We start from the raw sequence: 115343 nt of genomic DNA on the forward strand, positions 1-115343 counted from the left end.
GCAGGTGCGGGCCGTTGAAGGTGGCAAGGCCCAGCAGCAGGCGGGCCTTCTCCCCGCCCGAGAGGGATGCGACCTTGGTGTCGGCGGCACCGCCGGAAAAGCCCATTTCCGCAGCGCGCCCCCGCACCCGCGATTCCGGCGCATCGGGCATGAGCTTGCGCACATGCTGGGCCGGGCTGTCACCGGGGATCAGCTCGTCGATCTGGTGCTGGGCGAGATAGGCCACCTCCAGCTTGTCCGCGCGTACCAGGCTGCCGCTTTCCTCCTTCAGCCGCCCGGCGAGGAGCTTGGCGAAGGTGGACTTGCCGTTGCCGTTGGGGCCGAGCAGGGCGATGCGGTCGTCCTCGTCGATGCGCAGGTCGAGGTTCCGCAGAATGGGCTTGCCCGGTACATAGCCCACCGCCACATGGTCCATCACCACGATGGGCGGCGACAAAAGCCGCTCGGGGTGGCGGATGGAGATGGCCGCGCCGTCCTCGCTCACCTGCGCCGCCAGCGGCTCCATGCGCGCCAGCGCCTTGAGGCGGGATTGGGCCTGCTTGGCCTTGGTGGCCTTGGCGCGGAAGCGGGCGACGAAGGATTCCATGTGGGCGCGCTGCATCTCCTGCTTCTTGCGCGCCTTCTGGTCCAGCAGCAGCCGCTCGCGCCGCTGCCGGTCGAAGGAGGTGAAGCCGCCCTTGTAGAGGGTGAGCTTCTGCCCGGTGAGGTGGAGGATGTGGTCCACGCTGGTGTCCAGCAGGTCGCGGTCATGGCTGATGAGGATGACCGTGCGCGGATAGTGCGCCAGGTAGTCCTGCAGCCACAGGGTGCCTTCGAGGTCGAGATAATTGGTGGGCTCGTCCAGCAGCAGCAGGTCCGGCTCGGTGAAGAGGAGGGCCGCCAGCGCCACGCGCATGCGCCAGCCGCCGCTAAATTCCGAGCAGGGCCGCTTCTGCGCGCTCTCGTCGAAGCCGAGGCCGGCCAGGATGGTGGCGGCGCGGGCGGGGGCGGAATGGGCGTCGATGTCGATGAGCCGCATCTCGATCTCGCCCACCCGCATGGGGTCGGCGCCGGCCTCGCGCTCCTTCAGGAGGGCTGCGCGCTCGGTGTCGGCCGCCAGCACGCGCTCCAGCAGCGAATCCGGCCCGGCGGGGGCCTCCTGCGCCACGCGGCCGATGCGGGTGCGGTTGGGCAGGCGGATGGCGCCGCTCTCCAGCTCCAGCTCGCCCACAAGGGCCTTGAACAAAGTGGTCTTGCCCGAGCCGTTGCGGCCGACCACGCCAACCCGCGCATTTTCGGGAAGCGCGACGGAGGCATGGTCGATGAGCAGGCGCCCGGCGAGGCGCAGGGAAATATCGTCGAGAACGATCATGGTCGCGCCTTTTCGCAGGCGCGGGAGGCGGGGGCAAGGGGCGAGGCTTGAGGGGCCGGGTTCAAGGGCCGACCGGGGCAGGGGCAAGGCCGCGCTGGGATGGACCCCAACGCCGTCGCCCTCCGGCTTGACCGGAGGGCCCAGCTTTTCGCCAAACCACCGCGCGGGGACGGCTCCATGGGTGCTCCGCTCAAGCCGGAGCACGACGGCTATGCGGGATGACGGGTGCCGGGGCGGAGTATGTGGAGGCCGTCCGCCGGACCCCTCCTCCGCCGTGTCCACTTTCGCCACCGTCATGCCCCGGACGAGCCGGGGGATGACGATCGTTCGCGTGACCGACCCCGCCCCCCTTCACTCCGCCGCGTCGGGCAGCGCCTCCGGCTTCACCCAGCGCAGCACCGGCGCGCGGGCCGCCCGGGTCTCGTCCAGCCGGCGGCGCGGGGCGTAATAGGGCGCGCCGAGGAAGCGCGCCGTGTCCCCCGCCTTCGCCGCCATGGCGAGGTCCCGCAGGGCGGCGATGAACAGGTCCAGCGCGGCCTTGGATTCGCTCTCCGTGGGCTCGATCAGCATGGCCCCGTGCACCACCAGCGGGAAATAGACCGTCATGGGGTGGTAGCCCTCGTCGATCAGCGCCTTGGCCACGTCCAGCGTGGACAGGCCGGTGCCGGCGAGCCAGGCGTCGTCGAACAGGGCCTCGTGCATGGCCGGGCGCTCGGCGAAGGGGGCGCTCATCACATCCATCAGGCAGGCGCGGATATAATTGGCGGAGAGCACCGCGTCTTCCGAGGCCTGGCGCATGCCGTCGGCGCCGTGGGAGAGCATCCAGGCCAGCGCGCGCACGAACATGCCCATCTGGCCGTGGAAGGCGCTCATGCGGCCCAGCGCCTGCTGCGCGCCCGTGGCGCCCTCGTCCTCCACCAGGGCGAGGGCGTCCGCGGTGGCCACCAGCGCCGGAACGGGCGCGAAGGGGGCCAGCGCCGCCGACAGCACCACCGGCCCCGCCCCCGGACCGCCGCCGCCGTGCGGGGTGGAGAAGGTCTTGTGCAGGTTGATGTGCATGGCATCGACCCCGAGGTCGGCGATGCGCACCTTGCCGAGGATGGCGTTGAAATTGGCGCCGTCCGAATAGAAATAGGCGCCGGCCCCGTGCACCGCTTCGGCGATGGCCACCACGTCCCGTTCGAACAGGCCGCAGGTGTTGGGATTGGTGAGCATGAGGGCGGCCACCTCCGGCCCCAGGGCGGCCTTCACCGCCGCCGGGTCCACCGTGCCGTCGGCCCGCGCGGGGATGGAGCGCACCTCGTAGCCGATCAGGGCGGCGGTGGCGGGGTTGGTGCCGTGGGCGCTCTCGGGCACCAGCACCACGTGGCGCTTTTCCCCCGCAGCGGCATGCGCAGCCTTGATGGCCATCATGCCGCAGAGTTCGCCATGGGCACCGGCCTTGGGGCTGAGGGCCACGGCGGCCATGCCGGTGAGCTCCAGCAGATAGCGCGACAGCTCGGCCATGAGGCCCAGCGCGCCCTGCACGGTGGAGAGGGGCTGGAGCGGGTGCACGTCGGCAAAGCCCGGCAGCCGCGCCATCTTCTCGTTGAGGCGCGGATTGTGCTTCATGGTGCAGGAGCCGAGCGGAAACAGCCCGCTGTCGATGCCATAGTTCATGCGCGAGAGACGCACGTAATGGCGCATGGCCTCCGGCTCGGAGAGGCCGGGCAGGTCCAGGGGCGCGGTGCGGGCATGGGCCCCGAGGCGATCGGCGAAGGGGGCGGGCTCGGGAATGTCCACGCCCGTCACCTCGGTGCGGCCGATCTCGAAGATCAGCCCTTCCTCAAGGTCCAGCGCGCGGTTGCCGGTGAAGGTGACGGGGCCTGCGCTGGTGCCCCCGACGCTATGCGGCGTCGTCGCGCCACGGCCTTCGCGGTTCATCACAGCACCTCGTGAAAAGCAAGGAAGGGGGTCGCGGCCAGGCGCGGCTGGATTCCCTCTCCCGCTTGCGGGGGAGGGCTAGGGAGGGGGAATGGCGCTGCGATCAAGGTGCGCTGCGGGGCAATTCGCACGCGGGCGGATGCCCACGCCTCGGCCTGTCCCCGGTCGGCCCCCTCCCCAGCCCTCCCCCGCACGCGGGAGAGGGGGCGGAGCGTGCGGTCGACGAGGCTGTGCGGAAGATGCCGGTTCATCACAGCACCTCCTTGAGGGCCGCGGCATAAGCGGCGCGGTCGTCCTCGGTGGTCACCTCGGTGGCGGCCACCAGGATGAGGTCGTCGAGGCCGGCCTTCGGTGCGAGGCGGGAGTAGGGGACGCCGGCAAGGATGCCCTTGGCCGCGAGCTTCTCCACCACGTCCGAAGCCTTGCCCGGCACGCGCAGGGTGAATTCGTTGAAGAAATTGGTGTTGAGCACCTCCACCCCCTTCACCGCCGCCAGCCGGTCGGCGAGGTCGCAGGCGGCGGCGTGGTTGGCGCGGGCGAGGCGGACGAGCCCCGCCTTGCCGAGCAGGCTCATGTGGATGGTGAAGGCCAGCGCGCAGAGGCCCGAATTGGTGCAGATGTTGGAGGTGGCCTTCTCCCGGCGGATGTGCTGCTCGCGGGTGGAGAGGGTGAGCACGAAGCCGCGCCGGCCTTCCGCATCCACGGTCTCGCCGGCCAGGCGGCCGGGCATCTGCCGCACGAACTTCTGCCGCGTGGCGAACAGGCCCACATAGGGCCCGCCGAAATTCAGCGCATTGCCGATGGACTGGCCCTCGCCCACCACGATGTCGGCGCCCTGCGCCCCCGGGGGCTCCACGAGGCCGAGGCCGACCGCCTCGGTGAACACCGCCACCAGCAGCGCGCCGGCCTTGTGGGCCGCCTCGGCGATGGGCCTGAGGTCCACGAGGTTGCCGAACACGTCCGGCGACTGCACCACCACGCAGGAGACGCTGGCGTCGATGGCCGGGAGGATGTCCTCGCCCCCCGCCGGCACCGGCGCAAGGCTCACCACCTCGTCGGCGGCATAGCGCGAGACGGTTTCCACCGTGGCGCGGTAATGCGGGTGCAGATTGCCCGCCAGCAGCGCCTTGCGCCGGCGGGTGACGCGGTGGGCCATCAGCACCGCCTCGGCAGTGGCGGTGGAACCGTCATACATGGAGGCGTTGGCCACCTCCATGGCGGTGAGCATGGCCACCTGGGTCTGGAATTCGAACAGATATTGCAGCGTGCCCTGGGCGATTTCGGGCTGGTACGGCGTGTAGGAGGTGAGGAATTCCGAGCGCTGGATCAGGTGGTCCACGCTCGCCGGCACGTGGTGGCGATAGGCCCCCGCGCCGATGAAGAACGGCACCGAGCCCGCCGTCACATTCTGCGTGGCGAGGCGGGAGAGCGCGCGCTCCACCTCCAGCTCGCCCTTGGCCAGGGGCAGGCGCGGCAGGCCGATTTCCCTTTGTGCCTCGGGGATGTCGGCGAACAGGTGGTCCACGGACGGCACGCCGATGCGCGCCAGCATCTCGGCGCGGTCGGCGGGGGTGAGGGGAAGGTAGCGCATGGGGTGCGGGGTCTCGGCGGCTGTCTTCGGGATGCGGTCCCGGTGATCCGGGCCGTCAGGCCAGTGAGAAGCTCGGGGTGATCACCACCTCCGAGCGCAGGGAATTGGCCACGAAGCATTCGTCGTGGGCCTTCTCGTGCAGCGCGGCCACATCCTGCGCCGTCGGCACCTTGTCGCCGGAGAAGACGATGGCGGGGTTGAGGGCGACGCGGGAGATCCAGGTCTTGCCCCGCTCGGTCTTGCCGAACTCCGCCGTCACCTTGTCCTCGTAGAGGTCGATGCGGAAGCCGGCCTTGCGGGCGAAATCCAGCACGAACAGCATGTGGCAGGCGCAGAGGGAGGCGGCGAGCGCCTCCTCGGGATCGACCGCATCCGCCTGCGACAGGGGCAGGCGCACCACCGCCGGGGAGGACGAGCCGGCAACCGTCAGGCCGTCGAAGATCCAGTGGTGGGCCCGGGGATAGCGCCCGTCGGTGAAGACGGCCTCGCCACGCTCCCACCGGACGGTGGCAATGGGGGTGTCATCGCTCATGGTGTGCTCCTGGGCCAGCGGCTCACAGCGTGTCGAGGAAGGCCTTGTAGGCGTGCGCGTCCATCAGCGCGTCCAGCTCGGCGGGATCGGAGAGCCGGAGCTTGATGAACCAGCCCTTGCCTTCCGCCGCCTCGTTGACGAGGCCGGGGGCGCCTTCGAGCTCGGCATTCACCTCCACCACCTCGCCGGAGACGGGGGCATAGACCTCGCTGGCCGCCTTCACGCTCTCCACCACGGCGGCTTCCTTGCCCTTCTCCACGCTCTTGCCCACGTCGGGCAGCTCCACGAACACCACGTCGCCGAGCTGGCCCTGGGCGTAATCGGAAATGCCCACCACGGCCACGTCGCCCTCGACGCGCACATATTCGTGGTCCTTGGTGTAGCGCACGGTCGTCATGTCAGGCCCCCGGCTTTATGTTTGCGCGCATAGCGCGTGGGTACGAACGGAAACGGCGTGACCACGGCGGCGAGGGGCCGGCCGCGGACCAGGATTTCAAGGCGGGTGCCCGGTGCCGACAGGGCCGGCGGCACATAGCCCATGGCCACGGGGGCGCCGAGGGTGGGCGCGAAGCCGCCCGAGGTGACGCGCCCCACCACGGCGCCGTCCTGGGCGATCTCGGCGCCCTCGCGGGCCGGGGCCCGGCCGTCCAGCCTGAGCCCCACGCGCACGCGCGCCGGCCCCTGCGCCAGCTCGCGGCGGATGCGGTCCGCCCCGGGGAAGCCGCCTTCCTCGCGACGGCGCTTCTGCATGGACCAGACGAGGGCCGCCTCCACCGGCGAGGTGGAAAGGTCGATGTCATGGCCGTAGAGGCACAGCCCGGCCTCCAGCCGCAGGCTGTCGCGGGCACCAAGGCCGATGGGCTTCACCTCCGGCGCGGCGAGGAGGGCGGACCACAGATCCGGGGCCGCTTCCTCCCTCACCGAAATCTCAAAGCCGTCCTCGCCGGTATAGCCCGAGCGGGAAACCTCCACCGGGATGCCATCGAAGGTGGTGGCGACGGCGCCCATGAAATCCAGCGCCAGGGTTTCTGGTGCATGGCGCGCCATGACCTTTGCGGCCTGCGGCCCCTGCAGCGCCACCAGCGCCCGCGGCCGGTCCGCCACCAGCGTCACGTCCTGCGGCAGCCGCGCCGCGATGTGGGCGAAGTCGCCGGCCTTGCAGGCGGCGTTCACCACCAGCAGCAAGGTGCCTTCGGCGGCGCGGTCCAGCGGCCGGGTGACCATGAAATCGTCGATGATGCCGCCATCCGGCGCCAGCAGCTGGGAATAGCGCTGCCGGCCCGGGGCGAGGGAGACGAAATCCGCCGGGGCGAGGGCTTCCAGCGCCCGGGCGGTGGTCTCGTGGTCGGGACCCTGCAGCAGGGCCTGCCCCATGTGGGAGACATCGAAGGCGCCCGCATGGGTGCGGGTCCAGGCGTGCTCCGCCAGGATGCCTTCGGAATACTGGACCGGCATGAGATAGCCGGCGAACGGCACCAGGCGTGCGCCAAGGCGCGCATGAGCGCCGGTGAGCGCCGTTTCCAGCAGCGGTTTTGTTTCGTGCGAGGGCTCGGAGGATGCCACGATCAGGTTCCCGGACGACAGCGCCAGTTGACGGGTCCTTGCGGACCCGCGCGGCGCCCCCTCTGTCTTGCGAACCTGAGAGATTTCGCCACGCCTCGTGGAAGGGCGCAGCTTACTCCTTCGGTGAGCGATCGGCGTGCCCTGGGATGGACTTTGCCCTGCCACCCGATTGCTGCGCAATCCGGTTCAGAGCGAACGTCCGGGCCTCCCGCCGTCGCTGCTTTCCAGAGCCTCGTCCCCCTGCGGTCCTTTTGCCTGAGCGGTTCCGGGGCGGTTGCGCCTTCGGCGCCGGCCCACCGGTGACGGCGGCCGGTCTCTCCCGCAGGGATCGTCCGATGCACGTTCGGACCTGAAGCCCGAACGTTGCGCGCAGCATAGGGGAAGTTGCGGCCGCGTCAACGCGCGGAGGCATGTGCCTTGGCAGGGCGGCACCGGCCGCCCTCATCTCATTGCGGCTTGGGGCCGAACACCTCGGAATCGCTGCCGCCGGAGCTGGCGGGCGGCTTGCGCGGCTTGGCCGCGGCGCTGGCCTTCGGCTTCTCCTTGGCTTCGCTGCCCTGCGGGTCGAAGCCCACATAGACCACATAGCGTTCCATCTCGCCCGGCTTCAGCAGCGGGAACATCACCTGGTCCTCCACCACGGTGAATGCCGCCTGGCCAAGGTCCGTGGGGACATCCACCGGCACGAGGAAGAATTTGGTGGTGATGGTCTTCGGCGTCGGGCCTTCCTGCACCACGGCGATGCGGATGGGCACCTTCACCTGCCCGGGCGCGCCCTTCTCGCCGAGCAGGATGCGGCCTTCGATGCCGACCTTCACCTGCATGTTGCCGCCGACGATCATGCATTCGCGCGCCAGCCGGCCGATGCTGCCCTGCAGGCGCAAGGCGCCGGTGGACTTGTCCGTGACCTGCCAGGTGGCCGCGCCGGTGCGCACCGTCACCACCGGGCAGTCATAGGTCTGGGCGGAATTGCCGGTTCCCACGGTGAGCGCGCCGGTGGTGACGCTGTTGACCACCCCCGCCGAGGTGCCGCCGGCCGCCACACCCACATCCTGCGCGCCGAAGCTCCCGTCGAGGCCTTCGCCGGCCCCGCAGCCCGCCAGCGCGAGGGCCAGCGCCATGGCCGCCGCCCGCGCTGCGGCCGGTGCCGCGCCAGGCCCGCAGGTCCGCCGGGCCGCAGGGGAGCGTGCCGCCAAGGCGGGGACCGTGCATGCCGGCATCGGACCGGCCGGTTCTGGATGGGCCATTTCGGTCAACTCCCTGCTCCTGTGCCGTATGGCGCGCGTTTATAGCAAACCCCGCCGCGGACCCGGAAGCATGCGCAAGATCTGGTTAGCCTGCCAGGCGCTCCCGGCAACAACCCCTGTCGTCCATCCGCCGATGGCGGCGGGACGACCGGATGGAGAACGCTCCCGTCTCCATCCGGCAGGATCACGTTCTAGCCGCCGGACAGGCCGGCCGGCTTGCCCACCACCACCACGAGGGCGTCGCGGGCGGTGGCGAGCCGCCCGGCCACCCGCTTCAGGTCGTCGAGGGTGACGGCGGCGATGAGGGCGTTGCGGCGGTCCACATAATCGATGCCCAGGTCGTCGAGCTGGATCTGCAGCAGCTGCCCGGCCACCTTGGCGGAGGTATCGAAGCGCAGGGCATAGCTGCCCATCAGGTAGCTGCGCGCCTCCTCCAGCTCGGTGGCGGTGGGGCCGTCCTTGAGGATGCGGCGGAACTCGTCGGTGATGATGGCGATGGATTCGCCCGCCCGCTCGTTCTTGGTGGCGGTGCCGGCAAACCAGAGCCCCGTATGGGAAAGGGCCACCTGATAGGAATAGACCGAGTAGGCAAGCCCGCGGGCCTCGCGCACCTCCTTGAACAGGCGCGAGGAAAACGCGCTGCCGCCGAGGATGTGGTTGAGCACGAAGGCGGGGATGAAGTCCGGGTCGCGGCGCTCCAGCCCCCCCGTGCCCATCACCACCACGGACTGCGGCACGTCCAGGGAGATGACATCCACCGTGCCGATCTTCTGCGGCGACACGTTCGCCACGGGGGTGAGGGTGGCGGTGGCGGGCAGGGCGCCGAAGATGATGTCGAGCCGCCGGCCCAGCTCCGCCGCATCGATGTCGCCCACCACCGCAACCCGCAGGTTGGAGCGGGCGAAGGTGCGCCGGGCAAAGCCGGCCACGTCGTCGCGGGTGATGCGCGGCACGCTGTCCAGCGAGCCGTCCACGGGCCGGCCATAGGGATGGTCGGGGAAGGCGAGGGTGAACCAGCGGTCGTTGGCCAGGGCGTTGGGCTCGGTGGACCGCCGGCGCAGCATGGCCATCTGCGATGCGCGGATGCGCTCCAGCGCCTCGGTGTCGAAGCGCGGCTCGCTCACGGCGAGGCGCAGGAGCTCGAAGGCCTTTTCCCGGTTTTCCGAGAGGGTGCGCAGGGAGCCGCGAACCTCGTCCCGCCCGGCATCGAAATGCAATTCCACCGCATGGTCGGCCAGCGCATGCTGGAAGGCGGCGGCGTCGAGCGGGCCGGCGCCCTCGTCCAGCAGGGACGAGGCGAGGTTGGCCACGCCGGGCAGGTCCTTGGCGTCCTGGGAGGCGCCGCCGAGGAAAGCGAACTCCATGGCGATGAGCGGCAGGGTGGTGTCGTGCACCAGCCAGGCCTTGATGCCGCCGGGGCTCGTCACCTCGGTGATGCGGCTGGACTGGGACTGGGCCGCGGTACTGGACAGGAGCGAGAGAGCCATCGTCACCATCGCGAAGAAGAGAGGGCCGGCGCGCAGGGCGCTGCCGGCGGCATCAAGGAAACGCACGGCGGCCGCCTTCACGAGCGGCTGTCCTTGCGCGCCGGCTCGGGCTTCGTCGCACCCTTGGCGGCGTCCGGCGCGGCCTTGGCTTCCGACGCCATCAGGTATCCGGTCACGGCGCGCCCGGCCACCAGATAACGCTGCGCGGCGGCCTTCACCTGCTCCGCCGTCACCGCCTTGACGCGGTCCGGCCAGGCCTGAACATCCGCGGCGGAGAGGCCGGTGGCCCAGGCCGCGCCGTAGATGCGCGCCAGCGTCGCCTGGTTGTCCTGGGCGTAGATGGTGTCGGCGGTGAGTTGGGTCTTGGCGCGGGCCAGTTCCAAATCGTCCACGCCCTTGTCCTGCAGGTCGGCGATCACACCGTCCACCGCCGCTTCCAGCGCCTCCAGGCTCACGTCGGGCCGGGGCGAGGCATAGGCGACGAAGCGCGTCGTATCGTATGCGGTGCTTTGATACCAGGAACCGGCGCCGGCGGCGAGGCCTTTCTCCGCCACCAGGGTGCGATAGAGCCGGCTGGTCTGCCCGCCGCCGAGGATCTGGGCGAGCACTTCCAGCGCCTCCGCCTCGCCGGGCTGGGCGGTGCGGGAGGACGGCACCAGATAGCTGCGCTGCAGGCTGGGCTGGGCCACCCGCGGATCGGCCAGCGAGACGCGCCGGTGGGCGCGGGGCTCGGGCTCCTGCGGGCGGGCGCGGGGCGGGGTGTCGGCGCGGGCCACCTTGCCGTAGGTCTTCTGCGCCAGTTCCTTCACCGCCTCGGGATCGACGTCGCCCGCCACCACCAGCAAGGCGTTGTTGGGGGCATAGAAGCGGCGATAGAAGGCAAGGGCGTCCTCGCGGTTCAGCCCCTTGATCTCGTGCTCCCAGCCGATGATCGGGTGCTGGTAGGGGTGATTCACATAGGTCGTGGCCTGCAGCACCTCGGAGAGGCGCGCGCCGGGATCATTGTCGGTGCGCATGCGGCGCTCTTCCAGCACCACGTCGCGCTCGGGCAGCACCACTTCGTCGGAGAGCTTCAGGCCGGTCATGCGGTCGGCCTCGAAGCCCATCACCTTTTCCAGGTGCTCCTTGGCGACCCGCTGGAAATAGGCGGTGTAATCCTGCGAGGTGAAGGCGTTCTCCTGCCCCCCGAGACGCGCCACTTCGGCCGAGAACTGGCCCTGGGGGTGCGCGTCCGTGCCCTTGAACATCAGGTGCTCAAGGAAATGGGCAATGCCGGACTTGCCCGGCTGCTCGTCGGCCGATCCCACCTTGTACCACACCATGTGGGTGACCACCGGGGTGCGGTGATCGGGGATGACCATGACCTGAAGGCCGTTGTCGAGCTGGAACTGGGACACCTTGGGGCCGGCGGCTTCGGCAAGGCGGGACGGCAATGCGGCCGCGCTGGCGGCGAAAATGGCAATCATGGCGAGGCGGCTCATCTGCACGTGGCGATCTTCCGGTATTGCGCGCCCCGAACGGTGCGCACGTCAAGGATAGATAAGGCGCTTCGCCGCCGGTTTAAGGGCAGGCGCCCCGGCGGGGCCGCACCTCGGCCCCTTCCACCCCCGCCCGTGCCGTTGCGGGACGGCCTATTGCTGGCGATCGAACAGGGTGGGGAACTTGAACGGCTCCTTCTTGTCCTCCACCACCCCATAGGGGGCGTTGGGGGCCGGAGTCTGGTAGCCGGGCGGCGGCTGGAGCAGGTTTTCACGCTCGGGCTCGCCGTTGAAGGTGAGCTGGTCCTGCTTGCCGGTCACGCTGTTCATCCAGCCGGTGAAGCCGAGCTGGCTGGGCATGAGCACGTCGCGCTGCGAGCCGGCGCCCACCGGCTCCGTGGGCGCGTTGCTGGCGGTGCCCAGGGTGGTCCGCCGGCCCTTGTTCAGCTCCGAGGGCAGCAGCGGCCGGCCGGGATCGTCCCGCACCACCGGCTGCTTGGCGGCTTCCGCCTCGCGCTTGCGGCGGGCCACGTCCGGGTCCTTGGGCCAGTTGGGGTGGGCCTCGGCGGCGCTGGCCTGGGGCGGGGGCAGGGATTCGGGCGTCTTGGGCGGCACCACCAGGGGGGCGCGCTCGCGATAGTCGATCTCGGGCTTGGCTTCCTCTTCCTTCAGGCCGAGGAATTCCAGCGCATTGTCCATGAAATTGCCTTCGAAGCCCTGGGCGGCGGCAGGCGCGGACCCGGCGGCGGCGAGGCCCGTGCTCAAAATGCCGGCATACACAAGGGCGCGCAGCGCGGACGGGACGGGGGATTTCAGGCTCATGGGCATCAGGCTCACGCGCAAAGAGGCATCGACGCGCATGGGTTCTTTCCCTCAGGGCTCGCGCTCAGCTTCGGATTTGGCCGCCATTGGCGCGGCCGAGGGCGGCATTTTTGAGGCGCGGCTGAAGAAAGCATCATAAAGCAGCAGCCCGACCCCGACAACGACCGCGACATCGGCCACGTTGAAGACGTACCAGCGGTAGCCGAAAGCGTGCAGCGACACGAAATCGAACACCGCGCCATAGACCACCCGGTCCACCGCATTGCCGATGGCGCCGCCGATGAGCAGGCCGAGGCCGAAGGCCTCCAGCCGCCCACGGGCGCGGCTGAGCCAGACGGTGAACAGCAGCGCCGCCGCCACCTTGATGGCCACCAGCACCCAGCGCCCCGTCTCCCCCTGCGGAAACAGGCCATAGCTGATGCCGTAGTTCCACAAGGCGACGAAATCCAGGAACGGCGCCACCGGGTGCAGCGGCTGCGGCCACTGGCCGGCCCAGGCGATGACGAGGGTCTTCGTGGCCTGGTCCGCCACCAGGGTGACGAGGGCCACGAGCAGGCCGAACAGCACGTTGCCCATCGTCATCCTCCAGCTGGTTCGCGCGCGGTGCCGCCGCGCCTCACTGCGCCGCCGCGCGGGCGGCGGCAAGCTCGCGCAGGGCGGCCGCATCCCGCAGGGTCACGTCCGGATAGTCCGGGTCCGTGCCCACCTCGCGCGAGATCTTCCAGGAGCGGGCGCACTTCCTGCCCTCGGCGCGGACGGGCACCACGGCCACCCCCGGCACTTCGGCGAGGCGGAAGGCCTCCGCCGGCCCCTCGCCGCGGATGAGGGTGGCATCGGAGGTGATGGAGATTTCCGCAAGGTCGAGCCCGTCCAGCGCATCGGCCAGCGCCGCATCGGCCACATGAACCTCAGGCGCCGCCTCCAGCGACGAGCCCATGCGCTTGGCGGAGCGCTCCACTTCCAGCGCGCCCAGCACCACCCGGCGGATGAGGCGCACCTTGCGCCACTGCTCCGCCAGCGCCTCGTTCCGCCATTCAGCCGGGGTTTCGGGGAAGGTGAGCAAATGCACCGAGCCTTCTTCATCCCCGGTGCGGGCGATGTACGCCTCCTCGCAGGTGAAGGCGAGGATGGGCGCGAGCCAGGTGACGAGCCGGTTGAACACCTCGTCCAGCACGGTGAGGCAGGCACGCCGCGTTACCGAGGAGAGGGGATCGCAATAGAGCGCATCCTTGCGGATGTCGAAATAGAAGGCCGAGAGCTCGATGTTCATGAACTGGGCGAGCGCCGCATGCACCTTCTTGTAGTCGAAGGCGGCATAGGCGGCGCGGATCTCCCCGTCCAGCTCCGCCAGCCGGTGCAGGATGAAGCGCTCCAGCGACGGCATGTCGGCGAAGGCCACCTTCTCTTCGGGCCGGTAATGGTGGAGCGAGCCCAGCAGCCAGCGGATGGTGTTGCGCAGCTTGCGGTAGGTGTCGGCCGTGGACTTCAGGATTTCCGGGCCGATGCGCAAATCGTCCGCATAATCGGAGGCGCACACCCACAGGCGCAGGATGTCGGCGCCGGACTGCTTGATGACGTCCTGCGGCGAGGTGACGTTGCCCAGCGATTTCGACATCTTGCGCCCGTCCTCGTCGAGGACGAAGCCGTGGGTCAGCACCACGTCATAGGGCGGGCGGCCGCGGGTGCCGCAACTCTCCAGCAGCGAGGAATGGAACCAGCCGCGGTGCTGGTCCGAGCCTTCCAGATACATCACCTTGTCGCGGCCCTGCGGCGGACGCTCGGCCTTGAGGTCGGGGCGCACCTCCAGCGTGAAGGTGTGGGTGGAGCCACTGTCGAACCACACGTCGAGCACGTCGTCCACCTTGGCCCAGCCCTCGCCCGCCCGCTCGGCGAGGAAGCGGGCGCTGGCGCCCTCCTTGAACCAGGCGTCGGCGCCCTCGGCAGCAAACGCCTCGGCGATGCGGGCGTTGACCGCGGCGTCCTTGAGAATTTCCACCGTGCCGTCGCCCTTGTCCTTCACGAACACGGCGATGGGCACGCCCCAGGCGCGCTGGCGCGAGACCACCCAGTCGGGCCGGTTCTCGATCATGCCGGTGATGCGGTTCTCGCCCGCCGCCGGCACCCATTCCACCGTCTTGATGCCGGCGAGCGCGCGGGCGCGCAGGGTGTCGGGGGCGTTCCCACCCACACCGTCATGCTCCGGCTTGACCGGAGCATCCATGGCGCCGCCCGTGCCAGTGGGCCCTCCGGTCAAGCCGGAGGGCGACGGCAGAGCAAAATCCTGGTCCATCGCAATGAACCATTGCGGCGTGTTGCGGAAGATCACCGGCTTCTTGGAGCGCCAGGAATGGGGATACTGGTGCTTCACCCGCCCGCGCGCGAGCAGGTTGCCGGCCTTGATGAGGGCGTCGATGACGGCGCCGTTGGCATCGCCCTTCTCGCCCTTCTCGGTGATGACGCGCCTGCCGGCGAAGCCGGGCGCCTGGGCGGTGTAGAACGAGTCCTCGTCCACCGTGTAGGGGATGGCCGGGCTGATGCCGCGATCCATCAGCCACTGGCGGTGGTTCACCCACGCCTCGAAGTCCTCGCGGCCATGGCCGGGGGCGGTGTGGACGAAGCCGGTGCCGGCGTCATCGGTCACGTGGTCGGCTTCCAGCAGCGGCACCTTGAAGGTGTAGCCGCCGAGGCCGAGGTCGGCGAGCGGATGGGCGAGGATGAGGCTGCCGACCACATCGGCTGGAACATCGCCGCGCCGCTCATAAGCGGTGACGCGGGCGGCCTTGAACACGTCGTCGGCCAGCTTGTCGGCAAGGATCAGTCGGTCGCCGGCCTTGGCCCAGTTGTCGGCGGGCGCGTCGGTGACCTCATAGATGCCATAGGCGATCTTCGGCGAATAGGTGACGGCCCGGTTGCCGGGCATGGTCCACGGGGTGGTGGTCCAGATGACGACACATGCATCATGCAGAAGAGCCCAAAGCTCATTATCCTCGAGCACCTGCTCCTGACTTCCGCGCACCCCAAAAGTACCCGGATTGCCTTTGACCGGAAACTTCACCCACACCGTATCACTCGTAAAATCCTGATACTCCACCTCGGCCTCGGCCAGCGCGGTCTTCTCCACCACCGACCACATCACCGGCTTGGAGCCGCGGTACAACAGCCCGTTCTGCGCGAACTTCATGATCTCGCGGGCGATCTGCGCTTCCGCCATGAACGCCATGGTGGTGTAGGGGTGGTCCCAGTCCCCTTCCACGCCCAGGCGCTTGAACTCGTCCCGCTGCTTGCCAACCCACTCTTCGGCATAGGCGCGGCATTCCTGGCGGAAGGCGACCATGGCGGCGGCGTCGGAGAAGTCGGGCTTCTGCTTGCCCTTCTTGCGGTAGTTCTCCTCCTCGATCTTCCACTCGATGGGCAGGCCGTGGCAGTCCCAGCCGGGGACGTAGTTCGAGTCGTAGCCCAGCATCTGCTGGGAGCGCGTCACCACGTCCTTCAGGATCTTGTTGAGCGCGTGGCCGATGTGGATGTTGCCGTTGGCATAGGGCGGGCCGTCGTGCAGCACGAAGCGGTCGCGGCCGCGCCCGGTCTCGCGCAGGCGCTCGTAGAGCTTCAGGCGCGCCCAGCGCTCCAGCAGCTCGGGCTCCAGCTTCGGCAGGCCGGCGCGCATGGGGAAGGCCGTTTCCGGCAGGAACAGGGTCTTGGAATAGTCCGCAGCGGAGGCTTCGGCGGACGGCTTGGTCTCGGACTTCTCGGTCATGGAACGCTCGGGGGATGAAGGCAAGGATCGGGCGGAAAGATCCCGGCAGCCCCCGCGCGCTCAGCCGCGCCGGCGGGGGGCCGGGCCGATAATTCGCGCCGCGAGGGGGCGGGCACGGCAGGGCAGCGTGCCGCGAAGCTGGGGACATCCGCTCATGCTGCGGCTTCTAGCAGGCACGGGGGGCCGGGAAAAGCCCGCAGATCGGCGCGCGGCTCCGCCTGCCGGCGGCCGGACCCTGCGGCGGGACAAAAGAAAACCCCGGCACAAAGGTGCCGGGGCTCCTGGTTCCCCTCTTTTTAAAGAACCGCGGGGCGGCGGCGAGGCCGCCCCGTCCCTGTCACGAGTGGTAGGCGCGCTCGCCGTGCTCGTTGATGTCGAGGCCCTCGCGCTCCACATCGGTGGACGGACGCAGGCCCACCACCACGGAGAGCACGAACAGGATGACGGCGGTGCCGATACCCGACCACACGACGGTGACGAGCACGGCCTTGATCTGCGCCATGACCTGGGTGGCCATGTCGTAGGAGGCCACCGCGCCGGCGGCGTAGTCGAAGATGCCCGTGCCGCCCAGCGCCGGGCTCACCAGGATGCCGGTGGCGATGGCGCCCACGATGCCGCCCACGCCATGCACGCCGAACACGTCGAGCGCGTCGTCATAGCCGAGCGCGTTCTTGATGGCGGTGCAGAAGATGAAGCAGATCGGGGAGACGATGAGGCCCAGAACCAGCGAGCCCATGATGGACGAGAAGCCGGCGGCGGGCGTCACGGCCACGAGGCCGGCGACGATGCCGGAGGCGAGGCCCAGCATGGAGGGCTTGCCCTTCACCAGCCATTCCACGAGCATCCAGGAGACGGCCGCGGCGCAGGTGGCGATGAAGGTGTTCATCATGGCCAGGCCGGTCAGCGCATTGGCTTCGAGGTTCGAGCCCGCGTTGAAGCCGAACCAGCCGACCCACAGCAGGGAGGCGCCGACCATGGTGAGCGTCAGCGAGTGGGGCGAAAGCGCCTCCTTGCCGTAGCCGATGCGCTTGCCGACCATGATGCAGGCCACGAGGCCGGCGATGCCCGCGTTGATGTGCACCACGGTGCCGCCGGCGAAGTCGATGGCGCCCATGGAGAAGATGTAGCCGGCATCGGCCAGCACCGCATCCAGGGCTTCCTGGGCCGCGGTCTTGGCTGCGCCGTCAGCCGCGGCGGCGAGCGCCTTGGCGGCGGCGTCGATGGCGTCCGGGCCGGCCCAGTACCACACCATGTGGGCCATGGGGAAGTAGATGAAGGTGACCCAGAGCGGCACGAACAGGACCACCGCCGAAAACTTGGTGCGCTCTGCGAACGCGCCGAAGATCAGGGCGGGGGTGATCATGGCGAAGGTCATCTGGAAGATGATGTAGACGATCTCGGGAATCGCCACGCCCACCGAGAAGGTGGCCGCCAGGCTCTCCAGCGTCACGCCGCTGAGGAAGGCCTTGGAGAAGCCGCCGATGAAGGCGGAGCCGCCGGTGAAGGCGAGGGAGTAGCCGTACAGCACCCAGATGAGGCCGACGATGGCCACGCAATAGCCCACCTGCATCAGCACGGAGAGCATGTTCTTGGCACGCACGAGGCCGCCGTAGAACAGCGCGAGGCCGGGCAGCGACATCATGAGCACCAGGAGGCTGGAAACCAGCATCCAGGTCACGTCACCCTTGTTCACGGTGGGGGCGGCGGCTGCGGCTGCGGCGGTCGTGGTGGCGTCGGCCGCCGGTGCGGCCGTCTGGGCCAGCACCGGCGCGGCAAACGCCGCCGCCAGGAGAAGCGCGGGAAGCCCCACGCGGGACCACGTCTTGGACATCATGGATGAAAGCTCCGTCGAATGAGGAAGGCTCAAAGCGCGTCGGCGTCGGTCTCGCCGGTGCGGATGCGCACGGCGTGGTCGATCGGGAAAACGAAGATCTTTCCGTCGCCGATCTGGCCGGTCTTCGCGGAGGCGGTGATCGCTTCCACGACCTTGGACACCTGGTCGGCGGACACCGCCACCTCGATCTTCAGCTTCGGCAGGAAGCTCACGGCATATTCGGCGCCGCGGTAGATCTCGGTGTGGCCCTTCTGCCGCCCGTACCCCTTCACCTCGGTGACGGTCAGACCGTGGACACCGATACCGGTGAGGGCGTCGCGCACCTCCTCCAGCTTGAATGGCTTGATGATGGCCATGACGATCTTCATGGATCGGTCCCTGTCCCCTGATGCCCGCTGCGCCCCCAGCGGGTGCAGGCGGTGTTTCTCTCGCTGCGGCTTCGCCGAGCGGGTCGGGGAGATCCGCGCCGCGGCTGGCAAGCCTGACCGGTGGGAATCAAGTACCGTGCCAAGCGGCCCCGGGGGCCGACTCGCGTGCTTATTTTTACGCCACGCAGCGTGCGAGGGGGGCTGCGCCCTCGCGTTGCCGCTTTTTATGTCTGTTTTTCACTCACGATGCCCAAGAAGCGTTCATCACCCCGGCGGGGGCAGGGTTTTCACTCCCCCCGGGGTGTAACGCGCCGCATCAGGCCTTCCTGTGTCGCTGAAGCGACGAGAACGCCGTCCCGCGTAAAGAGCTGGCCCCGGCAGAAACCCCGGGAGCCATGCGCGGCGGGGCTCTCCTGGGCGAAAAGCACCCAGTCGTCGGCGCGGAAGGGGCGGTGGAACCACACGGCATGGTCCAGGCTCGCCACCTGCATGTCGCGGTCGAACACCGATTTGCCATGGCGCACGAGCGCCGCCTGAAGCAGCGAAAGATCCGAAGCATAGGCAAGCACCGCCTGATGCGTGGGCAGATCGTCCGGCAGTGGCCCGCGGGTCCGCACCCAGACGCTGGGCTGCAGGGTGGCGGTGGAGCCGAGATAGGTGGGGTCCGCCGTCGGCTTCACCTCCAGCGGGCGCAGCGCCATCCAGTCGCGCCGGGCCGCATCCGGGAAGCGGGCGAGCAGCCGCTCCCGCCAGGTGTGGTCCTCCGGCAGGTCCTCGGGCATGGGCACGTCCGGCATCGCGGACTGGTGCTCGTAGCCGTCCTCCGCCAGCTGGAACGACACCGACATGGAAAAGATGGCCTGCCCGTGCTGGATCGCCACCACGCGCCGGGTGGTGAAGGAGCGGCCGTCGCGAATGCGGTCCACCTCATAGATGATGGGCACGCGCGGATCGCCGCCCAGGAGGAAGTAGCCGTGCAGCGAATGGGCGACGCGCTCCGCCTCCACCGTGCGCCGCGCCGCCACCAGCGCCTGCGCCACCACCTGGCCGCCGAACACCCGGCCGCCGCCCGGCGAGCCGCTGCGACCCCGGAACAGGTTGATCTCCAACGGCTCCAGATCAAGGATGCCGAGAAGGGTTTCTACGTCGGACGTGGATCCGGTCATGGGGCTCGGCTCGCGCGGGGGCCTTCGCGCATGGTGCGCTGGGGCCTTGGGGGAAGGAGCGCGAGGACGCCATGGCGCGCTTGCCGGCGTCAAGCCCCTATGCGTCATCTGCCTGCCGTTTGGGTCTGTCCCGGCGGCGGGCGGGCCTTGACGAAAGCCGTCGCCGCGTGTCCGTCGTCCGGGCGCCCCTGAAGGAGAAAGTCATGGACCGCGTGAGCCCGTCGCCATCGGATGCCGCCAGTCACCTTGCCGCCGTGATGCATGGCGAGCTTGCCCCGGGCGCGGGGACGGCCGCCGACGTGGCCATTGCGGGCGGGGGCCTCGCCGGCCTCAGCCTTGCCCTCGCCTTGCGCGCCGGGCTCGGGCCGGATGCCGCCATCGTGCTGTTCGATCCGGCGCTGGCGAAGGCCACCATCGACGACGGACGGGCTTCGGCCATCGCCGCCGGCGCCCGCCGGCTCCTCACCACCCTGGGGGTCTGGCAGCGCATCACCGCGGCGGTGGAGCCCATTCGGACCATGGTGGTGACCGACAGCCGCACCCGCGACGTGGCGCGCCCCACCTTCCTCACCTTCGACGGCGACGTGGAGCCGGGCGAGGCTTTCGCCCACATGGTGCCCAACGCCGCCCTCCAGTACGCCCTCATCGACGCCGCCCGGGAAGCGGGCATCGACCTGCGGGCCGAGGCGGTGAGCGATTTCCGCGTGGAGGGGGCCGGCGTCGCCCTCGTCGCCGGCGCGCCGCTGCGGGCGCAGCTTCTCGTCGCCTGCGACGGGGCGCGCTCGCGCATCCGCACCATGGCGGGCATCACCAGCGTCTCCTGGGGCTACGGCCAGAGCGCCATCACCTTCACCGCCGAGCACGAGCGAGCGCACGAGGGCCGCGCCGAGGAGCACTTCCTGCCCGCCGGCCCCTTCGCCACCCTGCCCCTGCCGGGGAACCGCTGCTCCATCGTGTGGACCGAGCGCACGGCGGATGCCGAGCGCATGCTGGCGCTGCCCGCCCTCGCCTTCCAGGAGGAGTTCGAGCAGCGCTTCGGCCACCGCCTGGGATGGGTGAAGCCGGTTTCGACCCCGCGGGCCTACCCGCTGGGCTTCGCCATGGCGCGGTCCTTCATCGGCGAGCGCCTCGCTTTGGTGGGGGATGCGGCCCATCTCATCCACCCCATTGCCGGGCAGGGGCTGAACATGGGTCTGCGCGACGTGGCGGCGCTGGCCGAGGCGGTCACCGACGCGGCGCGGGTGGGGCTCGATTTCGCCGCCCCCGCAGTGCTGGAGCGCTACCAGCGCTGGCGGCGGTTCGACACTTTGGCCATGGGGGTGGCGACGGACGGCCTGAACCGCCTGTTCTCCAACCATTCCGACGCGCTGCGGGCGCTGCGCGACGTGGGCCTCGGCCTGGTGGACCGCATGCCGCGCCTGAAGGGCCTGTTCATCAAGGATGCCGCAGGCCTCACCGGCGCCGTGCCGAAGCTGTTGCGGGGCGAGCCGCTCTGAGGCCGGCTCAGGGCAGGGGTGCGAGGAAGCCGGGGATGGCCGCCACCAACGCCGGATCGAGCGGGGCGGCGCGGTCCCCATAAACCGCGATATTGCCGGCGCGATCCGTGGGGCCGGAGCCGGCAATCACCAGGACGGCGGGCGGGTCGCCGCCGGCCGGGCCAGGGAGCCGGCCAGTCCGCCCTGCCGCCAGTCCTGCTCGATCACGTCCGGCATGTGCGCGGCCGCCGGCGGGGCGAGGAGGCCGTCAGCAGCGAGGGCGAGGCATCCCCGGCGGCTGACGGCGCCCGTCACTTTGCCAGTTCGCTCTCGTCCATCTGGCGCGCTTCGTCCGCCAGCATGATCGGGATGCCGTCGCGGATGGGGTAGGCGAGGCGGGCGGGGCGCGAGATCAGTTCCTGGCGCTCGCGATCATAGTCCAGCCGCGCCTTGGTGACGGGGCAGACCAGGATTTCGAGCAGCTTCGGGTCCACGGCGTGGCCGGGGCGCGGGGATTGGGTCATTTCGTCTCTCGCTGCAATGCCTTGAGGGCGCGGCCGGGTCCCCCCGGCGCGGCGGGTGCCACCATAGGCGTGATCGTTGCGGACGAAAACGCTTCTGTCGCCAGCCAAGGCCCGCCGCAATCCATCACATCCGGTGATGCGGGCATCAGCGGGATTTGCTGTCCTGCCCGGCACGCGCCCCTTAAGACCACCTTCCGGCGCGCCTTCAGGCTGCCGGACCGCGATGCGCGGTGGTCCCGCGTTCCCGGTGTTTCGGGGACGGGGCGCGAAACCGGACAGATCGAGACCCGCCATGGATCGCCGCCTGCTGCTCGGCCTCGTTCTCGGCTTCGTCGGCGTCGTCATGTTCGGCGCCACCTTGCCGTTCACCCGGCTGGCCCTGGGCGAGATGAGCCCCTGGTTCATCTCCTTCGGCCGGGCGGCTCTGGCGGGGCTTGTGGCGCTGGTGATGGTGGTGGCGACGCGCCGGCCCTGGCCGTTGCGCGAGCCGGCGACCATGCGTGCCCTCGCCGTCGCCAGCCTCTGCCTCATCTTCGGCTTTCCGCTGCTGATGGCGGTGGCGACGCAGACCGTGCCGGCCGCCCATGGCGGCGTGGTGCTGGGCCTGCTGCCGCTGGGCACCGCCCTGGCCGCCATGCTGCTGGCGGGGGAGAAGCCCGGGGTGGGCCTGTTCGTGGCCTCTGCCGCCGGGGCCGGCCTCGTGGTCGCCTTCGCCCTGCGCAATGGCGGTGCGGGCGCCTTCGGCTATGGCGACATGCTGCTGTTTGCGGCGGTGGTGGTGTGCGCCGTGGGATATGCGGTGAGCGGACGGCTCGCGCGCCGGCTGATGGGGTGGGAGGTGATCGCCTTCATGCTCATATTGTGCCTGCCGGTGACGCTGCCGGCGGCGCTCATCACCTTCCCCTGGGGCGCTCCGGTGGGTGCGGCGTCGTGGGCCGCCTTCGCCTATCTGGGGCTGGTCAGCCAGTTTCTCGGCTTCTTCTTCTGGAATGCGGGCCTGGCCATGGGCGGCATCGCCCGGGTGGGGCAGGTGCAATTGCTGCAGACCTTCGTCACCGTGGGCCTCGCCTGGCCGGTGAACGGCGAGGTGCCGGACGTGGAGACGGCGCTGTTCGCCATCGCCGTGGTGGCCACGGTGGCGCTGGCGCAGCGGATGCGCACCCGGCCGCTGCCGCCGGCGGGGTGAGCCGAGGGCCGGGCCGAAACGAAAACGGCCCTCCGAGGAGGGCCGTTCCCGATAGCTTGCAGCGCCGCAAGGCCTTGCGCGCGCCGGGCGGGGCCCGATCAAGCCGCCCGGGAACGGGCGGTGATGAGCTTGCGGTTCACCAGCACCTCGGCGATCTGCACCGCGTTGAGTGCCGCGCCCTTGCGCAGATTGTCGGAGACGCACCAGAAGTTGATGCCGTTCTCCACCGTCGGATCGTCCCGCAGGCGGGAGATGTAGGTGGCGTCCTCGCCCGCCGCCTCGTGCGGGGTGGCGTAGCCGCCGGGCTCGCGGGTGTCGAGCATGAGGATGCCCGGCGCCTCGCGCAGGATCTTGCGGGCATCCTCCGCCGAGAGCTCCTTCTCGAACTCCACGTTCACCGATTCCGAGTGGGAGATGAACACCGGAACCCGCACGCAGGTGGCCGTGAGCTTGATCTTGGGATCGAGGATCTTCTTGGTCTCGACCACCATCTTCCATTCTTCCTTGGTCGAGCCGTCGTCGAGGAAGACGTCGATCTGGGGAATGAGGTTGAAGGCGATGCGCTTGGGAAACTTCTTCGGCTCCACCGGATCGGAGACGAAGATGGCGCGGGTCTGGGTGAACAGCTCGTCCATGGCGTCCTTGCCGGCGCCGGAGACGGACTGGTAGGTGGAAACCACCACCCGCTTGATGGTGGCGGCATCATGCAGCGGCTTCAGCGCCACCACCAGCTGCGCCGTGGAGCAATTGGGGTTGGCGATGATGTTCTTCTTGGTGAAGCCGACGATGGCGTCCGCATTCACCTCGGGGACGATGAGGGGAACGTCCGGGTCCATGCGCCACTGGGAGGAATTGTCGATGACGACGCAGCCCGCCGCGCCGATCTTCGGCGACCATTCCTTCGACACGGCGCCGCCGGCCGACATGAGGCAGATGTCGGTGTCGGAGAAGTCATAGGTCTCCAGCGCCTTCACCTTCAGGGTTTTCTCGCCGTAGGAGACTTCCACGCCCTGCGACCTGCGCGAGGCGAGCGCGACGACCTCGTCCGCGGGGAAGCCCCGCTCGTCGAGGATCGAGAGGATCTCCCGGCCCACGTTGCCCGTGGCGCCGACGACGGCGACCTTGTAACCCATGCTGTTCCTCGGAAATTGCCGGCCCCTTCGGCCGGAACCGCAGCTTTTAGGCTGAATGGGGCATCCTTGCAAATCCAGGATGCGTGAGCGCGGCGGTGTTGCGTCAGCGCAACGCGGACGCCCGGAGGATGTGGGAACCATCTTCCGATGGGTCCGTTTCCTTGCTAAGGGCGCCGGACTGCCGTAATCCAGTCAAGGTCGACCGCTGCGTCGTCTCGGGAGGTTGCCATGCGTGTCGCGCCCTACATCACCTTCGCCGCTGCGCTCAGGACAGCGCTGACGCTGGCGTCCGCGGTGGCGCTGGCCGGTGTGCTCTCCATCGCCGGGCCGGACACCGCCTCCGCCCAGCAGACCAAGAAGAAGAGCACGAACATCGAGCTGTCCAAGCGCTCCTATCTGGACGCCGGAACGGTGGTGAAGCCGGGCTCCAAATCCTATCTGGACTATGCCCTCCCGCCGGGCTGGTTCTATCCGGGCTATGGACAGGGTGGCGCCGCGGGACCGGGTCCCATCACCGGGCTGCGCCAGCCGCTGCCGGGTCCGTTCGACCTGCCCGGCTACTGAAGCGCCGCGCCGATGCTGAAGGGGCCGCGGGTGCGGCCCTTTTTTTGCGGCCTTTAATCACGTTACATATCAGTGATTATTTTAGCTTTCCGTAAAATGGATGACAATAAGAGGATCACACGGCATAACGGCCGCTTGTTCGCGGCGGCGCCGCATTCCGAGCCGATAGGGCCCCCCATGCCCCGCCTTTCCCTCGCCGTGCCAGTCTTCGGCCATGCACGGCGCAGCGTCATTCCCGGCTTTCGTCTGGCCCTTGGGCTGACGCTGCTCTATCTCGGCCTCATCGTGCTGCTGCCCATCGGCGCGCTGCTGCTGAAGGCGGCGGGGGTGGGCTTCGAGGGCTACATTGCCATCATCACCTCGCCCCGCACCCTGGCTTCGTTCCAGGTGACGCTGTCCACTGCCGCGCTGGCGGCGCTGTTCAATGCGGTGTACGGCCTTGGCCTCGCCTGGGTGCTGGTGCGCTACGATTTCCCCGGCCGGCGCCTGCTGGACGCTCTGGTGGACGTGCCGTTCGCGCTGCCCACCGCGGTGGCCGGGCTTGCCCTCACCACCTTGTTCGCCAGGAACGGCTGGTTCGGCGCGCCGCTGGCGCAATGGGGCATCGAGGTGGCCTATGCCCCGGCGGGCATCGTCTGCGCCATGGCCTTCACCTCCATTCCCTTCGTGGTGCGCACGGTGCAGCCGGTGCTGGAGGATTTGGAACCGGAGCTGGAGGAGGCGGCGGCGACGCTGGGCGCATCGGACCTCACCATCTTCCGCAAGGTCATTTTCCCGGCCCTGTTCCCCGCCTTTCTCTCCGGCACCTCGCTGGCGTTCGCGCGCTCGCTGGGCGAATTCGGGGCGGTGGTGTTCATCGCCGGCAACCAGCCGTTCCGCACCGAGGTGGTGGCGCTGCTCACCTTCATCCGGCTGGAGGAATATGATTATGCCGCGGCGGCCGCAGTGGCGGTGACCATGCTGGGCCTCGCCTTCCTCATGCTGCTCATCGTCAATGTGGTGCAGGCTTGGCACCAGCGCAGCGCCATGGGGGACGCCTGACATGGCGGCGCCAACCAACCGCAACCGGCTGCGGGTAGGCGACGGGCGCGCCACCCGCTGGGGGATCACCGGCCTGGTGCTGGCGGTGACGGCGGTGGCGCTCATTGCGCCGCTGGCCATCATCTTCACCGAGGCGCTGGGCCGCGGCGTCGGCCCCTATTTGGAGGCGCTGGCCCGGCCGGATACGCTCCATGCCATCGGCCTCACCATCTTCACCGCGCTCATCTGCGTGCCGGTGAACATCGCCTTCGGCATCGCCGCCGCCTGGACCGTCACCAAATTCACCTTCCCCGGCCGCAACCTGCTGCTGGCGGTGGTGGAGCTGCCCTTTTCCATCTCGCCCATCGTGGCGGGCGTGGCCTATCTCTTCGTCTATGGGGCGCAGGGGCTGCTGGGCCCCTACCTGCAGGCGCACGATATCAGGATCATGTTCGCGGTGCCGGCCATCGTACTGGCCAGCCTGTTCGTCACTGCCCCGTTCGTGGTGCGCGAGCTGGTGCCGCTGATGATGGCGCAGGGGCGGGAAGAGGAGGAGGCGGCCGTGAGCCTGGGCGCCTCCGGCTTCGACGTGCTGCGCCTCGTGACCCTGCCCAATGTGCGCTTCGCCCTGCTCTACGGGGCGGCGCTGTGCAATGCGCGGGTGATGGGGGAGTTCGGCGCGGTGTCCGTGGTGTCGGGCAACATCCGTGGCCAGACATCCACCCTGCCGCTGCAGATCGAGCTGCTCTACCAGGACAGCCACGTGCTCGCCGCGTTTGCGGCGGCCACGGTGCTGGCGGGGGTCGCCCTGTTCACGCTGGTGGCGAAATATCTCATCGAGCAGGCCGAAGTGCGCCGCGGCGAGCGCCTTGCGCCCCGCGCGCCGGGCCATTGAGCCTTGCGGCCGGGCGCGGCCGATTCCCCGTTCAGGCGGCGGGGGCCACCGTCCTGCGGGGCCGGATCAGGAGCGCGGCACGGGCAATCCCAGCACCGCGGGGGAGGCCGGCGACTGGGCCGGGCGGTGGGCGCGCTCCTTGCGGGCGAGCCGCGCTTCCCGGCGGAAGCGGCCCTGCCGCAGCCAGGTCACCGTGCCCCCGGCCACCACGCCCACGATGAGCGCGCCGAACACGAGGGCGAACAGGGGCAGCGTCACCGCAAGGGCGGGCGCATCGGGCGAGAAGGGATCGAGGGAGAGGGTCACCGGCTTGCGGTTCGCAACCGCAAGGGCGATGGCGAGGACCGACAGGGGCAGCCCGATGAGAATGGAGAGAAGGCGGTTCACGGCGCTACTTCCCGGCGTTGAGACGCTCGCGCATCTCCTTGCCGGTCTTGAAGTAGGGGACGGTCTTTTCGCTCACGTCCACCTGCTTGCCGGTGCGGGGATTGCGGCCCACGCGGGCGTCGCGCTTCTTCACGGAGAAGGCGCCGAAGCCGCGCAATTCCACCCGGTCGCCACGCTCCAGCGCCGAGGCGATCTGTTCGAGAATGGCGTTGACGATGTTCTCCACGTCCCTCTGGTAGAGGTGCGGGTTGGCCTCGGCGATCTTCTGGACGAGCTCGGACTTGATCATGGTGGCCGAAATTCCCCTCTTGATCGATCCGCCGGGTCCGGTGGATGCGCCTTTTCTTATGACGATTCCGTCATTTACGGCCCCTTGTCGAGCCCTTTTCACCCGCCGTCGCGAGGGTGCCAGAGGGCTAGAAGGCCGTCAAGCTGGGCCCGGTCCATCGCGCCCTTCGCCGCACCGGTGAGCACGGCGGCCGCCTGCGGGAAGCCCAGGGCGCTGACCGCGGCATGGACCGAGCCGAGCAGCCAGCCGAATTCGTCCCCGGGCTGGTCGGTCTTCCAGGCGCGCACCTTCAGGTCGGCCGGCACGCCCTTTTCGCGGGCGAGCCAGGCGCGGGCGGTGCGCTCGTCGCCAAGCTCGTCCACCAGTTGAAGTTCAAGCCCCAGATGGCCGGTGAACACCCGCCCGTCCGCCACGGCGGCGAGCTTGGCGTCGGAGAGCTTGCGCCGCTCGCCCACCAGCCCCTTGAACCAGGCGTAGCTGTCCACCACCAGCGCATCCACCGCGGCCCGGGCTTCCGGCGAGGTGGGGCTGTAGGGGTTGGGCGAGGCCTTCAGCGGCGAGGACTTGATGTCCTCCACGGTGACGCCGACGGTCTTCAGCAGTTCGGTGATGTTCGGGTATTGATAGATCACACCGATGGAGCCCACGAGGGCGTTGCGGCGGGCGATGATATGGTCGGCGCCCAGCGCCGCCACATAGGCGCCGGATGCGGCGACGCCTTCCACCACCGCCACCACCGGCTTCTTGGCGGCGAGGCGCCGCAGGGCGTCGTAGAGCTGCTCCGATCCGGTCACGGTGCCGCCGGGGCTGTCGATGGAGAGGATGACGGCACTGGCCCGCGAGCGGCCGATCTCCTCCAGCATCTCCACCCGCTCGCGATCGTTGCGGATGAGGCCGCCGATGGTGACGCGCGCCACATGGGGCATGGAGGCGGGAATGGAGCGGCCGATGACGGCCACCGCCCCCACGGCGAGGGCCGCGATCACGCCCAGCACGCCCAAGGTCCGCCAGAAGGTCACCTTCCGGCGCAGGCGGCGGCGTTCGACGATCTGGTCGGCGTCGAGCGACATGGGGCTTCTCCTCCTCGCGCCCGGCCCCGGGGGACGGGGCGGGCGAACCGCGGGACTTAAGCGGGCCGGAGGCCGCTTGGCAAGGCTGGGCGCTCCGGCACGGCGTCTGCGCCCGGCCGCATCACCAGTGGTGGCTGCGCGGCGCGCCCTCGCGCCATTCGCTCAGCCGGCGGCGGGTGGCGGGCGTCAGGTCTTCGGGCAAAGCGTCGAAGGTGAAGAACTCTGCAGCGACTATCTCCAGGTTGCGCTCCGGCCGCGGGCCGATCACGAGCGGTCCGGCCTGGAACAGCGCCACATGGTCGCGCCCACCCACCTGCGGATTGAAATAGAGCCCCACGAGGGACAATCCGCCCTCCGGCCCCCCCGCCACCTCCACGTTGGTCTCCTCGCGCAACTCCCGGTGGGCCGCCTCGATGGCGGTTTCGCCGAGGTCCACCCCGCCGCCGGGCAGGTGCCAGCCGGAAACATAGGTATGGCGCACCAGCAGCAGCCGCCCGGCGTCGTCGCAGGCGAGGACGCGGACGCCGAGGGTCATGCCGTGCCGGACACGGCGCACGATATTGAGCAGCGAAAGCATGGCGCAAGCATAGCGCAAGCCGAAGGCCTGCGCGCGCCGTCACGGTGTGGGGGCGGGTCCCCGATTGCAGGTGCGGCTGTGGCGGAACGCCTCTCCCGCAGGTGAGGGTCCTAACGGGGCCGGGCCGCACCCGGCGGTGTCACACCGGGGCCGGCGCCGGCGGGGCGCCTTCCCGCGCCTCGATGTCCTGCGCGCGGCGGAAGGCCGGGCGGGCGGTGCAGCGCTCCACATAGGCGGCCATGGCGGGCGTGGGCGTAACCACCTTGAGCAGGTGGATGCCGTACCAGATGTCGGTTCCCAGCATCACGTCGGCGGCGCTGAAGTCCGTGCCCAGCAGCCAGGGGCCGGTGGCAAGCGCCTGGTCCACCACCTCCATCACGCGGTCGTAACTGCCCCAGCCGGCGGAGGCGCGCGGCAAGGCGATACCGGTCATCTTCTGCACGAAGGCGGGCTCCATGCACGCCGCCGAGAAGAACAGCCAGTGCAGGTAACGGCCGCGGGCCGGGTCGTCGATGGCGGGCGCGAGGCGGGCGGCGGGGGCAAGGTCGGCCACATAGGTGCAAATGGCCGCACTCTCGGCAAGCTGCGCCGCGCCGTGGGTCAGGGCCGGCACCTTGCCCATGGGGTTGATGCGGCGGAAGGCGGGATCGTCCTGGGCGCCGGAGCGGATGTCGATGAAGACCCGCTCGTAGGTCAGGCCGGATTCCTCCAGCATCCACAGGGCTCGGAAGGCCCGTGACCGTGGCGCCCAGTAGAGTTTCATCGCCATTCTCCCGCGCATGATGCGGGGCAAGGCTCCGGCCAATCCGGTGGCTGCGTCGTCCCTCATTTGGGGGAGGCGCCGGGCCCGGGTGGATCGCATGCCGGCGAAGGGCCTTGCGATCCGGCGTGGGGCATGGATAATACCAAGACGGCCTGGGGTGCCACGCATCATGCGCGGCTGAGATCACACCCATCGAACCTGTCTGGGTCATGCCAGCGTAGGGAGATGCCGATGAGCGAGAGCTTGTCGAACGTTACATCATCGTCGGGTCCTTCCTCGTCAGCCGGCGCGCCGCCGGGCGGGTCGCGGCCACGCGTCGCCATCGTCGGCGGCGGGGTCATCGGGCTGGCGCTGGCCTGGCGTCTTGCCCGCGCCGGCTGCCCGGTGGACCTGTTCGACGCCGGCGAGACCGGCCAAGGCGCCAGCAGGGCCGCCGCCGGAATGCTGGCGGCCTGCGCGGAGGCGGAGCCGGGCGAGGAGGGGCTGATGGCCCTCAACCGCGCCAGCCAGGCCCTGTGGCCGCAATTCGCCGCCGAGATGGAGGCGCAGACCGGCCTTGCGGTGGACCTGCGCACCGAAGGCACGCTCACCATCGCGCTTACCGCCGACGATCTCGCCCGCCTGAAGCACCTGCACGCGCTGCAGACCAGCCTGGGCCTTCCGGTGGAGTGGCTCGGCGCCGCCGAGGTGCGCCGGCGCGAGCCTTACCTCTCGCCGCGCCTCGCCGGGGCGGTCCTCACCCCCGAGGATCACCAGGTGGACAACCGCAAGGTGGCGGTGGCGCTGAAGGCGGCGGCGCTCGCGGCCGGCGCGCGGCTGCACGAGCACTGCCCCGTCACCCGCGTGGAGACCCAGGGCGCCCGCGTGCGCGGCGTGGTGGCGGGCGGCGCCTTGCATGACGCCGACCAGGTGGTGCTTGCCGCCGGCGCCTGGAGCCGCGGCATCGACATTTCCCCCGCGGCGCCGCTGCCGGTGCGCCCCATCAAGGGGCAGATGCTGGCCCTGCGCATGGACCCTGCCGCGCCCATCCTCTCCCATGTCCTGTGGGCGCCGGGGGCCTATCTGGTGCCGCGCCGCGACGGGCGCCTCATCATCGGCGCCACGACCGAGGAGAAGGGCTTCGACACCGACCTCACCGCCGGCGGCCAGCTGGCGCTGCTCACCAATGCGTGGCGCGCCCTGCCGACGCTGGAGGAATTGTCCATCGTGGAGCAATGGGTGGGTTTCCGCCCGGGCAGCCGGGACGACGCCCCAATCCTTGGCCCCAGCGCGCAGGTGGAGGGGCTGGTCTATGCCACCGGCCACCACCGCAACGGCATTCTCCTGCTGCCGGTGACCACGCAGGTGATCGCCGATCTGGTGCTGGAGGGACGCATGGCGCCGGTGGCCGTGCCGTTCGGCGCGGCGCGCTTCCAGCCGCGTGCGGCGGCGGAGTGAGGCCGGTGGAGGCGACAGCCGGCAGCCCGGGCGGGGTCGATCTGAAGGTGAACGGCGCCGCCGAGCGACACGCCGTCGCCACGGTGGCCGATCTGCTGCGGGCCAAGGGGCTGGACCCCGGGCGCAAGGGCATGGCGGTGGCGGTCAACGGCGCGGTGGCCCCCCGCCGCACCTGGGCCGAGGCGCCGCTTTCCGCCGGCGACGCCGTGGAGATCATCGAGGCCAAGCAGGGCGGTTAGCGCCCTGCAATGCCGACAAAGCAGGGCGGTTAGCGTCCTGCAACTGCAACAGGCGAAGCGGGTCGGGCCTGCCTTCGCGAACCCCTGAGGGTGCCGCACCGGTGCCGGGAAGACAGTCCATGAACGCAAATGCCGATCCCCTCGTCATCGCCGGGCGGACGTTCCGCTCGCGCCTGTTCCTCGGCACGGCCGGCTACCCCAACCAGAAGGCCTTCCTCGACGCCCTTGAGGCGTCCGGCTCGGAAATGGCCACCGCCTCCATCCGCCGCATCAGCCTCGCCGGCTATGAGGAGAGCCTGACGGACCTGCTGGCCGGGCGCGTTCACATCCTGCCCAACACCGCCGGCTGCCAGACCGCCAAGGACGCAGTGCTCACCGCCGAGCTGGCCCGCGAGGCGCTGGAAACCAACTGGGTGAAGCTGGAGGTGATCGGCGACCGCGAATTGCTCTATCCCAATGTGGAGGAGCTGCTGAAGGCCACCGAGGAACTGGTGGGCCGGGGCTTCGTGGTGCTGCCCTATTGCAACGATGACCCGGTGACCTGCCAGAAGCTGGCCGATCTGGGCGCCGCCACGGTGATGCCGCTGGGCTCCATGATCGGCACCGGGCTTGGCATCGCCAATCCGCACATGATCGAGCTGATCTGCGCGCGCTCCCCGGTGCCGGTGGTGCTGGATGCGGGCATCGGCACGGCCTCGGACGCGGCGCTGGCCATGGAGCTGGGCTGCGCGGCGGTGCTGCTCAACACGGCGGTGTCGAAGGCGCATGATCCGGTGCGCATGGCGGCAGCCTTCCGCCATGCGGTGGAGGGCGGGCGCCTGGCCCGGCTGTCGGGGCGCATTCCGAAGAAGCTGCACGCCGAGGCGTCGAGCCCCGAATTCGGGCTGGTGGGGAGCTGACCCCCTGACCGCCCTGCCGGCGCCGCCGCTGCTGCTCATCACCGACCGCGCGCTGGCGGGCCGCGACCTCGCGGAGGTGGTGGCTTCCGCCTGCGCTGGCGGCTGCCGCTGGGTAAGCTTGCGGGAGAAGGACCTGTCCGCGGTGGACCAGATCGACCTCTTTGCCCGCTTGCGCGCCGTGACAACGCCCTTTGGCGTGCGCCTGACGCTGCATGGCCCCCCAGAGCTGGCGCTGGCGGCGAGTGCGGACGGCGTGCATCTCTCCGGCGGCGGGGACGCAGCGGCGGCGCGGGCGCTGTTGGGGCCGGAGGCGCTGGTGGGGCTCTCCACCCATACTCTGGCCGAGGCCGCCGCTGCCGATCCGGCGCTCCTCGACTACATCACGGCGAGCCCGGCCTTCCTCACCCGCTCCAAGCCGGGGCACGGCCCGGCTTTGGGGGTTGAAGGACTTTCGGCGTTTGCCCGTGCCTCAGCCGTGCCGGTGGTGGCCCTCGCCGGCATTGATGCCGAAAACGCGCCCGCCTGCCTTACGGCCGGGGCCAAGGGCGTCGCGATCATGGGCGCAATCATGTGCGCGGACGATCCGCGAGCAGCCTTTGCCGCGCTGACCGCGCGCGCATCATCCGCAAGCTGATCCATCGGGGAACAGTCTCGGCTTTTGCGTGTACCCCGGCGCTGGTAGGCTTGGCCGCAGCGGGGGAACCGCCAAACAAGGGGCATTCCAATGACGATCAATCGCCGCACGCTGCTCGCGGGCCTCGTCGCCTGCCCGGTCTGCGCCAGCGCCGCCCGCGCATCCGAGGGGGCGCACTGGACCTATGAAGGCCATGGCGGGCCGCAGGAATGGGGCGCGCTGGAACAGGGCTTCTCCGCCTGCTCCGTTGGCACCCAGCAATCGCCCATCAATCTCGAAGGCGCGGTCAAGGCGGAAAGTGCCGGACCGACCCTCGCCTGGAAGCCGTTCGCCTACAAGGTGGTGAACAACGGCCACACCATCCAGGCCGACGTGACCGGCGACGGCGGCACGGCTACCCTCGGCGGCAAGACCTATGCGCTCAAGCAGTTCCACTTCCACGCGCCGAGTGAGCACGCGATCGACGGCAAGCGCACGGCCATGGAGGCCCATTTCGTCCATGCGGCGCCGGAGGGCGGGCTTCTGGTGGCGGGCGTCTTCATGGTGCCGGGTGCGGCCAATGCCGCCTTCTCGTCGATCATGGCAGCCGCACCGCGCAAGACGGGAGACAAGACGCTTGATGCCCCGCTCGACCCCGCCGCGCTGCTGCCGTCGACGCGCGGCACCTACCGCTATGAGGGCTCGCTGACCACGCCGCCCTGCTCGGAAATCGTGGACTGGAACGTCTTCGCCGCCCCCATCGAGGTGGCACAGGCCGACATCGACGCCTTCCGTGCCATCTTCCCCATGAACGCCCGCCCGCTGCAGGCGGTGAACCGGCGCTTCCTGCTGCGCCTCAACTGAGGCGCGGGGATCACCTGTCGCGCCCCGCCGCCAGGCGGGGCCTATCCTTGCCTGCGCAGGGAGATGCCGCGCGGCTCCATAGGGGCGGATCGCGCCCTAACTTAAGGATAGAGAACGCGTTCTCTAACGCCGCAGAACAGAAAAAGGGCCGGTGCAGCGCACCGGCCCTTTCCGTTTCCGATGATCGCGGACGGGCGATCAGTCTTCCTTCTCGACCTCGCCGGCCGCGCGCTGCTTGAGCGCGGCGCCCAGGATGTCGCCCAGCGAGGCGCCCGAGTCCTGCGACCCGTAGGCGGCCACGGCCTCCTTCTCCTCGGCGATTTCCATCGCCTTGATGGAGACCTGCACCTTGCGCGCCTTGCGGTCGAACAGGGTGACGCGGGCATCCAGCTTGTCGCCCACCGAGAAGCGCTCGGGGCGCTGGTCGTTGCGGTCGCGAGCCAGTTCGGAACGCTTGATGAAGGCGCTAAGGTCGGTGCCGGAGAGCTTCACCTCGATGCCGCCGTCCTTCACGTCGGTGACTTCGCAGGTGACGATGGCGCCCTTCTTGACTTCGCCGGCCTCGGCGAAGGGATCGCCGGCCAGCTGCTTGATGCCGAGCGAGATGCGCTCCTTCTCGACGTCCACGTCGAGCACCACGGCCTTCACCATGTCGCCCTTGCGGTATTCGTCGATCACCTGCTCGCCGGGACGGTTCCAGTCGAGGTCGGAGAGGTGGACCATGCCGTCCACGTCGCCGTCGAGGCCGAGGAACAGGCCGAACTCGGTCTTGTTCTTGACCTCGCCTTCCACCACCGCGCCGGGCGCATACTTCTCGGCGAAGGCCTCCCAGGGGTTCTGGAGGGTCTGCTTGAGGCCGAGGGAGATGCGGCGCTTGGCGCTGTCCACTTCCAGCACCTGCACTTCCACTTCCTGGGAGGTGGAGACGATCTTGCCGGGGTGAACGTTCTTCTTGGTCCACGACATTTCGGAGACGTGGATGAGGCCTTCGATGCCCGGCTCCAGTTCCACGAACGCGCCGTAGTCGGTGATGTTGGTGACGCGACCCTTGAAGCGGGCCTCCACCGGATACTTGGCCTCGATGCCCTCCCACGGATCGCCGAGCAGCTGCTTCATGCCGAGCGAGATGCGGTGGGTTTCGTGGTTGATCTTGATGATCTTCACCTTCACCGTCTGGCCGATGTTCAGCACTTCGGTGGGGTGGTTCACGCGGCGCCAGGCGATGTCGGTGACGTGCAGCAGGCCGTCGATGCCGCCAAGGTCAACGAACGCGCCGTAATCGGTGATGTTCTTGACCACGCCGTCGATGGCCTGACCCTCTTCGAGGTTCTGCACCAGTTCGTGGCGCTGCTCGGCGCGGGTTTCTTCCAGCACGGTGCGGCGGGAGACCACGATGTTGCCGCGGCGGCGATCCATCTTGAGGATCTGGAACGGCTGCTGGTTGTGCATCAGCGGGCCGACGTCGCGGATCGGGCGGATGTCCACCTGGGAGCGCGGCAGGAACGCCACGGCGCCGTCGAGATCGACGGTGAAGCCGCCCTTCACCTGGTTGAAGATGACCCCGAACACCTTCTCGTTGGCGGTGAACGCCTTCTCGAGCTTGACCCAGCTTTCCTCGCGGCGCGCCTTGTCGCGCGAGAGGACGGCCTCGCCCATGGCGTTCTCGACGCGCTCGAGATAGACCTCGACCTCGTCGCCCACCTTGATGGCGCTCTCGCGGCCCGGGCCGGCGAACTCGCGCAGGGCCACGCGGCCTTCCGTCTTCAGGCCGATGTCGATGATCGCCAGATCCTTCTCGATGGCGACCACGATGCCCTTGACGACGGCACCTTCCTGCATGTCGGCGCGGCCGAAGCTCTCGTCGAGCAGCGCGGCAAAATCTTCACGGGTGGTTTCTACGGCGGACATTCACGCTCCAGACTTCGTTGCGCCGGCTTCTCGTGTTGCGAGGCCCGAACCGCTCGGGTGTCCCGGCCGTCGCTGACGGAAAGCCGGAACAGCCGCCGACACGACATCGGCGGGCCGGCGCATGAGCCGGGCGGTACGGGCGATGAATTGGATGTCCCGACGTGCGCTCAGCGAAAGCCAGGGCGGGCTGCCTCCGACGATCAGGGCCGCGTATCCCGCGAAACCCCTGCCCGCCCGGGCGGCTCCCTGCTTGTGGGAACGCGGCCTCGGACGGCGCTTACCTAGTGCAAAATGCCCCGGAGCGCAAGGGTTGCTTGTCGCCGAACGCCCCGGTGGCGGGCAGACCCGGCTCTATCCAGTAAGTTAGAGGGCGACAGATGGAACCCATCTGTCGCGACCAGGTCGAACCACAACGCCTTGATCTGGTGGATCAACTTTTCAAAACGGATGGGAACCATCCGTTTCGGCTGATCCACTAGGCTGCCGTGGCTTCGGCGGCGGCGCCCTCGGCCCGCACCACCAGCACCGGAATGCTGGAATGGGTGAGCACCTTGGTGGTCTGGCTGCCCAGCATCACGGCCGAAAGCCCGCGGCGCCCATGGGAGGCCATCACCAACAGGTCGCACAATTCGCGCTCGGCGGTGTCGATGATGGCGTCGTAGGCGTTGTTGCCCTCCGCATGCACCCGGGCCGCCTCCACACCGGACGCCGCGGCCTTCTGCGCGGCGGCTTCCAGGATGCGGTCGGCCCGCACCTGCATGTGCCGGCGATAGTCCTCCTCGGTGTCGGCGATCTGGTCGGCTTCCGTGGAGAGCAGGTGAAACGGCTCGGTCGCCGTCAGGATGACGAGGCGGGCACGAAGCGCCGCGGCGAGGGCGATGGCGTGGGAAACGGCGAGGTCCGACAGGGCCGAACCGTCGGTGGCGACGAGGATCTTCCTGTACATCTTGTCTCCTCCCCCATTCCGAGGAAGGCACATTATAGCGCGCGCGGCCCCGCCGGCCGATTGCGCGCGATCAACTCGCCGGCACCCGGCCGGCGGGGCTGCGCCCTCACTCGGCGATGATCTTCAGCTTCTCGCCGTACTTCAGCTTGGCGCCGGGTTCCAGGCCGTTGAGGATGAGGAAGCGCTCCATGGGCCGGTCGGGCACCTGCATGCGCTGCACCAGCTTGTCCACGGTGTCGCCCAGGCCGGCGGAGACGATGCGCAGCCGCAGGGGCTTCACCGTTTCCGCCTCGCCGGAGGAGACGCGGCGGAAGGTGTCGGCGGCGGCGCGGAACTGCTTGTCCAGCTCCGGCGTCAGCTCCCGCGCGGCGAAGATCAGCCGGTACACGTCCGAGCCGAAGCGGATGGCGAACATGCGGAACGACCACTGGTCGCCCCGGGCGATGGCGGTGGCGGCGGAAAAGCCGTTCACGGTGAGGGTTTCCACCGTGTTGATCTCCACCCCCTCGATCCAGCCGGAAGACAGGTATTGGGAGAGGGACTGGTCGGCGCCCACGCGCACGGCATCCAGGCGCAGGGCCTCGCGCCCGGTCTGGGTGGCGCCGAGCACCGCCTGGGAGGTGTTCTCCAGCGAGAAGCCTTCCGGCGCGGTGAAGGTGAAGCCGAGCTTGGGATGGAAGAACTTGCGCCCGCGCACGAAGCCTTCCTTCGGGTCGTCGCCATAGACCATGCCGTCGATGGCCGAAAGATAGGCCGCGCGGTCGCGCTCGCCGTCGCCGGACCTGGTGCCCTCCGCATACTGGCGGGCATTGGCGATGGCGATGGAGATGCGTTCCGGCGTCGCCGGGTGGGACGACAGGAAGTCCATGTCCGGGGAGGAGGAAGAGCTGGAAAAGGCGGTGCTCTTCAGGTCGCCGTAGCGGCCCATGTCGGTGAGGAAGCGGGAGGCGCCGAAGGGGTCGAAGCCGGCGCGCGCGGCGATGCCGACACCGATGGCGTCGGCTTCCAGCTCCTGCCCGCGGGAGAAGGAGGCGAGGGTCCGCCGGCTCTTCTGCATGGCCAGCGCCCCGAGGTCGGGGTCGTTCACCACGTCGGAGATGACCCGGCTCACCAGCACCGCCTGCTTCACCTGGTCCTCGCGGATGGTGGCGTGGCGCGCGATGACATGCGCCATCTCGTGGGCCAGCACCGAGGACAGCTCGGACGTGTCGTTGGCCAGCGCCAGCAGGCCGCGGGTGACATAGAGCGAGCCGTCCGGGAGGGCGAAGGCATTGATGGCCGGGGAATTGAGGACGGTGACGCGATATTTCAGGTCCGGCCGCTCGGATGCCGCCACCAGCCGCTCCACCACCTGCTGGATCAGCGCCTTGAGGGTGGGGTCGTAATAGGCGCCGCCATAGCTTGCCACCAGCCGCTCGTGCTCGCTGCGCTGGGTCGGCGTCATGTCCGCATATTCGGACGCCGATGCCGCCGCCGGCGAGGAGAGGGGCACGCTCACCCGGTCGAGGTCGAAGCCGGTGCAGGCGGAGACAAGGAGGGGAAGGAGCAGGCCGAGGGCGGCAAGGGCCGTGCGCACGGGTCCCGGCCGGGGGCTGGCGGCGTGCGGGTGCACGGCGGCGCGCGCGGTGTGTCCCGTGCCTGCCTCCTGCGTCGCATGGTCCTGCCGCATGGTCCCCACCTTATGCTCCCGCCGGCCCGATCATCTGGGCCTGTCCATGTTCCAGCTTGCGGCCTCGCCCGCCGCGGTCCTGGCCGAAGTCGCGGGGGCGAGAAGCGTGATCTCGCCCTGGCGTCGCACCGTGATGGCCGGCCCGCCATCTTCGTGCACCACGCCGCGCACCCTTATCAGCGTGCCGCGCAACATGGCCGGTTCGAGGCTATCGCCCAAGATTGTGGCGAAATCCTCCGTCGCGATCATGACGGTGAAATCTTGCCGCCACCTTGCACCGAAATTCAGGAACACCCGGTCGCGGGTGACGCCCACGTCGCGCACCCGCCCTTCGGTTACGGTGAAGAGGCCGGCCCGGATGGCCAGGGCGGCCTCGTCCGAGGCCGAAGGCCGGATGCCGGGATGCGACCAGATGCCCTGCGTCTCCCGCTGCGCCTGCGCTTCCGCCGCGAGGCGGGCGGCCCGGCAGGGGCCGTCGCCGGCCACCGGCCGGGCCGTGCCCGATCCGGCACGCAGCAAGGCGGTGGCGAGGTCCTCGGGCTCCGGCGATCCGGTGGCGGGGGTGATGAGTGCCGCAATCGCCGCAAGCCGGCCGTGCCGGTCGGGGCGCGTGGCGCTGGGGATGATGAAGCGTCCGTCGAGGACGGCGCCGGCTGCCGCCTCCGCCGCCCTCAGCGCCGCCGGCTCCGCCGAGAGCGGCGTCGGCAATGCGATGCCCTCGGGGACGAGGTGGCGGCCATCGGAGAGTGTGATGGACCCGTCCTGCCCCCATGCGCCGGTCAGGGGCTCGCCGGCCTCCACCGGCACGGCCGGGGCGCACTTTATGCCGACGGGCGGGGGCGCCGCGCCGCCGGACGGCGCTTCCGCCGCCTGCGCAGCGCCCGCAAGGAGCGTTGCGATGCAGGCGGCGCGCAGGCCCGTGCGCAGGGCGCGGATGCCCCACCGGCTTCCTTGCAGCGGCGCCCGTTCAGCGGGAGCCTCAGCCTGCCCTGACCAAAACCCCGTTGTGTCCTGCAACCGCGACCCTCGCCGAAACCCGAAGGGGGAACATCCCGCCCCGCCGCACCGGGGGCCGCGCCGGCCGGCGCGGCACGCATGCACCCGGCGGGGGCGGCGGGACAATGGCTTCAGGGCCACGATACGCCAGGCGGCCGCTGGCCAGAAGCGATGGCGGATCAACTGTGCTTACAGGACCTTTCCACCGCCCGCCCGCATCCGCGCGCCGACACCCTTTTCTCCCGCCGCCACCCGTTCTAGAAGAAGGGCGGCGTCCCGGTAGCTCAGCAGGATAGAGCAGCGGTTTCCTAAACCGCAGGTCAGGGGTTCGAATCCCTTCCGGGACACCAGTTCGCCGGCGCCGCCGGTCTCACCCGGGCATCAGGACGTTCTTTCCCTTTTGTACCACCCCGGCGATGAAGTCCGCCGCCACGCGGATGCGGGCGAGGTCGCGGGTGTCGGTGTGGGTTAGCAGCCAGAAGGTGCGGGTGAGGCCCACCTCGCCGGGCAGGATGGGCACCAGCGCGTCCGGCGCCGCACCGGTGAACAGGTCGGCCATGAAGCAGGGCAGCACGCACACGCCTGCCCCGGCGCGGGTCGCGGTCATCTGGGCGATGAGGCTGGAACTCTTCAGCCGCACCCTCATGTCCTTGGCCACCAGGGGCACATAGTCCAGTTCCGGCGCGTAGATCAGGTCGTCCACATAGCCGATGAAGGGATGGCGGGCGAGGGCGGCCCGGCTGTCGATGCCGCCGTGTCGCTCCAGATAGGCGCGCGCCGCATAGAGCCCCAGCCGGTAGTCGGTGAGCTTGCGGGCGACGAGCCGCCCTTCCTTCGGCCGGGAGAGGGAGATGGCGATGTCCGCCTCCCGCTTCGACAGGGAGAACAGGCGCGGCATGGCGAGGAGCTGGATGTCCAGCTCCGGGTGCAGGTCGGCCAGCGCGCCGATGCGCGGGGCGAGGAAATAGCTGCCGAAGCCGTCCGGCGCGCCGATGCGCACGGTGCCGGCGACGCCCAGGTCCGCCCCGCCGATCTCCCCCTGCGCGGCGAGCGCCAGGCTCTCCATGCCCTCGGCCGCCGCCATCAGCCGCTCGCCCGCCGCGGTGAGGCCGTAGCCGTGGGGGCGGCGATCGAACAGCTTGGCGCCCAGCGCCGCCTCCAGCGCGGCCAGGCGGCGGCTCACCGTGGAATGCTCCACCTGGAGGCGCGCGGCCGCCACGGTGAGCCGGCCCGCGCGCGCCACGGCGAGGAAGAACCTCAGGTCCGACCATTCGAAATCGCTCGCGCGCACGGTTCGCCTTCATGTGATATTTCGCACATCAATGGTGCGGAGATTGCCGTAGATGTGCACAAAAGGATAGGGCAGTGTGCCGGCCAACGAACGCCGCCGGTTGCAACGACCGGCAAGGCGTCCATCGTTCGGAAACGCATTTCCCAAGAAGGACACGCATCATGCGCGAGATCGGCCATTTCATCGGTGGCAAGCATGTGGCCGGCACGTCCGGCCGCTATGCCGACGTGTGGCAGCCCATGACCGGCGAGGTGATCGCCCGCGTCGCGCTCGCCTCCAAGGACGAGCTCGACGCCGCGGTGGCCAATGCCAAGGCGGCCCAGCCCGCCTGGGCCGCCACCAACCCGCAGCGCCGCGCCCGCGTGCTCATGAAGTTCCTGGAGCTGGTGCAGCGCGACTATGACCAGCTCGCCGAGCTGCTTGCCCGCGAGCACGGCAAGACCATTCCCGATGCCCGCGGCGACATCCAGCGCGGGCTGGAGGTGGTGGAGTTCGCCGTCGGCATCCCCCACCTGCTGAAGGGGGACTATACGGACGGCGCCGGCCCGGGCATCGACATCTATTCCATGCGCCAGCCGCTGGGCGTGGTGGCGGGCATCACCCCGTTCAACTTCCCGGCCATGATCCCCATGTGGAAGTTCGGCCCGGCCATCGCCTGCGGCAACGCCTTCATCCTGAAGCCGTCGGAGCGTGATCCCGGCGTGCCCATGCACCTGGCCGAACTGATGCTGGAGGCGGGCCTTCCCCCCGGCATCCTCAATGTGGTGAACGGCGACAAGGAGGCGGTGGACGGCCTTCTGGATGCCCCGGACGTGCAGGCCATCGGTTTTGTCGGCTCGTCCTCCATCGCCCAGTACATCTATGCCCGCGGCACGGCCAACGGCAAGCGCGTGCAGGGCTTCGGCGGCGCCAAGAACCACATGATCATCATGCCCGACGCGGACATGGACCAGGCGGTGGATGCCCTCATCGGCGCCGGCTATGGCTCCGCCGGCGAGCGCTGCATGGCCATCTCGGTGGCGGTGCCGGTGGGCCAGGAGGCAGCCGACCGCCTGCTGGAAAAGCTGGTGCCCCGCGTCGAGAATCTGAAGATCGGCCCGTCCACCGACGGTACCGCCGATTTCGGCCCCCTCGTCACCCGCGAGGCGCTGGAGCGGGTGAAGGGCTATGTGGACCTCGGCATCAAGGAGGGCGCCAAGCTCTTGGTGGACGGCCGCAACTTCAAGCTCCAGGGCTATGAGAACGGCTTCTACATGGGCGGCTGCCTGTTCGACGAGGTGACCGCCGACATGCGCATCTACAAGGAGGAGATCTTCGGACCCGTCCTTTCCGTGGTGCGCGCGCCGGACTACAAGGAAGCCCTGCGCCTGCCCAACGAGCACGAATATGGCAATGGCGTCGCCATCTTCACCCGCGACGGCGATGCCGCCCGCGACTTCGCCTCCAAGGTGCAGGTGGGCATGGTGGGCATCAACGTGCCGATCCCGGTGCCGCTCGCCTACCACACCTTCGGCGGCTGGAAGCGCTCCGGCTTCGGCGATCTGAACCAGCACGGCCCGGACGGTGTGCGCTTCTACACCAAGACCAAGACCGTCACCTCCCGCTGGCCCTCGGGCATCAAGGACGGCGCGGACTTCGTCATCCCCACCATGGGGTGAGGGGCGCCTCTCCTTGCGAGGACACGATCGTGCTATCATTTTTGATAGCACGATCGATATCACGAGGAGGCTGTGATGGCCCAGGTTCTGGTGCGCAACATTCCCGACGAGACCCTCAACGTCTACCGGGAGCGGGCCAAGCGGAACGGGATTTCGCTGGAGCAGGAGATCCGCAACCTGCTTGAGAAGAACCGGCCCTACACGCCCGAGGAGCGGGTGGCGGTGTCCGAGTATTTTCTGGCCAGAACCAAGCCTTCTCCTGCCCTGACCCTCGATGAAATCCGCGAGGGTCTTGAATGAACCGCTTCGTGGTCGATGCGAGCATCGCTCTGAAATGGTTCTTCGACGCGGGCGATCGCGCCGAGGCTCGCGCCCTCCTTATATCCGGTGCGAGCCTTCTGGCGCCGACGCTCGTTCAGTCGGAAGTCGCCAATGCCCTTTGGAAGAAAAAGCGCGCAGGGGCCATGACGGTAGAAGACGCCATCGAGATCAACGCACAGCTGCCGCCATTCTTCCAGCGGCTGTTTCCGGTCGAGCCGCTGCTTGCGCCCGCGATCGAACTGTCCTTCCGGCTTGACCATCCCATCTACGATTGCGTCTACCTCAGTCTCGCGCGCGAAATGGACTGTCCTTTGCTGACCGCCGACGGCCGCCTCGCGCGCAAGACGGCGGGCCAGACGGACCTTCCCCCCATCCTCCCCCTCTCCGACTGGCGCCCCTGACATGTTCACGCTCTCCGAGGACCAGATCGTCATCCGCGACATGGCGCGCGACTTCGCCAACGAGCAGATCGCCCCCTACGCCGTGGGGTGGGACGAGACCAAGCATTTCCCGGTGGAAACCCTGCGCGCCGCCGCGGCGCTGGGCATGGGCGGCATCTATGTGCGCGACGACGTGGGCGGCTCCGGCCTGACCCGGCTCGACGCGGCGCTGATCTTCGAGGCGCTGGCCACCGGCTGCCCCGGCACCTCGGCCTACCTTTCCATCCACAACATGGCCACCTGGATGATCGACCGCTTCGGCGACGACGATCAGCGCAGGGCCTGGGTGCCGCGCCTCGCCAGCATGGAGCATTTCGCCTCCTACTGCCTCACCGAGCCCGGCGCCGGATCGGATGCTGCGGCACTGAAGACGAAGGCGGTGCGCAACGGCGACCATTATGTCGTGGACGGGCAGAAGCAGTTCATCTCCGGCGCCGGCAGCGCCGACGTCTATGTGGTGATGGTGCGCACCGGCGGCGAGGGGCCGAAGGGCATCTCCACCCTCGTCATTCCCGGCGACGCGCCGGGCCTCTGCTTCGGTGCCAACGAGAAGAAGATGGGCTGGAACGTGCAGCCCACCCGTGCCGTCACCTTCGAAGGCGTGCGCGTGCCGGTGGAAAACCGCCTGGGCGCCGAGGGCGACGGCTTCCGCATCGCCATGGCGGGGCTTGATGGCGGCCGGCTGAACATCGGCGCCTGCTCGCTGGGCGGAGCGCAGGCGGCGCTGGACAAGGCGCTGGCCTACATGCGCGAGCGCCGGGCCTTCGGCAAACGGCTCGACGAGTTCCAGGCGCTCCAGTTCCGCCTCGCCGACATGGCCACCCAGCTGGAGGTGGCGCGCACCTTCCTGTGGCGTGCGGCGGCGGCGCTGGATGCCAAGACGGCGGATGCCACCCAGCTGTGCGCCATGGCCAAGCGCTTCGCCACCGATGCCGGCTTCGACGTGGCCAACGACGCCCTCCAGCTGCACGGCGGCTACGGCTACCTTGCCGACTACGGCATCGAAAAGATCGTGCGGGACCTGCGCGTCCACCAGATCCTGGAAGGCAGCAACGAGATCATGCGGCTCATCATCTCCCGCGCGCTGATCGCGCAGGGGAACTGAGGCGCCGCCGGGCCGGACCGCCCGGCCCTCACGTCCGGTTCCGGCAACCCTTGGGGAATGCGCCACCCGCATTCCATTGCGGAAGGAAACACCAAAATGGCGACCATCGCAGTCATCGGCCTCGGCAACATGGGCGGGCCCATGGCCGGCAACCTGGTGAAGGCCGGCCACGATGTCGTGGGCTTCGACCTCTCCGTCGCCGCCATGGAGGCGGTGAAGGCGCGCTGGGTGCGCCTGGCCGAAACCGCCCACGCAGCGGTGGCCGATGCCGACGTGGTGGTCACCATGCTGCCTTCGGGCAAGCATGTGGTGGCGGCCACCGCCGGCCCCGACGGGCTGTTCGCGGCGGCCCGGCCCGGCACGCTGTTCATCGATTCCTCCACCATCGACGTGGCATCCGCCCGCGCCTTCCACGAGGCGGCGGTGGTCGCAGGCCATCAGAGCGTGGATGCCCCGGTCTCCGGCGGCGTGGGTGGGGCGGAGGGGGCGACGCTGACCTTCATGGTGGGCGGCACCGATGCGGCCTTTGCGGCGGCACGGCCGCTTCTGGAGGCCATGGGCAAGAAGATCGTCCATTGCGGCGGCGCGGGCGCGGGGCAGGCGGCGAAGATCTGCAACAACATGATCCTCGGCATCTCCATGATCGCCGTGTCCGAAGCCTTCGTGCTGGGCGAGAAGCTGGGCCTTTCCCACCAGGCGCTTTACGACGTCGCCTCCACCTCGTCCGGCCAGTGCTGGTCGCTCACCACCTATTGCCCGGTGCCGGGGCCGGTGCCCACCAGCCCGGCCAATCGCGACTACCAGCCCGGCTTTGCTGCCGCCCTCATGCTGAAGGACCTGAAGCTGTCGCAGGAGGCTGCGGGCGCCGCAGGCGCCGCCACCGCTTTGGGCGCGGCAGCCACCGCCCTCTACACGGCGTTCGCAGCGGAAGGCAACGAGGGCAAGGACTTCTCCGGCATCATCGAGTGGGTCCGCACCCGGGCGGACGAAACCTGAGGGCGCAGCCTTCGCCCCTCAGGCCGCGGGCAGGAGGGGCGGGGCGCCGTGGGCGTTCGCCTGCGGCGCGCTCGGCTGCACCCACCAGAAGAGCAGCACAAAGATTCCGAACGGAATGAAGGCGATCAGCAGCCACCAGCCGCTGTGCCCCACATCGTGCAGCCGGCGCACCGCCACCGCCAGCCATGGCAGGACCAGCGCCAGGTGAACGAGGCCGGACAGCCAATTGGGAACGGCGAGGACGTACCAGCCGTGCATGGAGTCCATTCCCGGGCCCATGCCGGAACTCATGCCCTGTTCCACCACCGCGCCGGTCAAAAGCATTCCGCCGATGTACAGGGCGGCCACCTCCGCCAGCACGGTGAACACCCAGAACCACCAGAATTCGCTGCGGGGCGCCCGGCCGCTGAAGACCGCATATTTCGACAGGCAGCTCCGCACTGCGGCTGTGAACGTCATGACCCCTCCTCACGCCCGCCGCCGGCAGCGTTTCCGTCGCGGTGCATGCCCCCGCCTATATCCGACACCCGGAGCCCGCGCCATGGCGCGGCCCGATGGCTGAGGAGAGACTTCGGGGGACGGCACCTGCGCCGGGCGGGGACCGGCGGCGATCGTATGGTATTCTGAAGCCGTTCGTCCGGCTCTCGTCCAAGGGAGGGAGCGCGCTCGAGCGGGCGCGTCGCAGGGTGCGGCACGGCCCCACTGGACGAGAGGCAAGCGCATGGCTTCGACCGGACCCCTCCTGCTCCTGGGCGCTGCGGTGCTGGCGGCGGCGGTGATCGGCTGGCGCTTCCGGGCGGTCCACGCCCGGGCGCTGCAATCCGTCGCGTCCGGCAGCCAAGTGGTGCAGCTGGCCGGCGGCCCGGTGGAATATGCGGACCGGGGGCAGGGGCTTGCCCTGCTGTCCATTCATGGCGCCGGCGGCGGCTTCGACCATGGCCTCGCCTTCGCGGACGACCTCATGGGGGACGGCTTCCGGGTCATCGCTCCCTCGCGCTTCGGCTATCTGCGAACCGGCATTCCCGCCGCCGCCGTGCATGCTCCCGACGGCGGCATCGCGGCGCAGGCGGATGCCCATGCGGCGCTGCTCGATCATCTCGGCCTTGACCAGGTGGTGGTCATGGGCCTGTCGGCGGGCGCGCGCTCGGCCGCCGCCCTTGCCATCCGCCATCCCCACAAGGTCCGGGCCCTGGTGCTGATGGTCCCCGCCCTTCACGCGCCGCACAGTCCGGTCGCTGTGGACCCGAGCGGCGGCAGCCGCCTGGTGTTCGCGGTGGTGAAGGCCGGGGGTGATTTCTTCTGGTGGGCCATCGCCGCGCTGGGACCCTCCATGCTGGTCCGCTTCGTCGGCGTGCGTCCGCCCCTGCTGGAGCAGGCCGGGGCGACGGAGCGGGAGCGGGTGCTGCGCATCGCCGCTTCCGTTGCGCCGGTGGTGTCCCGCGCGGCGGGCATCCGGCTGGACAGCGCCTGCCCGGCGCCGGATCTTCCGCTGGAGCGCATCGTGGCGCCGACCTTCATCGTCTCGGCGCGCGACGACCTGTTCAACACCCTGCCGGCGGCCCAGGTGGCGGCGGAGCGCATCGCCGGCGCGCAGTTCGTCGCCTACGACACGGGTGGGCATCTTCTGGTGGGGCGGGCCGGCCAGATCCGTGCGGCGGTGCGTGAATTTCTGGATCGCGTGGCGGCGGAAGAAGCCGTGCGGGGTGGTAGCAGCGGGCGGACTTGAACCGCCGACCTCCGGGTTATGAATCCGGCGCTCTCACCAACTGAGCTACGCTGCCACAACGAGAGACGCGCATATACGATCGCGGCCTCCCGGGTGTCAAGAAAACAGCGTGCGGCGCCGTGGCGAAGAAAACAGGGGGCCGCGCACGCCGGGGCCGCGGCCCGATTGGGCCGGGCCTGCGGCCGCTTCAGGCCGCGGCCTTCTTCATGCGCACCAGCTTGAAGAAGCCGATGGGGAAGACCGGGGAAATCTCGACCACCGCCATGTCGGGATATTTCGCCGCCCAGTTCCGCAGGCGGCTCGCCTTGAAGGCGATGCTCCAGCCCACTTTCTTCACCAGCGGCGCCAGCACCTGCTCGATCTGCATGGCCGGCCCCTCGTCCGCCCCGAGCTTGGAGGCGACGATGATCTCCCCGCCGGGCTTCAGCACGCGATACATCTCGTCCAGCGCCCCTTCCGGGTCCGGGACCAGGGTGATCACGAAGGGCACGGTGATGGCGTTGAAGCTGTGGTCGGCAAAGCCCAGGTTGCAGGCATCCATGGCGGCCAGAAGCCCCACCTGGGAGAGGCCGCGCTCCACCTTCTTCTCCACCGCTTTCTGCAGCATGTGGAAGGACAGATCAATGCCGGTCACCCGCGTGCCCGCCGGGTAATAGGGCAGCACCAGACCGGTGCCGACGCCTACCTCCAGAATGTCCGGCCCGCAGGCGGCGGCAGCAGCGGCGGCCTTGCGCTGGGCATCGGCCAGGAGCTTCACATAGACCTTGTCGTAGATCGGCGCCCACTTGGCGTAAGCGCGCTTCTGGCCTTCGAGATCGTATTGAACCGCCATCGTCGTCTCTCCCGGCCTGCGGCCTCCCGCGGCCGTGGTTGCCTGCGCGCCGTGTCGCAGTTGCCTATGCCACCTCGGCGACGTTCTTCGCCACCCGTTCCGCCTTCACGATGGTGCCGCCACCGAGGAGACGCGCGGGTCCGCCCGCCGCATCGTAGAGCACGCAGGCCTGCCCCGGCGCAACGCCTTCCTCGCCGTCATCCAGGAGCACGGCCGGCGTGCCGTCCGCCATGAAGGCGAGGTGCGCGGGCACGGGCGGCCGGGTGGAGCGCACCTTCACGAACACCTCGGTCCCCGCCGCGCAGGCGGCAGCGAAGGGAATGTCGCCCAGCCAGTTCACATCGGCCATGGAGATGGCGCGCACGCTCAGCGCCTCCCGCGGGCCCACCCGCACCTCGCGCCGGCCGGCGTCGATGGCGATCACATAAAGCGGCTCGGGGGTGGCGATGCCGAGGCCCTTGCGCTGCCCGATGGTGTAATGCATCACGCCCTTGTGGCGGCCAAGCACGCGGCCATCCAGATGCACGATGTCGCCGGCCTCGCCGGCCTCGGGCCGCAGGCGCTGCACCACTTCGGCATAGTCGCCGCCGGGAACGAAGCAGATGTCCTGGCTGTCCGGCTTGTCGGCCACCGGCAGGCCGAGTTCCGCCGCCAGCGCCCGCACGTCCGCCTTCATCATGCCGCCCAGGGGAAAACGCAGCCGGGCCAGCTGGTCCGCCGTGGTGGCATAGAGGAAATAGGACTGGTCGCGCGCCTCCTCCGCCGCCCGGTAGAGGGCGCGCCGGCCGTCCGGCAAAGCGTGGCTTGCCACATAATGGCCGGTGGCGAGCACCCGGGCGCCGAGGTCCTCGGCGGTGGCCAGCAGGTCGCGGAACTTCACCGTGCGGTTGCAATCCACGCAGGGAATGGGGGTGACACCGGCGGCGTAGCTGGCGGCGAAGCGGTCGATCACCTCTTCCTGGAAGCGGCTTTCGTAATCCAGCACGTAATGGGGAATGCCCAGCGTGCGGGCCACCTCGCTGGCATCGTAGATGTCCTGGCCGGCGCAGCAGGCCCCGCGGCGGTGGGCGGCCTCGCCGTGATCGTAGAGCTGCAGGGTGACGCCCACCACGTCGTAGCCGGCGCGGGCATAAAGCCCTGCCACTACCGAGGAATCCACCCCGCCGGACATGGCCACCACCACCCGCGTGGAGGCAGGGTCGCCATCGATGTCGAAGAGGGTCGGATGCTGGGTCATGGTCATCTTCAGGGCGCGGCGCCTTGCGGGCACCGCCCTAACTTAGGGATGCACGGGCCAAGGTGCAATTCGCTCGCATCTGTGGCGCGGGTGAGACGGTGGCCGGCTCCGGCCGGATCGCGCCCATCTTCTCCGGGTGAGAGGGCGTGTGACGGCCGCCCGGGAGCCATGCGGCGGTTCCCGGGGCCGGCTGGGTCCTTAAGCCCGCGCGCTGGACCGGCGCGGATGCTCCTCCTCCTCGGATGGCCCCTCGAACACCGCCACCAGCGCGCGGCGGATGGTGGACTGGCGTGCGGCCCCGGTGATCTTCGCGCCCATGAGGTCGGTCACGTAGAACACGTCCACCGCCCGCTCGCCGAAGGTGGCCACGTGGGCGGAGGCAATGTTGAGGTTGAGCCGCGACAGGGTGTTGGTGAGCTCGAACAGCAGGCCCGGCCGGTCGAGGCCGGAAACCTCGACCACGGTGTGGCGGTTGGACCAGGAATTGTTCACCGTCACCTCGGGCTCCACCGTGAAGGTGCGGCGGCCCTTGGCCAGCTTGCGGGCCATCACCTCCGGCAGGCGCACCTCGCCGGTAAGGGCCTGCTCCACCGCCTCCTGAATGCGGCCGGCCCGGCGCAGTTCGTCGTCGTCGCGGTCGAAGGCGCGGCGGATGGCGATGGTGTCCAGCGCCAGGCCGTCGGTGGTGGTGGAGATGTGGGCGTCCACGATGTTGGCTCCCGCCGCCGCGCACGACCCTGCGATGATGGCCAGCAGCTTGGGATGGTCGGGCGCCAGCACGGTCAGCGTGGTGATGCCGCGCCCCGGCTCCAGCGCCGCATGGGTGGCGATGGAGCGGCCGGCCTTCTCGGTCGAGTCGATGAAGCGGGCGTGGCGCAGCTTGGTTTCCAGGTCCACCCGCAGCCAGTAGGGCGGATAGTGGCGGCTCACATAGGTGGCCACCTTCTCGTCGGTCCAGTCGCCGAGCGCCGCGCGGAACTGGGCCTGGGCGGCGGTGACCCGCTTGCCCCGGTCCACCTCGGAGAAGCCGCCGGTGAGCACCGGCTCTGTTTCATAATAGAGGGTGCGCAGCAGCTGCGCCTTCCAGCCGTTCCATGTGCCCGGCCCCACCGCCTTGATGTCGGCGGTGGTGAGGATGGTGAGCAGCTTCATGCGCTCCAGGTTCTGCACCACGGATGCGAAGTTCTCGATGGTCTTGCGGTCGGACAGGTCGCGGGACTGGGCCACCTGCGACATGACGAGGTGCTGCTCCACCAGCCAGGCCACCGTCTCGGTCTCCACCGGGGTCAGGCCGAGCCGGGGGCACAGGCGCCGGGCGATGCGGGCGCCGGCCACGGAATGGTCCTCCGGCCGGCCCTTGGCGATGTCGTGCAGCAGCAGCGCCACATAGAGCAGGTTGCGGTTCTTCACCGTGCCCATGAGATCGTTGGCGAGCCCGTTCTCGGGGTTCACCTTGCGCTCGATCTCGGATAGCACGCCGATGCAGCGCAGCAGGTGCTCGTCCACCGTGTAGTGGTGGTACATGTTGAACTGCATCATGGCCACCACCTTGCCGAACTCCGGCAGGAAGCGGCCGAGCACGCCGGCTTCGTTCATGCGCCGCAGCACGGTTTCCGGCGCGTTCTTCGAGGTGACGATCTCCAGGAACAGGCGGTTGGCCTCGGCATTCTCGCGCACCGGAGCGTCGATCAGCGCCAGCGAGCGGGCGGCCAGCTGCATGGCGTCGGGATGGAGCGCCAGGTTGCGTTTGTCCGCCACCTGGAAGATGCGGATGAGGTTGACCGGGTCGCGCTTGAAGGCCTCCTCGTCCGCCACGTTCAGGCGGTCATGGTCGAGGATGAAGTCCGGGCAGTCCTTCAGCGTGATGCGGCGGGAACCGGCGCGGAAGCGCTCCACCATGCCCTTCAGGCCGGGAACCGGCTTGTCGTGGCGCTCCTCCAGCGCGGCGGAGAGGATGGCGGTGAGGTCGCCCACATCCTTCGCCACCAGGAAATAGTGCTTCATGAAGCGTTCCACGTCCCTCTGGCCGGGATGCTCCGTATAGCCGAGGCGCTGGGCCATCTCCCGCTGCACGTCGAAGGAGAGGCGGTCTTCGGGGCGGCCGGTGAGGAAGTGCAGGTGGCAGCGCACCGACCACAGGAAGTCCTCGCAGCGGGTGAAGAGCCGGGCTTCCTCGCGGGTGAACACGCCCTTGGCCACCAGCTGACCGGTGGAATGGACGCGGTAGACGTATTTGGCGATCCAGAACAGGGTGTGCAGGTCCCTGAGGCCGCCCTTGCTTTCCTTCACATTGGGCTCGACCAGATAGCGCGACTGGCCGGAGCGGCGCAGCCGCTCCTCCCGCTCGGCCATCTTGGCGGCCACGAACTCGGCCTCGGTGCCCTCCACCACATCCTTGTCGAAGCGCTTTTCCAGGTCGTCGAACAGGGCCTTGTCGCCCACCAGGAAGCGGGCCTCCAGAATGGAGGTGCGGATGGTGAAATCGGCCCGCGCCTGGCGCAGGCATTCCTCCACCGAGCGGGTGGCGTGGCCCACCTTCAGCCCCAGGTCCCACAGCATGTAGAGCATGGCCTCGGCCACGCTCTCGCCCCAGGCGGTCTGCTTGTAGGGCAGAAGGAAGAGGATGTCGGTGTCGGAGCCCGGCGCCATCATCCCGCGGCCGTAGCCGCCCACGGCGGCCACCGCCATGCGCTCGGAGCGCGAGGGGTTGTCCACCGGATAGAGCCGGGTGGTGGCCACCTCGTGGGCGCAGGAGATCACGGTGTCCTGGAGGGCGGACAGGCGCATGGCGCAGCAGCGCCCGCAGCCGTCTTCCCGCAGCAGACGCTCGGCTTCGGCGCGGCCGTCCTGCAGCGCCTTCTTCAGGCGCGCGACCACGGCGTTGCGCAAATCCAGCTCGCGGCCGGCATGGGCCTCTGCGATGCCGCGGATTTCGGTCCTGAGCAATACGCCTTCGAAGGGTTCGCCGATGACGCGATGGGCCTTGGTGCTACGAATGGTGCTCATGCTCGGCGTTTCTGGAGGGCGCGGGGAAGCTCAGCCTTCTTATGTACCGCAATCGGCGGCCTGCCGCGAGGGGCGAGCTGTGGCGGTGTGGCGCGCCGGGGCCCATCAATCCGCCACCTTGGCGTGCATCAGCTCACCCAGCGGAACCACATGGCCGGCGCCGGCTTCTCGCTTCATGAGGCGCATCGGCGGGCACAGGCGGGCGGAAGGCGATCATGACGTGGAAGCGGGAGCGGATGGCGGCGGTGGGAGGCACGGTCCTTGCCGCCGTCCTCGCCTTGTCCATCGGCAGGGTCGATGCGGCACAGCCCGGGGCGGCGCGGGTTTCCCCCGCGCCATCGGTGCGTCCCGCCGCGCGCCCCGCGGTGCGCCCGGCCCCGCGGCCCGTCGTGCGGCCGGCCTCGCGGCCGGTGGCGCCGAACCGGCCTGCGGTCACCCGTCCGCCGCCTTCGCCGCCCACCGCCACCACCCGGCCCGCTCGCCCGCCAGCCACGGCGCGACCCCCCGCGGTTTCCGACGAGGCGGTGCGGCGCCGTCCGCGTCCCCCGGTGGATACGGGCCCCCTGGTGCCGCCGCCCACTCCCCCGCCGGTGGTGCTGCAGCCGCCGCGCCAGACCTGGCCGGCCGGCGGGCCGGTGGCGGCCGGAGCGGCCCTCGGCTTCATGGCGGCGGGCCTGGCGGTGCCCATCGCCGGGCCGGCACCGGCCCCCAACATGTGCTGGTTCTACACCACCCCCGCCCGCAACGTGGGCTTCTGGGCCGAGTGTCCGTAAGCTCGGGCGCGCGCCTTATGGCAGGCGCAGGGAGAAGCCGGGGGCGGGCTGGGCGGCAAGCCGGGTGGCGCGTTCGGCGGCGACGGCCTTTGAGATGAACTCTCGGCGCCGCCGGAAACGATCCGGCGGCACCGAGCCCCAGAGGGCGGCGTCGGACAACAGGCGGGCGAAGCGTTCCAGATCGTTGGCCGCGATGGCCGGCTGGATGACGGTGCGCTGCGCCGGCCCGTAGTCGCCGCGGAACTTCAGGTCCACCACCATCTCGCGAATGGCCGGGTGCAGCTTGTCCCAGTCCGTCTTGCCATATTTTTTGGTGACGTCCGGCTTGGTGGCCAGGCGGCGGGCCTCGGTCTCCTCGGCCCTGTAGGCCCGCTCGAACAGGACTTTCTGCGCCTGCGGGGATATTTCCACCGCGTCGAGCTGGTTCTCGGCAATGAAATTGCGCGCGGCATCGCCGCTGATGCCGTGGCCCGCGGCGATCCTGCGCGCCAGGGCCATGTCCACCCCCGAGGCGACGAGATCGTTCACCACCTGCCCGGCGTTCCTGTGCTTCAGGTCGTAGCCCCGGCCGATGGTGAGCCCGGACGTGCTGCCGGGCACATGGGGCACGCGGCTGTGATAGCGGCCGCCCTCGGTGCCCTCCGAATCCCACGTCACCTGCCCGATGGCCGGGCGGGGCATGTCGGCCGGCGCGGGCGCGGCGGGCGCTGTGGGGCTGGTGTTGCGCGACATGGCTGGTTCCCTGCGGATCTTCACGAAGGTGACCCAACCCTGGGGCGATTTCCTGTCGCCTACAAGCCGCGCTGCGGCCTGCGGCCCCCCGCTCTTAACCTCGCCTTACGCAGCGGTGGCGATACTCGCCGGCATGCGCTGATCTTCCGCCCCATTTTGGTGGTGGAAGGAGGGAAGCCCGCGCGCTTGCGCGCAGGATGGGTGAACGCAGGCGACGGGAAGTTTCATGACGGCACGTGGACGCGGCGAGGGCACGAGGCGGGAGCCGGTTCTCGAGCGGCAGCAATCCCTGCTCGACATCCGCCTCGACCCGCGCGACCGCTCCGGCGGCGCCCCGCCGCCCGTTGACCCGCCGCGCCGGGCCAAGGCCAAGCCGGAGCACAAACCCGAACCGAAGCCGGAACCCGCGCCCCGCCGGGGCCGGGCCGTGCCGCCGCCCCGCGCCGGCCGCCGGCGCCGGCCGCTGCTGTTCGCGCTGGTGAAGTGGGGCTTCATCCTCGGCATCTGGGCCATGCTCGCCATCGCCGGCATCGTCGCCTACGAGGCGTCCAAGCTGCCGCCCATGCAGACGCTGATGATCCCCAAGCGGCCGCCCACCGTGACCGTGCAGGGTGCCGACGGCAAGACGCTGGCGACCCGCGGCGACATGGGCGGCGTGGCGGTGCCCATCCGCGATCTGCCGGCCTATCTGCCCCGCGCCTTCGTGGCCATCGAGGACCAGCGCTTCTACGGCCATTTCGGGCTCGACCCGGAAGGCCTGGCCCGCGCCCTTGTCACCAATGTCACGTCCCGGCGCCTGCGGCAGGGCGGTTCCACCCTGACCCAGCAGCTGGCCAAGAACCTGTTCCTCACCCAGGACCGCACCGCCTCGCGCAAGATCCAGGAACTGGTGCTGGCCCTGTGGCTGGAGCACAAGTTCACCAAGGACCAGATCCTCGATCTCTATCTCAACCGCGTCTATTTCGGCGCCGGCGCTTATGGGGTGGAGGCCGCGGCGCAGCGCTATTTCGGCAAGTCCGCCCGGCAGGTGACCCTGGCGGAGGCGGCCATGCTGGCGGGGCTCGTCAATTCGCCCTCGCGCCTTGCCCCCACCCGCAACCTGAAGGGTGCGCAGGCCCGGGCCGCCCTTGTCGTTGCCGCCATGCGCCAGCAGGGCATGATCTCCCCGGAGATGGCCGCCACCGCTTTGTCGCGTCCGGCCCAGCTGGCCCGCGCCGGTATGCCGGATTCGTCCGGCTATGTGGCCGACTGGGTGATGGAGCAGCTGGATTCGTACGTGGGCGACCTCAATGGGGACGTCGTTGTCCGCACCACCATCGAGCCGGCCCTGCAGCAGGCGGCGGAGCGGGCGCTGGAGGACCAGCTGGCGAAATCCGGCGCCAAATATGGCGTGGGCCAGGGGGCGATGGTGGCCCTCGACACGGACGGGGCGGTGAAGGCGCTGGTGGGCGGCCGCAATTATGCCGACAGCCAGTACAACCGCGCGGTCACGGCGCGCCGCCAGCCCGGCTCGGCCTTCAAGCCCTTCATCTATCTCACAGCGGTGGAGCACGGCCTGACCCCGGACAGCGTGCGCGAGGATGCGCCGGTGCAGCTCAAGGGCTGGCGGCCGGAGAATTCCACTCACGACTATCGCGGGCCGGTGACGCTGACCACGGCGCTGGCGCTCTCCCTCAACACGGTGTCCGTGCGCCTCGCGCTGGAATTCGGGCCGAAGGCGGTGGTGGCCACCGCGCACCGGCTGGGCATCGCCTCGCCGCTGGACCCCAACCCCTCCATCGCGCTCGGTACCTCGGAAGTGTCGGTGCTGGAGCTGGCCGCGGCCTATGCGCCATTTGCCAATGGCGGCATCGGCGTGATGCCCCATGTCATCGACACGGTGAAGGCGGCCGATGGCAAGGTCCTGTACCAGCGCGCGGTTTCCGGGCCCGGCCGGGTGGTGGCGCCGGAATATGTGGCCATGATGAACCGGATGATGACCGAGACGCTGGCCACCGGCACCGCCCGGCGGGCCGACCTGCCCGGCTGGGAGGCGGCGGGCAAGACCGGCACCTCGCAGGATTACCGCGACGCCTGGTTCGTGGGCTATACGGCGCGCATGGTGACGGCGGTGTGGCTGGGCAACGACGATTCCTCGCCCACGAAGAAGGCCTCCGGCGCCAACCTGCCGGTGGAGATCTGGAGCCGCTTCATGAAGACGGCGCACCAGGGCGTGCCGGTGGCGGAACTGCCCGGCGGGCTTCGCACGGCGGGCTTCGGCGGCATCGGATACGGCCAGCCCGGGGGCAGCTTCCTGCCGCCGGAGGGCCTGCCGGATGACCGCCCGCCGGCGGTGGTGGGGCAGATGCCGCCGGGGCCGCCGCCATCCCAGGAACCGCCCATGACCCTGGACCGCTGGTTCGTGGAAACCTTCCTTGGCGGCGGGCGGCGCTGAGGGGATGGCGGGCATCGGCGCGGGCGCGGCGTGACTACCCCCGTGGTGGAAGGCGCCTTGCGCCCGGGGCGCGCCTCTAGGATAAGGCGTCGATGACCCATTCCGTTCCCGAGGCCGCCCCCGGCGCGCCCGATCCGTTCCTTGAGGCCGGCCGCCTTCTGTTCGCCGGCGACTGGCAGTTCGTGACCGCCGCCCCCACGATCGAGGCGCTGCCGCCCATGCACGGCATGGAGATCGCCCTCGCCGGCCGGTCCAACGTGGGCAAGTCGTCGCTGGTGAATGCCCTGACCGGCCGCAAGGCGCTGGCGCGTACCTCGGTGACGCCCGGGCGCACGCAGGAGCTCATCTTCTTCCGGGTGGGGCCGGAGCTCTCGCTTGTGGATATGCCCGGCTACGGCTTCGCCAAGGCGCCCAAGGAGAAGGTGGAGGCGTGGACGCGCACCATCCGCGCCTATCTGCGCGGGCGGGTGAATCTGGCCCGGGTGTTCGTGCTCATCGATTCCCGCCATGGCATCAAGCCGGTGGACGAGGAGATCCTGGACCTCCTGGACACGGCGGCGGTGTCCTATGCCATCGTGCTCACCAAGACCGACCAGGTGAAGCCGAGCGCCCTTCCGGGTGTGATCGCGGGCGTGGAAGAGAAGATCCGTCGCCGACCGGCGGCCTTTCCCATGGTGTTTCCCACCTCCAGCGAGACCGGCGCGGGCTTCCCGGAGCTGCGCGCAGCGGTGGCGCGCCTGCTTGCGGAGCAGGGGTAGGGCCGGAGCGGTATCGCGAAGGGTCAAAGCCGGCGCGCATTTGGCGCGCATGTGAACGGGGGCAGCGCCGGGATCGCGCTCCAGATCCAAGATCGTGGATGCGTTCTCCGGCCAGCTTGCGATGCAAGCCGGTCGACCCATGCAAGCGGGCTGGCCCCGGATTCGGTTGCCGTGAAGCGCCCGGCGTGGTGCCGCGGCGATTTTCTCGGGCGGGACCGGGGCGCACCGCGGGCGCGTCCGCCGGCACGCCGGCGTGATCCGGGCCTATCTCCCTGGCGGGAGGGCAGGCTTTGGCGACGCAGCCCCTGGCGCGTCGAGCCTCGGCGCGGAAACGCCTGATGCGAAAACGCCCGGGGCGGCAGCCCTCGGACGCCGCCTCAGCGGCGGTGGCCTTCTTCCTGGATGAGAGCTTCGGCGGCGGCGATGGCGCCCTCCAGCTCGGAAATCTTGCGCAGCATACCGTCGGAGGGGAGGGCGGTGCTCTTCGCTGCGGTCAGCAGAAGCTCGCGCTGAGCCGCCTTGAGACGTTCGAGGAGGCTCGAAAGATCGGCCTCGGCCTGTTGCGCCATTTTTTATTGAACTCCAGAAATGCAGAAAACAGGCGGTGCGTGCAGCCCCGCCCGTTCGCTTGGTCTGTTGCAGTTGCCCAAGGGCAGCCTCCCACCGCCGCGCATGCGGGCGGTGGGAAACGCAGCCTCACGGGCGCAGGATGGGATGGATCAGTCGGCGAGCTCGATGCCGCGGGCTTCGGGACCCTTGGGGCCCTGACCCACCTGCACCACCACGCGCTGGCCTTCGGCGAGATCGCTAAGGCCGGAGCGGGAGATGACGGTGACGTGCACGAACACGTCCTTGCCGCCGCCTTCCACCGCGATGAAGCCGAACCCCTTGTCGGGGTTGTACCACTTCACGGTGCCGACACGCTCCTCGGTGGGACCGGTCGCGGCGCGGGGGCCGGCCGAGCGCGGAGCGCCGCCGAAACCACCGGCACCGGCGCCGCCGCCGGGGCGGTCACCGAAGCTGCTGCGACGGGGGGGCGCCGCCTCGGCCGTGGAGGTATCAACCTCCAGGACCTCGGTCACCTGGCGACCCTTCTGGCCCTGGCCGACGCGAACCGAGAGCTTGGAACCGGGAGGAACGCTCTCCTGGCCGGCCGCCTCAAGGGCGCGGGCATGCAGGAACACGTCGCCCGAACCATCGGAGAAGCTCGACAAAGCCGAAGCCCTTCTCGGGGTTGAACCACTTGACCGTCGCGTCGATGGGCGGGCCCGACGGCATGGGGGCACTGAAGCTGCTGCTGCTCGGCGAAGAAAACGGACGGTCCCCTCCGAAGCCGCGATCACGCGGCGGCGCAAAGTCGTCGTCAAAGCCACGGCGGCGCGGCTCTCGGAAGTCTCGGTTACGGCTCATGTGTATTTCCGTTGAGGTCAGTCGCCAATTTTGGCTTAGGGCCATCCACCACTGCCGGATAAAGATGCGTTTTACCGTGCCGCCTTTGAAGATGCACGCTCCGGGCGTATTGAGTTCCGCCTTCGCACAACGCTCGATCCAGCCACCCGCGTCTCGCCTCGTAGCCTAATGGACAAGGCCGGAATTCGTGCCCGAACGAAAGGGCACACTCCTCCGACCAACATCCAGACTAACACATCTCTTTCGCTTTGGTACATGAATGTTGGACGACATGGCCGCAACCTGCCCGGGCGTTGGCGCGCCGGCCTTCCGGGCGGGCCGGGCAACCGGCCGGAAAGGCGCCGCCCCGGGGGGGGGCGCCGGCCGGCGCACAAGCCGAACGGAAGGGCGGGGGCTGGTCTTTTCCGATGTTGGGGAAGGTGGCGCCCCGCGCTGCCGCTCAATTGAGAACAACTCGAATTCTATTGTACCTGCATCCATCTATTCATCCCGCGCCCGGGGCGCGTGCGAGGTCGCCATGAGCGAGACGCCTTCCCCCACCCATTCCCACGCCAGCACCGCCGCGCCCCTCGGCCCGGCGCCGCAGGCCGAGCCCTGCCCGCAGGCGCTGGCGCTGCTGGAAACGCGCCGCTCCCTGCCCCTGCGGGCGCTGGTGGAGCCCGGGCCGTCCCCGGCCGAGCTTGACCGCATGCTGGCCATCGCCGCGCGGGTGCCGGACCACGGCCGCCTTGTGCCCTGGCGCTTCATCGTGCTGGAGGGGCCGGCCCGGGCCGTGGCGGGCGATCGCCTCGATGCCCTCTATGCCGTCCAGTCGCCCGGCCTGCCGGAGGAGAAGGCCCATATGTGGCGCGACTATCTCCTGCGGGCGCCGGTGACGGTGGTGGTGGTGAGCCGGCCCGATCCGGCCGCCAAGGTGCCGCGGCTCAATCAGGTGCTGTCCGCCGGGGCGGCCTGCATGAATTTGGTGCTGGCGGCCGGTGCCATGGGCTTTGCCGCCCTGTGGCTGCTGAAATGGCCGGGCCGCGACCCGCAGGCGGCGGCGCTGCTGGGGGTGGGGCCGGGGGAGGAGGTGGCGGGCTTCATCCATCTGGGCCGCCCCGCCGCCCGCGCCGAGGACCGGCCGCGCCCCAGCCTCGACCAGGTGGTCACCCGCTGGCAGCCTTGACCGATGCTGCGCACCCCGCTTCAGCCGGCGGGAACCAGCCGGCCGGTGAGGAAGGATGAGAAGGTCGCCGGCGGCGGCAGCTGCCGGCCGCACACCGCCGCTGCCGGGAAGTCCTCGCCGCCGATGGTCCACCAGCAGGTGCCGTGGACGCGGTTCGCCTCGTCTTCCGCTGCGGAAAGATCCGCCAGCAGCGGGGCTCCGGGCTCCGGCCGCAGCGCCGCCATGCCGCCGGGCAGCACGGTCACCGCGGCCGCCGGCTCCGCCCGGGGCTGGTGCCGCGGGTCCGCCAGGCCGGCGAGGGCCGCGGTCACGTCGCCATAGGCGCGGGTTTCCAGGGTGGCGAGCAGGAAGGCTTCCAGCGCGTCGAACCAGGCGTCCTGCGGATCGACATCGGGGCGCGCGAACACGTGCCCCGCCGGGGCGCTGGCGAAGGCCACCAGCGGGAAGCTGCGGCCCACCCCGTCCACCGAGGGCATGAAGGCGCCCAGGATGGCGCGCCCGCAATATCCTTCCCCCAGCCAGAAGCGCCAGATGGGGGCGGCGAAATAGGTTTCCTGCCACCGCGCGCCCAGCTCCAGCCGGCTTGCGGCCAAAGCGCCGTGCAGCCACGGCTCGAACACGTCCAGGAAGCCGCGGCTGAGGTTCTCGGCGATGAAGTCCCGCTTGGCGAGGAGCTTGCCGTAAAGGGAGCAGGGCATCGGTTCTAGCGCAGCAGGCTGGTGGGGCAGGCGAAGTCCCTGAGCGCCGGCATGGCGAAGGGGTTCGCGGCCGACGACAAATTGATCTGGTAGCGAAACTCCCGGCCGCTGGCGGTCAGGGTCCAGATGATGGCATTGGCCTGGCGCGCCAGCTTGCCCTGGTCCATCAGGCGGAACAGCGCCCAGGTGCCGTTGCGCGGTTCCAGGATGTCCAGCTTGGCGGCGCCCGGATTGGCGGTGGAGGTGGCGAACAGGGCCACCCGGCCAACCCCGGCCGGGTCCGGCCACTGCACCAGCATCGGCACCGCCGGCCGCGGCGCCGGTGCCGCCGGTGCCGGGCCGAACAGGGAGGGCGGCGGCGGCGGGCCGGCGACCTGGGGCGAGTCGATGCGCACCCCGTTCACCTCCAGCGTCACCAGCGTATGCGCCGCGCTCGCCGTCAGCGAGAGGACGGCGAAGGAGAAGGCCGGCTGCCGCCCGCCGAGGACGAAGAAGGTGTCGCGAATCTGCGCCGCCCGCTGGAATTCGCGCAGGGCGGAATTGGAGAGCATGGCGCCCACCTTGCTGTCCTGGCGCCAGGTCCAGTCGGCGCGGCTGGTGTCCACCAGGGTGGCGAGCTCCTGGGTGAAGAAGCGCTCCATGATGCCGTCCGGCCCGAACAGGCGGCCGAAATCGGCGGGCTGCACCTCCAGGCCGGCGGAGCGGGAGAAGGGGTAGCGCTGGGAAACGATCTGCTGGCAGGCCTGGGTCACGTTCTCGGCCAGGCTCTTCTGCAGGTCGCCCACCACCACCGTGGCCACGTTGCCCTCCAGGTCGTCGGATGCGGCGCGCAGCATCTCCCGGAACGGGGAGGGGAACTGCCCGGTGGCCGCGCGCAGGCCGCGGATGCTGTCGCGGGTCGCCGCGGTCATCTGGTTGGAGCGCGCGGGGTCGCTCAGCGCGCCCACGAGGCCATTGTAGATGTCCGCGAACAGGCCCACCACGCGGTCCACGGGCCGCATGCCGCCGGTGGTTTCCACCGTGGCGTAGAACGGGCGGAAATAATCCTCGATGGCACGGCCCGCCGATGTGCCGGTGGAGAACACCACGGGCTTGGCCGCGGCCTTCTCGCCAGCCTCGGCCGGCGGCTTGCGCTCGCGGGAGAGCTGGGTCTGGGTGCGGATCTCCTCCAGGATCTGCTTCAATGGCGAGGCGGCCGAGGAGATGGCGGACAGTACCAGATATTGCGGCTTGTCCTGGGTCAGGGGCCGGATGCGCAGCAGGCCCAGCGCGTCCGACCAGGCCTTCACGAAGTCCTTTGAATAAAGGGCCAGGATGTCGTCGGAGAGGGTGTCGAACTGCGCGCCCACCACCGGCTGCTGGCCGATCTCCCCCAGGACCCAGCGGTCCCGCTCCAACTGGCCGGCAATGTCGGGCAAGGCGTCGATCAGCCCGGCATGAAAGCCGTCATAGGTGAAGAAGCCGGGCACGCGCACCCGGTCGAGGGGCGCGCCGTTGGTGGTGGTGAAGACGGTGGCCATGTCGGTGCCGACACGGGCGAGGTTCCATTCCTTGATCCTGCCGCTGTGGGCCCGCGACCTCAGGAGCTGGTAGGCGCGCTCGGCCACGTTCATGCGCACCAGCGTCTGGCGGATGTCCTGCACCATCGGGCCGTTGAGGGCGATGGCGGCGCCCGCGCCGGTGTCGAGGTCGAGCATGGCGGCCACATGCGCCTCCAGCGCCTCCCGCATGCCCGCCTTCTCGGGGCCGGGATAGAGCTGGGTGGCGAAATCCTGGTGCACCCAGTCGAGGATGATGCCCTTGTCCACCGGCCCCTGGCCGCCGAGCATCAGATAGACCTTGAACGTCTCGTAGAGGCTGGTGCGGTCGGCGGGGGCCGGCCGGGTGCGGGAGGGGTCCAGAAGCTCCTCCAGCCGGAACAGCAGCCGCGGGCGCAGGAAGCGCTCCAGCGCCGCGCGATAGGCCGCCTGGGCCGAGGAGGACAGCCGCTCGCGCTGGGACAGGCCGAAGCCCTCGGAGAGGGGGGGCGGCTCGTCCTTGAAGGCGTAGCCGGGCGGCAGGCGCCGCAGGTCCTCCAGCAGCGGCAGAACGCGCTCGAACTGGCGCTCGTCCACCACGGTGCGGGCGAGTTGGGGGGCTGCCTGTTCCCGGTATTTTCCCACCTCTTCGACGGTGGAGTCGATGAGGTCCTTGTTGCGGGTGAAGCTGGTGGTCCAGGCGGCGACGCCGCCCGCCGTGAGCACGGCGAGCAGCACATAGCCGCCGGTGGTGAGCAGGAAGCGGCGACGCACAGCGGCGCGGTCGGTGGACACCCAGCCGGCCTCGCCGATGATCACCTTGCGCACCAGGTCGTTGAGGAAATAGCTCTTGCCCGTGCCGGAGAGGTAGCCTTCCCCCACCGCCTGCGCGCCGAACGACTGGGACAGGGAGCCGATGATGCGGTCGATGGGCGTGCCCTGCTGGGTGCCGGAGGTGAAGTAGAAGCCGCGCAAGGTGGCGTTGGCATGGTAGCGGGTGGGCTCGAAGATGCGCCCCAGGAATTCCACCACAGGCCGCTTCAGGGTGGAGACCTGGGCGGGAAAGCCGAACACGCGCAGCCGCCCGGTGGGGTCGTTCTCCGCCTGGAGGCGGTCGGGCAGGAATTCGGTGAGGCGCTCCACCAGGGCGTCGAACTCCTCCGGCACCCGGCCCACCAGGTTCTCGTTCTTCTTCGGGTTCTGGAAGGTGGCGCCCCACACCATGCGGCGCTGCATCTCGCCGAGGTCGGCGAAGAATTCGCTGAAGCCGGCGATCAGGTCCATCTTGGTGAACAGCACATAGACCGGGAAGTCGATCTTCAGCCGCTCGTTGAGCTCCAGCAGGCGCGCGCGCACCGCTCCGGCATGGGCGGTGATCTCGGCATCGTCGAGGCAGACGAGGTCTTCCATGGAGATGGCGATGATGACGCCGTTGATGGGCTGGCGCGCCCGGTTCTTCTTCAGCAGGGCAAGGAAGGAGAACCAGCTCTTGCGGTCGGTGGCGGCGTTGGAATCCTGCGTGGTGTAGCGCCCGGCCGTGTCGATGAGCACGGCGTCTTCGGTGAACCACCAGTCGCAATAGCGCGTGCCCCCGACGCCGGCGATGGCGGCGGGGGAGCGGCCGCCGGCCAGGGGGAATTTGAGGCCGGAATTGATGAGCGCGGTGGTCTTGCCCGAGCCCGGCGGGCCGATGATGACATACCAGGGCAGGTCGTAGAGGAAATTGCCCTTGCCGCCGGCGGCGGTCTTCAGGGTGGTGAGCGCATCCTTCATCCGGTCCTTGAGGACGGCGCTGTCGTCCTCGTCCTGCGCCTCGGTGATGGCCTCGCCGAGGGCGCGCGTCGCCTTGATGCGGTCCAGCGCCGAATACGCGGCATAGCCGAGGCCGGAGAGACACACGGCGAGGATGGAGATGAGGCGCACCCATTCGCTTTCGAACGGGTGGAAGCCGGCAAAGGCCAGCAGCGGCGCCGCATACCAGATGACCGCCGCCAGAGCGGCGACGCCGGCTCCGATTGCCGCCAGATTCAGCCAAAGGTTGCGACCCATCGTAACTCCTGCCCTGACCCGGAGCCGGCCCCGCCCTGGCTTGCACAGCCGCGGCGGCGATGCCGTCTCACATCTCCATGAAGGCGCGCGCCGTCTCCGCCCCGCCGGCGAAAGCGAGGGCCGCCCTTAATCCACGCGGTCGATCAATATCTCCACGCGGCGGTTCTTCGCCATGTTCTGCTCGGTGGTGTTGGGCGCCACCGGCTCGTCTTCGCCGCGCCCCTCGGCGAGGAGGCGGGAGGGAGCGGAGAGCTTCGGCTTCAGGTCGGCGGCCACCGACCGGGCGCGCGCCACCGACAGTTCGAAGTTCGACTTGAAGCGCCCGCTGGAGATCGGCTCGTTGTCGGTGTGGCCGATGACCTTGATGGGTCCCGGCTCCTTTTCCAGCACCTCGGCGAGCCTGGCGGCGATGCCGGCGAACGCGCTGCGCACCTGCGTCTTGCCGGAATCGAACAGCAGCGCATTGCCCACGCGGATGACGATATGCGTACCCACCGCATCGGCAGAGACCTCGCCGGCGGCGATCTCCGGCGCCAGCTGGGCGCGGATGCGCTGCAATTGCGTCATCACCTGCGATGGCGACGGTGGCGGCGGGGGAGGCGGCGGCGGGGGTGGCGGCGCCGGCACGCGGCGGTAGAGCGTCATCTCCGCCGGTGGATGCAGCCCGGTCATCTCGCTGGCCGCCACCTGCGCGTCGCCGGCCAGCAGCGACCAATAAGTGACATAAAGGGCGACCAGGGCCGCCGAGGCGAGGGCGCCGACGACCCAGAACGGCACCCGCGCCTGGCCATGGCGCGACTTCAGGTCGAGCCCCACCCAGCGCGGGGACAATTCCTCTGGCGTGCGCCGGCGCACGCTCTTCATCACCTCATAGGTGCGGCGCTGCAGCCCCTGCAGGGTGGCCTGACCATTGGCGGTGGTGCGATGGATGCCCTGGAAGCCGAGGGCGAGGCAGGCGTGGAGCAGCTCCAGCAGGTCGGCATTGTGGGTGGGGTCGGCGATGGCCTTCTCCAGCTCCTGGAAGAAGCGCACGCCGCCGATGCGCTCGCCGAAGAAGCGGCTGAGCATGGAATATTGCGCCCAGACGTGCTGGTCCTCGTTGGGGATGTGCTGGACGATATCGTCGGCGGTGGCGCACAGGATGTATTTTGCCGCCATCGCCTGCGCCTCCGGCACGCCGGCGCGCCGCACCTCGGTGTCGAAGGCGGTGATGGTTTCGGCGGCATGCTGCATCAGCTCGGCGAAGGAGGCGCGCATGAGCGCGATGCGCAGCCGGCCGAGCAGCAGCAGCAGGGGGCCGGCGGCCCGCATGATGGGGTTCTGGTGCGGCAGCGTCATCTGCGCCCGCTCCAGCAAAGCGGGGCGGGGGAAGGCTTTGGGCTGCGGCGCGTCGGCGCCCGGCACGCCCCAGCTGTCGCGCGGGGCGGGGGAGAGCGGCGCCGCCACCTGCGGCGCCTGAGGGGGCACCGGCGCACCGGAGCCGGGAGGAGGGAAGCCGCCGGGCGGCTGCGGCGGAGCCTGCGGCCGCCGCCCGCCCGGATTGGGGCGGAAGACGGTGCGGTCCTGCCGGTCGTCGAAAGGGTCGTCGCTCATCGCCGATCCTCGAGTACTGCCCACAGCTCAAGGGAGAGGCCGGGCCAGTCGCCGGAGAAATGCATCCCGATGGACGTGGCCGTGCTGAAGTCGCCCCACAGGGGGGAGGTCTTGTCGAGGTAGAAATAGACGTGATCGGTCAGCGCCCGGATCTGCGGCGGCGGGGTGGGCAGGTGCACCAGCGGCACGCCGGGCAGGTGGGCATTGACGATCTCGTTCATCTTCGAGTTGGGGCCGACCTTGAACAGGTGCGGGAACTGCAGCTGGATATCGCCCAGCGGCCGCTCGGCCCCCACTTCCAGCACGAAGGTGGCGGTGCGGAACAAGGAGCGGTCGCGGATGACGGAGATGAAGGCGTTGGCGGCCCGCTCGATGATCTCCAGCCGGATCGCCCGCCGTCCCAGCCGGGCGCTGAGATAATCCTGGATGTCGCGGATGACCGGGGCGAACACGCCCTCCAGGTCGTCGTGATCATAGGCGGGATAGGTGCGGGCCCGGCGGTCCGGCGCGGCGAAGGTGGCGAGCTCCCCGGCAAGGCGCAGCATCTCCTCGTAGAGCCGTTCCGGGTGGACATAAGCGGAGTTGCGCAGGTGGCGGAACACCGGGATGGTGCGGTTGAGGAGCTGCAGGATCAGATAGTCCACATTCTGCAGCCCGCCCCCTGCGGTGGGGTCGGCGGCGTAGCGGGCGAGTTCCTCCAGCTTGGTGTCGATCCAGCCCACCACCCGGTCCACCCATCCCAGCACCATCGGGCTGGCGGTGGTCACCAGCAGGGGCGGCACGTATTTTTCGTCCAGCACCACGGTGCGGTCGCGCACCTCCAGGATGCGGGCCACACCGAGATTGACATAGCCCGGTTTGGGCGTGCGGCGCAGGTCGAAGGCGAGGCGCAGGTGTGCCACGTCGATCTCCTCCTCCTGCCTCAGGTCCGCGGTGGAATCGATGAACACTTCCGGGGCGGAGAAGAAGCGTGCCGCGCTTTCCCGCTCGCGCCAGTCCACCTCGCGGGTGTTCACGGATTCCAGCGGCAAAGTGAGCCACACGATCTGCTTGGCGGCAGAGGCGGGGATGTCGATGGGCTCGGGGGCCGGGGTCTGGTCCGGCAGGTCGAAGGGGGTGCCGTCCGGCAGCACGCCGCTGGCACGCCGGAGCCCGAACCGCGACTGCTGGGCAAGGTCGCGGTCGATCTCCAGGGTGGAGAACCCCCAGGGATAGGGCGTGATCCGCCGCACCCGCGATTCCACCAGCCCTTCCAGGTAGCGGTCGGATTGCTGGAAGTGCTGCGGCTTCAGGAACAGTCCTTCGGACCACAAAACCTTGCTGTGCCAAGACATATCGAGTTCCCGTGGTCCATAGCCGCCCCGCAGGACCGCGCGGAGGGGAGATTTTCCCCGCGTTTCATCTGTCGTCCCGGCCGCGCTGGCCGAGCTTGTCGTAGCATTCGGCGAAATAGGAGAGGAACAGGCCGACCATTCCGTCTTCGTTGCGCTGCGTCTTGGCGCGCCATGTCGCGGCATAAAGCTCCCACAGCCGGCCCTTGCGGGAGGCGAGGAGGGCGGCCATCCCCTTGTCGGGTCCCAGCTCCGCCTCGATGGAGGCGGGGTCGAGGTCTTCCACCAGAAGCTTCAGAGCCTGCTGCATGGCGGTGAAGACGCGCAGCTGATGGTTCGCGATGTCGTCGAAGCCCCGTTCGAACGCCTTGCGCCCGTTGAGATAGCTGCGGGTGGGCGGGCCGAAGGCGATGCGCAGGCAATCCTCCGGCGTGGGGGAGAATTTGAACGGGTTGTTGTCCAGCGCGCCGATCATGGTGTGCTCGGAGGAGCGGATGCTCCGCTTGATGCTGGCGCGGGCCTGCAGGAGCTTCATCATGTGCTCGGCCGCGACCCTGAGCGTTGCGCCCACTTCCTCCAGCATTTCGATGCTGTCGCGCCGGCTGAAGGCCTCCACCGGCATCCCCGCGCCCCGCGCCAGCGCCGCGATGGCCTCTTGCGCGCTGGGGGGCTGGGCGCCGGTCGGCGCGGCGGCGGGGCCCGGTCCTGCGGCAGGGGTGGCCGCGCGCTCGTCCGCCCATCGGCCATCCGCCCCCGGTGCAGGGTCGCGCCGCGGCGGCTCGGGTGCGGCAACGCGCACGGATGGCGCGGGGGGCGGTTCGTGGGGCGGTTCGTGGGGCGGCTCGGGCTCGCGCGGCGGGGCCATCGGTGCCGGATCGGAGAGGGCCCAGGCGCCGGTGGGCGAGGAATCCACCCAGATGGCCCGACGGGACGGCTCGACCGCGGCGGGCCGGGGCTCGGGCGGGATTTGCGGCGGGGTCCGGTGCGACGGCACGCCCGCGGCGGGCTCGGCCCGGGGCAGCTCAGCGTGGGGCAGCTCCGCCGCCCAGTCCAGGAAATCGGGCTGCACCGGCGCATGGGCCGGGCGGACCACGATCTCGCTGCGGCTCGCCGGTGGGGCTGCGCCCTCCGCCTCCCAGATGTCGGCGCCGAACGGGGCGGGCGCCACCGGCGGCGGCGCATGCACCGAGCGGCGGGGGGCATCCACCTGGGCGACGACAATATAATTGCCGATGAGGATGCGGTCGCCGTTGCACAGCACATGGGGGCCGTGCATGCGCCGGTCGCTCCCGTTCAGGAACGTGCCGTTGGTGGAGACGTCGTAGAGGACGTAATCGCCGTCCTGGTAGCGCACCTCGCAATGCTTGCCGGAGATGTAGCGGGTGGGATCGGGCAGGGTCCAGTCGAGATGCATGTCGCGGCCGAGGTCGAATCCGCGCGCGCCGCTGACCGTATAGGAGAGCGGCCCCCCGTCCGGCAGGGACGTGAAATTCTCGATGGAGAGGGTGAGCGCCATACTATTCGCCTTCCTCGATCCTTGAAGGGCTCCTTTAAAAATGGAGGCTCCGATTTCCTGCTACTCGGTTCGTCCTATTCTGCCACATTCTCTTCTAGAGCACGCGCCGATGACCTTGCAACGCGGGCTTGGCAGATAAAGCAATCTCTTCCCGCAGCGCATGATGGTCGCGCCGTACGCCGTGGCTGAAGGCGCGGTCCCCGGGGGCCTGCCGGACGCAATAGATGGCCGCGGGCCGCCCTCCCGCCGGTCATGGCAGGGGACTGGGGCACCATCCAATCATCGTTTGATCTCACTGCGGTTACAGTGCACCTAGTGGTTCGACCGCAACAGATGGAACCCATCTGTCGCGGTCGAACCACAACGCCTTGATCCACTAGAGCACGCGCCGATCAGCTTACACCGCAAGCTGGTCGGATCACGCGTTCTCTATCCTTAAGTGAGAGGGCGATTGACCGATCAAATTGTTTCAATTTGATCGGATCGCGCTCTAATGTGCATCCTGGTGCCGCCGGGCTGCCGAAGATCTGTCGATGTCGCGGTTTGCCGGGGAGGCCGTCGCGTGCCCAAAGGTCCTGCAGCAAGATTGCTTGATCTCGTCGCCCATCCGGCTCCCGGGGTGCTCACGCCGGGGCCGGGCAGCCCCAACGTGCTCATTGGCGGCAAGCCCGCGTGGCGCGGTGTGCCGGCCGCGGCCGCCGCGGCCATCCAGTCGGCGAAGGCGGCCTCGGATGCCACCATCAAGGCCGCGGAGGCCGCCACCCTCGCCGCCGCCGGAACGCCCGGCGCCCCGGCCGCGAAGGCTGCGGAGGAGGCCACCAAGGCGGCGGCCGCCTCCAGCATGGCCTCCATGATCGCCGGAGTCGCCGGCGGCGCGGACATCCATGCCTGCATGACGCCTTTGCCCATCCCGCCCCACGGGCCGGGCGTGGTGGTGGACGGATCGACCACCGTTCTCATCAACGGGCTGGCTGCCTGCCGCCAGGGCGACACCATCGTCGAGCCGGTCGGTCCGCCGGACAAGATCGTGCTCGGCCTGCCGACGGTGATCATCGGCGGATAGGGCGCTTCCATTCCTTGCCGCCTATGGCGTCCCGGCGACGGCAAGCGCGATGCCGCGGGTGATGCACAAGCCCACCGCGCCCGGCACCTCGGCCTGGGGCATCTGCGCGATGGCGATCATCAATCCCGCCCGCACGCAGCGGGCCGTCTGCTCGGGCGGCGGCCGCACCGGGGCATAGTCGGGTGGCACGATGCTGCCCCCGGACCAGCCGGCGGCGAACGCCATCCAGGTGCCGGGCAGCCCCGCATCCGAGCGCGTGCCCAGATCGAGGGCGAGGCGCCGGCGCGCCTCGTCGGGCTGGCGCACCCATTCTTCGGCCGCCTCGAGGATGGCGTCCTCCTCCGGCTCCAGCCGGCGCGCTGCCCGCAGCGACTGGCACCCCCACCACACCGCCTCTCGGCGCGGCAGGATATAGGCGCATAGCGACACCGCCGGATGCCAGGCCTCCTGGGCCGTCAGCGCCTGCAGGAGCGCGATGCAGTCGTCGTCGCCGGCCGGCACGGCGATGTCGTCGGCGGCGGTGGGAAACGCCTCGAAAAGGCTGCGGATGGTGGGAAACCGAAGCATCGCCATGGCCGCCTCAGTTGATCTTCACCACGGAGCCTTGGATCGTGCAGAGGCCCGACGCATTCAGGGTGATGGTGGGCGCATCCAGCGTAATGCCCGACGGGTCGATGGTCAGCTTGCTGGTCCCCACCGTGCAGCTCGATCCTGATCTTCGCGCTTTCCTCGATGGCGCCGCTCACCACCTCCAGCTTGACGTCGCCATTCTTGACGGTAGTGCTGTCGGAGGCGCTGCCGGTGGGCGTCTTGAACTTTTCGCCGATGGTCACCGTGCTGCTGTTGAGGATGGTGGAATCATAGTCCTTCTCCGCATGCATGCGGATCAGCTCGGACCCCTTCTTGTCCTCGAAGATCAGTTCGTTGTATCCGCCGCCGCCCTTGGAGGACTGGGTTTTCCAGCCGCTGATGGTCTTGTTGCCGGGCAGATCGTACGGCACCTTGTTGTCGCCGTTATAGACCACGCCCACCACCAGCGGGCGGTCCGGGTCGCCCTCCAGGAAGTCCACCACCACCTCCTGGCCGATACGCGGGTGGAAGACCCCGCCCCAGGACTTTCCGGCGAAGACCTCGGCCACGCGGATCCAGCAGGATTGCTTCTTGTCCCGGTCCCAGTGGAACTGGACCTTGATGCGCCCGTATTTGTCCACCGTGATCTCTTCGCCCTTCTCCCCCACCACCTTGGCGGTCTGGATGCCGTGGATCACCGGCTTGGGCGTCACCAGCGGCGCGCGATAGGGGCGGGAGGTGGCCACCAGCACATAGGTGCCCTGATAGGCGGCCCGATCCGTGCCGCCGCCGCCGGTGGCGCGGTAGAACTGCTCGGTGATGGAATGGGTGGCGCGCACCGCCAGATATTCCACGTTCTCCGAATCGCGGTGGTGGTCCTTCAGGGTGAATTTGAAGCCGGCTGCGAGGTTGGGCGCATCGCCGGCCGCCAGCCGGCGGTGGTCGAAGGCCTGCTCGGCCTCAAGGCGCACCTTGGCGAAGGTCTCGCCCTGGTCCGCCTCCTTGTAGCGGCCGGGATAGTCATAGACCTCCATCTTGGCCTTCTCATAGGATTCCGATCCCTGGCGCTCGGCCTTGAGGGCCGCGCTCGGCTTCTCGAAATCATAGTCATTGACCACGAACTTGCCGGAGCGGAACCGGCGCTCGCTGGTCCATTGCTGGATGTGCTCGCGGTCGCGCGCATAGGCGCCGGTCAGCGGGATGAACGGCAGGCTTGCGTCGGGCACCGGGTCATGGCCGCTCATGGCATCGGCGATGACCAGGATGTGCTTGTCTTCACTATGCTTGTAGAAATAATATAGCCCATGTTCTTCCATGAGGCGGGAGACGAAGGAGAAGTCCGTCTCGCGATACTGCACGCAATATTCCATCTTGGGGTAGTTCTGCGTGGTCTTGAACTGAAAGTCGGAAAATCCGGCTTCATTGAACACTTTTCGGATGATGTCCGGGGCGGTCATCTCCTGGAAGAAGCGGCAATCGGCCGTATGGGAGAGCAGCCAGAGCCAGGGCCTCAATACAAGCCGGTAGCTGTAGAGCCCCTCGCGGATTCCGGTCCATTGCGCCGCCACGAGGATGCCGTTGAAATATCTCTTGGCGTCCTTGTGGGTGTTCAGCGTCACGAGGCAGGCGCGGCCGATGGCCGTATCGAAATTGACGTCCTCCTCCTCGCTCAGGGCGTCGATCGTCACCTCGAAATTCTCGCTTATGGCCTCCTGGGCGTGAAAGCGGCTGAGGACGAGGGTGTTTTCACCGAGGGGAGTCCGCAGCTGCGCCATGCGGTTCTTCTGGTCGAGGCTCACGGCCATGCTCTCCTCGGATCGGTACGGCGGGAGAGGGCGGGCCACGACAAAACGCCGGGTCAAAGGCTTGCGCCCCTGATCCGCCGCACATCCTTGAACCTGGCACCCGCCCCGCCGCGATCTTCCCGTAAAGATCGGACACCCCGGACCCGGACCGGCCAGACGGAAGCCGCCTGGCTGGAAAATCCGTCTCCGGACATGAAGAAATGGAACACTTCGACCCGATGAGCCTGCGATGCCCGCTCACGAGGATCTTCCGCAGTATTGACCTTGGGCGGTAATCAAAGCAAGCCTCCCCACACCGATGCAGCACTTCGGGGGGCGCTGATGGCATTGCTGGACGCAGGGGCTTTTTGCGAGCCCATATCGGCGCAGGAGCCTTGCGGCCCGGACCTGGACGCCACGTTCGACCTCGATTTCTCGGGCTTCCTGGCCCGCATCGAGGGTGTGCTGCCCAGGTCCTTCTTTACCTTCAAGCGCGGCGACATCGACTTCCGCCAGGAACTGGACACGGTCCGCTCCCTGTCGCTCCGCACCAGGGACCTGCGCCTGCTGGTGGTCTATGCCAAGCTCGCGGTGCTGAACCGGGACATTGCGGAATTTGCCAACGCCCTCAATGTCATCGCCGCCATCCTCGCCGCCCGGTGGGAGCAGGTGCATCCCCAGGCCGAAGGCGGCCGGCTGGACCTGCGGATCGCCACCCTGATGACCCTGGACGACCTGCCCCAGGTGATCCTGCCCCTGCAGCATCTTCCCATTGCCGAAGGCCGGCGCTTCGGCACCATCACCTACCGTATGGTCCAGATCGCCACGGGCAGCATCGCCCCCCGCGAGGGCGAGCCGGTGATGGAAGCCGACAGCATCGAGCGGGCGTTCCTGGACATGGACGTGAACGATCTGCGCGCCCGCCGTGCGGTGTTCGCCGCTGTGGTGGATGCGGTGGAACGCATCGACGCGGCGAGCCTCGGCGGCGGCGGTCACGACAATCGTGTTCATCTGCAATGGCTTAAGGGAGCGGGTGCGGAAATCGCGCGGTTTCTCGATGTGCAGATCGCCCGCATCGAGCCCGCCGTGGTGACCTCCGCCGAGGATGACGCGACACCGGAGGGAGAGGGCGGCGAGGCCACCCGCGCGCCTGCCGCCGCGGCGGCGGTGGCCAGCCGGGCCCAGGCCGTTGTCGCGCTGCGGGCGGTGGAGGCCTATTTCGAGCAGCGCGAACCCTCCAGCCCGGCCCTGGTGGTGGTGCGGTTTGCGCGCCAGCTCATGGGCAAGCCGTTCCACGAGGTGTTGCGGCTGGTGGTGCCCGACCATGCGGGGCGCGCAGAAATCGGCTTTGCATCCAATACGTTCCGTCTCCCCCTCGACCATCTCGCCACGAGCTTGGGGGACCGGGGCTGGGACGCGGAGGAACCGGGGGAGGATGTGGCCGAGGTGCCCGCGGTGGAGGGCCGGGCGGAGGCGCTGCGCCTGCTCGACCAGGTGGCGGCCTTCCTGCGCGCGGCCGAGCCGTCAAACCCGGTGCCGCTGCTGGTGACCCGGGCACGGGACCTGGCCGGACGGGATTTCTCCGCCCTTCTCAAGGACATGTTCACGGAATCGGCGTTGCGGGCGATGCGCGGCGACGCGTGATGCGCAAGGCCCAGGCTGCGGGCCGCGCCGCGGCAGCCACGTGTGTCATAAGCTCCATCGGCATACTACAAATATGTTGTAGGCATACAATCACATTGCAATATAGCTAACTCAATTGGATTATATCTTCCGCAACTGCGTCGGCTGGGGCTGATTTGTGGTGCAGCGCCCTTGCAATACTCGGTTTCTGGATTACGATCCGCCCCGCACGTGTTGATGGGGGCTCGACGGTGTCCGACAGCGGTCAGAAATTCATCTCGAGGAACCGCAAGCCGCGCGTCCATATCACCTACGAGGATCCCTACGACGCCAACCGGCTCGTCGAGATTCCCTTCGTGATGGGCGTGATGGCGGACCTCTCGGGCAATGCGTCGGCGGTCGAGAAGCCGGACGTGGCCGAGCGCGCGTTCCTCGATATCGACATGGACAATTTCGAGCGCCGTATGGCGGCCGTCGAGCCGGCGGTGACCTTCCGCGTGGACAACAAGCTCACGGATGCGCCGGGCGACCAGCTTCCGGTGAAGCTCACGTTCAAGAGCATGGACGATTTCGGGCCGGCCCAAGTGGCGCGCCAGGTTCCCGCCCTCGCCCGCCTGCTCGAGGCGCGCACCCAGCTGGCCAATCTCCTGCGCTACATGGATGGCAAGGTGCCGGCGGAGGATGCGCTGAAGAAGCTGCTGGCCGACAAGGACCTGATGCGCGCCCTCAGCGCGCGCCCCGCCTCGTCCGGCGACGCGGCCGAAGAACCGCCGAAGGAGCAGGGCTGATGAGCGTGGAGCTGAGCCGCGAGCAGGCCGCGCCTGCCACGGAAGCCGGTGTGGGCGAGTTCGAGGCGCTGCTGAAACAGAGCTTCAAGCCGCGCACCGAGCGCGATGCGACCGAGGTGGAGAACGCCGTTTCCACCCTGGTCAGCGAGGCGTTGCAGGATACCAGCGTCATCAAGGAAGATGTCCTCGACACCATCGAGGAAATCATTGCCCGGATCGATCGCAAGCTCACCGAGCAGGTCAATGAGATCCTGCACGCGCCGGAGTTTCAGCAGATCGAGAGCGCGTGGCGGGGGCTGCATTACCTGGTCTACAATTCGGAGACCGACGCGAACCTGAAGATCCGCGTCATGAATGTCTCCAAGATGGAGCTCTACCGCAACCTGCGCACCTACCCGGGCGCGAAGTGGGACCAGAGCCCGTTGTTCAAGCGGGTGTACGAGCATGAGTTCGGCCAGCTGGGCGGCGAGCCCTATGGCTGTCTTATCTGCGACTATACTTTCAATCACCTGCCGGTGGACGTGCAGCTCATGCGGGACCTGAGCCGCATCGCCTCTGCCGCCCATGCCCCGCTGTTCGCCGCCGCCGAGCCGACCCTGCTGGGTCTCGACAGCTGGACCGAGCTGACCAATCCGCGCGACCTTTCCAAGGTGTTCGACACGCCGGCCTATGCGGCCTGGAAGAGCCTGCGGGATTCGCACGACGCGCGCTATCTCGGCCTGTGCATGCCCCGCGTGCTCTCCCGCGTGCCCTATGGCTCCAAGACCGAGCCGGTAGAGGAATTCGCCTTCGAGGAGGAGACGGACGGCCACTCGGGGCAGAATTATGCCTGGATGAACGCGGCCTATGCCATGGGCGTGAACATCAACCGCGCTTTCAAGGAGTATGGCTGGTGCACGCGCATTCGCGGCGTGGAATCGGGCGGTGCGGTGGTGAACCTGCCGACCCACACCTTCCCCACCGATGACGGCGGCGTGGACCTGAAGTGCCCCACCGAGATCGCCATCAGCGACCGGCGCGAGGCGGAACTGGCGAAGTCGGGCCTCATTCCCATCATCCACCGCAAGAATACGGACAAGGCCGCCTTCATCGGCGCGCAATCGGTCTACCGGCCGCACAAATTCGACGATGTGGAGCAGACCGCTTCGGACAACATGTCCTCGCGCCTGCCCTATATGTTCGCGGTTTCGCGGTTTGCCCATTATCTGAAGTGCATGGTGCGGGACAAGATCGGCTCGACCATGGAGCGCGAGCAGCTGGAGCGGTGGCTTCAGGAATGGATCACGCTCTATGTGGACCCCAATCCCGAAATCTCCACGGAGCTGCAGAAGGCGCGAAAGCCTCTCTCGGCGGCGCGGGTGACGGTTCGCGCGGATGAGGAGAACCCGGGCTATTACAGCGCGAGCTTCCACTTGCGCCCGCACTTCCAGCTTGAAGGCATGGATGTGAGCCTCAGCCTCGTGTCCCGCCTGCGCCCGCCCACCTCCTGATGCGGCGGGCGGGCGGGCGGGCGGCCGGTCCGTCCGGGGCGTGGAACGCGCCATGACCGCACCGCGGTGTCAGCGGAGCGACCCCTTCAGGGGAAGGATTGGCCCGCCGTCGTGCGCCCGGGCAGGGTGCACGCCGCGGGCATGGACGGATTTCTGAGCTTGCCCCGGGCCGGGCGCCCTTTGCCGAAGGTTGCGATTGCGGGGTCGCGACCGGTCTGGTGCCCGCTCAGGCAAGGCCTGCGGCCCGAAACCCGGGCCGAGCGGGCAGATCGCGGTTCTGGTACCGCAGGTTGGGGCGATGGAGGCGGTCGATGGCAGGCAATGGCGTCGGGTTTCTGAAGATCGAGGGCGTGAAGGGCGAATGCCAGGATTCCGAGCACAAGGACTGGATTGACGTCCTGTCCTGGAGCTGGGGCATGGACAACCCGAGCAACCCGCACGCGGGAACGGGCTCCGGCGCCACCCGCGGGCATGTGAACAACTTCACCATCACCAAGCAGGTAGACCTTTCCAGCACGCCCATTGCGCAATTCCTGCTGAAGGGCAAGCATTTCGCCAAGGGCATCTTCGAGCTGCCGAAGACCGGTGGCGATGGCAAGGCGATGATCTATTACAAGATCGAGTTCAAGGAGATCTTTGTCACCAACATGAGCTTCGGCGGTGGGGGCAGCGGCGGTGTCTTCACCGAGAATATCTCTTTCAGCTTTGCCGAGTACAAGGCCCACTACAAGTCGCAGACGGAGAGCGGCTCCAAGGGTGAAGGCAACGAATACGGCTGGAACCTGAAGGAAAGCAAGGAAGTCTGACGCTGCCAGCCGGTGCCCGGTTGCACCGGGGAGGCGGGCAGGCGCTGGATTCGACTTCGGTTTTCCTTGCCTGAGTCAACTTGCGCGGCCCGGCTTTGCCGTTGATGCGCAATTCGGCGAAAGCCTTCGCGCCGGGGCTGGCCTCAGCCCGAGGGCTCGCTCACCCGGAGGAATACGCCGGGGTGCTTTCCGAAACATCGCTCTGCCGCAGGTCTGTCTTCGGGGCGGGAATGCGGCGGGGCAGAGCGGGGTCACGTGTCGCTGCGGGGAAACGACAGGGGAATCTTGCAACGTTTCAGTCGCCCGTCAAGAACCTTGGCAGGGCCTGCACCGTGCCGCCCGCGCTATGGCCCAGCCGCATGTGCGGCCTGTGCCGCGCAAGACATTCCAGGGAGAAAGGCGCAATGAGGCAGCCCCGCGACCAGCTCCGCCTCGGCATGCCGTTCATGCACGCCTTCCGCACCGCATTTTCCGCACGGGATGCGCGCACGGCGCTGGACGAGCGCGACGCCTCCGGCATGCGCGTCATCACCGGCCGCCGCGCCGCCGCCCGCGCCGCCATCAACGAGACGGTGCTGCGTGCGGAAATCGTGCGCGACGTGGAGACGCTCCTCAACACCGTGAACCTCGCCTCCGCCGAGGATCTGGAGGGGGTCGAGGAGGTGGCGCGCTCCATCCTCAATTTCGGCATACCGGACGTGGTCCATCGCACCATCGACGAGGAGGGGGTTGCCGACGTGGTGGGCGAGATCGAAACCGCCCTGCGCTGCTTCGAGCCCCGAATCCTCGCCCACTCCCTGGATGTGCGGCAGGACACCAGCGTGGAGAAGAACGAGCTGAAGGTCCGCTTCCTCATCAGCGCGGACATGATCCTCAACGAGCAGACGGCCGAGGTGGAATTCCTCGCCGACATCGCTCTCGACAGCGGAAAAATCCTCGTCAGCCCGGTGTAACCGCCCCCATGGATCGCGAATTCCTCGAGCATTACGACCAGGAACTCCGGCTGCTCAAGGAGCACGCCCGGGAGTTTGCGGAGGAATATCCCGGCATCGCCGATCGCCTGGGCGGCCTCGTCAACGAGCCGTCCGACCCGGCCATCCTCGGCCTGCTCCAGGGCGCCGCCTTTCTCGCCGCGCGGGTCCAGCTCAAGCTGCGGCACGAGTTCCCGGAATTCACCTCGAACCTGCTGGAGCAGCTGGTTCCCGGCTTCCTCGCCCCGCACGCCTCGGCCATGATCGTGGCGGTGGACCCGCTCTATGGCGATCCCGCCCTCATGGAGGGCCGGCGCATCCCTGCCGGGGCCTATCTGGACGCCACCTTTGTGGAGCGGGACCGCCGCATCGCCTGCCGCTACGCGCTGCGCAGCGCCATCACGCTGTGGCCGCTCGACCTTCTGGCCGCGGAATATTTCCCGGCCACCGGCCCCCTGCACGCTTTGGGCCTGCCGGCCGAAGCCCGCGACCGTGCTGGCCTGCGCCTCAGCTTCACCACCCGGATGGCGCCCCGGCGCGAGGACGAGATCAGCGACGCGGACGCCCGCCAGAAGCCCGAATTCTTCGCCGATGCCTGCCGCCTGCGCGAGCTTGACATCTACCTCACCGGCGCCGAGGCGGACGGCGCCGCCATCTATGAGCAGATGTTCGGCCATCGGCGCCGCGTGTTCGTGCGCCATCTGGATGCCTTCGGCGATCCGGTGGTGTTCGAGGTGGACGCGAGCGCCGTCAGCCAGCCGGGCCTGGGCGAGGACGATGCGCTGGCGCCGCCCGACACCCGCATCTTCCACGGCTTCACCCTGCTGAAGGACTATTTCCTTTTCCCGCGCAAGTATCTCGGCTTCCGGCTGGAGCGCCTGGACAAGGTGCTGCCCCGCATCCATGCCAAGTCCTTCGAGATCATCATCACCTTTTCGGAGAGCAGCCCGCGCCTCGCGCCGGCGGTGACGCGCGAGGCCTTCAGCCTTTATGCCGCGCCCGCGGTGAACTTGTTCGAGAAGACCACCGACCGCATTCCGGTGAAGTCCAGCCAGCACGAATATCAGGTGGTGCCGGACCGCAGCCGGCCGCTGGACCTGGAGCCCCACCGCGTGCTGGACGTGTTCGCTTATTATCCCGGCAGCAGCGACAAGGTGCCGGTGCTGCCGCTCTATTCCGCGCCGAGGGACCCCAACGCTCCGCCGGCCAAGCTGTTCTACACCGTCCGCCGCCTGCCGCGCCGACGCTCGGCACAGGAGCGCCGCCACGGCCGCGCGTCCGATTATACCGGTACGGAGATGTACCTCAGCCTCATCGACACCGGCAATCTGGACACCGACCCCGGGGTGTTCGAGCTCGGCCTGAAGACCCTGTGCTCCAACCGCCACCTCACGGAGCAGCTGCCCGTGGGCGCCGGCGGCGCGGATTTCCAACTGCTCGACGACACGCGCCTCACCCTGCGCTGCGTCGCCGGCCCCACCCGCCCCAGCGAGCCGGTGGCGAGCTACATGCGGCTGCGCTCGGAAACCGCCTCCACCGGCTCGGTCACCTGGCGGCTCATCAACATGCTGAGCCTCAACCATCTCGGCCTGCTTGGCCGTGGTGCGGGCCGCAACGCCCAGTCCTTAAGGGAAATTCTCACGCTCTTCGCCAACCTGCGGGACGCCACCGCCGAACGGCGCATCGACGGGGTGCGCGCCCTGGACAGCCGCCCCGTGGTGCGCCGGGTGCGCCGGGACACCGGGGTGGGTGTCGCCCGCGGGCTCGAAATCACCGTCACCATCGATGAAAAGGCGTTCGAAGGGTCCGGTGCCTTCCTGCTCGGCGCGGTGCTGGACCGCTTCTTTGCCGAATATGTGGGCATCAACACTTTCACCCAGACGGTGATCGTCTCGGTCGAGCGCGGGGAAATCATGCGCTGGCCGGTGCGGCTCGGCCACAGGAGGCCCCTGTGAGCTGGTCGCAGGAACTGGCCGCCGAGCCCTGGCGCTTCGATTTCTTCACCGTGCTGCGCCGCCTGGAGCGGGTGCATGCCAGCCAGCCCCGCATCGGCCAGAGCGCGGCCCTGCGGGAAGAATTCCTGCGGCTGGGACAGAACCCCTATCTGGCCTTCCCCGCCTCGAACCTGGAGGCGGTGACGCGCGACGAGGCCGGCCGTTTCCACATCCTGGTGCGCTTCCTCGGCCTGCTCGGGCCGCAGGGCGCCCTGCCGCTCTCCACCACGGCCGAGGCTCTGGGCTGGGTGGAGATGCGCGACGACGCCTATCCGCGCTTCCTCGACATCTTCAACCACCGTTTCCTTGCCCTGTTCTTCCGCGCCTGGGCGGATGCGCGGCCCATCGCCCAGCACGAGCGCCCGGAGGAGGACCGCTTCGGCGACTATGTGGGCTGCGTCATCGGCATCGGCCGCCCGTTCTACCGCGGGCTCGACACCGTGCCGGACGCCCAGAAGCTGGCCTATGCGGGCCTGATGGGCCCTGCAGCGAAATCGGCGGTGCGGCTTGAATTCCTGCTGGCGGGTGTGCTCGGGCTTGCGGCGCGGGTGGAGGAGTTCGTCGGCTCGCGCCTCACCATGGAGGAGGCCGACCGCACCCGGCTGGGGCGCGCCAACGCCACCCTCGGCACGGATGCCATGATCGGCTCCGGCGTGTTCACCGTCAGCGACAAGATCCGCATCCGCGTGAGCACCCGCAACCTTGCCGAATACGAGCGCCTGCTGCCGCGCGGCGACCTTGCCGTGCCGCTGGCGGATCTCGTGCTGTTCTATCTCGGCGAGACGACGGACTGGGACCTGGAGCTGGCCCTTCCTGAACGGGAGGTGCCGGCGGCGCGTCTCGGCCGGTCGGGCCTTCTGGGCTGGACCTCCTGGCTTGCCCCGCGTGCGGCGGCGCCCGAAGGGGCGGAGCGCGCGGACGCCCATTTCAATCTGGCGGAAAGGGTGCGTGCGGGCCGGGGGCACCCGTCCGGCGCGCCTGCTGCCTGACACCATCATCAGGGGACGAACATGGCGGATATCAGCCTCGAAGCCATTGCCGGAAAACTCAATCGCGTGGGCTACGAGGCGTTCTTCCAGTCCCTGCGGCACGCCAAGAGCGCGGGCAACCGGAAGGTGGAGCTGGCGCACTGGCTGCTGCACCTGCTGCAGAAGGACAATGTGGACCTGACCCTCACCCTGGACCGCAGCAAGGTGGAGCGCGCGCGCCTTCTTGCCGACATCGCCCGGGTGGTGGACGGCTTCCGCCGCAACGAGACGGAGATGCCGGGCATTTCGGACGCCGTCACCGACGCCCTCGATCGCGGCTGGCACTATGCGACGCTGGCGTTCGGCGAGACCCAGATCCGCACCGGCCATCTCCTGGTGGGGGCGCTGAAGTCCAAGGAGCTGCGGCGCGAGCTGGTGGCGCTCTCGCCGGAATTCGCCAAGCTCAACCCGGACACCGTGGCGGCCGAGCACCGCGCTTTGTGGTCGGGTTCGGAGGAGGAGACCCTGCGGCCCATGGACGGCTCGGGGCTGGTCGCCGCCGGCACGCCCGGGGCCGGGGGCGCCGGCGCGCCTGCCCAGCGCGGCCAGACCGCGCTCGACCGCTTCTCCCAGGACCTGACCGCCAAGGCGGCGGAGGGCGGCATGGACCCGGTGCTGGGCCGCGACGAGGAGATCCGCCAGCTCATCGACGTGCTGCTGCGCCGCCGGCAGAACAACCCCATCCTCACCGGCGAGGCGGGGGTGGGCAAGACCGCGGTGGTGGAAGGCCTCGCCCAGCGCATCGCCGCGGGCGACGTGCCGCCGCCCCTGAAGGGGGTGCGGCTGCTGGCCCTCGATATCGGCCTGATGCAGGCGGGCGCCTCCATGAAGGGCGAGTTCGAGCAGCGCCTGCGCTCGGTGATCGACGAGGTGCAGGCCTCGCCCACGCCCATCATCCTGTTCATCGACGAGGCCCACACCCTCATCGGCGCCGGCGGCGCGGCGGGCACGGGGGATGCCGCCAACCTGCTGAAGCCGCCGCTGGCGCGCGGCACCCTGCGCACCGTGGCCGCCACCACCTGGTCGGAATACCGCCAATATATCGAGAAGGACCCGGCCCTCACCCGCCGCTTCCAGCCGGTGCAGGTGGACGAGCCGGACCTCGTGCGCTGCGCGCGGATGCTGCGCGGGGTCATCGGCCCCATGGAGACGCACCACAAGGTGCGCATTTCCGATGCCGCGGTGATGGCGGCGGTGGAGCTGTCGCAGCGCTATGTGCCCGCCCGCCAGCTGCCCGACAAGGCGGTGAGCCTTCTGGACACCGCCTGCGCCCGCGTCGCCATCAGCCAGAGCACCATCCCCGCCGCCATCGCCGATGCGCGGGCGGCGCTGGAGGCCCTGGACAAGGAGAAGGCGGCGCTCCTCGCCGATCGCGACCTCGGCATCGACAGCGCCGCGCGCCTGGCGGAGATCGCGGCCGAGCATGGGCGCCTGGCGGCCGACCTTGCCGCGCTGGAGGCCGAATGGGCGAGCGAAAAGGCGCTGGTGGAGGAGGTGGCGCAGCTGCGCGCCACCCTTGCGGCCGCACCTGCACCGGCAGAGGGGGCGGCGGAAGCGCCGGACGCCGCGTTGGCCGAAGCCCAAGACGCGCTGGCGCAGAAGGCCGGCGCGCTCGAGGCCATCCCCGCTGAAAAGCGCATGATCTACGCTTATGTGGACGCCCAGGCGGTGGCTTCCGTCATCTCCGACTGGACCGGCATTCCCGTGGGCCGGATGGTGCGCAACGAGATCGAGAACGTCATCCGGCTGCCTCAGATTCTGAACCGGCGGGTGATCGGCCAGAGCCATGGCCTCGCGATGATTTCCAAGCGCATCGAGACCAGCCGCGCCAAGCTGGACAACCCCAACAAGCCCATCGGCGTGTTCCTTTTGTGCGGCCCGTCCGGCGTGGGCAAGACCGAGACCGCGCTGGCGCTGGCGGAGGCGCTCTATGGCGGTGAGCAGAACATCATCACCATCAACATGAGCGAGTTCCAGGAGGCGCACACGGTGTCCTCCCTGAAGGGCGCGCCCCCCGGCTATGTGGGCTATGGGGAGGGCGGGCGCCTCACCGAAGCGGTGCGCCGCAAGCCCTATTCGGTGGTGCTGCTGGACGAGGTGGAAAAGGCCCACCCGGACGTGCATGAACTGTTCTTCCAGGTGTTCGACAAGGGCATCATGGAAGACGGCAACGGCCGGCGCATCGACTTCAAGAACACCCTCATCATCCTCACTTCCAACGTGGGGACCGACCTCATCATGGACCTCGCCCGCAACCCGGACCACCTGCCGGATGCGGAGGGCCTGGCGGCGGCCCTGCGGCCCGAGCTTCTGAAGGTGTTCCCGCCCGCCCTCATCGGCCGGCTGGTGCCCATTCCCTATTACCCGCTCTCGCCCGCCATGCTGGACGGCATCGTGCGCCTGCAGCTCAATCGCATCGGCAAGCGCATCCGCGACAACCACAAGGCCGCCTTCACCTTTGACGACGCGGTGGTGGCCCACATCGTGGCCCAGTGCAACGACCCGGATTCCGGCGGGCGGATGATCGACAACATCATCACCAACACGCTTTTGCCGGCGCTGTCGCGGGAATTCCTGAAGGTGGCGATGGAAGGGGGCGAGGTGAAGGAAGCGCGGGTAGGGATGGGCGAGGGCGGGTTTGTGTATGGGGTGGGGTGAATAGATATCTCTACAACGCGAGGGTAAACCGCCATGTCAGTTATTGAAAGCACGATAAAAGGTGCGGCAAAAGCGCTCGGGATTCCAATTTTTGCCACCGTTGTTACTGTTACAAGTCTCGCTAATAAGGGATTGGAGGTGGCAAGTAACGCCGCTATGTCGGCGTCAGCTGATATTCAGATGATGCCAGAGGAGAATCATCTAACAAAAAAGCTATCAACGCACCTACTCCTGACGGAAAAAATGAAATATGGAGAAGATTATGCATATTTTACATTAAATTCATACGATGGTGCATTAAAGAAATTGGACTCAAGCGGATCTGGTGATCTGTATATGATTGATAGTGATGGGTTTATATATTTCGTATTTGCAAAAAATGGGTTAGTAGGTATTCAGGAACTAAAAACAATAAAAATAATATCATCTCTTTCAAAAAGGGGTGGGCCGATAGATGTAGATCGTGTCGAGGCGTTTTTGAAACCAATGGTTAATGAGTTAATCGAGCAGGAAAAACGCATTAATAAACTAAAAGCATCAGGTATGATGCCGTAATATAAAACATGTATGCTATTTGTCTATCGACAATTGCATGTAATATTTAAACTACCGGCGATGTTATTTCTAGCGTGGCCTCGCAAGTGGTGCCTCAATTCTCCGATTGGTAGCGTTGTGTAGAATGAATCCCACCTCCCCCACCTCCCCCACCTCCCCCACCCCCGCCACCCCCGCCGAAGCCATCGCCCTCGGCGTCGCCTTCCTGCGTGCCGGCAATCTTGACGGCGCGCAGAATGTGTTCGCCCAGGTGCTGGAGCATTTTCCCGATCATCCCGATGCGCTGCATTTCGCCGGCATCCTCAAGGCGCGGCAGGGGGATGGGGCGGGCGGCATCGCCATGGTGCGGCGCGCGGTGGCGCTGCGGCCGGAGAATGCGGGGGCCTGGAACAATCTCGGCAACCTGCTGATGCGGGAGGACCGCGCGGAGGAGGCCGCGGTGGCCTATGGGGAATGCCTCGCCCGTGCCCCGGCCTATCCCGAGGCGCTGGCCAATATGGGCCTTCTCATGCGGGTGGCCGGCGACATCGACGCCGCCGAGGAGCATTACCGCCGCGCGCTGGCGGTGCGCCCGGACTTTCCCGAAGCCCTCAACAATCTGGGCGCCATCGCTTTGGCCCGGGGCGACTATGCCGCGGCGGAGGTGAGCCTGCGCCGTGCCGTGGAGCTGGAGCCCACCTTCTCCGGCGCCCGCCTCAATCTGGGCGATCTGCTCACCCGCCAGGGCCGGATGAAGGAGGCGGTGGCCAATTTCTGGGAACAGGTGGTGGCCGGCAACGGCAGCGGCGTGGCCTATAAGCTGCTGGTCTACGCTCTGGTGGAAACCGGCCGGCACGCCGACGCCCTCGATGTGGCGCGGCGCTGGATCGCCGAGGCGCCGGACGATCCCGCCGCGCGCCATCATTTCGCCGCCCTCACCGGCGCGGCGGTGCCGGCGCGCGCCGCCGACGCTTATGTGGAAGGCGTGTTCGATGCCTTCGCCGAAACCTTCGAGGCCTCCCTCGGCCGGCTGGCGTATCGCGCCCCCGCTCTGGTCGCCGCCGAGGTGGCGCGCCACCTGCCGCCGCCCGACGGCACCCGCACCGTGCTGGATGCCGGCTGCGGCACCGGCCTTGCCGCGCCTTTGCTGAAGCCCTATGCCGCAAGGCTCGACGGCATGGATCTGTCCGCCGGCATGCTGGAACGGGCGGCGGCCCGCGGCCTCTATGATCACCTTGAGAAGGCGGAGATCACCGCGGCCATAGCGGCGCGGCCCGGCGCCTATGACCTCATCGTCTGCGCCGACACTTTGTGTTACTTCGGCGACCTTGTCGCGGTGCTGGCCGCCGCCGCCTGCGCGCTGCGCAAGGGCGGCCTCTTCGTCTTCACCGTGGAGGCGCTGGAGGGGGCCGACGCGCCGGCCTTTCGCCTCCATCCCGGCCACGGCCGCTATGCCCATGCCCCGTCCCATGTGCACGCCGCCGCCATCGCCGCAGGTCTCGACGTCGCGGCGCTGCGCCCCGAGGACCTGCGGATGGAGGGGGCGGAGCCGGTGCGCGGCCTCGTGGTCGCCTGCCGGGCGCGCACCTGAGGACCCGGCTGCGCCAAAAATGTTGAACCCTCCCCGCTGGGGGGCGCCCGTGGTAGGGATGAAGCCGATACGCCTTGCGCGTCGGTGGGCCATGGTTCCTTTCTAGAGCCCCCGCCGATCAGCTTGCACCGCAAGCGGATCGGATCGCGCTCTGGCGGGGCCGGGGCCATGCCCGAAGCTGTCTGGCGCCTCGCGGCCTCTCCGCAAGCCGGGGGGATGCCGCAAACCAAGCCCGGAGACGGCCGTGTGCCCGCTTCGCCCAACCGTTCCGCGTGTTTCAGGCCTCGCCGGCTGGCGGCGCGGCATCTTCGGCGCCGCCGCGGCGCTGCTCGCCGGCCTGGCCTGCGGGGCGGCTCCGGCGCGGGCCAATGACAGCACCGCCGTGCTGGGCGCCGGAGGGCTCCAGCTCACCGTGAATTCCGGCATCGCCATGAAGTCGGAAGACCTGAAGATCTCGGTCGGCGCCGTCGAAATCACCTATCTGTTCGAAAATGGGGGGGACGCACCCGTCACCACCCTCGTCGCCTTCCCGCTGCCGGTGCTGCGCGCCGGCGATCCCGACATCGCCGATGCGCTGCCGCGGGAGAACGACCCCTTGAACTTCGTCGGCTTCACCGTGAGCGTGGACGGCAAGCCCGTGACGCCGCAGGTGGAGCAGCGCGCCTCCATCCTGGGGGTGGACATCACCGACCGGCTGAAGGCCGACGCTATCCCCCTCAACCCCTATGTGCGGCAGCAGGCGCGCGCCGCCCTCGCCCGGCTGCCGAAGGAGAAGCGGGAGTTCTATGTCCGCAACGGCCTCGCCGTCTGGTCCGGCGACGAGCCTTTGTCGGTGCAGTGGGACGTGGCCACCACCTTCTTCTGGCAGCAGACCTTTCCGGCGAAATCGGTGGTGAAGGTGCAGCACCGTTATGTGCCGGTCTCGGGCTCCGGCCTCCTTTCGGCGGCGCAGCTGGCCGCGCCGGGCGCCATGGAGGCGCTGGGGCGGCGCTATTGCCTGGATGCCGCCGCCGCCGAGCGCATCCGCGCCGGGCTCGCCGCGCCGCGCGCGGGCGCAGAGGGGCGGCGGATGAAGACCTCCACCCTCGAATATGTGCTGCGCACCGGCGCCAACTGGGCGGGACCCATCGGCCGCTTCCGCCTCACCATCGAGAAGCCGGCCGCCGATGCGGTGCCGGCCCTGTGCGCGCCGGGGCGCCTGGTGCCCGCGTCGCCCACCGCCCTGGTGTTCGAGGCGACGGACTTCACCCCCGTTGCCGATCTCGACATCCTGTTCCTCCAGCCGGAGGCGGCGGCCCCCGGGGCGTCCATCGCCGGTCCGGGGCGCTGAAGGGTGCGGCGGGCGGGCCACGGGAGGTGTGAGGGCAGGGCGCTGTCGTGCTATTCTGGGTTGTTTTCCCGCCCTGCGGCAGGCGCCCGCGCGCGAAGGGGAGATCAGGGGAGTGGCGTGCGGATGAGTGCGACACAGGCCGGCTACCGGTCCCGGGGCGTGGGTTCGGCGAAGGTGCGCGCCGCGGCCCTCCTCGCGCTCGCCGCATGCCTTGCCGCTACGGCACCGGCCTTTGCGCAGAGCGGCAAGGTGCTGCGGCAGCTGCCCGGCGGCACGGGCGCGGCGATGGTCGGCATGGTGCCCGGCGCGCCGGACGCCGAGCCCACCGGCCCGTCGGCCATCTATGCCGACGGCGCCGGCAAGCTCTATCTCCTGGACCAGATCAACGGCCGCATCCTCGCCCTGGAGCCGGACGCCCCCGACCGGGCGCCGGAGGAACTGCGCCTGCCGGAAAACCTCATGCCGAGCGATCTCGTCGCCCTGCGCGACAAGCTCTATGTCTGGGACGGCCGGCCCTATGCGCTGGAGCCTGCTCCGGCATCCGGCGCGGGCCGGATGGAGGCCGGCGCGCCGGCGCTGGAGGCGCGCGCGGTGGGGGACGCCGACGACGTGGCCCGCTCCGCCTTCGCCCAGATGGGATCGCAGACCCCGTCCAGCGATGCCGAGGTGCTGGGCGCCGCCGGCCGCAGCTTTTCCCTGCAGAGCCTCGATATTCCCGTGCGCCAGGCGCTGGTGGCCCGGGGCGCCGGGGCCGTGAATGCGGATATCGTGCCGCAGAAGGACGGCAAGAGCGCCCTTGTGGAGATCCGGCCGGTGGCTGACCCGCTCAAGCTCACGCGGCTGAGGGTCCGCGTCGCCGACCGGCTCGGGCTGGTCGAGGTGCTGGAGGTGGACCGCGCGGGCAATGTCTATGTGTTCACCGAGAACGTGCCGGCCAAGGCGGGCGGGCGGGTCGCCATCTTCGTGGCGCGCTATTCGCCCAAGGGGCGGCTGGAGGCGGTCTACGACCCCCCCATCGCCCCCGACCAGACCAGCACCCGCCGCTTCATCACCATCGCCCCGGAAGGCAAGGTGCTGTTCCTGAAATCGGACGCGAGCGGTGTCGCCATCCTCGATCTGGCGGCGCGCCGGCCGAAGGGGCAGGTGCTGGAGCCGGCCCCCGTGGTGGCCGGCCCCGGGGGGGTGGGAGCGGGCCTTGGCGACCCGGGCTTCATCACCGCGGTGCGGCCCAATTCGCGCCAGGGCGTCATCCAGATCGGGCTGGCCTTCGAGGGGCTGAAGTGGCAGCTGACGCCCGCCAATTACGGGCCGGAGCAGGACAGATCCTGCGTCGGCTTCGATGGCCGGGTGCGGCGGCCGGCCTATCTGCAGGGCAAGGTGGGGCAGGAGGTGCGGGGCGTGCCCTATTGCTGGGGCTGCTTCGGCAGCCTCGTGCAGTTCAAGCGCCGGGTGGATTCCGGCACCCTTGCCGGCAATTGGTGCACCCGCGAGACTCCGCGGCGGGACACGGCGGGGGTGGATTGCTCCGCCTTCGTCAGCGCCACCTGGGGCCTGGCGCGGCACTACACCACCGCGGACATCCCCAGCATCACCAGGCCCCTGGCCAATCCCTGGGACCTGAAGCCGGGAGATGCCCTGAACAAGCCCGGCTCGCACGTGATGCTGTTCGTCCAGTTCACGCCGGACCGGAAGGTGGAGGTGCTGGAAGCAGCTACCGGAGGTTGCAACGGGCGGGTGTGCCGCAACATCTATCCCTTGTCGGTCCTGCTGGCACGGGGCTACACGCCTGTGCGATACCCGCTCTTGACCGACTGAACCCGCGGCGCCGGCGCTTCGCGCGCCGCTGGCGATTGTGAAAGGCCTGACATCGCATGCGCGGCTTGAGGACATGGGTGATCACGCTGCTGGGGGCCCTCGCGCTCCTGGCGGGATCGCTCGCGTCCGCTCAGGCGGAGCGCAGGGTGGCGCTGGTGATCGGCAATTCGTCCTACCGTTACATGACCGCCCTGAAGAACCCGCGCAACGACGCCAACGACGTCGCCACGGCGCTGCGCGACCTCGGCTTCGAGGTGATCCCGCGCAACGACGTGACGCGGGCGGACATTTCCAACGTGCTGAAGGACTTCTCACGCCTTGCGGCCGGGGCGGATACGGCGCTGTTTTATTATGCCGGCCATGCCCTCGAATTCCGCGGGCGGTATTTCCTGGTGCCCACGGATGCCGAGCTGGAGGCGGGCGACCTCCTACAATACGACACCCTTTCCGCCGAAGATGTGCGCGAGGTGCTGGCAAAGGCCACCGGCGTGCGCCTGATGATCTTCGACGCCTGCCGCAACGATCCGCTGGGCGGTCCGGGCAGCCTCTCGCCGGAAGCGGCGCGGGGCGTGCGGGAGGAGGCCCTGTCGCGCTTCATCGCCGGCGCCTCGCAGGGGCAGGGGATGGTGATGGCCTACGCCACCGCGCCCTTCTCGGAGGCGGAGGACGGCGCGACCCGCAACAGCCCGTTCACCCATGCCCTGCTGAAATGGCTGCGCGAAGCCGAGATGGAGGTGAGGCCCCTGTTCCAGCGGGTCTCGCGCGATGTCTTCGACCAGACCGGGGGCCGGCAAGTGCCGGAGATCAGCCTCGCCCTCAACAGCCCCTTCGTCCTGAACCGGACCGAATCCCACCACTCGGCGTGGCTGCGCATCCGCATGTCGTCGGACCCGCTGGATTTCCGCGACTTTCTCGCCCGCTTCCCCCATTCGGAGCACGCCGCGCGGGCGGCGCGGCGGCTGGAGGTGCTGGAACGGGCGCAGCGCCTCGCCGAGCAGCGCCAGCGTGAAGAGGAGGCCCGGCGCCGGGCCGAGGAGGAACGCAGGCGCCGGGAGGAAGCCGAGCAGCGCGCCGCCGCCGCGCGGGCAGAGCAGGCGCGCCTTGCGGAGGAGCGGCGGCGGACCCGATGCGCCGAGGAAGCGGTTCGGATCGAAGGGCTGCACGCTGCCGGCCTGCGGGTCGATCTCGACCGCCTGAAGGCCGGCCTGGCCTGTCCTGAGGAAAGCGGGCCGCGGCTGGAGGCGGCGCTGACCGACCTTGCCGAGCAGGAGGCCCGCGCGCAGCGGGCACGGGCCGAAGCCCTCTGCCGGCAAGAGGCGGAACGGGTGGAGCGTTATGCGCAGGCGGACCGGAAGGACGACCTCGTCGCCCTGGAGGCCGCCACGCGCTGTGCCGAAACCCGCAGCCTCGCCCGCCGGGCCATCGCCGTCATCGAGCGGCATGAGGAAGAGGAGCGCAGTCGGCAGCGGGCGGCGGCGGCACGGCGGGAGGAAGCCGAGCGGCAGGCGGAGGAGCGCCGGCGCCGCGAGGCGGCATGTGCCGAAGAGGCCCGCCGCATCCGCGACGCCGCGGGCGGGCCGGATGCGCGCGCCGGGCTGGAGGCGATCCGCGGGCGCGTGCAATGCGAGGAGAATGTGGCGGCCCTGGAGGCGGGCCTCAGCGTCGCCCTTGCAAAGGAAGCCGCCGCCAGAGAGGCTGCAGCGAGCGAGGCCGCCGCACGCGAGGCTGCCGCAAAGGATGTCGCGGCCAGGCAGGCGGCTCTCCGGGAGGCTGCAGTCAGGGAAGCTGCAGCCAGGGAAGTTGCCGCGAAGGAGGCTGCCGCGAAGGAGGCAGCGGCCAGGGAATCTTCCGCCAAGGAAGCTGCCGCCAGGGAGGTCGCGTCGCGTGAGGCGGCGCTGAAGGAACAGCAGGCCGCGGCGCGGGCGGCGTGCAGCGCGGAGGCTGCCGCCTATGCCGCGCTTGATGCGGCCGATCCGGTGGCGCTGACCGCCTTTGTGCGCACCGCGCGCTGCCCGGATGTGGCGGCGGCGGCGCGGGCGCAGATCCAGCGGCTTGCCGCCGATCGCGACCGCATCGAGCAGGCCTGCGCCCGCGACCGCGGCGAGTTCGAACGCTTGCGCCAGCTGGGCGTGGAGGGGCGCGACCGGCTGGAGCACCTCGCCACCGCCACCACCTGCGAAGGGCTGAAGCCCCTCGTGGTCGCGGCCCTGGGCCCCGGCGCCATGTCCGGCCTGTCCCCCGCCCCGGCGGTCAATGCGCCCGAGCATGTGCGCCGGGCGGCGCGCGCCCTGCGGCAGATCGGCTGCTTCGACGGCGCGGATGACGACGGCAGCCTGGACAGCGTCCGCGCCGCCCTGCGGAAATATTACGGGGTGCGCGACGTGAAGCCCGCGTCGCTGGACGTGGACGAGGCCGTGGCCAAGCGGCTTGAGGCGGAAGGGCGACGGCGGGTGTGTCCGCTCGAATGTCCGAAGGGGCAGGAGGCACAGGGCGAGCGGTGCGTTCCGGTGGTCGCCTCACGGCCCCCGGAGGCGGAGCGGCCGGCGTCGAAGCCTGCGGCGAAGCCGGCGCCCAAGCCCGCTGCTAAGCCGGCAGCGAAGCCGGCGCCGGCGGCCGCCAAGCCCGCCCCGGCGCCGAAGCCGTCTCCGCCGGTCGCCGCCGCCCCGCCGGCGCGGCGCGCGCCCACCATCATCCTCGGCAACTGAGCATGCGTCGCATGGGGACAATCCAGCATGGCGGAGGGCGCCCGCCGCGGGCCGGCCCCGTCGGGATCGGGAACGGACAGGGCCGGGGCGGCGCGCGCCGCCTCCCGGGTTCGCAAACGGGGAAACGCGGTCGGCAGGTGCCTCATGGATAAGATGAACATGGTGTTCGAGACGTCGGTTGCGACGCATCAGGGCTGTGTGCGCGCCGCCAACGAGGACAGCTACCTCATGCGGCCGGGGACCGGCCTGTGGGCGGTCTCCGACGGCATGGGGGGCCATCAGGCGGGCAGCATCGCCAGCGCGCTGGTGGTGGAGGAACTGGGCCACGTGAACGATTTCGGCACGGCCAGCGGCTTCCTTGCGGAATGCACGCGCGGTCTGGTGGCGGCCAATGCGCGGCTGCGGGACCGCGCGCACGCCATGCACCTCGACATGATCGGCGCCACCGTGGTGCTGCTGCTGATCCGCGCCAATGCCTATGCCTGCATCTGGTCCGGCGACAGCCGCGTGTACCGGGTGCGCGGCGGCGAGATCGCCCAGCTGACCCGCGACCATTCGGAAGTCGAGGAACTGGTGAGCCGCGGCGTCATCACCCGTGAGGAGGCCAAGAGCTGGCCGCGCCGCAATGTGGTGACGAGGGCCATCGGCGTATCCGACGAACCGGAGCTGGAGATCGTGGACGGGCTTGCCGAGCTCGGTGACACCTTCGTCCTGTGCAGCGACGGCCTCACCCTCCATGTGGCCGACGAGGAAATCCGCGACCTCGTGGTGCGCACCGAGGCGCGGGAGGTCTCGGACGCCCTGGTGAAGCTGGCCCTGGAGCGCGGCGGGCGCGACAATGTGACGGTGGTGGCGGTGCGCTGCGTGCCGCGCGAGCCGACCGTCACGGATCATGTCCGGGTGGTGGCGCCGAACTGGACCGCGGGCGCGTGATGGTGACACGTCCCGGCGAGACCACCGGCACCTGGCTTCCGCGCGGCACCCGCCTCAACGATCTGTTCGAGATCGACGAGGGCATCGCTGCCGGCGGCATGGGCGAGATCTACCGGGGCCACGCCATCGAGACGGGCGATCTTGTCGCCATCAAGACCATCCGCTCGGATGTGGCCGAGACCGATGCGGCGCTCACCATGTTCCGCAAGGAGGCCAAGGCCCTCCACAATCTCTACCACGAGGCCATCGTCCGCTATTACGTCTTCTCGGTCGATCCGACCCTGAAGCGCCCCTACCTCGCCATGGAGTATGTCTCCGGGCCCTCGCTCTCGGCCATGGTGCGCAACGGGGCCCTCGACTACGACAGCGTGCGCGTGCTCGGCGCCCGGGTGGCCGCCGGCCTGCAGGCGGCGCATGAACGCGGGATCATCCATCGCGACATCTCGCCGGACAATGTGATCATTCCCGATGCCGACGTGGCGCAGGCGAAGATCATCGATTTCGGCATCGCCCGCCAGACCCGCGCCGCCGAGGGCACCATCGTGGGCGACGGCTTCGCCGGCAAATATAACTATGTCTCCCCCGAGCAACTCGGCCTTTTCGGTGCCGACGTGACCGGCGCGTCGGACATCTACAGCCTCGGACTGGTGCTGGTGGAGGCCATCACCGGAGAGCCCCTCGACATGCGGGGCTCCCCGGTGGAGGTCATCGAGAAGCGCCGCCGCGTGCCGGACCTCTCCCGCGTGGACAAGCGGCTGCGCCCCCTGCTGGAGCGGATGCTGCAGCCCGATCCGCGCGACCGGCCCGGCTCCATGACGGAGGTGGCCGCCTGGCTGCGGCGCGGCGGCACTGCGCCGCCGGCGACCGGCCGGCACCCTTTCGCGGCGAGCGCCGAAGGCACCGTGGTTTCCGCCCGCCCCCATGTGCGCATGCCGGACCGGCGGGGGCGGGACATGCGGCCCTGGCTGCGCGCCGCAATCGGCTCGGGGCTGGTGGTGGCGGTGCTCGCCGGCCTCGGTGGCGGGGCCTATTGGCTGTTGTCGGGACCCGGCAGCCCCTCTTCGCCCGCGCCTCGGCCGGAAGCCGCCCGGCCGGCGGCGCCCGCCGATGGGCGCCTGCCGGAGGCGGGAGCCGTGCCCGGCACGCCCGCGCGCCCGGCCGGGACCGGGGGATTGACGCTGACCCGCATCCTGCCGGACAGCATCGCCCCCGCACGCCCCGCCGACATGACCCGTTTCCTGGATCGCTACGCCCTTGCCGAATGCGCCTTCCTCGATCCCGTGGTGATGGCGGATGCCCGCGCGGCGGGCGACGGCTTCGGCCGGGCGCGCAGCGATTTCGGCGCCATCGCCGCCGATTTCGAGCGCGCCCACGGTTTCAGCCTCGACGTGCGGCTGCGGCAGGTGACGACGGCACAATGCCCGGTGATCGACCTGTTGGCGCAGGGCCGCGAGGAGCGGGCACAGGCGCCGCAGTTGGAGGTCGTCAGCCATGCGGTGCACCCCGGCGGGGTGGTGGAGGGCGAGGCCATGCCGGCGCGCGGCCGCTATGTGAGCGTGGCCGCCGTGTTCGCCAGCGGTGCGGTGCGGGTGGTGGCCGGCGCCGCCCGGCCGGCGGAGGGGGAGGCGGTGTCCTTCCGCTTCACCGTCGATCCGCAGGTGGCGCCGGCGGGCACGCCGCTGCTGCTGGTGGCTGTCTCCAGCGCCCAGGCCCTGGCGCCGCTGCGCACCGATGCGGCCATGGGGGCGGACGTCTTCGTGGCCCAGCTGAAGGCCCGTGCCGGAGGCAGTGGCGACCGCCTCGCCTTCGCCACCCGGTATGTCACCGTGGAGTGAAGTTGTTTTGAGGCCTTCAATTGCTTTGGACCTCGTTGACACCTGCATAGCCCCCCAAGACAACTTCCGTTGCTGCTGACCGGGCAGCGCGCGCCGCAGGGCCGGCGCCGGGCGTGGCGTTGGCGGGGCTTGGGCGGGGCTTTCATGGGCAGAGCTTTCGTTGGCGGCGCTTTCGGCGGCCATGCTTTTGCAGGCTGCGCCTTTCCGGGCCGGGTTCTCGGGCGGGGCCGTCCCGCAGTGGCGCGCGGCGCCGTGCGGCAGGGGCAGCTCCGGTTGAGCGGGCCCTCATGAGCGCCGTGGACGCCGTCGTCTTTCGCGGCTTCATGCAGACCATCCTCATCACCCGCGGCGTTCCGCCGAAAGGGGGGCATTTCCGGCCGGCCGGTGGCGGCGAGGTGCGCGCGGCGCTGACCTCCCACCTCGCCGAGGATGCCGGGGCGGTGATGGATCTGGCCACCTTCTGGGTGGACAGCGGCGGACGCCCGGTGAGCGTGCTGCTGCAGGCCGAACTGATCGCCGAGGTGGCGGCGGCGGTGGCGGCCGGCCGCCTGTGGGCCTTCGTGTTCCGCGAGCCGGCCTATGTGAGCGCGGCCGACCATCAGGCTCTGATCAAGGCGGCGGAGCTGGCGGCGCGCGCCGGGCCGGGGCTTCGGAGCGGCAACGCTTATGGGCTTCTTCCGCCGGAGATGGGGGTTGCCGACAAGTTTTCATCCGTCTTCCACCGCGCCGTGCCGCTGGTGGGGCCGGAATTGCGCGCCCAGCTTCTGGCGGTGGTGGAGGACCCCGCCAATCTTGCCATCGCCTTGGCCACGCTGGTGATCCTCGCCCAATTGCACGCGGTGGCGGCGGGCGAGGCGATCGACGCGGTGGTGCTCTCCGCCATCGTCGCCTGCGCCGTGCTGCGAGGGGTGGGCCTGTTTCAGGCCATCTCCGCCGCCCTCGACGCGGTGATCCACCTTGTGGCCTTCATCATCCAGACCGCCGCGGCCAAGGAGGAGAAGGATCTCGACGCGGCGGCCGCACGGCTGGCCGCGGGGCTTTCCTCCATCGGCGTGAGCGCCCTCATGCTCGCCCTCTCCTGGATTTCTGGGCGGTTTTCGGATTCCCTGAAGAAGACCGGGGGGAAGAAGGGGGTCGGGAAGGTTTCGAAGGAGGAAATGGCGGGGAAGAATAAGAAGGAGCCCCCACCGGCGCTTTTGCCACCGAAGACACCCTCCAACCCGGTTTCTTCGGCGGCCGAAGACCGCCGGAGGATCACAGAGCTCGCGAACAATGGAGATTTGGAGGGTGCCCGCGCCATTCTACGCCCGCATCTTGAGCGGGGAGATATCGACGGCATCATTGAGCGCCTCGATGTCTCTGTAGGCAAGAATCAAGGTGTCCTTTGGTCTGGAAACAAGCAGGGCGCAGCGATGGCCGCTGGAATGCAAGGCAAGACGACACTGGAGATGACGCCTGGCGGGAAGGTCGTGGACGAGTGGCCTGAACTCAGTAGGGTGCTTAACTGGGAAAGCCAGAGCGGCACCGTCTCGAAGGGCGAGAAATTCTGGGGCGGCCTGTCAAGCAAGTACGCGTCCGGCCTTGAGGGGGATGTGGATGTGCTTCTCACTTCGGATCGGCCCAAAGGCGGATTTATCTTCAACAAGTATGAAATTCCGGCGATCAAATCGGGCGGCATGGATGTCAACATAAACATGAAAAACAATGCTCTGCAGATTCCTCTGCAACTGGAGGCGCCGAAAGTCAAGCCATGACATCCGCATTCACTGCATTCATGACGCAGCTCAACGCAGAAGGCCGCGAAAAGGCCGACGGCATTGCGGAGGGCCTGTTCCGGCAGATGACGCCGGAGGAGTTGCGGCGGGCGGCCGAGCTACTTTCGGCGAGAGCCGCCCGTGATACGACTGCGATCGAGGCCTTGGGACACATAAACCTTCCCGAGGCGGCCGACGCGTTGGAGAAGATCTTCTTCCCCAATGAATTTGACAACCGGATGCTGCTTGTGACCGCCGAGGCCATGCTGAGGCATGAGCAGACAAAGGCAAAGGGTACTTCTGCTCTCCTTGAATTCCTCGGTGCGGCGCGTGGCGATGCGGGGGAGCAGATTCTGGCGGTGACCAGTCTGTTTACCGCATTGGGGCGCCAGGATGCCCTGAATGTCCTCGAACGCCTCATCCGCATCGCCGACGTGGGCGAACTGCGGCGAGGGGCCTTGAAGGAAATCGCTCGCGGTTGTCTTTATTTGGCACGCAAAATCGCCGATATGAACGATCTGGGGTCGGAGTTTAACCGCGAAATCAATAAATTTGCGGATGGGGATCGACAGGCATTGACGGCAATCATCCAAGATGAAGATGTTGGATCTCGCCTGAGCCGGTCCAATCGTAACAGCGAGCATGGGCTCGCCTGATTGTCCAAAGGGTGGGCTTTCATGTCTGTCAACCAAACCTCCCTCGACCACCGCCTCGTCGATGCGCTCTTCGAGGTCGTGCCCGAGGATTGGCGGGCCTTCCGCCTCACCGTGACGCCGCCGGCCGAGGCGGGTGCGGCGCCGGGGGTGGCGCTGGTGAATCCGGATGTGGCGGGGGCGGAAGGTGTGCCGGGGGATGCGGTGCGGGCCATTGTCGGCGAGATCGTCGCGCTGCTGGCGCAGGCGGGGCGTCCGTGGCCGCAGCTTTCCTATTCCGGCAGCCTCGGCGAGGACGGGGAATGGCGCCTGCGCATCGTCGCGCCGCTGCCGGAACAGGCCGCGCAGCAAAAATAGCGAAGCGTGGCCGGCGCGCGCGCTGGCGTCGGCTGGTGAAGCCGCGCTAGTATCAGCACCTTACTTTTCCACGGCGCGGGCGCGGGGGCGCCGCGCTCCGCAGGATGGAATGCGAGACAGCCGCGCACATCGCCCGGCCGGGGGCGTTGGCCACGGTGCCAGCCTTCGGGTCTGTCGGCGAAAATCCCTCTCGCGCACGCACGCTCATCATTCGCAACTGACTTCCGAAATAATTGCAGCACTTCATTTTTCTGGCATGCAAACAATCTTGTGGGCGCTAATCGGGCTGGCCCTTGCCGCCATCCTGGCCGCGCCGTCTTCGCCGGCCCGCGCGCAAGCTGCAGACGCCGGACGCGGGCTCACCCGCGTGGTGGGCGGCGTCAAGGCGCAGGAGGGCGCCTGGCCCTCGCAGGTGAAGATCTATGCGCCCGATCCCGCCGGGCGCGGGCGCCTGAGGTCCCATTGCGGCGGCACGGTGGTGGGGGCCAACTGGGTGCTCACCGCCGCCCATTGCTTCGTCGCGGCCACGGCCGGCGGCGGGCGCCGGCAGCAACTGGCGGCGCAGGACGTGCTGGTGGTGGCCGGTGCCGCGCGCCTGCCGGCGGTGATCACGCTGGGCGATGCGGTGGCGCGGCGGGGCATTCGCGCGCGCGCCCTGCTCTATCATCCCGATTTCCAGCCGGGCACCTATGAGAACGACGTGGCACTGGTGGAGCTGGAGGCGCCCGCCCAGGCACCGGCCATCGCCGTGATGTCCCCCGCGGCCCGGGACGAGGACCTCGCCGGCCTTGCCGGCATGGTGGTGGGCTGGGGCTTCACCCAGGAAGCGGCAAGCGCGGACGCGGACCTGCTGCCCGCCGACCTGCAGGAAGTGGAACTTCCCCTTGTGCCCATCGGCGATTGCCGGCAGGCCTATGGGGACAGCGCGCTGAAGGGCAATACCATTGGCGCCACCAACCTGTGTGCCGGCTTCGCCGCCGGCGGGCGCGATGCCTGCCGTGGCGACAGCGGCGGGCCCTTGATGCTGCGCGGCGCCGCCGGCGGCTGGGTGCAGGCCGGAATCGTGAGCTGGGGCGAGGGCTGCGGCCGGCGGGAGCGCTACGGCGTCTATACCCGCGTCGCGGCCTATGAGGGCTGGCTGCGGCTGGTGAGCCGGGACCAGCTGGCGCTGGCCGCGCTGCCCTCCACCCGGTTCCGGCTTTCACCCGGGGACCTGTCCGCCGCCCCGGCATCGGCCGGCGCTGCCGCACTGGCGGGCGACACCGAGATCGCGCCGCTGGCGCTCCTGACCCCGGAGGACGTGGCGCGCGCCGCCGCCCATGTGGCGCCGGGCGACCGTGCTCTCGTCATCGGCATCGACCATTATGCCGAGCCCCTCACCCTTGCCGGCTCGGGCAACGATGCGGCGGCGGTGGCGGCGCTTCTGGTGGAGGTGCTGGGCTTCCGCCGCGAGCAGGTGATGACCCTGACCCACGAGAAGGCCACCCGCGCCAACATTCTCGCCGCCCTCGACGCCTTCCTGGTCCAGGGCTCGCGAGCGGGGGCGCGCGTGCATCTTTATTATAGTGGCCATGGCTTCCAGAGCCGCGTTTTCCCCGCCCTGCGTGCCGCCCGCTCCGGCGTCGCCCTGGCCCCCGTGGATCTCGATCTTGTCCGCAGCGCCGACGGCAGGGTGCGCGATGTGGCCAATGCCATCACACCCGCAGAGCTCGATCGGGTCATGGAGCGGCTCGCCGACCGGCAGGTGACGGCGGTGTTCGACACCACCCAGATTTCCCGCCGCACCCTGCAGCGGCCGGTGCGGGCGCGGGCCGGGGAGGAGGGCTCGGTCCGCGCCGTGGAGGCGGTGGCGGACCTCGCGCCGGAGCTTGGCGAAATTCAGGTGCGCGCCGAAGAGGAGCCGCCTGCGCCTGCGCCGTCCACGGTGCTCTGGTTCGCAGCGGCGGCGGATCAGTGGGCGCTGGTGGACAAGGGCCCAGATGCCGCCTCGGCCGAGGCCATGGGCGCCTTCACCCGGCGCTGGATCAACGCCATGCGGGCCGCGGTCCTCGTGTCCGGCGGTCGCGGCGGCGATGTGCAGGACCTTCTCGGCAGCGTGCGCTCGAGCCTGGCCCAGTTCTGCGAAGGCGAGGTGAGCCTCTGCCGCCTGGGGGCCTCCCCCCAGCTGGTGGCCGGCGCCGCGGCAGGAAAGGCCCCGCTGGCCAGTGCCGTGCGTGCCGGTGTCGCCGCCGCGCGCAGCATGCCCGCCATCGCGAATACGGCGGGCCTGGCGGTGGATTTCGTGCCGGGAAACGGGCGCACCCTGCGCGTCAGCACCCGGCGCGCCGGCTATCTTATCGTCCTTGCCGTCTCGGCCGATGGACGGGTGCAGCAGGTGTATCCCGACATGGCGAGCCTGGAGCGCCTGCGGCGCCCGGCGCGCGAGCTGAACCTCCTTTCACCGGCCGGCGGCCTGGACCTGCCCCTGCCGGCGGGAACGGGTGGCGCCCTGGTGGTCGCCGTGCTCGCCGACCGGCCGGTGCAGGCCCTTGACCTGCCGGAGCGAGCCGGTGATGGAACCGACGCCCTTGGCGCCCTCGTTCATCTGCACGACGACATCCGCGCCCTCGCCGTGCCGGACCCCGCCACGGGGCGGCCGGCGGAGGTGGTCTGGTCGTTCGCCACGCGGCTTGAGGGGCAGCAGGCGGGCGCGGCGGGCCCCGAAGATCGGCGCTGGCCGTGACAATCCCTGCAACCAATGGTATTTTTTTCCTAAGTATCGAGGGACTTCCCATGACACGTTCTGCAACTCTGGCCGTCGCGGCGCTGGGCCTCCTGCTCTCGGGTGCCGTCGCAAGCGCCGCGTCGCTCGGCTGCGAGCCGGGTGGCCGCGGAATGCAGGCGGCCGGCGGGTTGGAGCCGTGCTCAGAGGGGGCGCCGGCCCAGTCCCGAACGGTGGCCGATAGCGGCGACGGCCGCGGGGGCGCGATCGCCCCGGAGCCAGGCATGGCGGTGGCATCGTCGGCCCCGCTGCCGTCGCCCCGCCCCCGCCGGGTGGCCGTCCCCCTTCCCGCCCGCGCGCCGTTCGCAGTGCCGCGCCGCACGGTCGTCGTGGCTGCGCCGGCCAGCTTCATTCCGGTGGCGGAACGCCCGTTGCCCGCATCGCCCCGCGGATGCGGCAACCTGCTGTGCCCGCAATATATGGTGATCGGCTACTAGAGCGCGCGCCGATCAGCTTGCACCGCAAGCTGATCGGATAACGCGTTCTCTATCCTTAAGTGAGAGCGCGATCCGCGCAGCCAGGGCGCGCGCCGCGGGTTTTCAGGGGCAGCTCTGGATCGGCTCGTGCCGGGATTTTGAACGGCCCCTGCGCTTTCGCCCGGGTCCTCCACCCCCGCCCCGTGGAGCGGTGCCGCGGGCGGGGATGCCGGCTGGCCGCGGCGTGATGGGAAGCATGGGCTGATGGCGTTTCGCCCGCTTGGTGCGCCGCTCTTCCCTGCCTCCCCGGATAAACGATCGCGCAGGTTGCAATGCCCGGCGCTTGAACAGACCCCGCCTGTGCCAGCCGGCCCGAATCGAGGCTGCCGCCCGCCCCCGATCGTGCACGATTCGGGAGCAGTTCGCCGCCTCTCCGGGCAGATCCTCAATTGCCGTTGCGGAACTGCATCAGTTACATTGTGAAATCTACCTTTTTTGGGATGTGGCATTTGCGTCACGTTATCTGGATAACGGCGCCAACGGTACCTGCGAGGGGATCTGGACGGCCGTAGGAGCGCTGCTCCCGGCGTGCTGCCGTTCGAGTTTGGAGGGGAGCCGCAAATATCTGTAAAATCATGCACTATTCGCAATGATGAAGTGGAGGTGACAGCACAGTTCCTCCCGCGACCGTCTATTTGTATGGCTACAATCAAATTGTAATTAAGAGTCACTCCCCTTGTCGGTTGCAACCTGCGCGGCTACGGTCCCACGAAGATTATGTTGTCGGCGAGAGCTGACGCTTCGCTTTCAGGGGGACGGGGGATGACGTTCGAGTTCAGCGGCTTCGTGCTGCGCGTCGAGGGTTGTGTTGAGGGGCACGCCGCCAAAGCGGACCGCCCGGCACGCACCCGCCTCCTCAGCCGCCGCCGCAAACTTCTCGCCAGCACCGCAATTCTGGCCGCGTCCCTGGGTGGCTCCCTGGTTTCGACGGTTCCGAGCCCGGCCGCCGCCACGGCGCTGGTGATCGGCGGCGCGGAGCAATCCTTCGAATTTGGTGCTGTCGGCTCGTCCTGGGACCAGACCTTCACCTTTACGGCGGTCAATCCTGCCGCCGTCATTGTTTCGGACGGCTTTCTCGTCGGCGATCAGTTCGAGGTCTTCAACAACGGCGTTTCCCTCGGGCAGACGTCGGTTCCGCCGCCGATGAGCACGGGAACCTTCGTCGTCGGGACCGGCGCCGCAGATATTTCCGGCACCGTGGTGCTGTCACCGTACGGTACTGGCGGCGGTTACATCCGTGCGGTTTCGCTTTACATCGACACCACGCAGACGAGCTTCACGCAGAACGACCTCGCCGCCCAGCAGGACCCGATGACGTTCGATGGGGGCGTCCTTGCGCCCACGGGCGGCGGCGTCGTCTCGTTCGCGCAGCCGGTCACCGTGCTTGCCACCGGCGGGACGGTGGACACCACGTCCGCCAGTGTGGCCTTCAACGGCGCGGTGACCGCTTCCGGCACCTTCACCACGCAGGGGTCCGGGATCTTCATGGCTGCCGGCGGCGGCACCTTTCAGGATGTGAACCACCTCGGCGGCACCTTCGCCGTGTCGAGCGCCGTCACCGCCACGGGCCTCACCACCGCCGCCGGCTCCGCGTTTGATGTGAATGCGGGTGGTTCGTTCACGTCCAGCGGGGCCGTATCGAACTCTGGTGTCATCGGCGTCAAAGACACCGGCGTGTTCAGCGCCGGGGGCCTGCTGACGAATTCGGGTACCGTAATTGTCTACAAAGGCGGCGCACTCAATTCCAGCCTCGCCAACAGCGGTGTATATTATAATTATGGTACTTCAAACGTCGATGTAGTGTCGAATACTTCCGGGATCAGCAACGAGACCGCCACCGGTATCTGGACTGGCAAAGTCGCCACCAATGCGGGCACTATCAATAATCTGGGCGGTGCCCAGTGGACCGGCGCTGTCGAAGCCAATTCCGGCACGATCAAAAACACGCAGACGTCCACCTGGACCGGCGTCGTCGGTGTCGCCGGCGTCAGCGGAAATACCGGCTTCATCTACAATAACGCGTCCACCTGGACCGGAAATGTGGAAAACAATGCGTCCGGGGGCTTCATCTTCAATGAGGTGGGCGCGACCTGGACCGGCACGGTGAAGAATGACGGTATCGTCGTCAACCAGAGCGGTGCCACCTGGACCGGCGAGGTTCTCAGCAATACCAAGCAGATCACCAATTCCGGCGCCACCTGGAGCGGCGCCGTTACCAATGCGGGTACGCTTCAGAACCAGGATGGCGGCGACTGGACCGGCGCGGTGAAGGACAATTCCGGCACCATCGTCAACAGCGGCGCGGGTACTGTGTGGAGCGGGGCTGTCGTCAATAACACCGGCGCCATCTACAACTATGCGACCTGGCAGAATGGCACGATCGGCATCGCGCCCGGAGATCCGGCCGATCCTCAGTTCGGCAACGCCGGCACCATCGAGAATTCCGCTGGGGGCTCCTGGTCCGGCGACGTGGCCAACAACATGGCCAATGGCAAGATCTACAATAGCGGCGCGACCACCATTTGGACCGGCGCGGTGAAGTATAATGCCGGCCAGATCGCCAACAGCGACGGGGCCACCTGGACCGGCGACGTCACCAACAGCGCCGTTGGCGTCATCACCAATGCCGGGGCTACCTGGAATGGGGACGTGACCAATGACGGCACGATCCGCAACCAGTCCCAGGCGACCTGGAATGGCGACGTGAAGACCAACACGTCGAATAATTCCATCGTCAACGACAATTCCATCTGGAATGGTGACGTCGTTACCAATACGGGCACCATCTCGAACCAGAACACCGCCACCTGGAACGGCGATGTGCTGAGCAATGCCGGGTCCATCAACAACATCACCGGCTCGGCCTGGAACGGCACGCTCGACAATGCCGGCACCGTCACCAATTCGACGGGCTCCACCTGGACCGGTGCGGTGACCGGCAATGCCACGGCCGGCATCATCACCAATGCTGATACCGGCACCAAGTGGATCGGTGCGGTCACCAACTCCGGCAATGTCTATAATCAGGCAGGGGCGTCGTGGAGCGGTGACGTCACCAGCAATACGGCCACCGGCACGATCGTGAATGACGGGCTCGGCACCAGCTGGACCGGTGCGGTGACCAGCAACGCCGGCACCATCAACAACCAGAACAAGGCGACCTGGGACGGTGCGGTCACCAGCAACGGCGGCACGATCGTCAATCTTTCCGGCGGCACCTGGACCAACGGAACGGTGGCATCGAACCTCGCCACGGGCGTGATCGTCAACGACGGCACTGGCACCAGCTGGACCGGTGCGGTGACCAGCAATGCCGGAACCATCAACAACCAGAACAAGGCGACCTGGACCGGCGCCGTCACCGCCAACGCGACGGGGGCTAAGATCACCAACGACGGGGCCGGCACCAAATGGACCGGCACCGCGGTGAGCAATTCCGGGGAGATCACCAACCAGAACCAGGCGACCTGGGATGGGGCGGTCACCAGCAACGGCGGCAAGATCGTCAATCTCTCCGGCGGCACCTGGACCAACGGCACGGTGGGTTCGAACCTCGCCGGGGGCGTGATCGTCAATGACGGCACCGGCACCAGCTGGACCGGTGCGGTGACCAGCAATGCCGGAACCATCAACAACCAGAACAAGGCGACCTGGACCGGCGCCGTCACCGCCAACGCGACGGGGGCTAAGATCACCAACGACGGGGCCGGCACCAAATGGACCGGCACCGTGGTGAGCAATTCCGGGGAGATCACCAACCAGAACCAGGCGACCTGGGATGGGGCGGTCACCAGCAACGGCGGCAAGATCGTCAATCTCTCCGGCGGCACCTGGACCAACGGCACGGTGGGTTCGAACCTCGCCGGGGGCGTGATCGTCAATGACGGCACCGGCACCAGCTGGACCGGTGCGGTGACCAGCAATGCCGGAACCATCAACAACCAGAACAAGGCGACCTGGACCGGCGAGGTGCTTTCCAACGCGGTGGGCGCCAACATCGTGAATGATGACGCCATCTGGAACGGCGCCGTCTCCAACCACGGGACGATCAGCAACCAGAACCAGGCCACCTGGACCGGCGACGTGAAGACCAACACGTCCAGCAACAGCATCATCAACGACAATTCGACGTGGAACGGCGATGTGCTCGCCAATACGGGCGCCATCTGGAACCAGAACACCGCTACGTGGAACGGCAATGTGGTGACCAATGCGGGCACCATCGGCAATATCACGGGTTCCGTCTGGAACGGTGCCGTGACGGACAATCTTGCCGCCGGCAAGATCACCAATGACGGGGCCGGCACCAAATGGACCGGCACCGTGGTGAGCAATTCCGGGGAGATCACCAACCAGAACCAGGCGACCTGGGATGGGGCGGTCACCAGCAACGGCGGCAAGATCGTCAATCTCTCCGGCGGCACCTGGACCAACGGCACGGTGGGTTCGAACCTCGCCACGGGCGTGATCGTCAACGATGGCACCGGCACCAGCTGGACCGGTGCGGTGACCAGCAATGCCGGCACCATCAACAACCAGAACAAGGCGACCTGGACCGGCGAGGTGCTTTCCAACGCGGTGGGCGCCAACATCGTGAATGATGACGCCATCTGGAACGGCGCCGTCTCCAACCACGGGACGATCAGCAACCAGAACCAGGCCACCTGGACCGGCGACGTGAAGACCAACACGTCCAGCAACAGCATCATCAACGACAATTCGACGTGGAACGGCGATGTGCTCGCCAATACGGGCGCCATCTGGAACCAGAACACCGCTACGTGGAACGGCAATGTGGTGACCAATGCGGGCACCATCGGCAATATCACGGGTTCCGTCTGGAACGGTGCCGTGACGGACAATCTTGCCGCCGGCAAGATCACCAATGACGGGGCCGGCACCAAATGGACCGGCACCGTGGTGAGCAATTCCGGGGAGATCACCAACCAGAACCAGGCGACCTGGGATGGGGCGGTCACCAGCAACGGCGGCAAGATCGTCAATCTCTCCGGCGGCACCTGGACCAACGGCACGGTGGGTTCGAACCTCGCCACGGGCGTGATCGTCAACGATGGCACCGGCACCAGCTGGACCGGTGCGGTGACCAGCAATGCCGGCACCATCAACAACCAGAACAAGGCGACCTGGACCGGCGCCGTCACGGCCAACGCGACGGGGGCTAAGATCACCAATGACGGGGCCGGCACCAAATGGACCGGCACCGTGGTGAGCAATTCCGGGGAGATCACCAACCAGAACCAGGCGACCTGGGATGGGGCGGTCACCAGCAACGGCGGCAAGATCGTCAATCTCTCTGGCGGCACCTGGACCAACGGCACGGTGGGTTCGAACCTCGCCGGGGGCGTGATCGTCAACGATGGCACCGGCACCAGCTGGACCGGTGCGGTGACCAGCAATGCCGGCACCATCTACAACCAGAACAACGCCATCTGGATCGGTGATGTTGCCAGCAATACCGGGGTGATCTGGACAACCTCCACCTGGGATGGGTCGATCAACAACTCGAATGCGCTTTACGCATCCGGCACCATCACCGGAACGGTCACCAACAATGTGGGCGCGACCACGACGCTGGTGGGTGACCTGGCCATCGGCCAGAACCTGGTCAATGCCGGGCGCGTGGACATGACCACGCCGTCGAACCTGACCGTGTCGGGCAACATGTCCAATTCCAGCGTCGTCGACATGCGGCAGGGAACGACGACCTACAACACCATCAGCGTGGCCGGGACCTATTCCGGCAGCGCGGATGCCACCATCCCTGCCACCATCCATATGGATATCGACCTCTCCTCAGGAGACACAGGGACGACACGCTCCGACCAGATCCATGCGGGAACGGTGACGGGCACCACGGACCTGGATCTGTCCGCCACGGGCGCAAAGGGGCTCTTCTCGGACGAGATCGTCGTCGCCACCGGCGTCGGTTCCGCCGACGCCTTCACCACCAACGATCTTTCTGCCAGCGGGCTCGTGAACTACGACCTGCGCTACAAGAACAATACCTGGTATGTTCAGGCGACGCTGAACCCGTCAGCGGGTTCGGTGGCGGCCACCATCGCCGCATCGCTCATGTCGCTCACCACCGGCTTCCTGGAATCCACCAGCGCTCTTGTCTCGGGTCCTTTGGACCCGGTGCAGGACCAGATCTCCACCGGCGCCTGGGTGCGGGTGAAGGCCGGTAGCTATAACGTCGATAGTGTCGCCACCACGCAGGTTGTCGGGGCCAGCACCTCGGTTGCGGAGGCTGCCACCTTCCAGTCGGTGTTCAGCGGCTTCCAGGTTGGCATCGACGTGAGCCGCTCCGATATCGGCGGTTCCGGCTGGACCGGCCATATCGGCATCACCGCCGGTGACGTCTGGTTCGACAATACCTTGCAGAACTACGGCGGCGTGTCGTCGGCGGTGGAAGCGCCCTTCTTCGGGGCCTATGCGGCCCTTCTTGGACACGGGCTGTTCGCCGACATCCAGGTCCAGCGCAATTACTACAATGTGGATCTCACCAACACCCAGGCCGGCTTGCAGGACAGCGGCAGCGAGGCCAACGGCTGGACGGTGGTGGCCAGCGCCGGCGGGGTGATCCCCTTCGCCAGCACCTGGTTTGTGGAGCCTTCGGTCGGCCTCAACTATGCGACGGCTTCGGTGGACGATGTCCTGCTTCCGAAAGCCACCGGCGTCATTCACACCGACGATCTGGAGAGTCTCATCGGCAGCCTTCGCCTGCGGGTCGGCACCAGCTTCGCGGCCAGCGAGAACCTTGTCCTGCGCCCGTCGATCACGGCAAGCGTGTGGCATGAATTCTCCGGTGACGGCGCGGGCCTGTATGATGATGGCCAGGGTGGCGCAGCTTTCATCAATGTGTCGGATGTGGGCACGTTCGGTCAGGTGGGCGTCGGCCTGTCGGCGCAGGCCCTCGATACCGGGGTGCTTGGCTTCGTCCGTGCCGATTATCGCTTCGGGCAGAATATCGACGGTGGATCCTTCACCGGTGGCATGCGCGCCCAGTTCTGACGCGCACCGCCATCGGTCCTGACGGGCCGGCAGTGCTTGAGCATTGCCGGTTCGGATGTGGTGACCGGACCGGCAATGTGCCGGCACCGCGTCGCCGGCGGGAATGGTGCCGGCGGGAATGCCGGGAGGTCCAGGGTCCCCCTGGGCGTGACGCCCAGGGGAAAGATGAACGAAGCGGCGCGATTGTCCTGAGCGGGAATTTTCACCCCAGTGGGGTGGCTCTAGAGCCGGATCTGCCCATATTGAAACGCATCGGCGATTCAATATGGGCAGATAATCCGTCTCTATCCAGTAAGTTAGAGTACGATCCGCTCATATGGACGCCCGGAATTCCACCCCCGCAACGGCAAAGCAGAGCGGGGACACTTTGCGACCATTGCCGACGGCAATTTTCAATCGAATGAAGAGCCGATCGCGCCCGGAAGAAGGCAGCGGGGCAGAGACAATCCGCTCACAGCACGCGGGGTGCGGCGCACATATCGGATTTTGGTAAGATGAATGTCGAACGCGGGCCAACGGATTTCAGTCGGTGCCGGGACCTCAAGGTCCTGGATTGCCTTCAAGCATCGCGCGTCCAATTCTTCGATCTCCTTGCACGCAGAAGCGTCCGCCGGGATGAGGAGCTCCTCGCCGCCCTCAATGCTGAAGCCATTTATGTCATCGCCGAATTCTATTATCGCCTTGATGCCCTGAAGATCGAGACGGCGGATGATGTCGAGCGCTTCGCCATGGAGCACAACCAGCGCCTCAGTCGTCTTGATGCCATGCAGCCTGCAGCCGGCCGGCCGATCCCCAAGCCCGAGCGAATCCAGCGCGCGCAGTTCAGCACCGATGTGATGCTGCGCCTTGTCCAGAACTGGCGCGACCACAAGGGGGCCATCGACCAGTCCAACCTTGCGCGCTTCCTGGTGCTGGAGATGTCCACGGAGACCTGCCGCAAGGCAGTGGTGGCGCTGGCAAAGGCAGGTTGCCTGGATCGGATGCATACGCCCTATGGGACCACCCTGGTCCTTTCCAATGGCTGCCTCGAAGAGGTGTTCGGCACCGCCTTGCGCACCCTCTACACCTGCATGGATGTCGCCCGAAGCTGAGACCCCACCTCAGGCAACCGGGCGGGGATGCCCGGTGACGCGTGATCAGGCGCGGGCGGCCTTGGCGAACGGGGCCCGTCCGACGCGCCTGCACCCCGCGCTTCTGCCCCAAGGCAAAAGCGCTGCGCCGGACCGCGCCGCGCCCCGGGCCGACAAGGCCAGCTCCAACCGCATGACGACCGCGCCGCCGGATAAAAGTCGGGGGCAACGCCGCCGGGTCTGCCTTCCTGTTGGCCCTTCAGGAGTGGGGCTGCTCACCCCGTCAGGCCCGAGCTTATGCTTGCGGCCGGCCCCGGCGGGACTCCCGCCCCTGTAGCGGAACCGGCAGGTGCGCGTGCCACAGGCGCCCGCGCGAGCCCGCCTGGAACAGGGGAGGTGCCCATTCCGGCCGATCCGACACGCGGCCCTGATGCCGCAAGGCCCGGAAAATTCTGCGAGCAGCCGCCCCCGGCCCTGCCGGTCCGAGGCCGATCCCTGGAACGGGCAAGGCACAATGTCTGCGCCGCCCGGCAGGCGGTAAACGCGCGCACCGAAACCGGAAAGCACCGGCCAAGCCGCCCTGTCGAGGGAGCCGGCCGCGCGCCTCAATTCCGGCTGCCCACCTCCACATGGTAGGCCTTGCGGAAGTAGGCCACGGTCGCATAAAGCGCCGCCGCACCGAACAGCAGGGAAAGTCCGTACTCACCCACAGTTCCCAGGTTGGTGAGGCCCGCCAGCGCCCACGCAGCGGCCACGGCGGTGGCGAGGGCTTCGGTGGCGACAAGGGCCGTCGCGCTCAACACCGTGAGCATGCCGTTTCCCGACTTGCGCCCCGCATCCGCCGAACCTGCCATCTTCCACTCCTTCGGGCCGCATGCACCCTGCTCTGAAACCCGGTTGTGCCCGCGTTGGGCCGGGCCATCGCGCCAAGGTTATCGCCTTCCGCGAAAGCGGCCCTATGGTGGGCCGGAAACTGCGCCGGGCGCAGCGCCGGGTCAAGCCCGGCGCGCGGACCGCCGACCCGAGGACGCCCATGCCGCTCGAAAATCCAGCCCTTCACCTGCCCGCTCACGCCTTCGAGAGCACCCGCGCTGGACGTGGCATGGTGGCAGCGCCCCATGCCCTGGCTGCAGCTGCGGGACGCGAGGTGCTTGCGGAAGGCGGGAACGCGCTGGAGGCCATGGTGGCAACGGCGGCCGCCATCGCCGTTGCCTATCCGCACATGAACCATCTGGGGGGCGACGGCTTCTGGCTCATCCGGGACCCCCGTGGCCGGGTGCGCTACATCGAAGCCTGCGGGCCGGCGGCGGTGCGCGCCGGCATTGCCCGCTACCACGACATGGGCTTTGACGAGATCCCCACCCGCGGCCCCCACGCGGCGCTCACCGTTCCCGGCGCGGTGGACGGATGGCGTCTTGCGCTGGAGGCCGCGCGGGCCCTCGGCGGGCGCATGTCGGTGGCGCGGCTCCTGGAGCCTGCCATGCGCATGGCGCGGGAGGGCGTGCCGGTTTCCGCCTCCCAGGCGCGCCTCGCGGCGGAGAAGAAAGGCGAACTCGAAGGGGTACCCGGCTTTGCCGCCGCCTTCCTTCCCGGCGGCAGCGTGCCCGCGGCCGGCACCCTCCAGCGTCAATCCCGGCTCGCGGATACGTTCGATCATCTGTCCCGGGCCGGGCTTGCGGATTTCTACAAGGGCGACGTGGGGCGGGAGATCGCCGCGGACCTCGACGCCATGGGCAGCCCGGTGGCGCGGGCCGATCTTGCGGGCTACCAGGCCCTGGAGCGTCCGCCGCTCAGCGTGCGCCTGCCCGAGGCACAGCTGTTCAATGCGCCGCCGCCCACGCAGGGCCTGGCCTCGCTCCTCATCCTGGCGGCGTTCCGGCGGCTGGAGCCGGCCCGGGCGGAGAGCTTCGCTCATGTGCATGGGCTGGTGGAGGCCACCAAACAGGCGTTCCGCGTGCGCGATTCGGCGGTGTGCGATTTCGACCATGTGACGCAGGACATGGGGGCCCTCCTCGCGCCCGAGGCGGTGGACCGGCTGGCCGCGGCCATCGACATGCGCCGCGCGGCGCCCTTCGGGCCGGGGCGCCCCGGCGGGGATACGGTGTGGCTGGGCGCCGCGGACGCCTCGGGGCTGGTGGTGTCCTACATCCAGTCCATCTTTTTCGAGTTCGGTTCCGGCTGTGTGCTGCCGGGCACCGGCGTCCTGATGCAGAACCGCGGGGCCAGCTTCTCCCTCGATCCGCGCGCCCTCAATGCCCTTCACCCCGGGCGCCGGCCATTCCACACCCTGAACCCGGCCCTCGCGGTGCTGCGCGACGGACGGGTGATGGCCTATGGCACCATGGGCGGCGAGGGCCAGCCGCAGACGCAGGCGGCCCTCTTCAGCCGGCATGTCCTCTACAAGGTGCCCCTGGCCGAAGCCATCGCCCGGCCGCGCTGGCTGCTGGGCCGCACCTGGGGGCAGATGGAAACCAGGCTGCGCCTGGAGCGGCGGTTCGACGAGGAACTGGTGGAGCGCCTGGCCCGCGCGGGGCATGATCCGCTGGTGCTGGACGACGACTATAGCGACATCATGGGCCACGCTGGCGCCGTCATCCTGCATGCACGCGGGGAGCTGGAAGGCGCGCACGACCCGCGGGCGGACGGGGGCGCCGCGGGTGTCTGACCTCGGATGCCCGGGAGGGACCGCCGCTGGGCGCAATGGAAAGGCGCGCTGGCCGACCCTCGTGGAGGGTCGGCCGGATGTTCACTTGCCCTGCCGCTGTGCCATTGCGCAGACCGGCCGGAGCGGGGGCCATCGGTGCCCGCCGGCCGGCCTTTCAGGCTGCCCGGCGCGGGCCCGCCCGCACAAATGCGCGGCCTGCGGGGTTCAGCCGCCAACGGCCGGCTTCAGCGCTGGTCGCGCCGCGGGTCCTTCTGGCCTTCCGGGCGCTGGCCGCCCTGCTGCTGCTGCCCCTTGCCCTGGCCGGGCATCTGGGCCTGCTGTTGGCCCTTGCCTGGGCCGGGCTTGGCCTTTTCATTCGGGTTTTGCTGGGGATTGCGCTGATCCTGGTCACGGGTGGACATGATCGCTTCTCCACATCAGCCCCGGATGGCACAACGTCGCGCGCTGCGGTTTGTTCCGGCTTCGCCCGCGCGCGGCGGAGCGGCTCGGGGGCAAAGAAAAAGCCCGGCCTGGGCCGGGCTCTTCCCTGAACTGCAACCTGAGAAGGCGCCGCCGGAGCGGCGCGGCCGGGATCAGGCGGCTTCGTCGGCTTCCATATCCGCGTCGATGTCCACTTCCTCGGCGGCCTTGGCGGTGCCCCGGCGGGGTCCCTTCAGAAGGTTCTGCTCGATGAGCTTTACCGCCTCGGTCTCGGTAATGTTCTGCACGGCGGAGAGTTCGCGCGCCATGCGGTCGAGGGCGGCTTCATAGAGCTGGCGTTCGGAATAGGACTGCTCCGGCTGCGCATCGGACCGGTAGAGGTCGCGCACCACTTCGGAGATGGCGACCAGGTCGCCGGAATTGATCTTGGCTTCGTATTCCTGCGCGCGGCGGCTCCACATGGTGCGCTTGATGCGGGCGCGCCCCTGGAGGGTTTCGAGCGACTTCTCGACGATATTGGTCTCGGAGAGCTTGCGCATTCCGACGCTGGCGATCTTGGGCACGGGGACCCGCAGCGTCATCTTGTCCTTTTCAAAGGAGATCACGAACAGTTCGAGCTTGAAACCGGCGACTTCCTGCTCCTCGATGGCCATGATGCGGCCCACACCGTGGGAAGGGTAAACAATGTGCTCACCCGTCTTGAAACCGAGACGGGTCTGCGCGTTCTTCTTTGCCGACATGCTCTTGACCACTCCTGATCCGGCCCAGGGATGCGAAACCCGGGGCCGAACCTGTTGGTGCTGCGGCCGGCCGGTCCGGTCACCGGGACGACGCACACCTTCAGCTGCGAACTTGGGTCTCGGCCGGAACGCCCGACGACCCGCTCTGCCAGTCGATGACGATGATCAGCCCTCGCCCCGAGCCGGAAGAACCGGCTGGCACGCGAATTCTCGCCCCCTCTGTTCCCGAGAATGCGCCTGACCCTACGCATTGAATACAATGCGGGCGCGATGCGGCTGTGGCTGGAAAGCAATCGACTGTAAAGTCACGTATATCACAATTTTTGTCGGAATCAAAGCGCGTGTGTCGCCAACCTTACTTCCCCCGGACTTGTCCCGCACTTGGCCGCCGAGGCCGCCAACTTGCGGCACCAGCGGCGGCCGAGCTTTGCGATCCGCGCCGGATGCATATAAACATTTCTTTATATCCTTATTGCTCCACTGCGGGGCCTGTGCTACATGCCCCGGGACTTCAAGCAAGGCCGCCCGGAGCAACAGGCTTCCCCCGGCGGCGCGGCTGACCTCGAGCGGAGCGATCCATGAGCAACGATTATGTGGTGAAGGACATCAACCTTGCCGACTGGGGTCGCAAGGAACTGGACATCGCCGAGATCGAAATGCCCGGCCTCATGGCCACCCGCGCCGAATACGGCCCGTCGCAGCCGCTCAAGGGCGCGCGCATCGCCGGTTCGCTGCACATGACCATCCAGACCGGCGTGCTCATCGAGACGCTGAAGGCGCTGGGCGCCGACGTGCGCTGGGCCTCCTGCAACATCTACTCCACCCAGGACCATGCCGCCGCCGCCATCGCCGCCGCCGGCACCCCGGTGTTCGCCGTGAAGGGCGAAACCCTTGAGGAGTATTGGGAATACACCCACCGCATCTTCGAGTGGGCCGATGGCGGCACGCCGAACATGATTCTGGATGATGGCGGCGACGCCACGCTCCTCGTCCACCTCGGCCTGCGTGCGGAGAGCGGCGACACCGCCTTCCTCGACGGCGCCACCAACGAGGAGGAGGAAGTCCTCTTCGCCGCCATCAAGCGCCGCCTGAAGCACAAGCCCGGCTGGTACACCCTGCTTGCCAAGACCATCCAGGGCGTGACCGAGGAGACCACCACGGGCGTGCATCGCCTCTATGAGATGCAGAAGAAGGGCACGCTGCTGTGGCCCGCCATCAACGTGAACGACAGTGTCACCAAGTCCAAGTTCGACAATCTCTACGGCTGCCGTGAATCGCTGGTGGACGGCATCCGCCGCGGTACCGACGTGATGATGGCCGGCAAGGTGGCCATGGTCGCCGGCTTCGGCGACGTGGGCAAGGGCTCGGCCGCCTCGCTGCGCAATGCCGGGTGCCGTGTCATGGTTTCCGAAGTTGATCCCATCTGCGCCCTGCAGGCGGCCATGGAAGGCTATGAAGTCACCACCATGGAGGACGCCGCCTCGCGCGCCGACATCTTCGTGACCGCCACCGGCAACCTCGACGTGATCACCGTGGATCACATGCGGCACATGAAGGACCGCGCCATCGTCTGCAACATCGGCCATTTCGACAGCGAGATCCAGGTTGCGGCGCTGAAGAACTTCAAGTGGCACAATGTGAAGCCGCAGGTGGACGAGGTGGAGTTCCCCGACGGCAAGCGCATCATCCTGCTGTCGGAAGGCCGCCTGGTGAATCTCGGAAACGCCACCGGCCACCCGAGCTTCGTGATGAGCGCCTCCTTCACCAACCAGACGCTGGCGCAGATCGAGCTGTTCACCAAGCCAGGCCATTACGAGAAGAAGGTGTACACCCTGCCGAAGGCGCTGGACGAGAAGGTGGCGGCGCTGCATCTCGACAAGATCGGCGTGAAGCTCACCCGGCTTTCCGACCAGCAGTCGGCCTATATCGGCGTGCCGCAGACCGGCCCCTTCAAGCCCGAGCACTATCGCTACTGATCGCAGCACGGGTATTACCGCACAGTCAGGAGCGCCGGTCCGGGGGGCCGGCGTTCCGCGTAGCGGAGGGTTTGCGGCAGCGCATTGTCTTCCCCGCCGATCGGAGCTAGGTGTTGGACATACCCGCGCAAAGCGGGGTGAGCCGGAGGGGGTCCGGACGCGGCACGCAGCCGCCGCGGCGGGTTCGTCCGGCTCTCTTCGAAGGCCGATCCAGCCGTGCCGGGTGTGCATGCCCCGGGGGTTGCGGCATGGAGGTCGCGCTTGTGGCGGGGGCTTGCCTTGAACAGTTTCGTGCAACGGTCGCGAGGCTTACGACTGCGCGGTGCCGGGTGGCAGATGCTGCAGCGGGTGCCGGGGCACCCCTGCTGCGGCCAAGCCCCATGCTGAGAGGCGGCCGGCCTTCATGTCCATGAGCTTCTCCCGCGATCGTTCGCGCACCCTGCCGTTCGCGGCCGAGATCGGCGCCCTGGGCGTCGTGTTCGGGGACATCGGCACCAGCCCCCTTTATGCCCTCAAGCAGGGCGTGCTTGCCGTGGGGGGCACCAATTTCCTCGGCGCCGACGTGCTCGGCCTCCTCTCCCTCATCACCTGGAGCATCATCCTCTCCGTCACGGTGAAATACGTGATGCTGGTGCTGCGTGCGGACAATGACGGGGAAGGCGGCATCCTCGCCCTGGTCACCTTGCTGGACCTGCACCGCAGCGCCCTCGGCCTGCGCTGGTACCTGCTGGCGGCGGGCCTTCTGGGCGCGGCCATGCTCATCGGCGACGGCGTTCTCACGCCGGCCATCTCCGTGCTTTCGGCCATCGAGGGCCTGCAGGTCATCTCGCCGGAGCTGGAGCACTGGGTGGTGGCCCTCACCTGCCTGGTGCTGCTCGCCATCTTCCTGTCGCAGCGGCTGGGCACCGAGCGGATCGCCGCCTTCTTCGGGCCGATCATGCTGGTGTGGTTCGGCTCGCTGGCCGCCCTCGGCGTCTATGGCATCGTGCAGGCGCCGCAGGTGCTGGCGGGGCTCGATCCGCGCCACGGCGTCATGCTGATGGTGGAGCATCCAGGGCTGGCCGGCGTCATCCTCGGCGCCTGCTTCCTGGCGGTCACCGGCGGCGAGGCGCTCTATGCGGACCTCGGCCATTTCGGCCGTCCGGTCATCGCCCGGGCCTGGCTGTTCGTGGCCATGCCGGCGCTGCTGCTCAACTATTTCGGCCAGGGCGCGATCCTGCTGGTGGACCCCAACGCGGTGCGCAACCCGTTCTACGATCTTTGCCCCGACATGTTCGACGTGCCGCTGCTGTTCCTGGCGACGGCAGCCACGGTCATCGCCTCCCAGTCCATCATCACCGGCGTGTTCTCCCTCGCCAAGCAGGCCATCGAGCTGGGCTACCTGCCGCCCATGCGCATCCGCTACACCTCCGAGCACAACGAGCAGCATATCTATGTGGGCCGGCTCAACTGGCTCCTGATGATCGCCTGCATCGCCGTGGTGCTCGGCTTCGAGGCGTCGGAGAAGCTGGCCTCGGCCTACGGCATCGCCGTGGCCTTCGCCATGGTCACCACCTCCATCCTGTTCATCGCCCAGGTGCACCGGGCATGGGGCTGGCCGCCGGTGGCGGTCTGGAGCATGGCGAGCGGCCTGCTGCTGGTGGATTTCGCCTTCGCGTCCGCCAACATGACCAAGATCCATGACGGCGGCTGGCTGCCGCTGAGCATCGCCGCGGCCATCATCTTCGTGATGGTGAGCTGGCGCCGCGGGCTGGAGGGGGTGGTTGCCCAGCAGGTGCGCTTCACCGAGCCGCTGGACAATTTCGTCGCCCGCAAGGACCGGGTGAACGACGTGGAAAGCCCGCGCACCGCCATCTTTCTGTCCCGTGCGGGTGCGATGACGCCGGTGGCGCTCTCGCGCATGGCGGATCTGCTGAAGGTCCGCTTCGAGAAGGCGGTGATCGTGTCGGTTTGGATTGCCGCGCGGCCCCGCGTCTCGGTGGAGGACCGGGTGAAAGTGACGACCCTCAACGAGGGTTTCGTACGGGTGGACCTGCGCTTCGGCTACATGCAGCAGATCGACGTGCCCTCTGTGCTCGGCCCGGCGCTCAGCGCCCGGGGCATCGACCCGGACGCGGCCATCTATGTAATTGGCCACGAGCGGATCATCCCGCCCGACGAGGTGACGCGGGTGCGGGACGTGGTGGCCCACGTGTTCGCATTCCTGGCCCGCAATGCGGAGCGGTCGGTGGACCGGTTCGGCCTGCCGCGGGCGCGCACGGTGGAGATCGGCTATCCGGTGAAGCTCTGAGCCGTCCACCTGCCGGCTTTTGCGGAACCGGCTGGCCGCAAAGTGGAAATTAAGCAGGACACGGGTACCAAGGGCGCGTCTAAGATGCGCGTATATGTGGATGCGGGCCGGCGTCGTCGCGGGCGGGGGAAACGGTGACGCAATGGGTGTTCAAAATTCCAGGGTCTGGGTGTTCCTGAGGGATCGCGTCGGATTGCATGGGCTGGGCTTCATCGCCAGCCTCGTGGTCATCGGCTTCGCGTCGCTCGTGCTCTACCGGATGCTTCACAACCTGAAGTTCTCCGACGTGGTGGACGCCCTGGCGCAGAAGGACCCGCGCCATGTGGCAACGGCCTTCTTCCTGGTGGCCGGCGCCTACCTGACGCTGACCTTCTATGACTGGTTCGCCCTGCGGACCATCGGCAAGCACCATGTGCCCTACCGGGTGGCGGCGCTGTCGGGCTTCTGCTCCTATTCCATCGGCCACAATGTGG

Annotated in this window: 92 protein-coding genes, 2 tRNA genes and 2 riboswitches (2 of these 96 only partly in view); of the genes, 48 read left to right on the forward strand and 46 right to left on the reverse strand. The window is 68.8% G+C overall.

All coding sequences use genetic code 11. The features are described 5' to 3' along the window. The 15 genes from ACI7BZ_RS05760 to tesB all read right to left on the reverse strand — a co-directional run. Positions 1-1351, reverse strand: partial view of an ABC-F family ATP-binding cassette domain-containing protein gene (locus tag ACI7BZ_RS05760; protein ID WP_414116229.1) — the 5' portion only. The gene continues 527 nt to the left of window position 1, outside the view; 1351 of the gene's 1878 nt are visible here — the first part of the coding sequence; its start codon is at positions 1349-1351; its stop codon lies beyond the left edge, outside the window. 351 nt (positions 1352-1702) lie between these two features. Next, on the reverse strand, positions 1703-3274 hold the full coding sequence (gene gcvPB / locus ACI7BZ_RS05765) for an aminomethyl-transferring glycine dehydrogenase subunit GcvPB (protein ID WP_414116230.1): 1572 nt from the start codon (positions 3272-3274) through the stop codon (positions 1703-1705). Positions 3275-3524: 250 nt separating this feature from the next. Beyond that, positions 3525-4865: an aminomethyl-transferring glycine dehydrogenase subunit GcvPA gene (gene gcvPA / locus ACI7BZ_RS05770; protein WP_414116231.1), complete on the reverse strand. Its 1341-nt coding sequence runs from the start codon at positions 4863-4865 to the stop codon at positions 3525-3527. 55 nt (positions 4866-4920) lie between these two features. Next, on the reverse strand, positions 4921-5397 hold the full coding sequence (locus ACI7BZ_RS05775) for an OsmC family protein (protein ID WP_414116232.1): 477 nt from the start codon (positions 5395-5397) through the stop codon (positions 4921-4923). A 22-nt stretch (positions 5398-5419) separates the two neighbouring features. Continuing rightward, the gene (gene gcvH / locus ACI7BZ_RS05780; protein ID WP_414116233.1) at positions 5420-5794 is read right to left on the reverse strand and encodes a glycine cleavage system protein GcvH; all 375 of its coding nucleotides are present in this window, start codon (positions 5792-5794) and stop codon (positions 5420-5422) included. Continuing rightward, entirely contained in the window at positions 5791-6960 is a 1170-nt protein-coding gene (gene gcvT / locus ACI7BZ_RS05785; RefSeq protein WP_414116234.1) for a glycine cleavage system aminomethyltransferase GcvT, read from the reverse strand. The genes gcvH and gcvT overlap by 4 nt, the downstream gene beginning before the upstream one ends. Before the next feature lie 233 nt (positions 6961-7193). Beyond that, a riboswitch (glycine riboswitch) is annotated at positions 7194-7292 on the reverse strand. Between the two features lie 114 nt (positions 7293-7406). Next, positions 7407-8081, reverse strand: a complete 675-nt coding sequence (locus ACI7BZ_RS05790; protein ID WP_414116235.1) for a hypothetical protein — start codon at positions 8079-8081, stop codon at positions 7407-7409. A 317-nt stretch (positions 8082-8398) separates the two neighbouring features. After that, positions 8399-9760 carry a M16 family metallopeptidase gene (locus tag ACI7BZ_RS05795; protein WP_414116236.1) on the reverse strand — a complete coding sequence of 454 codons (1362 nt, stop codon included), beginning with the start codon at positions 9758-9760 and terminating at the stop codon, positions 8399-8401. Between the two features lie 11 nt (positions 9761-9771). Then, complete coding sequence (locus tag ACI7BZ_RS05800) at positions 9772-11175, reverse strand: M16 family metallopeptidase (RefSeq protein ID WP_414116237.1); 1404 nt, start codon at positions 11173-11175, stop codon at positions 9772-9774. Positions 11176-11325: 150 nt separating this feature from the next. Next, entirely contained in the window at positions 11326-12033 is a 708-nt protein-coding gene (locus ACI7BZ_RS05805; RefSeq protein WP_414116238.1) for a hypothetical protein, read from the reverse strand. 12 nt (positions 12034-12045) lie between these two features. Beyond that, on the reverse strand, positions 12046-12576 hold the full coding sequence (gene lspA, locus ACI7BZ_RS05810; protein WP_414116239.1) for a signal peptidase II: 531 nt from the start codon (positions 12574-12576) through the stop codon (positions 12046-12048). 34 nt (positions 12577-12610) lie between these two features. Next, positions 12611-15748, reverse strand: a complete 3138-nt coding sequence (gene ileS / locus ACI7BZ_RS05815) for an isoleucine--tRNA ligase (protein WP_414116240.1) — start codon at positions 15746-15748, stop codon at positions 12611-12613. A gap of 337 nt (positions 15749-16085) precedes the next feature. Next, on the reverse strand, positions 16086-17582 hold the full coding sequence (locus ACI7BZ_RS05820) for an ammonium transporter (RefSeq protein ID WP_414116241.1): 1497 nt from the start codon (positions 17580-17582) through the stop codon (positions 16086-16088). A 29-nt stretch (positions 17583-17611) separates the two neighbouring features. Next, entirely contained in the window at positions 17612-17950 is a 339-nt protein-coding gene (locus ACI7BZ_RS05825; RefSeq protein WP_414116242.1) for a P-II family nitrogen regulator, read from the reverse strand. Between the two features lie 287 nt (positions 17951-18237). Then, on the reverse strand, positions 18238-19116 hold the full coding sequence (tesB, locus tag ACI7BZ_RS05830; protein WP_414116243.1) for an acyl-CoA thioesterase II: 879 nt from the start codon (positions 19114-19116) through the stop codon (positions 18238-18240). 257 nt (positions 19117-19373) lie between these two features. Between tesB and ACI7BZ_RS05835 the strand changes: the two genes are divergently transcribed. Continuing rightward, complete coding sequence (locus ACI7BZ_RS05835) at positions 19374-20612, forward strand: ubiquinone biosynthesis hydroxylase (protein ID WP_414119099.1); 1239 nt, start codon at positions 19374-19376, stop codon at positions 20610-20612. A gap of 126 nt (positions 20613-20738) precedes the next feature. On the opposite strand, the gene ACI7BZ_RS05840 is transcribed toward ACI7BZ_RS05835, so the two are convergent. Both ACI7BZ_RS05840 and ACI7BZ_RS05845 read right to left on the reverse strand, forming a co-directional pair. Further along, the gene (locus tag ACI7BZ_RS05840; RefSeq protein ID WP_414116244.1) at positions 20739-20906 is read right to left on the reverse strand and encodes a hypothetical protein; all 168 of its coding nucleotides are present in this window, start codon (positions 20904-20906) and stop codon (positions 20739-20741) included. Next, a complete protein-coding gene (locus tag ACI7BZ_RS05845) occupies positions 20903-21115 on the reverse strand; it encodes a Trm112 family protein (RefSeq protein ID WP_414116245.1) in 213 nt (70 codons plus the stop codon). The genes ACI7BZ_RS05840 and ACI7BZ_RS05845 overlap by 4 nt, the downstream gene beginning before the upstream one ends. Positions 21116-21407: 292 nt before the next feature. Between ACI7BZ_RS05845 and ACI7BZ_RS05850 the strand changes: the two genes are divergently transcribed. Further along, positions 21408-22301: a DMT family transporter gene (locus tag ACI7BZ_RS05850; RefSeq protein WP_414116246.1), complete on the forward strand. Its 894-nt coding sequence runs from the start codon at positions 21408-21410 to the stop codon at positions 22299-22301. Positions 22302-22399: 98 nt separating this feature from the next. Here ACI7BZ_RS05850 and ACI7BZ_RS05855 read toward each other — a convergent pair whose 3' ends face one another. Continuing rightward, on the reverse strand, positions 22400-23434 hold the full coding sequence (locus ACI7BZ_RS05855) for an aspartate-semialdehyde dehydrogenase (protein ID WP_414116247.1): 1035 nt from the start codon (positions 23432-23434) through the stop codon (positions 22400-22402). 228 nt (positions 23435-23662) lie between these two features. On the opposite strand from ACI7BZ_RS05855, the gene ACI7BZ_RS05860 reads away from it, so the two are divergent. The 3 genes from ACI7BZ_RS05860 to cysW all read left to right on the forward strand — a co-directional run bounded on the left by ACI7BZ_RS05860 (position 23663) and on the right by cysW (position 25913). Beyond that, the gene (locus ACI7BZ_RS05860; RefSeq protein ID WP_414116248.1) at positions 23663-23998 is read left to right on the forward strand and encodes a hypothetical protein; all 336 of its coding nucleotides are present in this window, start codon (positions 23663-23665) and stop codon (positions 23996-23998) included. Positions 23999-24175: 177 nt separating this feature from the next. Next, positions 24176-25039 carry a sulfate ABC transporter permease subunit CysT gene (gene cysT, locus ACI7BZ_RS05865; RefSeq protein ID WP_414116249.1) on the forward strand — a complete coding sequence of 288 codons (864 nt, stop codon included), beginning with the start codon at positions 24176-24178 and terminating at the stop codon, positions 25037-25039. Between the two features lies 1 nt (position 25040). Next, positions 25041-25913 carry a sulfate ABC transporter permease subunit CysW gene (cysW, locus tag ACI7BZ_RS05870; RefSeq protein ID WP_414116250.1) on the forward strand — a complete coding sequence of 291 codons (873 nt, stop codon included), beginning with the start codon at positions 25041-25043 and terminating at the stop codon, positions 25911-25913. Positions 25914-25979: 66 nt separating this feature from the next. Here cysW and ACI7BZ_RS05875 read toward each other — a convergent pair whose 3' ends face one another. From ACI7BZ_RS05875 to ACI7BZ_RS05895, 5 genes are all read right to left on the reverse strand, one after another. Beyond that, on the reverse strand, positions 25980-26300 hold the full coding sequence (locus tag ACI7BZ_RS05875) for a lipopolysaccharide assembly protein LapA domain-containing protein (protein ID WP_414116251.1): 321 nt from the start codon (positions 26298-26300) through the stop codon (positions 25980-25982). 4 nt (positions 26301-26304) lie between these two features. Next, a complete protein-coding gene (ihfB, locus tag ACI7BZ_RS05880; RefSeq protein ID WP_169121801.1) occupies positions 26305-26589 on the reverse strand; it encodes an integration host factor subunit beta in 285 nt (94 codons plus the stop codon). A 98-nt stretch (positions 26590-26687) separates the two neighbouring features. Beyond that, a complete protein-coding gene (sppA, locus tag ACI7BZ_RS05885) occupies positions 26688-27659 on the reverse strand; it encodes a signal peptide peptidase SppA (RefSeq protein WP_414116252.1) in 972 nt (323 codons plus the stop codon). 121 nt (positions 27660-27780) lie between these two features. Beyond that, positions 27781-28254, reverse strand: a complete 474-nt coding sequence (locus ACI7BZ_RS05890) for an NUDIX domain-containing protein (protein ID WP_414116253.1) — start codon at positions 28252-28254, stop codon at positions 27781-27783. 121 nt (positions 28255-28375) lie between these two features. Next, a complete protein-coding gene (locus ACI7BZ_RS05895) occupies positions 28376-28999 on the reverse strand; it encodes a glutathione S-transferase family protein (protein WP_414116254.1) in 624 nt (207 codons plus the stop codon). Positions 29000-29142: 143 nt separating this feature from the next. Further along, positions 29143-29242, forward strand: a riboswitch (TPP riboswitch). Here ACI7BZ_RS05895 and thiO point away from each other — a divergent pair. From thiO to ACI7BZ_RS05920, 5 genes are all read left to right on the forward strand, one after another. Then, positions 29231-30436, forward strand: a complete 1206-nt coding sequence (gene thiO / locus ACI7BZ_RS05900) for a glycine oxidase ThiO (RefSeq protein ID WP_414116255.1) — start codon at positions 29231-29233, stop codon at positions 30434-30436. (Overlaps the previous riboswitch by 12 nt.) Positions 30437-30441: 5 nt before the next feature. Next, on the forward strand, positions 30442-30675 hold the full coding sequence (thiS, locus tag ACI7BZ_RS05905; RefSeq protein ID WP_414116257.1) for a sulfur carrier protein ThiS: 234 nt from the start codon (positions 30442-30444) through the stop codon (positions 30673-30675). Positions 30676-30794: 119 nt separating this feature from the next. After that, positions 30795-31574 (forward strand): thiazole synthase, encoded by a 780-nt coding sequence (locus ACI7BZ_RS05910; protein WP_414116258.1) that lies wholly within the window; start codon positions 30795-30797, stop codon positions 31572-31574. Continuing rightward, entirely contained in the window at positions 31474-32208 is a 735-nt protein-coding gene (locus ACI7BZ_RS05915; RefSeq protein WP_414116259.1) for a thiamine phosphate synthase, read from the forward strand. Before ACI7BZ_RS05910 ends, ACI7BZ_RS05915 begins: the two co-directional genes overlap by 101 nt. 90 nt (positions 32209-32298) lie before the next feature. After that, positions 32299-33051: a carbonic anhydrase gene (locus tag ACI7BZ_RS05920; RefSeq protein WP_414116260.1), complete on the forward strand. Its 753-nt coding sequence runs from the start codon at positions 32299-32301 to the stop codon at positions 33049-33051. Between the two features lie 198 nt (positions 33052-33249). Here ACI7BZ_RS05920 and rpsA read toward each other — a convergent pair whose 3' ends face one another. The 4 genes from rpsA to ACI7BZ_RS05940 all read right to left on the reverse strand — a co-directional run bounded on the left by rpsA (position 33250) and on the right by ACI7BZ_RS05940 (position 38381). After that, positions 33250-34959 carry a 30S ribosomal protein S1 gene (gene rpsA, locus ACI7BZ_RS05925; RefSeq protein ID WP_414116261.1) on the reverse strand — a complete coding sequence of 570 codons (1710 nt, stop codon included), beginning with the start codon at positions 34957-34959 and terminating at the stop codon, positions 33250-33252. A 475-nt stretch (positions 34960-35434) separates the two neighbouring features. Then, complete coding sequence (locus ACI7BZ_RS05930; RefSeq protein ID WP_414116262.1) at positions 35435-35905, reverse strand: universal stress protein; 471 nt, start codon at positions 35903-35905, stop codon at positions 35435-35437. A gap of 106 nt (positions 35906-36011) precedes the next feature. After that, a complete protein-coding gene (locus ACI7BZ_RS05935; RefSeq protein ID WP_414116263.1) occupies positions 36012-37574 on the reverse strand; it encodes a M48 family metalloprotease in 1563 nt (520 codons plus the stop codon). A 30-nt stretch (positions 37575-37604) separates the two neighbouring features. Then, the gene (locus tag ACI7BZ_RS05940) at positions 37605-38381 is read right to left on the reverse strand and encodes a hypothetical protein (protein WP_414116264.1); all 777 of its coding nucleotides are present in this window, start codon (positions 38379-38381) and stop codon (positions 37605-37607) included. A gap of 462 nt (positions 38382-38843) precedes the next feature. Between ACI7BZ_RS05940 and ACI7BZ_RS05945 the strand changes: the two genes are divergently transcribed. Beyond that, positions 38844-38920, forward strand: a tRNA-Arg gene (locus tag ACI7BZ_RS05945). 20 nt (positions 38921-38940) lie between these two features. Here the strand turns inward: ACI7BZ_RS05945 and ACI7BZ_RS05950 are convergent. Then, positions 38941-39861 (reverse strand): LysR family transcriptional regulator, encoded by a 921-nt coding sequence (locus tag ACI7BZ_RS05950; RefSeq protein WP_414116265.1) that lies wholly within the window; start codon positions 39859-39861, stop codon positions 38941-38943. Between the two features lie 161 nt (positions 39862-40022). On the opposite strand from ACI7BZ_RS05950, the gene ACI7BZ_RS05955 reads away from it, so the two are divergent. From ACI7BZ_RS05955 to mmsB, 5 genes are all read left to right on the forward strand, one after another. Then, positions 40023-41519: a CoA-acylating methylmalonate-semialdehyde dehydrogenase gene (locus ACI7BZ_RS05955; protein ID WP_414116266.1), complete on the forward strand. Its 1497-nt coding sequence runs from the start codon at positions 40023-40025 to the stop codon at positions 41517-41519. 75 nt (positions 41520-41594) lie between these two features. Further along, entirely contained in the window at positions 41595-41819 is a 225-nt protein-coding gene (locus tag ACI7BZ_RS05960) for a FitA-like ribbon-helix-helix domain-containing protein (RefSeq protein ID WP_414116267.1), read from the forward strand. Beyond that, positions 41816-42241, forward strand: a complete 426-nt coding sequence (locus ACI7BZ_RS05965; protein ID WP_414116268.1) for a type II toxin-antitoxin system VapC family toxin — start codon at positions 41816-41818, stop codon at positions 42239-42241. Before ACI7BZ_RS05960 ends, ACI7BZ_RS05965 begins: the two co-directional genes overlap by 4 nt. A gap of 1 nt (position 42242) precedes the next feature. Further along, positions 42243-43385, forward strand: coding sequence for an isobutyryl-CoA dehydrogenase (locus ACI7BZ_RS05970; RefSeq protein WP_414116269.1), 1143 nt, complete (start codon positions 42243-42245; stop codon positions 43383-43385). 96 nt (positions 43386-43481) lie between these two features. After that, positions 43482-44381, forward strand: a complete 900-nt coding sequence (gene mmsB / locus ACI7BZ_RS05975; RefSeq protein WP_414116270.1) for a 3-hydroxyisobutyrate dehydrogenase — start codon at positions 43482-43484, stop codon at positions 44379-44381. An 18-nt stretch (positions 44382-44399) separates the two neighbouring features. Here the strand turns inward: mmsB and ACI7BZ_RS05980 are convergent, their stop codons facing one another. Then, entirely contained in the window at positions 44400-44840 is a 441-nt protein-coding gene (locus ACI7BZ_RS05980; RefSeq protein ID WP_414116271.1) for a DUF805 domain-containing protein, read from the reverse strand. 262 nt (positions 44841-45102) lie between these two features. On the opposite strand from ACI7BZ_RS05980, the gene ACI7BZ_RS05985 reads away from it, so the two are divergent. Continuing rightward, the gene (locus ACI7BZ_RS05985) at positions 45103-46107 is read left to right on the forward strand and encodes an alpha/beta fold hydrolase (RefSeq protein WP_414116272.1); all 1005 of its coding nucleotides are present in this window, start codon (positions 45103-45105) and stop codon (positions 46105-46107) included. Here ACI7BZ_RS05985 and ACI7BZ_RS05990 read toward each other — a convergent pair. The 4 genes from ACI7BZ_RS05990 to ACI7BZ_RS06005 all read right to left on the reverse strand — a co-directional run bounded on the left by ACI7BZ_RS05990 (position 46086) and on the right by ACI7BZ_RS06005 (position 51182). Further along, positions 46086-46162 (reverse strand) — tRNA-Met (locus tag ACI7BZ_RS05990). The two genes, ACI7BZ_RS05985 and ACI7BZ_RS05990, sit on opposite strands and share 22 nt — an antisense overlap. 132 nt (positions 46163-46294) lie before the next feature. Next, positions 46295-46939: a class I SAM-dependent methyltransferase gene (locus tag ACI7BZ_RS05995; protein WP_414116273.1), complete on the reverse strand. Its 645-nt coding sequence runs from the start codon at positions 46937-46939 to the stop codon at positions 46295-46297. Between the two features lie 64 nt (positions 46940-47003). Further along, the gene (mnmA, locus tag ACI7BZ_RS06000; protein WP_414116274.1) at positions 47004-48176 is read right to left on the reverse strand and encodes a tRNA 2-thiouridine(34) synthase MnmA; all 1173 of its coding nucleotides are present in this window, start codon (positions 48174-48176) and stop codon (positions 47004-47006) included. A gap of 198 nt (positions 48177-48374) precedes the next feature. Continuing rightward, the gene (locus ACI7BZ_RS06005; RefSeq protein WP_414116275.1) at positions 48375-51182 is read right to left on the reverse strand and encodes a [protein-PII] uridylyltransferase; all 2808 of its coding nucleotides are present in this window, start codon (positions 51180-51182) and stop codon (positions 48375-48377) included. A gap of 215 nt (positions 51183-51397) precedes the next feature. Between ACI7BZ_RS06005 and ACI7BZ_RS06010 the strand changes: the two genes are divergently transcribed. Continuing rightward, positions 51398-51955: a hypothetical protein gene (locus ACI7BZ_RS06010; protein ID WP_414116276.1), complete on the forward strand. Its 558-nt coding sequence runs from the start codon at positions 51398-51400 to the stop codon at positions 51953-51955. A gap of 15 nt (positions 51956-51970) precedes the next feature. On the opposite strand, the gene ACI7BZ_RS06015 is transcribed toward ACI7BZ_RS06010, so the two are convergent. Beyond that, positions 51971-52687, reverse strand: coding sequence for a DUF8812 domain-containing protein (locus tag ACI7BZ_RS06015; protein WP_414116277.1), 717 nt, complete (start codon positions 52685-52687; stop codon positions 51971-51973). A gap of 226 nt (positions 52688-52913) precedes the next feature. Between ACI7BZ_RS06015 and ACI7BZ_RS06020 the strand changes: the two genes are divergently transcribed. Continuing rightward, entirely contained in the window at positions 52914-55121 is a 2208-nt protein-coding gene (locus ACI7BZ_RS06020) for a transglycosylase domain-containing protein (RefSeq protein ID WP_414116278.1), read from the forward strand. Between the two features lie 92 nt (positions 55122-55213). Continuing rightward, positions 55214-55879 carry a ribosome biogenesis GTP-binding protein YihA/YsxC gene (gene yihA, locus ACI7BZ_RS06025; protein ID WP_414116279.1) on the forward strand — a complete coding sequence of 222 codons (666 nt, stop codon included), beginning with the start codon at positions 55214-55216 and terminating at the stop codon, positions 55877-55879. Positions 55880-56256: 377 nt separating this feature from the next. On the opposite strand, the gene ACI7BZ_RS06030 is transcribed toward yihA, so the two are convergent. Further along, positions 56257-56448 carry a hypothetical protein gene (locus ACI7BZ_RS06030; RefSeq protein WP_414116280.1) on the reverse strand — a complete coding sequence of 64 codons (192 nt, stop codon included), beginning with the start codon at positions 56446-56448 and terminating at the stop codon, positions 56257-56259. Between the two features lie 150 nt (positions 56449-56598). Then, positions 56599-57093 (reverse strand): cold-shock protein, encoded by a 495-nt coding sequence (locus ACI7BZ_RS06035; RefSeq protein ID WP_414116281.1) that lies wholly within the window; start codon positions 57091-57093, stop codon positions 56599-56601. A 713-nt stretch (positions 57094-57806) separates the two neighbouring features. On the opposite strand from ACI7BZ_RS06035, the gene ACI7BZ_RS06040 reads away from it, so the two are divergent. Continuing rightward, the gene (locus ACI7BZ_RS06040) at positions 57807-58454 is read left to right on the forward strand and encodes a nitroreductase family protein (RefSeq protein ID WP_414116282.1); all 648 of its coding nucleotides are present in this window, start codon (positions 57807-57809) and stop codon (positions 58452-58454) included. Between the two features lie 20 nt (positions 58455-58474). Here the strand turns inward: ACI7BZ_RS06040 and tagF are convergent, their stop codons facing one another. The 5 genes from tagF to tagH form a co-directional block, all read right to left on the reverse strand. Beyond that, positions 58475-59152 (reverse strand): type VI secretion system-associated protein TagF, encoded by a 678-nt coding sequence (gene tagF / locus ACI7BZ_RS06045; RefSeq protein ID WP_414116283.1) that lies wholly within the window; start codon positions 59150-59152, stop codon positions 58475-58477. 5 nt (positions 59153-59157) lie between these two features. Then, a complete protein-coding gene (gene tssM, locus ACI7BZ_RS06050) occupies positions 59158-62718 on the reverse strand; it encodes a type VI secretion system membrane subunit TssM (protein ID WP_414116284.1) in 3561 nt (1186 codons plus the stop codon). A gap of 126 nt (positions 62719-62844) precedes the next feature. Then, positions 62845-64311 carry a type VI secretion system protein TssL, long form gene (gene tssL / locus ACI7BZ_RS06055; RefSeq protein ID WP_414116285.1) on the reverse strand — a complete coding sequence of 489 codons (1467 nt, stop codon included), beginning with the start codon at positions 64309-64311 and terminating at the stop codon, positions 62845-62847. Beyond that, the gene (gene tssK / locus ACI7BZ_RS06060; RefSeq protein ID WP_414116286.1) at positions 64308-65645 is read right to left on the reverse strand and encodes a type VI secretion system baseplate subunit TssK; all 1338 of its coding nucleotides are present in this window, start codon (positions 65643-65645) and stop codon (positions 64308-64310) included. Before tssK ends, tssL begins: the two co-directional genes overlap by 4 nt. A 64-nt stretch (positions 65646-65709) precedes the next feature. After that, on the reverse strand, positions 65710-67158 hold the full coding sequence (tagH, locus tag ACI7BZ_RS06065; protein ID WP_414116287.1) for a type VI secretion system-associated FHA domain protein TagH: 1449 nt from the start codon (positions 67156-67158) through the stop codon (positions 65710-65712). A gap of 562 nt (positions 67159-67720) precedes the next feature. Here tagH and ACI7BZ_RS06070 point away from each other — a divergent pair. After that, on the forward strand, positions 67721-68221 hold the full coding sequence (locus ACI7BZ_RS06070; RefSeq protein ID WP_414116288.1) for a PAAR domain-containing protein: 501 nt from the start codon (positions 67721-67723) through the stop codon (positions 68219-68221). Between the two features lie 21 nt (positions 68222-68242). On the opposite strand, the gene ACI7BZ_RS06075 is transcribed toward ACI7BZ_RS06070, so the two are convergent. Continuing rightward, the gene (locus ACI7BZ_RS06075; RefSeq protein WP_414116289.1) at positions 68243-68794 is read right to left on the reverse strand and encodes a DUF6931 family protein; all 552 of its coding nucleotides are present in this window, start codon (positions 68792-68794) and stop codon (positions 68243-68245) included. Next, positions 68677-70590: a type VI secretion system Vgr family protein gene (locus tag ACI7BZ_RS06080; protein ID WP_414116290.1), complete on the reverse strand. Its 1914-nt coding sequence runs from the start codon at positions 70588-70590 to the stop codon at positions 68677-68679. The genes ACI7BZ_RS06075 and ACI7BZ_RS06080 overlap by 118 nt, the downstream gene beginning before the upstream one ends. Before the next feature lie 327 nt (positions 70591-70917). Between ACI7BZ_RS06080 and ACI7BZ_RS06085 the strand changes: the two genes are divergently transcribed. The 22 genes from ACI7BZ_RS06085 (at position 70918) to ACI7BZ_RS06190 (ending at position 106800) form a co-directional block, all read left to right on the forward strand. Next, entirely contained in the window at positions 70918-72219 is a 1302-nt protein-coding gene (locus ACI7BZ_RS06085) for a type VI secretion system protein TssA (protein ID WP_414116291.1), read from the forward strand. Positions 72220-72449: 230 nt separating this feature from the next. Then, on the forward strand, positions 72450-72986 hold the full coding sequence (gene tssB / locus ACI7BZ_RS06090; protein ID WP_414116292.1) for a type VI secretion system contractile sheath small subunit: 537 nt from the start codon (positions 72450-72452) through the stop codon (positions 72984-72986). Continuing rightward, positions 72986-74476 carry a type VI secretion system contractile sheath large subunit gene (gene tssC, locus ACI7BZ_RS06095; protein WP_414116293.1) on the forward strand — a complete coding sequence of 497 codons (1491 nt, stop codon included), beginning with the start codon at positions 72986-72988 and terminating at the stop codon, positions 74474-74476. Before tssB ends, tssC begins: the two co-directional genes overlap by 1 nt. A gap of 311 nt (positions 74477-74787) precedes the next feature. Beyond that, positions 74788-75282, forward strand: a complete 495-nt coding sequence (locus ACI7BZ_RS06100; protein WP_414116294.1) for an Hcp family type VI secretion system effector — start codon at positions 74788-74790, stop codon at positions 75280-75282. A gap of 404 nt (positions 75283-75686) precedes the next feature. Then, positions 75687-76235, forward strand: a complete 549-nt coding sequence (gene tssE / locus ACI7BZ_RS06105; protein WP_414116295.1) for a type VI secretion system baseplate subunit TssE — start codon at positions 75687-75689, stop codon at positions 76233-76235. A gap of 8 nt (positions 76236-76243) precedes the next feature. After that, positions 76244-78208, forward strand: coding sequence for a type VI secretion system baseplate subunit TssF (tssF, locus tag ACI7BZ_RS06110; protein ID WP_414116296.1), 1965 nt, complete (start codon positions 76244-76246; stop codon positions 78206-78208). Continuing rightward, positions 78205-79236 (forward strand): type VI secretion system baseplate subunit TssG, encoded by a 1032-nt coding sequence (gene tssG / locus ACI7BZ_RS06115; protein ID WP_414116297.1) that lies wholly within the window; start codon positions 78205-78207, stop codon positions 79234-79236. The genes tssF and tssG overlap by 4 nt, the downstream gene beginning before the upstream one ends. 21 nt (positions 79237-79257) lie before the next feature. Further along, a complete protein-coding gene (gene tssH / locus ACI7BZ_RS06120; RefSeq protein ID WP_414116298.1) occupies positions 79258-81933 on the forward strand; it encodes a type VI secretion system ATPase TssH in 2676 nt (891 codons plus the stop codon). Between the two features lie 33 nt (positions 81934-81966). Then, on the forward strand, positions 81967-82488 hold the full coding sequence (locus ACI7BZ_RS06125; protein ID WP_414116299.1) for a hypothetical protein: 522 nt from the start codon (positions 81967-81969) through the stop codon (positions 82486-82488). Positions 82489-82612: 124 nt separating this feature from the next. Beyond that, complete coding sequence (locus tag ACI7BZ_RS06130; protein WP_414116300.1) at positions 82613-84058, forward strand: tetratricopeptide repeat protein; 1446 nt, start codon at positions 82613-82615, stop codon at positions 84056-84058. A 244-nt stretch (positions 84059-84302) separates the two neighbouring features. Then, positions 84303-85388, forward strand: coding sequence for a DUF4424 family protein (locus tag ACI7BZ_RS06135; RefSeq protein ID WP_414116301.1), 1086 nt, complete (start codon positions 84303-84305; stop codon positions 85386-85388). Between the two features lie 123 nt (positions 85389-85511). Next, positions 85512-87203 carry a hypothetical protein gene (locus ACI7BZ_RS06140; RefSeq protein ID WP_414116302.1) on the forward strand — a complete coding sequence of 564 codons (1692 nt, stop codon included), beginning with the start codon at positions 85512-85514 and terminating at the stop codon, positions 87201-87203. 77 nt (positions 87204-87280) lie between these two features. Beyond that, entirely contained in the window at positions 87281-89908 is a 2628-nt protein-coding gene (locus ACI7BZ_RS06145; RefSeq protein ID WP_414116303.1) for a caspase family protein, read from the forward strand. 144 nt (positions 89909-90052) lie between these two features. Continuing rightward, positions 90053-90841 carry a PP2C family protein-serine/threonine phosphatase gene (locus tag ACI7BZ_RS06150; protein ID WP_414116304.1) on the forward strand — a complete coding sequence of 263 codons (789 nt, stop codon included), beginning with the start codon at positions 90053-90055 and terminating at the stop codon, positions 90839-90841. After that, the gene (locus ACI7BZ_RS06155; protein WP_414116305.1) at positions 90841-92676 is read left to right on the forward strand and encodes a serine/threonine-protein kinase; all 1836 of its coding nucleotides are present in this window, start codon (positions 90841-90843) and stop codon (positions 92674-92676) included. Before ACI7BZ_RS06150 ends, ACI7BZ_RS06155 begins: the two co-directional genes overlap by 1 nt. Positions 92677-92963: 287 nt before the next feature. Continuing rightward, positions 92964-94430 (forward strand): hypothetical protein, encoded by a 1467-nt coding sequence (locus ACI7BZ_RS06160; protein WP_414116306.1) that lies wholly within the window; start codon positions 92964-92966, stop codon positions 94428-94430. Continuing rightward, on the forward strand, positions 94427-95086 hold the full coding sequence (locus ACI7BZ_RS06165) for a hypothetical protein (RefSeq protein ID WP_414116307.1): 660 nt from the start codon (positions 94427-94429) through the stop codon (positions 95084-95086). The genes ACI7BZ_RS06160 and ACI7BZ_RS06165 overlap by 4 nt, the downstream gene beginning before the upstream one ends. Positions 95087-95107: 21 nt before the next feature. Continuing rightward, positions 95108-95440: a hypothetical protein gene (locus tag ACI7BZ_RS06170; protein ID WP_414116308.1), complete on the forward strand. Its 333-nt coding sequence runs from the start codon at positions 95108-95110 to the stop codon at positions 95438-95440. Positions 95441-95708: 268 nt separating this feature from the next. Next, positions 95709-98162: a trypsin-like serine protease gene (locus ACI7BZ_RS06175; RefSeq protein WP_414116309.1), complete on the forward strand. Its 2454-nt coding sequence runs from the start codon at positions 95709-95711 to the stop codon at positions 98160-98162. A gap of 50 nt (positions 98163-98212) precedes the next feature. Continuing rightward, positions 98213-98638 carry a hypothetical protein gene (locus ACI7BZ_RS06180; RefSeq protein ID WP_414116310.1) on the forward strand — a complete coding sequence of 142 codons (426 nt, stop codon included), beginning with the start codon at positions 98213-98215 and terminating at the stop codon, positions 98636-98638. Between the two features lie 801 nt (positions 98639-99439). Beyond that, entirely contained in the window at positions 99440-105709 is a 6270-nt protein-coding gene (locus tag ACI7BZ_RS06185) for a hypothetical protein (protein ID WP_414116311.1), read from the forward strand. Between the two features lie 494 nt (positions 105710-106203). Next, positions 106204-106800 (forward strand): hypothetical protein, encoded by a 597-nt coding sequence (locus ACI7BZ_RS06190; protein WP_414116312.1) that lies wholly within the window; start codon positions 106204-106206, stop codon positions 106798-106800. A gap of 584 nt (positions 106801-107384) precedes the next feature. Here the strand turns inward: ACI7BZ_RS06190 and ACI7BZ_RS06195 are convergent. Continuing rightward, positions 107385-107633, reverse strand: a complete 249-nt coding sequence (locus tag ACI7BZ_RS06195; protein WP_414116313.1) for a hypothetical protein — start codon at positions 107631-107633, stop codon at positions 107385-107387. 248 nt (positions 107634-107881) lie between these two features. Here ACI7BZ_RS06195 and ACI7BZ_RS06200 point away from each other — a divergent pair, with 248 nt between their 5' ends. After that, positions 107882-109444 (forward strand): gamma-glutamyltransferase family protein, encoded by a 1563-nt coding sequence (locus tag ACI7BZ_RS06200; protein ID WP_414119100.1) that lies wholly within the window; start codon positions 107882-107884, stop codon positions 109442-109444. 224 nt (positions 109445-109668) lie between these two features. Here ACI7BZ_RS06200 and ACI7BZ_RS06205 read toward each other — a convergent pair whose 3' ends face one another. Both ACI7BZ_RS06205 and ACI7BZ_RS06210 read right to left on the reverse strand, forming a co-directional pair. Then, positions 109669-109845 (reverse strand): hypothetical protein, encoded by a 177-nt coding sequence (locus tag ACI7BZ_RS06205; protein ID WP_414116314.1) that lies wholly within the window; start codon positions 109843-109845, stop codon positions 109669-109671. A gap of 171 nt (positions 109846-110016) precedes the next feature. Further along, entirely contained in the window at positions 110017-110604 is a 588-nt protein-coding gene (locus tag ACI7BZ_RS06210) for a CarD family transcriptional regulator (RefSeq protein WP_414116315.1), read from the reverse strand. Between the two features lie 578 nt (positions 110605-111182). Between ACI7BZ_RS06210 and ahcY the strand changes: the two genes are divergently transcribed. The 3 genes from ahcY to ACI7BZ_RS06225 all read left to right on the forward strand — a co-directional run. Then, positions 111183-112580: an adenosylhomocysteinase gene (gene ahcY, locus ACI7BZ_RS06215; protein WP_414116316.1), complete on the forward strand. Its 1398-nt coding sequence runs from the start codon at positions 111183-111185 to the stop codon at positions 112578-112580. Between the two features lie 403 nt (positions 112581-112983). After that, a complete protein-coding gene (locus ACI7BZ_RS06220; protein ID WP_414116317.1) occupies positions 112984-114870 on the forward strand; it encodes a potassium transporter Kup in 1887 nt (628 codons plus the stop codon). Positions 114871-115012: 142 nt separating this feature from the next. Continuing rightward, positions 115013-115343 carry the start of a putative bifunctional lysylphosphatidylglycerol flippase/synthetase gene (locus ACI7BZ_RS06225; protein WP_414116318.1) on the forward strand. Its footprint extends 839 nt past the window's final position, so the window shows 331 of its 1170 coding nt (coding positions 1-331); the start codon lies at positions 115013-115015; the stop codon falls past the right edge of the window.

This window comes from Xanthobacter sp. AM11, assembly GCF_047444035.1.
Lineage (GTDB): Bacteria > Pseudomonadota > Alphaproteobacteria > Rhizobiales > Xanthobacteraceae > Xanthobacter.

What these genes read in the sequence shown, in the direction of transcription:
- gcvPB (WP_414116230.1), bottom strand. Translation starts at nt 3,274, where the DNA reads ATGAACCGCGAAGGCCGTGGCGCGACGACGCCGCATAGCGTCGGGGGC.
- gcvPA (WP_414116231.1), bottom strand. Translation starts at nt 4,865, where the DNA reads ATGCGCTACCTTCCCCTCACCCCCGCCGACCGCGCCGAGATGCTGGCG.
- ACI7BZ_RS05775 (WP_414116232.1), bottom strand. Translation starts at nt 5,397, where the DNA reads ATGAGCGATGACACCCCCATTGCCACCGTCCGGTGGGAGCGTGGCGAG.
- gcvH (WP_414116233.1), bottom strand. Translation starts at nt 5,794, where the DNA reads ATGACGACCGTGCGCTACACCAAGGACCACGAATATGTGCGCGTCGAG.
- ACI7BZ_RS05790 (WP_414116235.1), bottom strand. Translation starts at nt 8,081, where the DNA reads ATGGCGCTGGCCCTCGCGCTGGCGGGCTGCGGGGCCGGCGAAGGCCTC.
- ACI7BZ_RS05800 (WP_414116237.1), bottom strand. Translation starts at nt 11,175, where the DNA reads ATGAGCCGCCTCGCCATGATTGCCATTTTCGCCGCCAGCGCGGCCGCA.
- ACI7BZ_RS05805 (WP_414116238.1), bottom strand. Translation starts at nt 12,033, where the DNA reads ATGCGCGTCGATGCCTCTTTGCGCGTGAGCCTGATGCCCATGAGCCTG.
- lspA (WP_414116239.1), bottom strand. Translation starts at nt 12,576, where the DNA reads ATGACGATGGGCAACGTGCTGTTCGGCCTGCTCGTGGCCCTCGTCACC.
- ileS (WP_414116240.1), bottom strand. Translation starts at nt 15,748, where the DNA reads ATGACCGAGAAGTCCGAGACCAAGCCGTCCGCCGAAGCCTCCGCTGCG.
- ACI7BZ_RS05820 (WP_414116241.1), bottom strand. Translation starts at nt 17,582, where the DNA reads ATGATGTCCAAGACGTGGTCCCGCGTGGGGCTTCCCGCGCTTCTCCTG.
- ACI7BZ_RS05825 (WP_414116242.1), bottom strand. Translation starts at nt 17,950, where the DNA reads ATGAAGATCGTCATGGCCATCATCAAGCCATTCAAGCTGGAGGAGGTG.
- tesB (WP_414116243.1), bottom strand. Translation starts at nt 19,116, where the DNA reads ATGACCGGATCCACGTCCGACGTAGAAACCCTTCTCGGCATCCTTGAT.
- ACI7BZ_RS05835 (WP_414119099.1), top strand. Translation starts at nt 19,374, where the DNA reads ATGCATGGCGAGCTTGCCCCGGGCGCGGGGACGGCCGCCGACGTGGCC.
- ACI7BZ_RS05845 (WP_414116245.1), bottom strand. Translation starts at nt 21,115, where the DNA reads ATGACCCAATCCCCGCGCCCCGGCCACGCCGTGGACCCGAAGCTGCTC.
- ACI7BZ_RS05850 (WP_414116246.1), top strand. Translation starts at nt 21,408, where the DNA reads ATGGATCGCCGCCTGCTGCTCGGCCTCGTTCTCGGCTTCGTCGGCGTC.
- ACI7BZ_RS05855 (WP_414116247.1), bottom strand. Translation starts at nt 23,434, where the DNA reads ATGGGTTACAAGGTCGCCGTCGTCGGCGCCACGGGCAACGTGGGCCGG.
- ACI7BZ_RS05860 (WP_414116248.1), top strand. Translation starts at nt 23,663, where the DNA reads ATGCGTGTCGCGCCCTACATCACCTTCGCCGCTGCGCTCAGGACAGCG.
- cysT (WP_414116249.1), top strand. Translation starts at nt 24,176, where the DNA reads ATGCCCCGCCTTTCCCTCGCCGTGCCAGTCTTCGGCCATGCACGGCGC.
- cysW (WP_414116250.1), top strand. Translation starts at nt 25,041, where the DNA reads ATGGCGGCGCCAACCAACCGCAACCGGCTGCGGGTAGGCGACGGGCGC.
- ihfB (WP_169121801.1), bottom strand. Translation starts at nt 26,589, where the DNA reads ATGATCAAGTCCGAGCTCGTCCAGAAGATCGCCGAGGCCAACCCGCAC.
- sppA (WP_414116252.1), bottom strand. Translation starts at nt 27,659, where the DNA reads ATGTCGCTCGACGCCGACCAGATCGTCGAACGCCGCCGCCTGCGCCGG.
- ACI7BZ_RS05895 (WP_414116254.1), bottom strand. Translation starts at nt 28,999, where the DNA reads ATGAAACTCTACTGGGCGCCACGGTCACGGGCCTTCCGAGCCCTGTGG.
- thiO (WP_414116255.1), top strand. Translation starts at nt 29,231, where the DNA reads ATGAGCGAGAGCTTGTCGAACGTTACATCATCGTCGGGTCCTTCCTCG.
- ACI7BZ_RS05910 (WP_414116258.1), top strand. Translation starts at nt 30,795, where the DNA reads ATGAACGCAAATGCCGATCCCCTCGTCATCGCCGGGCGGACGTTCCGC.
- ACI7BZ_RS05915 (WP_414116259.1), top strand. Translation starts at nt 31,474, where the DNA reads ATGCGGTGGAGGGCGGGCGCCTGGCCCGGCTGTCGGGGCGCATTCCGA.
- ACI7BZ_RS05920 (WP_414116260.1), top strand. Translation starts at nt 32,299, where the DNA reads ATGACGATCAATCGCCGCACGCTGCTCGCGGGCCTCGTCGCCTGCCCG.
- rpsA (WP_414116261.1), bottom strand. Translation starts at nt 34,959, where the DNA reads ATGTCCGCCGTAGAAACCACCCGTGAAGATTTTGCCGCGCTGCTCGAC.
- ACI7BZ_RS05930 (WP_414116262.1), bottom strand. Translation starts at nt 35,905, where the DNA reads ATGTACAGGAAGATCCTCGTCGCCACCGACGGTTCGGCCCTGTCGGAC.
- ACI7BZ_RS05935 (WP_414116263.1), bottom strand. Translation starts at nt 37,574, where the DNA reads ATGCGGCAGGACCATGCGACGCAGGAGGCAGGCACGGGACACACCGCG.
- ACI7BZ_RS05955 (WP_414116266.1), top strand. Translation starts at nt 40,023, where the DNA reads ATGCGCGAGATCGGCCATTTCATCGGTGGCAAGCATGTGGCCGGCACG.
- ACI7BZ_RS05960 (WP_414116267.1), top strand. Translation starts at nt 41,595, where the DNA reads ATGGCCCAGGTTCTGGTGCGCAACATTCCCGACGAGACCCTCAACGTC.
- ACI7BZ_RS05965 (WP_414116268.1), top strand. Translation starts at nt 41,816, where the DNA reads ATGAACCGCTTCGTGGTCGATGCGAGCATCGCTCTGAAATGGTTCTTC.
- ACI7BZ_RS05970 (WP_414116269.1), top strand. Translation starts at nt 42,243, where the DNA reads ATGTTCACGCTCTCCGAGGACCAGATCGTCATCCGCGACATGGCGCGC.
- mmsB (WP_414116270.1), top strand. Translation starts at nt 43,482, where the DNA reads ATGGCGACCATCGCAGTCATCGGCCTCGGCAACATGGGCGGGCCCATG.
- ACI7BZ_RS05980 (WP_414116271.1), bottom strand. Translation starts at nt 44,840, where the DNA reads ATGACGTTCACAGCCGCAGTGCGGAGCTGCCTGTCGAAATATGCGGTC.
- ACI7BZ_RS05985 (WP_414116272.1), top strand. Translation starts at nt 45,103, where the DNA reads ATGGCTTCGACCGGACCCCTCCTGCTCCTGGGCGCTGCGGTGCTGGCG.
- ACI7BZ_RS05995 (WP_414116273.1), bottom strand. Translation starts at nt 46,939, where the DNA reads ATGGCGGTTCAATACGATCTCGAAGGCCAGAAGCGCGCTTACGCCAAG.
- mnmA (WP_414116274.1), bottom strand. Translation starts at nt 48,176, where the DNA reads ATGACCCAGCATCCGACCCTCTTCGACATCGATGGCGACCCTGCCTCC.
- ACI7BZ_RS06005 (WP_414116275.1), bottom strand. Translation starts at nt 51,182, where the DNA reads ATGAGCACCATTCGTAGCACCAAGGCCCATCGCGTCATCGGCGAACCC.
- ACI7BZ_RS06010 (WP_414116276.1), top strand. Translation starts at nt 51,398, where the DNA reads ATGACGTGGAAGCGGGAGCGGATGGCGGCGGTGGGAGGCACGGTCCTT.
- ACI7BZ_RS06015 (WP_414116277.1), bottom strand. Translation starts at nt 52,687, where the DNA reads ATGTCGCGCAACACCAGCCCCACAGCGCCCGCCGCGCCCGCGCCGGCC.
- ACI7BZ_RS06020 (WP_414116278.1), top strand. Translation starts at nt 52,914, where the DNA reads ATGACGGCACGTGGACGCGGCGAGGGCACGAGGCGGGAGCCGGTTCTC.
- yihA (WP_414116279.1), top strand. Translation starts at nt 55,214, where the DNA reads ATGACCCATTCCGTTCCCGAGGCCGCCCCCGGCGCGCCCGATCCGTTC.
- ACI7BZ_RS06030 (WP_414116280.1), bottom strand. Translation starts at nt 56,448, where the DNA reads ATGGCGCAACAGGCCGAGGCCGATCTTTCGAGCCTCCTCGAACGTCTC.
- ACI7BZ_RS06040 (WP_414116282.1), top strand. Translation starts at nt 57,807, where the DNA reads ATGAGCGAGACGCCTTCCCCCACCCATTCCCACGCCAGCACCGCCGCG.
- tagF (WP_414116283.1), bottom strand. Translation starts at nt 59,152, where the DNA reads ATGCCCTGCTCCCTTTACGGCAAGCTCCTCGCCAAGCGGGACTTCATC.
- tssM (WP_414116284.1), bottom strand. Translation starts at nt 62,718, where the DNA reads ATGGGTCGCAACCTTTGGCTGAATCTGGCGGCAATCGGAGCCGGCGTC.
- tssL (WP_414116285.1), bottom strand. Translation starts at nt 64,311, where the DNA reads ATGAGCGACGACCCTTTCGACGACCGGCAGGACCGCACCGTCTTCCGC.
- tssK (WP_414116286.1), bottom strand. Translation starts at nt 65,645, where the DNA reads ATGTCTTGGCACAGCAAGGTTTTGTGGTCCGAAGGACTGTTCCTGAAG.
- tagH (WP_414116287.1), bottom strand. Translation starts at nt 67,158, where the DNA reads ATGGCGCTCACCCTCTCCATCGAGAATTTCACGTCCCTGCCGGACGGG.
- ACI7BZ_RS06075 (WP_414116289.1), bottom strand. Translation starts at nt 68,794, where the DNA reads ATGGCGATGCTTCGGTTTCCCACCATCCGCAGCCTTTTCGAGGCGTTT.
- ACI7BZ_RS06085 (WP_414116291.1), top strand. Translation starts at nt 70,918, where the DNA reads ATGGCATTGCTGGACGCAGGGGCTTTTTGCGAGCCCATATCGGCGCAG.
- tssC (WP_414116293.1), top strand. Translation starts at nt 72,986, where the DNA reads ATGAGCGTGGAGCTGAGCCGCGAGCAGGCCGCGCCTGCCACGGAAGCC.
- ACI7BZ_RS06100 (WP_414116294.1), top strand. Translation starts at nt 74,788, where the DNA reads ATGGCAGGCAATGGCGTCGGGTTTCTGAAGATCGAGGGCGTGAAGGGC.
- tssE (WP_414116295.1), top strand. Translation starts at nt 75,687, where the DNA reads ATGAGGCAGCCCCGCGACCAGCTCCGCCTCGGCATGCCGTTCATGCAC.
- tssF (WP_414116296.1), top strand. Translation starts at nt 76,244, where the DNA reads ATGGATCGCGAATTCCTCGAGCATTACGACCAGGAACTCCGGCTGCTC.
- tssH (WP_414116298.1), top strand. Translation starts at nt 79,258, where the DNA reads ATGGCGGATATCAGCCTCGAAGCCATTGCCGGAAAACTCAATCGCGTG.
- ACI7BZ_RS06125 (WP_414116299.1), top strand. Translation starts at nt 81,967, where the DNA reads ATGTCAGTTATTGAAAGCACGATAAAAGGTGCGGCAAAAGCGCTCGGG.
- ACI7BZ_RS06130 (WP_414116300.1), top strand. Translation starts at nt 82,613, where the DNA reads ATGAATCCCACCTCCCCCACCTCCCCCACCTCCCCCACCCCCGCCACC.
- ACI7BZ_RS06140 (WP_414116302.1), top strand. Translation starts at nt 85,512, where the DNA reads ATGAGTGCGACACAGGCCGGCTACCGGTCCCGGGGCGTGGGTTCGGCG.
- ACI7BZ_RS06150 (WP_414116304.1), top strand. Translation starts at nt 90,053, where the DNA reads ATGGATAAGATGAACATGGTGTTCGAGACGTCGGTTGCGACGCATCAG.
- ACI7BZ_RS06155 (WP_414116305.1), top strand. Translation starts at nt 90,841, where the DNA reads ATGGTGACACGTCCCGGCGAGACCACCGGCACCTGGCTTCCGCGCGGC.
- ACI7BZ_RS06160 (WP_414116306.1), top strand. Translation starts at nt 92,964, where the DNA reads ATGAGCGCCGTGGACGCCGTCGTCTTTCGCGGCTTCATGCAGACCATC.
- ACI7BZ_RS06165 (WP_414116307.1), top strand. Translation starts at nt 94,427, where the DNA reads ATGACATCCGCATTCACTGCATTCATGACGCAGCTCAACGCAGAAGGC.
- ACI7BZ_RS06170 (WP_414116308.1), top strand. Translation starts at nt 95,108, where the DNA reads ATGTCTGTCAACCAAACCTCCCTCGACCACCGCCTCGTCGATGCGCTC.
- ACI7BZ_RS06180 (WP_414116310.1), top strand. Translation starts at nt 98,213, where the DNA reads ATGACACGTTCTGCAACTCTGGCCGTCGCGGCGCTGGGCCTCCTGCTC.
- ACI7BZ_RS06185 (WP_414116311.1), top strand. Translation starts at nt 99,440, where the DNA reads ATGACGTTCGAGTTCAGCGGCTTCGTGCTGCGCGTCGAGGGTTGTGTT.
- ACI7BZ_RS06190 (WP_414116312.1), top strand. Translation starts at nt 106,204, where the DNA reads ATGAATGTCGAACGCGGGCCAACGGATTTCAGTCGGTGCCGGGACCTC.
- ACI7BZ_RS06195 (WP_414116313.1), bottom strand. Translation starts at nt 107,633, where the DNA reads ATGGCAGGTTCGGCGGATGCGGGGCGCAAGTCGGGAAACGGCATGCTC.
- ACI7BZ_RS06200 (WP_414119100.1), top strand. Translation starts at nt 107,882, where the DNA reads ATGGTGGCAGCGCCCCATGCCCTGGCTGCAGCTGCGGGACGCGAGGTG.
- ACI7BZ_RS06205 (WP_414116314.1), bottom strand. Translation starts at nt 109,845, where the DNA reads ATGTCCACCCGTGACCAGGATCAGCGCAATCCCCAGCAAAACCCGAAT.
- ACI7BZ_RS06210 (WP_414116315.1), bottom strand. Translation starts at nt 110,604, where the DNA reads ATGTCGGCAAAGAAGAACGCGCAGACCCGTCTCGGTTTCAAGACGGGT.
- ahcY (WP_414116316.1), top strand. Translation starts at nt 111,183, where the DNA reads ATGAGCAACGATTATGTGGTGAAGGACATCAACCTTGCCGACTGGGGT.
- ACI7BZ_RS06220 (WP_414116317.1), top strand. Translation starts at nt 112,984, where the DNA reads ATGTCCATGAGCTTCTCCCGCGATCGTTCGCGCACCCTGCCGTTCGCG.